Genomic DNA, 115,343 nt, shown 5'->3' with positions numbered 1-115,343 from the left:
CAGTGAACAGGATGCTATTAATGAATTTTGGGGGTGGCCTGAAGATGAAAGCAATACAGAAGCTGTAGAAAATGCAATCCGTACATATGCCAGAGCTGTAGCTGATACCTTGAATAAGTATGGATATGATGGGTTTGATATTGACTATGAGCCCGTTGCTGGACCTTATCATGGTAATATTGTCAAACAGAGTGATAATAATAACTTTTTCATTTTTGTAGATGAATTAGGTAAGTACTTTGGACCTAAATCTGGAACAGGAAAGCTGTTGGTTATAGACGGAGAGCCTCAGAGAATAACAGATAGACCGGAAATTGGACATTATTTCGATTATTTCATTATTCAGGCTTATAGTTGCTCTGGGGATGGTAATTTGAATGGTCGTTTGATTGACGGAAATGTTTGGGGACCTGCTCTGATTTCTACATTTGGCGAAGAATTAGGTGAAGAGAAGGTTACTAATATGACTATAATGACTGAAAATTTTGAAGCAGTAGATATTGCCATGAATGGTGGATATGATTTTACTGATAGTTATGGAAATAAAATGAAGTCATTAGAAGGCATGGCTCGTTGGGTTCCACGTAACGGTTTCCAGAAAGCAGGCGTCGGAGCTTATCGTATGGAAGCTGAATTTGGAACAAATCCTGAATATAAGAATATGCGAAATGCTATTCAGATAATGAATCCTTCTAGTCACACATTATTAAAAAAATAAGAGAAATAATTTATGAAACGGAAAAATTATATAAAAATATGGCTTCTTTCAGCTGTTATTGCTGGATTGGGAGCTTTTACATCTTGCGATAATGCTGAATATGATGTATTAGATACTCATGCATTTATTAAAGAAGCATTGTCTGGTACTAGTTCGAAGGTTAATGTCAGTGTAGATGGTGAAAGTAAAACAACCTTGAACATACATTTGAGTGATTTGTCAACTACTGATAATCATTATAAATTAGTTGTAGATCCTTCTGTTCTGGATGAGTTTAATAGACAGAATGGAACAAGTTACATAACATTACCTAAAGGTCAGTATATATTGCCGGAAGATATATTGATTAAAGCTGGTGAGTACAATGCAGAGGAAACAGAAATTACTTTGGAAGCTTTCTCTGATGAAATGATGAAATCGGGCGAGTCTTACGCTTTACCTTTACGTTTGGTTGCCAAAGATGGAGCTTTGCCTGCAATGGATAATACTGGTAGCTTTGTTATTCTAGCAGAAAGTACTATTCGTTTTTCTGCCCCAATGTTTGTTGGAGGTGCAAAACTATTCTCACAGAGCTATATTGATAATCCGGAAACTTATGCTCAGTATACCATTGAAGTACGTTTCCAGGTGAGTGATACAGATAATCGTAACCGTGCAGTCTTCTCAACAGACGATGGAGGAAGTGATAAAAAGCGTTACATTTTATTGCGTTTTGAAGACCCGAATGCTGAAAATCCTGATCATCCTTTGCATTCTCTGGTTCAGATTCAGTTGCATGATGGTATGTATGTTAACCCAAGTCATCATTTTGAAGTTAACAAATGGCAGCATTTGGCTGTGACATTTGATGGTATGAACTACAAGATTTATGTTAACGGTGTAGATAGTGGTACATTAGCTTGCTCAGATCCTTGTAGAACATTTACTAGTATAAATTGGTTTACCGATGGTGATGGTAACCAAAGTGGCTGGTGGGGAAGCTGTAAGATCTTAGTAAGTGAAGCTCGTATTTGGTCTGTTGCACGTTCTGCCGTTCAGATTCAGAATAGCATGGTACAGGTTAGTCCAAGTTCTGAAGGATTGGAAGCATACTGGCGCTTGAATGAAGGAGAAGGTAAGAACTTTGTTGATGCTACAGGACATAATCATTCTTTAACTACTTCTAAAGATGTTGTTTGGGTTCACGATATTTTATCTACAGATGAATCTACAGCATGGCCTGAATAATTATTTTGTTAACATAAAGGTGCTATCCCGATTTAGAGGATAGTACCTTTGAAAAGAATCTTAATAATATGAAAAAGTTTTTACGATATATATTAGTTGCGGCTATTTCGAGCTGCATCATTCCGTTTTCTTCATGTAGTGATGATGATGAGAATGCGGTAAATGAATGGAATATGACATATGTTTCTCTGTTGCCGACGAATTATCTGAAGCCTATACAAACTGTAACTTTGGAACATTTTACAGGAAAGGAGATTGAGGGTACAGTGGCTATGGATGTGATGGCTACTATACAGAAAGCGGCTAGTAATGATATTACGGTAGATATAAGTGCTACATGTGAAGGAATTAGTTCAGAAAAAATAACAATGTCGTCAAATAAAGCTGTGATAAAAGCTGGTAGTACAAAATCAGAACCAGTTTCTATATCTATCACAGATTGGTCGGATATTGCTTCTGTTTCAGAAGCTGCTGAATATACATTAAATATTAATGTAGCAGGAATTGAGTCAGTTGCTTCGGATGTTGTTCTTTCTGATTTGCATAAGTCACTTTCTGTGAAGATTCAAAAGAAGGAAGAAAGAGAAGAGGATTTATTATTCTTTGGAAAGACTCCGGAAAATAGTACTTTGAATACAGATATCACTAATTGGGTATTTACTTTTATGGATGGAGTGGAAAATGCAGCTGCTAATTCTGTGAATGGTAAAGGAGGCGGTGATGTTGCTACTAATGGTACTCCATTCTGGCTTACTGTCGACCTAAAAGAAGTAAAAAATGTTACAGGTATTCAGACTTCTCACTGGGGAGGAGGATTTTGTCCGACTAAAGTTGAAATCTTTACTTCAGAAAATGGTTCTTCTTGGAAATCTATGGGACAAGTTGCAACATCAGGTGCTTATCATAATATAGCATTTAAATATACAGTTGCAACTCGTTACTTGAAGTATCAGATGATTGAGGTTCCGTCTAGAGTAGATATTACAAAATTCTATATCTATACTGCGAACTAATATTATAGCTGCATTTATTTTTTAGTTACACATTAAGTTATTTAAGAGCAGACTTTTTATGTATTATATTGAGTTTGCTCTTAATTTTTTTAATAAAGTTCTGTATGAAGAAGAATATAATTACGGGATTAGTTCTTTTGGTATGGGGAAGTGTTTTTTATTCGTGTACGAGTGAGAAGACTGTTCAGGCCGATTTTGATATTATTCCTTTACCACAGCATGTTGAAAAAATCTCATCGGATAAGGGTTTTGAACTAGCAGGTACGACTTCTATTGTATATCCTGAAGGTGATGAGGCTATGAAACGTAATGCTGAGTTTTTGTCTGGGTATATAGCTGGACAGACAGGCAAGAAACTGGACGTTACAGATAAGAAAGTAGAGAAGAATGCAATTGTTTTGTCAACCGGACTGGATGATAAGAACCCGGAAGCATATCGCCTGGTTGTTGGTGATAATAATATTAGCATACAAGGTGCTTCAGCAGCAGGAGTATTTTATGGGATTCAGACTTTGCGTAAGGCTATGGCTGATACGGAACATGGAAATGTAGTGTATCCGGCAGTAGAGATAAATGACTTTCCGCGTTTTTCATATCGTGGAGTGCATTTGGATGTTTCGCGTCATTTCTTTCCGGCAGATTCTATTAAGCGTTTTATAGATATGCTTGCCTTGCATAATATAAACAGATTACATTGGCATCTTACTGACGATCAGGGATGGAGAATTGAAATAAAGAAACGTCCGGAACTTACGACTATTGGCTCTAAACGTGCAAAAACTGTTATAGGACGTAATTCGGGAGAATATGATAATGTAGAATATGGAGGGTTTTATACTCAGGATGAAGCCCGTGATATTGTAAAATATGCTCAGGAAAGATTTATAACAGTCGTTCCGGAAATTGATTTGCCAGGACATATGCAAGCTGCTTTAGCTGCCTATCCTTATCTGGGATGTACGGGTGGACCGTATGAAGTATGGCAGCAGTGGGGAGTATCTGAGGATGTCCTGTGTGCGGGTAATGATGAAACGCTTAAATTCATAGAAGATGTTTTGGGCGAAATTGTTGAAGTTTTTCCCTCTGAGTATATTCATGTAGGAGGAGATGAGTGCCCAAAGGTACGTTGGCAGAAATGTCCGAAATGTCAGGCACGTATTAAGGCTTTGGGAATTAAGTCTGATGCTAAACATACGGCCGAACAGAAATTGCAGTCTTATATTATTGGATATGCAGAGAAGTTCCTGAATGAAAAAGGACGTAAAATTATAGGTTGGGATGAAATACTGGAAGGTGGCTTGAGTCCTACAGCTACAGTTATGTCATGGAGAGGCAGCGAAGGTGGCATTGAGGCTGCCAAGATGGGCAATGACGCTATCATGACTCCAGCTTCGCATCTGTATTTTGATTATTATCAGACGATAGATACAGAGAATGAGCCTTTGGCTATCGGAGGATATGTATCTGTAGAAAGAGTATATAGCTACGAACCGGTAGATAAGAGTCTGACACCAGAGGAGGCTGCTCATATTATCGGTGTGCAAGCTAACTTATGGACCGAATATATCCCTACTTATAGTCAGTTGGAATATATGGAATTACCTCGTCTGGCTGCTTTGTCAGAAGTTCAGTGGACTCTTCCGGAAAAGAAAAACTACGATAATTTCTTGCAGCGTCTGCCTAAACTGATATCAGTGTATGATGATAACGGATATAATTATGCCAAGCATGTCTTCAATGTCAAGGCTGAGTATATTACTGATTATACAGATAATTCCATAAAGGTCGTTTTATCAGCTATAGGAGATTCTCCTATTTATTATACGCTTGATGGTAGTGAACCTACAGAAAAATCTCAGCAATATACTGATACGCTCGCTTTAAAAGAAAGCTGTGTCTTAAAGGCTGTTACGATACGTCGTAATGCTAAGAGTGCCGTACTTACAGAAAAGATCGATTTTAACAAGGCTACTGCCAAACCGCTGATATTGTTACAACCAATCAATGAAAAGTATAAATATAATGGTGAATATACGTTGGTTGATGGTTTGAGTGGAACACCTAACTACAGAACTGGCAGGTGGATTGCATTTTACAAAAATGACATGGAGCTGGTTGTCGATTTGAAACAAGAAACCTCTGTCCATAAAGCTTGGGTACGTACTTATGTAGAGATTGGTGAAGAAATCCTGGACGTAAGAAGTATTTCTGTATTGTCATCTGCCGATGGTAAAATCTATAAAGAATTAAAGACTGTCGATTATCCGGCTGTCACTTCAAAAGATAAAAATGGTATTTACAAACATGAAGTGGACTTTGATACAGTAAATGCGCGTTATATCAAGATTATAGCGAAGCCGGAATATAAGATTCCTTCATGGCATTGGGGAAGCGGCCGACCTGCTTTCATTTTTGTCGATGAAGTTGGATTAGAATAAAAATGTTGAAAAAAATATCTAGGTATTAGGTATTTTTTAAGTGGTTGAGGCATTTGACTATATGTTGATTGTCAATGCCGGGTCGTTTATGGGACGTTTGTTTTATGCTGGGAAGTATATATGACGGTTACCATAAACGACCTTTTTGTTCATGCTATCACTCTTGTTTGTTTAAAGTTGTTTCATGATTTGAAAATCGTACTAGGTATAATTTATTACAGGGATTTTATTGGAATCATGCAGATAAAGTAACAAGGCTCTCAGAATATTAATTTCCGGTAATTTTTCATTGAAAATTCAATTGTAAATCACTTGCTGATAAGTATATTTCCGTAACTTTGCCCCAAGCATACAATATATTTATTACAAACTAAAAACGGAACTTATTAGGTATGAAAGAACAATACTGGAAATATTCTCTAATTATTTTCATCATAGGGTTAGGAATATTGTTATTTCGTCAGGCTCAGCCTTTTATGAACGGGATATTAGGAGGATTTACTTTATATATTTTGTTGCGTAACTTTTCCAACTGGCTTCAGACGAAGATAAAACCTTTGCTGGCTGTGTGGATGATAACTATCGGCGTTACACTTTTTATTCTGATTCCGGTGTCGCTGTTCAGTTGGGCTATTGTAAGTCAGATTTCAGGAATGCATTTCGATACTCAGGCCATTATCCAGCCGGCTCATCAGGTTATTGACATCATCGAAGAACGTACGGGATTCGATTTGCTGTCGGAGAAAAGTTTGTCATTTATGGTTGTACAGGCATCGTCTATTGGCCAGAAAATCATGACAGGTGTAAGTGATCTTATTGTAAACTTGGCTGTTGCTATTATGTTGATGTTTTTCATGCTTTGGGAAGGTCGGAAAATGGAACATTATGTATCTACGATCATGCCCTTTGAAGAAAGCAATAAGCGTGAAGTGTTGAATAAAATTCAGCTGATGGTTCGTTCTAATGCGATAGGTATACCATTGCTGGCTGTCATACAAGGAATTATTTCGTTAGGAGGATATTTATTATGTGATGCTCCCAATCCTTATCTGACAGCTTTGCTTACAGCCTTTGCTTCAATTATTCCATTGGTAGGTACTGCCTTAATCTGGATTCCCGTATCCATTTACTTCCTGATAATGGGCGAATGGATCAATGCGCTTATCCTTTTGGGATATGGAGGTATTATAATTTCCCAGTGTGATAATCTGATCCGTTTTCTCCTTCAGAAGAAAATGGCAAACATACATCCGTTGATTACGATTTTCGGTGTAGTTGCCGGACTGCCTATTTTTGGCTTTATGGGAATTATTTTCGGTCCGTTGCTGGTTTCTTTGTTTTTGTTGTTCCTCGATATGTTCCGAAAAGAATATCTGTTGGATGGTACTGAGGAGGAAGGAAAAGCATGAGATCGGTCTGTATACATTCGTCGGAAAGGTTGAACCTGGATGCTTTTTTGCATGAACTGGATGTTCCTGTGCGTTTTGAATTTGAGGGGTATGATGAGGAACGTTCTTATTACTATTTCAGCCGTCCGGGGATTTCCACTACTTTGTTTGTCATAGCAGAAGGTCCGGATGAATATGAAGTTATGATAGACGGACTTGCTTCTTATAGCGATTATAAATTCTTTCCATATCTGGCCGATTGCTTATGTCAGCATCTCAATCATGAATCATTGGTTATTCCCGAGTCGGCAGGTCGAACAGCTTATCGTGTATACGATGAGTCCTGGATTGAAGACTCCATTGGGGAAGAAGTCGCTATGTTAAAGTCCGCCTTGTCTGTGTTTCCCCGCTATTATGTGGGATTTCCGTTGGAAGGTGTAGGATATATTTCCTTAGACTTGCTGGCACAATATGGGGTTAATCTGCATTCTTCAACTCCGCGGATTTATGGCTACATACAGTATATCATGAGAAATGGCTTGCTTCCTCAGGCGACAGATGCAGAACTGGAAGAAGACCGTAATCGGGAAGACCAGGAAACGGAAGTGGACGTTCCCCAGCATATATCGATAGGCAGGGTGAAATCGTGGCAAATTGACGGAGCGGAAACTTGGGAAAGTTATTCTCGTGAAGATACGGAGATGCTGCTTAAATTGGGTGAAGACTATCAGTCGGGCAGGGAAGTTGCAGGAGTCGTTTTGAATGATTTGGGAACCATTTATCAGGAAGGTATCGGTGTTGGACGCGACGGACTGAAAGCTGAGTATTGGTTCAAGCAGGCTTATCTTCAGGGAGACCATTTGTATGCTCCTACTAATCTGGGAGATTTATACAGAAAAGGGTGCGGCGAGTTGCCGTCATCTCTTCCTCTGGCTTTCGAGGCATATAGAAAATCGGAAGATATCTATGCGCTTTATCGTATTGGACAAGCCTACGAGGAAGGATGGACAGGTACACCGGATATGGAAAAAGCTTTGTTCTGGTATCGGAAAGCAGCAGAAAAAAGGCATCATCTGGCAGTACGAAGACTGGAAGAATTAAGCAGTAGTGCCTGCATGATGCCACGCAATGCCAGATAAACGATAAATCCCAGCCATAGCGCATGGTTATGCAATACGTTATGCAGGCTGTAATAAATCAGGAAAAAGCTTCCCGAAGCTACAACCATCGCTTTCAGCATGATATTGGTGGAAGTGGCTCCGATGCAGATACCGTCTAGCAGAAATGCTGCAAATCCTGCAAGAGGGATGGCAAGTACCCAGTAGAAATAATCCCCCGACGTAGAGATAACCGATTGTTCGTTTGTAAGCAAACCTAGAAATTCTTTTCCTCCTATGCCATACAGCAGAGTAAAGGCTAGCGATAAGGCAATTCCCCAGCCAAACAAATGACGGATAGTGCGTTGTAATTCCTGCCTGTTTCCAGCTCCTATATATTTTCCGGTCAACGCTTCGCCTGCATAGGCAAATCCATCCATGATGTAAGAGAATAGCGTAAACAACTGCATCAGCAATGTATTGACAGCCAAAACAACATCGCCGAATGCTGCTCCGGTTGATGTGAAGAATACTGTAACGGCCACCAAGCAGAGTGTACGCAGGAATATATCCCGGTTCACTTGGAACAGACGTTTCATGGCATCATGAGTAAAGAGTTGCTTACGGCTGATGTATTTTCGTAAAGGACGGTAATAACGCAGCCAGAGCAGATAAGCCATGAAAAGTCCGGCATACTGTGCAATGAGGGTTCCCAGAGCAACTCCTTCCACTTTCATGCCGAATACAAATACGAAAAGCAGACTGGCAACTATGTTTACGATATTCTGTGTAATGGCAATAAACATCGGGAAGCGTGAATTTTGCATACCTATAAACCATCCTGAGAAACTATACAACCCCAGTGTGGCAGGTGCTCCCCAGATACAGATATGGAAATACAGCGTGGCAAGTTGTTGTACCTCGGCGCTTGTGTCGATCAGTTCAAAAGCTATCAGACGTATCGGATATTGCAGGATGAGAAGAGCTAGTGCCAGCATCAGGCTGATACCAGTAGAACGCAGCAGGATGCGGGTTACCTCCTTCAGGTCGTGTGCTCCGTAGGCTTGTGCCGTCAGGCCGCTTGTTCCCATCCGCAGGAAACCGAATATCCAGTAAATCATATTGAACAGCATGCCTCCTACGGCTATGGCTCCGATGTAAGAAGCCGAACCAAGATGTCCTACAATGGTTACGTCTATCAGTCCTAGAAGAGGTACTGTGATATTTGAAATAATAGAGGGTATGGCTATATGCAGTATTCGCTGGCTGGTTGGTGACATGTGCTGAGATTATAATTCGAAAGATACTTCTTTAAACATATATTCTCTTCTTTTCCCGCTTTCGTCTTCCAGAATCAAAGCTCCGGATGGCTCAATTCCACAGATGCGGGCGCGGAAACTTCCGTCTTTATCTGTGTAGGGATAGAAACCTTCTTTACGGTAAAGCACGTCCTGATAGCGTGAGGCAATCAATTCGGTTTCTCCGTTTTTCAGAAGTGTGTAGTAGTGAGCCACACGCTCCATCAATTGATGAAGTATTTCCTTACGGTCGTAGCGTTGTCCGGTTATCTGGAAAAGCGATACCGGATTGGGGGCGTCACTTATAAAACGCTCCTGATTCAGATTGACTCCTGTCCCCGAAATAGAACGACTGATGTGTATGCCTGTCAGGTCGTTTTCTATCAGTGTACCACATATTTTTTTGTCCTTCCAGTAAATATCGTTGGGCCACTTGATGCGGATTCCGTCGGTGTATTGCGATAAAACTTCTTGCAGTGCGAGGGCTGTAATCTGTGAAAGATAGAATTGCTTCCGGGCTTCCAGAAAGTCGGGATAAAGTACGAAGCTGAAAAGCAGGTTTGCTCCGTCTTCCGACTCCCAGCTGTTGCCTCTCTGTCCTCGTCCGGCTGTCTGAAAATCGGTATAAACGCTGGTCAGTTCTTCTACGGAAGAATTGTTGCACAGTTCGTCCAGATAACTGTTTGTCGAGGTGGTTTCATGTAAAAAAACAGGTTCTGGAAGATGCTCGGAAAATATGCTGATATTTTCCTGAAAACATGCTGATATTTTATTGAAAACATCACGTTGTTTTTTCGTGAACTTCCCGACGACTTCTTCGTACGAGTGATCTATCAGATCGCGGATGAGGCTGTCGGGCACATCACTGTTTAAGGCGACCTGATTCCAGTACTTTTTATTGAAATGATAAGCTCCTTCTATTCCGTTATAATGTTCGCGCAGTTCGATGGCATAATCCGGATTACATTTCATGCTGACACAGTCTGGATGTTCCAGGTCAACCAGCAGGAACATGCGGTCTACCACTTTAAATACAAGGGTTGTTTCGTCGAAAGGGAAACATTCTGTTACGGCTTTCTTGCTTAAGCAATATTGACGGAGTGCTTCTATATCCATAGCTTTTAAACTTTCTGTTTTTACAATTTTACCAAACGGGAGGCAGAAATGCCTCTTGGATATGTTCTATATGAAAGGGAGGTTCTGTGCCCGTTACTGTAATAATATCGAAGCGGACCGGAAGGTCTATTTCGAATCTTTTGATATATGTATCAGTCGAAATGATGATATTTCTTATTTTCCGGTCGGTGATAGCTTCTTCAGGCTTGCCGAACTCTTCGTTTCGCCGGGTTTTTACTTCAACGACAATCAGTTCACCGTCTTTTTGTGCAACAATATCCAGTTCTCTCTTGCCGGAATGCCAGTTGCGGTGACGGATGCTATATCCTTTGCTCATTAAGTATTCGGCAGCTGCGTTTTCCCCCTCTTTCCCTAGTTCATTGTGTTTAGCCATTTTGTTTTTTGCAAAAATACGCATTTTCTGTTTTGTATTTGGTTGAAGTGTACTAATTTTGTATTTGCAATGATGAATAACGGGAAAAAAAGAAAAAAGGTACCTCCATCGGTTCCGCCACGCAAACGGCGGATGGTGTGTTTGATGAGTGAAGAAGAAGTGCAGATTGTAGACCGTTATCTGGAAACTTACCAGATAAAGAACAAGGCGCGCTGGCTTCGTGAAACGATATTGGCATTCATTCATCAGAATATGGAGGACGATTATCCTACTTTGTTTAAGGAACACGATATGCGCAGATAAGTTTATGGCTGATGATGTTTTTTATATGAAGCAGGCCTTGATTGAGGCGCAGAAAGCTGCCGACAGGGGAGAGGTCCCTGTGGGAGCAGTTGTTGTTTGTCGCGACCGTATCATTGCGCGTTCGCATAACCTGACGGAAACCCTGAACGATGTGACGGCACATGCGGAGATGCAGGCTATTACGGCTGCTGCCAATACTTTGGGTGGCAAGTATCTGAATGAGTGTACACTTTATGTGACGGTAGAACCTTGCGTAATGTGTGCTGGAGCGATTGCTTGGGCACAGACGGGTAAACTGGTATTCGGTGCGGAAGATGAAAAAAGAGGTTATCAGCGATATGCTCCCGATGCCTTACATCCCAAGACGGTGGTAGTAAAAGGTATTCTTGCCGATGACTGTGCACAACTGATGAAAGGCTTTTTCAAAAAGAAGAGATAAAAAAGATAATCCCCGCCGGTGAAGCGGGGATTTATTGTTTTAGATACGTTCGTAATCTACAAAGTGATAAGCATATTCATGCTTTTCGTCGGTAGAATGGCTTTCTCGTTGTACTTCTTTCCATTCTTCGGAATTGATGGGAGGGAAAAACGCGTCGGCTTCCTTTTCTGAATCCTCTATTTCGGTAATGTTTAACTTGTCGGCAAGAGGCAGCGCTTCGGCATACAGACTTGCTCCTCCTATAATATATACTTCTTCTTCCTCTTTACATTGTTCCAAAGCTTCTTGCAGGGAATGAAAACATTCAGCACCGGGAAAATCGTGGCAGCTACGGCTCAGCACGATGTTGCGGCGGTTGGGCAAGGCGCCTTTGGGCAGTGATTCGAAAGTCTTTCTACCCATGATGATGGTATGTCCGGTAGTAAGCGCTTTGAAGCGTTTCAGGTCATTGGGCAGCCAATACAACAGTTTGTTTTCGAATCCGATTCCTCTGTTTTTATTGATAGCAACGATAATCGACAGCATATTTTTTATGTTTGATTATATGGGTTAAACAGATACTTTTCCTGCAATGTGAGGCCATGGGTCGTAGTTTACCAGTTCGAAGTCTTCGTATTTGAAATCGAAGATATTTTTTACATCCGGGTTCAGAAGCATTTGAGGTAGTGGACGAGGGCTGCGGGTTAGTTGCAAGTCTACCTGTTCCTGGTGATTCAGGTAGATGTGTGCATCACCTATCGTATGTATAAAATCTCCTGCCTTCAGTCCGGTAACCTGAGCCATCATTTGCAACAGTAAGGCATACGACGCAATATTGAACGGCACTCCGAGGAACGAATCGGCACTACGTTGATACATTTGCAGGCTCAGACGTCCGTTGGCTACATAGAACTGGAAAAACATGTGGCAAGGCGGAAGATTCATGTTCTTCAGGTCGGCCACATTCCATGCGTTGACAATGATTCGTCTTGAATCAGGATTGTGCTTGATGGTTTCCACTGCTTCCGAAATCTGGTCGATGAATCCTCCTTCATAATCGGGCCATGAACGCCACTGATAGCCATAAATATGTCCCAGGTCGCCATTTTCGTCGGCCCATTCATTCCAGATACGTACACCGTTTTCTTGTAGATATTTTACATTGGTATCACCTTTCAGGAACCAGAGTAGTTCGTGGATAATCGATTTCAAATGGAGCTTTTTGGTTGTTACCAGCGGAAAACCTTCTTCCAGATTAAAGCGCATCTGATGTCCGAATACACTAATCGTACCAGTTCCGGTACGGTCTTCTTTCTTGACACCTTCCGTGCGGATGCGTTGTAGTAAGTCTAAATATTGTTTCATTAGAATGAGTTTCTTTATTTTTATTTGCAAAGGTATAGAAAATATCTTGGGGGAAAATGCTATTTATCTTATTTTTGCAGCACGAAAACCATATCGAACACATTATTTATATGAACCTTCCTTCCGATTTTGTTACACGTACCCGCAGTTTGATGGGAGAAGAACAGTTTGAAAAATTAGCTGAAGCTTTACAGCATGATACTCCCGTAAGTATTCGCTTGAACCGGAATAAATGTAAGTCTGTTCCTGCTGAAAGTACTTCTATCCCCTGGTGCGAAACTGGATATTACCTGAGTACACGTCCTACGTTTACTTTCGATCCCTTGTTTCATGCCGGAAGTTATTATGTGCAGGAAGCATCTTCCATGTTTGTGGAACAGGCTTTGCGCCAGTATGTACACGAACCTGTTGTCATGCTTGACCTTTGTGCTGCTCCGGGAGGAAAATCTACATTGGCCCGTTCGGTTTTGCCTGAAGGCAGTATGCTGGTAGCCAATGAGGTTATGAGAAACCGTTCTCAGGTATTGGCAGAAAATCTGATAAAATGGGGAGATGAAGGAGTCGTTGTTACGAATAATGATCCGGCTGATTTTGCTCCACTACAAGCTGTGTTTGATGTGATTCTGACTGATGTACCTTGCTCTGGTGAAGGGATGTTCCGCAAAGATCCGGTAGCGGTAGACGAGTGGAGTGTGGAAAATGTCGATATCTGCTGGCAGCGGCAGCGCCGTATTCTGACAGATATCTGGTCTTGTCTGAAACCGGGAGGTCTCTTGATTTATAGTACATGTACATATAATCGTGAAGAGAACGAAGATAATGTGTCATGGATTGCCCGTGAACTGGGAGCTGAAATTCTTCCTGTTGCGGTTGGTGAGGAATGGAACATTACAGGGAATCTGACCGGTGGCGAGTTTCCGGTATATCGCTTTCTGCCTCACCGTACGGTAGGAGAGGGATTATTTCTGGCAGTGCTTCGTAAGAATGAAGATGATACGTTAAGTTCCTCAGACTGTATGGGAAAGCGTCTGAAAAAAGATAAAAAGAAAAAAGGACAGAAAGCCGGTGGACAGACGGTGGCATGTCCGAAGGACGTCAAGGCATGGGTAAACCGTCCGGAAGACTATTTATGGACAGTAGATAACAATATCGTAACGGCTTTTCCTGTAGCATATCAGGATTTGTATGAAATGATAAAGTCTACTTTGAAAGTCTTGCATGCCGGAGTAACGGTAGCCGAGCTGAAAGGGAAGGATTGTATTCCCGACCATTCGCTGGCTATGTCGACAAGGCGCTGTGAAGACTGTTTCCCCGTAGCAAACCTGACGTACGAACAGGCTATTGCCTATTTAAGAAAAGAAGCGGTTGTACTGGATGCAGGAGTACCCCGTGGATATGTTTTGGTAGCATATCAGAATGTCCCTTTGGGTTTTGTAAAAAACATCGGAAATCGTGCCAACAATCTTTATCCACAGGAATGGCGTATACGTAGCGGTTATTTGCCGGAAAATCTTAAAATGGTTTTCTGAAAGTACATCCATTTTTCCATTCCGAACACCCGTAGGAAGTCTTCCCTTTGATAATATGCCCTTTGCCGCAGAGTGGGCAGAGGGTACCTGTTATTTCATCTCCTTTTATTTCGTTACCTTCTGTTGATACCGAAAAAAGAGTTTCAGCCTGAGGTGTTTTCTCTTTATTGGTATTGCCACTCGCTTTACGTGTACGTTTAGGTTTAGCTGGAGATGCATCATTTTCGGTATCCGATGATTTTGTTTTCGAAGAGCTGTTCTTCTTTGTTTTTGCTTGCGGAGTTCCTTTTTCGGGTGCATCTTCGGGCATGATAGTTACCCGGCGGTTTGTATTGTCACGAAGTACACTGTATACAATTTCTGTTACCATCTGTTTCAGTTCGGTAAGAAATGTAGCGGCATCGTAACTGCGGCGTTCTATCTCACGAAGTTTCTTTTCCCATATACCGGTCAACTCTGCCGATTTCAGCAACTCTTCGTGAATAAGCTGTATCAGTTCCACTCCTGTCGGAGTAGCAATCAGATTTTTTCTTTCCTTGCGGATGTAGTGACGCTTGAAAAGTGTTTCGATGATAGCCGCACGGGTAGACGGACGGCCGATACCATTTTCTTTCAGGGCATCGCGCAATTCGTCATTGTCAACCAGCTTACCAGCCGTTTCCATGGCACGGAGCAGAGTGGCTTCGGTATAAGGCTTGGGGGGCTGGGTCCATTTTTCCGTCAAATCGGGAGTATGAGGTCCGCTTTCCCCTATGGTAAAGAGAGGAAGTACACGTTCTTCTTCATTTTCTTTTGTTTCTTCCTGCTGTTCTTTGGCAAAAATTACTCTCCATCCGGGTTCCAGAATCTGCTTTCCGGTTGCCTTAAATTCCACTTTATCGACTTCTCCCAATACCGTAGTTGTAGAAAATTTACAGTCCGGATAAAATACAGCGATAAAACGGCGTGCTATCAGATCGAATACACGCTTTTCCATGTCAGTCAGTCCCTGAGGCTGTACTCCGGTAGGGATAATGGCATGGTGGTCGGTAACTTTTGAGTTATCGAAAACTTTTTTTGATTTAAGTAGTTTCTTTCCGGCTAACGGGGCTGTAAAACCTGCATAATCTTTCAGTCCGGCAAGAATATTCGGACATTTGGGGTAAATATCATCACTTAGAAAAGTTGTATCTACACGTGGATAAGTAGCTACTTTCTTCTCGTAAAGCGACTGGATAAGCTGCAAGGTCATATCGGCCGAGTAGCTGAACTTTTTGTTACATTCTACCTGCAATGAAGTCAGGTCGAACAAGCGGGGAGGAGCTTCTGTTCCTTTTTTGGCCGATACATCGGTCACGGTAAAATCTGAATTTTTTACTGTTTCCAGGAATTTCTCTCCTTCCTCTTTAGAAGAAAATTTACCTTTTGTAGAGTTGAAAGTCGTTTCCCTGTATACAGTCTTAAGTTCCCAGTAAGGTTCAGGTTTAAAGTTCTCTATCTCTTGCTGTCGTTTGACTATCAGGGCAAGTGTCGGAGTCTGTACTCTTCCGATGGAAAGTACTTGACGGTTTTGTCCGTATTTTAATGTATACAGACGAGTTGCATTCATTCCCAATACCCAGTCGCCTATGGCACGGCTCAGGCCGGCTTCGTACAACGGCTGAAATTCGGACTGGTCTTTCAGGCTGGCAAACCCTTCTCGAATCGCCTCTTCAGTAAGTGATGAAATCCACAGGCGCTTGACCGGACAGTGTGCTCCTGCTTTCTGCATTACCCACCGTTGAATCAATTCTCCTTCTTGTCCGGCATCACCACAGTTGATAATCTCATCAGCCTGCTGCATCAGCCCTTCTATAATGTGGAACTGCTTTTCTATACCCGGATCGTTTATCAGCTTGATGCCAAACCGGGGAGGTATCATCGGCAAGCTGCTTAAGCTCCATGCTTTCCACGACGGAGTATACTCGTGCGGCTCTTTCAGTGTACAAAGGTGACCGAAGGTCCAGGTTACCTGGTATCCGTTTCCTTCGATATATCCTTCTTTCCGGTTTCTTGCACCTAATACTTCGGCTATGTCGCGTGCCACACTGGGCTTTTCGGCTATGCAGACTATCATCTTTCCTTTCTGATAATATTATGATTATTGTCGGGCAAAGTTAGTCAAAAATACTCATATAGTAATTGTCCGTTGCTTCAATTCGTAATTTATCCTCTTCATACCCTCTGTAAGTATAAAAAAATCTTTTTGGAAGGTTTTCTTATCCGAAAGGAAATAACTTGCTTTCTGGCGACGCAACTTTAAAATTATTACTTATTTTTGCGGCAATAATTATAAAATGTAGTTACAAATGTCCCAATTAACTCCATTAATAAGCGATTTGGCACTGATTCTGATTTGTGCCGGTATCATGACGCTTATATTTAAAAAGCTGAAGCAACCTCTGGTACTGGGGTATATTGTTGCCGGCTTTATCTGTACCCCACATTTTAAGTTTACTCCTTCGGTTGTTGATTCTGCCAGTATTCATATCTGGTCGGAGATTGGTGTAATCTTTCTTTTGTTTGCATTGGGACTGGAGTTCAGTTTCAAAAAGCTGATGAAAGTGGGAGGCTCTGCTGTAATATCTGCCTGTACCATTATCTTTTGTATGATTCTGGTAGGAGTCTTCGTCGGTTGGACTTTTGGCTGGAATCGTATGGATTGTATCTATTTGGGTGGTATGCTTGCCATGTCATCTACCACTATTATCTATAAGGCATTTGATGATATGGGACTCCGGCAGCAACGCTTTGCTGGTTTGGTTTTGAGTATCTTGATTCTGGAAGATATTCTTGCCATTGTCCTGATGGTTATGCTGTCTACTATGGCAGTGAGCCAGAACTTCGAAGGGGGAGAGATGGTATATAGTATATTGAAGCTGCTGTTTTTCCTGATTCTTTGGTTTGTAGTGGGAATTTATGGAATTCCGCTTTTCCTGAAACGGGTTCGTAAACTGATGAGCGACGAAACCTTGCTGATAGTGTCGCTGGCACTCTGTTTTGGAATGGTTTATCTGGCAGCTCTTGTTGGTTTTTCTCCTGCTTTTGGTGCTTTTATCATGGGATCTATTTTATCGGAAACAATCGAGTCGGAGCATATAGGAAAACTGGTTTCACCTGTGAAAGATTTGTTTGGAGCTATATTCTTCGTATCTGTAGGTATGATGGTCGATCCAGCGATGATTGTAGAGTATAAGTATCAGATTCTTGTTATCGTTCTTGCTGTTTTGCTGGGACAGACTATTTTCGGAACTACTGGTGTATTGCTTTCCGGACAACCGCTGAAAACGGCTATGCAATGTGGTTTCAGTCTGACACAGATTGGTGAGTTTGCATTTATCATAGCTTCACTTGGAGTAAGCCTGAAAGTAACAAGTCATTTTCTTTACCCTATAGTAGTGGCTGTTTCGGTAATTACTACATTCCTTACTCCTTATATGATTCGTCTTGCAGTACCGGCATATAATGTGATAGATAAATATATGCCATCCCGTTGGCGTCGGTTACTGGACAGATACTCGTCGGGAGCCTCGGTGGCTAACCATAGCAACAACTGGAAGAAGCTGGTTATAGCTATTATCCGCATAGTCTTGATTTACGCTGTGCTTTCGATAGCTGTTACAGCACTGTTCTTGCATTTTATTGTACCATTGGCTACAGACATGTTGGGAGATTTATGGGGACGGATATTGGGTGCAGCTCTAACGATTGCTGCTATAGCTCCTTTCTTGCGCGCCATGATTATGAAGAAAAACCGTTCGGAAGAATTTAAGTCGTTATGGTCGGACAGCCGGTTTAATCATGCTCCGCTTATTTCAATTATTCTGCTTCGTATTGTGATAGCTATAGGCTTTATTGTATTTATAATTGAAAACCTGTTCCGTGCTTCGGCTGCCTTGATGGTTGGTATAGCTATTATTGTAGTTTGTGCTATGATTTTATCTCGTTTCCTTAAAAAGCAGTCAATTGTGCTGGAACGTACGTTTGTCCGGAATTTGCATTATAAGGAAATCCAGCAGGAGTATTTGGGAGAAAAGCAACCTGAGTATGCTGGAAGATTGCTCGACCGTGACCTTCACTTAAGTGACTTTTTGATTCCTGCGGAATCTGCATGGGCCGGAAAAACATTGAGAGAACTTGATTTAGGTAAAAAGTATGATGTGCATGTAGCATCTATTATCAGAGGAAAGCATAGGCTGAACATTCCTGATGGAAATACTTGTATTTTCCCAAATGATTTGATTCAGGTTATCGGAACAGATGAACAGTTGTCGCTTTTTGCATCGGTAGCCGAGAAGGCAATACATACTTACGACGATGAAGATTTTGGAAAGCATGAGATGAAGCTGAAGCAGTTTGTTGTCGCTAAAGATTCACCTTTCGTCGGACATAGTATTATAGAGTGTGGCATACGTAATAAATATCATTGTCTGGTAGTAGGTATAGAATCGGCTGGAGAAGATGTATTGCGTACTCCTCAGGTGCATATGCCTTTAAAAGAGGATGATGTGGTTTGGGTAGTAGGGGAAGAAGACGACCTGAACCAGTTGTTTGCCTATTGTTGTTGAAAGCAGTTATTATAATTTATTAAATATAAAGTTATTATGAAAAGTGATCCGAAAGAATGTTTGTATTGTCAGAACAATGAAACATTGCATAATTTAATGATTGAAATTGCTCAACTGAGTGTTTCACGTGTATTCCTTTTTAAAGAACAGACTTACAGAGGTCGTTGTCTGGTTGCTTATAAGGATCATGTAAACGACTTGAATGAACTGAGTGATGAAGAAAGAAATGCTTTTATGGCAGATGTTGTACGTGTAACTCGTGCTATGGATAAGGCATTTCATCCGGAAAAGATAAATTACGGAGCTTATAGTGACAAACTTTCTCACTTACATTTTCACCTGGCTCCGAAGTATGTAGATGGTCCCGATTATGGAGGAACATTCCAGATGAATCCGGGTAAAGTTTATTTGAGTGATGCTGAATATCAGGAACTGATTGATGCAATTAAAGCTAACTTATAGTTTTATTACATAAAGAAACCGGATACGGGGTTGCATAAGATGCATGATCCGTATCCGGTTTTGCTTATTCTTCATCTTCATTATCATCGAAGTCAAAATCAAAATCGCCGAGATATTCGGGAGTAAAGAACTCATCCAGATCTCGTCGGTCTTTTTTAGTGGGACGTCCCGTACCTTTTGCACGATTCACGAAACCACTGATTTTACTCATTTCCAATAGTTCGTATTGGTCGGGAGTGGTAACGTTTTCCATGATTTCAGGAACTAGCTTCGCTCCTACGCGTTTTTCTATAGCCTGCAATACCTTAAACGAGTAGGTAATAGGTGGTTTCTTCACTTGGATTACATCACCCGGCTTTATCATTCGTGCAGGTTTGGCCTGGGCACCATTGATACATATTCTGCCCTTTTTACAAGCCTCGGCAGCAATGGTGCGAGTCTTGAATATGCGGGCAGCCCACATCCATTTGTCAATTCTTGCTTCAGCCATATTGCTTTTTATTTGTTATTAAACTGATTCATGGTAATGTTCAGTCCGGCAAGACAAAAGCTCTTGATAATCTCAGCCGCAGTTTCAAGACGTTCGGGCATCAGTTTCATGTCGTCATCATTGAATTTACCCAGAACATAGTCTATCTGTCCTCCTTTGGGAAATTCATTTCCGATACCGAAGCGCAGACGGGCATAGTTTTGTGTACCAAGGGTTGCAGCTATATGTTTCAATCCGTTGTGTCCCGCATCGCTTCCTTTACCTTTTAAGCGCAAGCTTCCGGATGGGAGTGCAAGGTCGTCTACAACGATAAGTACATTTTCCAACGGAATTTTTTCCTGCTGCATCCAATATCGTACAGCGTTTCCACTCAGGTTCATATAAGTAGAAGGCTTCAATAAAATAAGCTGTTTACCCTTGAGCGAGAGTGTTGCTGTTGCTCCGTATCGTCCGTCCTTGAAAACAATATTGGACGCCTTTGCAAGGGCGTCCAATACCATAAATCCTATGTTGTGGCGGGTTTCATGGTATTCAGCACCAATGTTGCCCAGCCCTACAATCAAATATTTCATTGAAAGGGATTTTTGTTGTTTGTCAGATTGTTAAATCAGATTATTTACCTGCAGCAGCCTGAGCACCACGAGCAGCACGAGTCAATTTAACTGCACAAACAACAGCTTCTTTTGCATTCAGCAAAGTCAGACCTTCGTAGTTCAATTCACCAACTTTGATAGTCTTACCCAGACCCAAGTTAGTTACGTTTACAACAAGACGTTCTGGGATCAAGTTGTAAAGAGCTTTCACTTTCAGCTTACGGGTCTGAAGAGCCAATTTACCACCGGCTTTCACACCTTCTGCCAAACCTTCCAACTGTACAGGAACTTCCATTACGATTGGGTTTTCTTCGTTAATCTGCAAGAAGTCAACGTGCAGGATAGCATCTGTTACAGGGTGGAACTGAATATCTTTCATGATAGCGTTTACTATCTTACCGTCGATGTTCAAGTCTACTACGTAGATATGCGGTGTGTATACCAACTTACGCAAACCGTCAACAGTTACAGTGAAGTGAGTTGCGACTTGGTTTCCGTTTTCGTCTTTCTGCATTCCGTACAATACGCAAGGAACACCATTGTTCTGACGCAAGCTATGAGCAGCTTTCTTTCCTGTTTCAGTTCTCAAAGAACCTTTAATTTCGATTGATTTCATTGTTTGAAAATTTTTTGTGTTACTCTAAATTAAGTTGTTTTTGTTGCTTAATTCGCCATCACACGATGTGGTATATCACACGATGAGCTTAAAAAAGCGGTACAAAGGTAGTGATAATCTTTGAGTTTGCAAAATGTGTATGAAGCTTTTTAACCTTTTCTGATAAAAATCTGTTGGAAATGAATGGTAATGAAGCCAATGTTTGTCTAAAAAATGTCAGAATATTTTTCTGGTAAATGTGTGAATGTTAGTTTTCGATATAAAACAAATTCTTCGAAACAATAACTTTTATATTTTTGCGAATGATAATGATTGGTATAATACCTAAATATATTTTGGTTTTATGAAAGGAAAGACAATATTTATTACAGGTGCTACAAGTGGCATAGGAGAGGGGTGTGCGCGTAAATTTACTTCAGCAGGATGCAGGTTGATATTGAACGGAAGAAATGTAGAAAAGCTGGAAGCGCTGAAGCGGGAACTTGTTTTGTCAGGGTGCGAAGTGCTTACTTTGCCTTTCGATGTGCGCGACCGTGAGGCGATGAAGCTAGCTCTTGACTCTCTCCAAGAGGAATGGAAGAATATTGATGTGCTGATTAATAATGCGGGACTGGTAATCGGGCTTGATAAGGAACATGAAGGATCGCTTGATGAATGGGATGTGGTGATCGATACCAATATAAAGGGATTGCTGGCAATGACTCGGATGGTAGTTCCGGGAATGGTAGAGCGTCAGTGCGGACACATTATTAATATAGGTTCGGTAGCAGGTGATGCAGCCTATGCAGGTGGAAGTGTGTATTGTGCAACGAAAGCAGCAGTCAAAGCATTGTCCGACGGACTGAGAATAGACCTTGTTGATACACCTCTGCGAGTAACAAATATTAAGCCGGGGCTTGTAGAAACAAATTTTTCTGTCGTACGATTCCGGGGAGATAAAAGTAAAGCCGATGCTGTATATAAAGGTATACGTCCGCTTACAGGGGATGATATTGCTGAGGTGGTGTATTACGCAGCTTCTGCTCCGGCACATGTACAGATAGCCGAAGTGCTGGTTATGCCTACTTATCAGGCTAACGGAACAGTCTGTCACCGTAATGTGTAAAAAATAAAGCTATATCAAAATAGATTGACGTATGTGTCTGTTGCCCTATTTTGATATAGCTTTATTATCGGAAAGCGTTTTCCGTATTTATTAGAAATCTATGTCTATCTTTATTTCATCTGACTGCAAGTGTTCGCTAGATACATTGGAAAATTGAGAAGCATCTGTTGTATCAGCTACATGGCTTTCTCCGGCTATCGAACCCTGTTCACATTCTATATACTGAATAGTTTCCTGAAGCCCGGTTAAGAACTTCTCGAAGTCTTCCTTGTATAAAAATATTTTATGCTTCTCGAAGCTGACTTGAGGAGAACTTCCCTCGGCCGACACTACTTTCTTGCTTTCTGTTATGGCAAGAAACATTTCTCCTTTTCTGTTTTTCTTTACGTCCAGATAGTAAATACGCTTTCCTGCCTTAATGGCTTTAGAAAAAACAATTTCTTTGTCTACGTCTGTTGCTGTATTTCTTTTCAAGTCTTCCATAATTTGTATGTTATAAAATCGCTTCAAATTTGATGATTTTTTTGAAATATACAAAAGAACTGCCTCTCAAAATTGCGTTTAGATAATTTTTTTGTGTAAAAAAGCGTATTATATTTGCTTTGAATGCTGGAAAATAGTTATTTTTGCAACTCGAAATTGTATTTAAACTATAGTATGATTAACAGAGTTCTTATTCGTCTTAAGGTAGTTCAGATTATCTATGCTTATTATCAGAACGGTGGAAAGAATTTGGATACTGCAGAAAAGGAGTTATTCTTCAGTTTATCCAAGGCGTATGATTTGTATAACTATCTCCTGCTTCTAATGGTGGAGGTTACACGTTATGCCAGCAAGCGGCTGGATGCGGCAAAGCACAAATTAGCGCCGACAAAGGAAGATTTGAATCCCAACACAAAGTTTGTTGACAACCGTTTCATTGCTCAGCTGGAAGTAAACCGTCAGTTGAATGAATTTGCTAGTACCCAGAAGAAAACTTGGGAAAATGAAACAGATTTCGTAAAGGGCTTTTACGAACAGATTTTGCAGAGCGATATATATAAGGAATATATGGCAAGTGAAACGTCATCTTACGAAGAGGACCGGGAACTTTGGAGAAAAATTTATAAAAGAATTGTCTTCAATAACGAAAAGCTTGATGCTGTATTGGAAGACCAGAGTCTTTATTGGAACGATGACAAAGAGATTGTTGATACTTTTGTACTGAAAACAATCAAGCGTTTTGATCCGAAAAACGGAGATAAGCAGGAATTGCTTCCGGAATTCAAGGATGAGGAAGATCAGGATTTTGCACGTCGTTTGTTCCGTCGTTCTATTTTGAATGCAGACTACTATCGTCACCTTATCAGTGAGAACTCTAAGAACTGGGATTTGGATCGCGTTGCTGTAATGGATGTTATTATTATGCAGATTGCGCTTGCTGAAATCTTGAGTTTCCCGAATATTCCAATCAATGTTTCATTGAATGAATATGTGGAGATAGCCAAACTGTATAGTACGCCGAAAAGTGGTGGATTTATCAATGGAACACTTGACGGAATAGTTAATCAATTAAAAAAGGAAAACAAGTTGACGAAAAATTAATATCTTTGTTCGTCTAATATTAATTAAACTAAGAAGAATTTATGAATTTGTTAACTGTATTTTTGCAGGCTGCAGGAGGTGGAGGCGATTACTCTTTCCTGATTATGATGGTAGCAATTTTTGCTATTATGTATTTCTTTATGATTCGTCCTCAGAACAAGAAACAAAAAGAGATAGCAAACTTCCGTAAGAATTTGGAAGTAGGTCAGTCTGTTATTACTGCCGGAGGTATTTACGGAAAGATTAAGGAAATAGAAGATAACACTGTTATCGTAGAAATAGCATCTAGCGTTAAAATTAAGGTAGATAAAAACTCTATCTATGCAGATGCTCAGGCTCAGGCTAAATAAAGAATAAGTCGGTATGTTCGATGTAAAGAACATAAAAAGATATTATAGACTGGGATTACGGAAGATCAGAACATTCTTGCTTAGCGATAAGTGCAGGGAGTGTCTGGTCTTCTTGTTTTTTGTGCTGGTTTCGTTTTGCTTTTGGATGCTGCAAACCTTGGATGAGTCTTATCAGACAGAGTTTAAAGTGCCTTTGCGTTTGAAAAATGTCCCTAAAGAGGTAGTACTTACATCTGATTTCCCTAGTGAGGTACGTATACGAGTGGAAGACAGAGGGACAGTTCTGCTGAATTATATGTTGGGTAGAACTTTTTTCCCTATCTCTTTCGACTTTAATGATTACAAGGATGAAGGTACGCATGTGCATATCTCATCGTCAGACTTGACAAAAAAGATTGCAGCACAGTTGAATGTTTCTACTAAAGTACTGGCAATACGTCCTGATACACTTGATTTCATTTATACGCAAGCAAAAGCAAAAAAAGTCCCTGTCAAACTTGCCGGAACTATTCAGCCCGACCGTCAGTATTATATTTCTAAGATAGATTTTAGTCCTGATTCTGTTATGGCGTATGCACCGCAGGAAATATTGGATACGCTTAAGGCTGCTTACACGGAAAACTTCTTTTGGGAAAACATTTCTGATACTTTGAAGAAGCGGGTAGGGATGAATAAAGTGAAAGGAGTGAAATTTATTCCTGCTTATAATGATTTGTCTGTATACGTTGACATGTACTCTGAAAAAACAGTCGATGTACCTGTTGTGGGTATTAATTTTCCTGCTGGTAAGGTGTTGCGAACATTTCCTTCTAAAGTGCAGGTTACCTTTCAGGTAGGTTTGAGGCACTTTAAAGACGTTTCGTCTGATGACTTTTTTATTGGGGTTACTTATGAAGATGTATTAAGAACTCAAGGGGATAAATTGCCCTTGGTAGTAAAAGGATCTCCTGATTTTGTGAGTCATGTAAGAGTTGTTCCTTCTTCTGTTGATTATCTAATCGAACAGCAAACTGTAGAAGAAGATTAATTACTTAAGGTTATGATTAAATTAGGTATAACAGGGGGTATTGGAAGCGGAAAGTCGTATGTGGCACGTATGTTAAGCCAGAAAGGTTTTGCGGTTTATGATACAGATAGTGAGGCAAAGCGCCTGATGATTTCTGATACAGATATTCGTAGAGAGTTAATAGAACTGTTGGGACCAGAGGTGTATTCTGGAGAAAAACTCAATAAACCATTATTGGCAAATTACTTGTTTGCAACTGAAGATAATGCTGCTCGTATGAACTCTATTGTACATCCTTGCGTGAAGAGAGATTTTCTGCGTTGGGCTGCGGCCAGGTCTAATGATGAACTGGTTGTCTTAGAAAGTGCTATTCTATATGAATCAGGATTTGAAGATGTGGTAGACTATGTAGTTACGGTATATGCACCTTTGGAAATTCGGATATCTCGAGCAATGGAGCGCGATCATTCTACCGCAGAACAAGTAAAAGAACGTATCGCTTCTCAAATGGATGAGGATTTGAAATGCTCTCGTGCAGATTTTGTTGTAATAAATGATGGCAGATCATTACTTCCTCAATTGGAGAATTTGCTGAAAGCCTTAAAAAATGGAAAAGGTGGGCGAGAAGCTTGTGTATGTCGTATGTGAGTTGTATTTTTGTTTTTCGAATAACTAAAAATAATAAAATCGTATGTTGAAAACTATCTTAGCTATCTCTGGAAAACCGGGATTGTATAAACTGATTTCTCAAGCTAAAAATATGCTGATTGTAGAAGCTGTTGAAAATAAGAAAAGAATGCCTATCTATGCTAGTGACAAGGTGATTTCACTGGGTGATATCGCTATGTATACTAACGATGATGAAGTACCTTTGGCTACAGTTTTGGAATCTGTAAAAAAGAAAGAAGACGGAAAGGTGGCTTCTTTGGATTACAAAAAGGCTTCTGTTGAAGAATTGCATGCTTTCATGGCTGAAGTTTTGCCAGAATACGATCGTGATCGTGTTCATACTAGTGATATTAAGAAATTGATCCAATGGTATAACCTGCTTATCTCTAGTGGTGAGTCTGATTTTGTAGAAGCAACTCCTGCTGAATGATAAAGGAGAGAATAATAAGGATATTTAAATCAGGGAAAAGTTAGTTCTTATATGAATAGCTTTTCCCTGATTTTTTTGATGGGAATCTGTTTTTCCTTGTGTATGTATATAAAAAAAGAAGATATTCTTTTTAATAAAGAATATCTTCTTTTGATTCCTTTGTGGTATAAAGTTTATGCTTCAGCAGGAATTACAGATACGAAGCTCTTGTCTTCGCGACCTTTCTTGAAACATACTGTACCATCTACCAATGCGTAAAGAGTATGATCGCTACCCATACCTACGTTTTCACCTGGGTTGTGAACTGTTCCTCTTTGACGAACAATGATGTTACCAGCCTTGCAAGCTGAACCACCGAATATCTTTACGCCTAATCTCTTACTAGCTGACTCACGGCCGTTCTTAGAACTACCTACACCTTTCTTATGTGCCATTTCTTTCTACGTTTTTAATGATTAAGCAATAACTTGTTTGATAGTCAATTCAGTAAACTGCTGACGGTGACCGTTCAGTTTTCTGTAACCTTTTCTTCTCTTCTTGTGGAATACCAATACTTTATCACCTTTTACCAAGTGAGAAACTACTTCGCATACCACTTTTGCACCTTCTACGGTAGGAGCACCTACTGTAACAGTACCGTTGTTGTCTACCAACAAAACTTTGTCAAATTCAACAGTTGCACCGTTTTCAGCATTCTGAATGTGGTGAACAAACAGTTTTTTGCCTTCTTCAGCTTTGAACTGCTGACCGTTAATTTCTACAATTACGTACATTTTAAATATATATTAAACGGGTTTCTTCCGCAAGGTGAACCGTTCTCATTCGGTTGCTTTTCTACCTCCACGGGTTAAAATCGGGTGCAAAGGTACAGGTTTTTGTTCATATAACCAATAGTTTAGCAAGAAATTATCTGATTTTTTTAGAGTTCAGACAAGCTTTTCATTATTTCTACGTGCGGATAAGCCGAAAGTTCTTCTCGGGTTGTAGCCCCATGTAGCACTCCGGCAAAGTCAACTTGTGCCGATTGAGCTGTTTCAGCATCTACAATACTGTCTCCTATATATAATACTTCTTCCTTGTTGCATCCAAATTCTTTTATTGCAAGCAAAACTCCTTCGGGAGAAGGTTTAGGCTCTTTTACATCTTCTCCTCCTACGATGATATCGAGAAAGTTTGATGGAAGTTTCTTGCTTAGTAACTCCATGATGCGATAGCGGTATTTGGTGGAAATAATTCCTATTTTGGCTCCACGTGTTTTTAAGCGGGTGAGCACTTCTTCTGTTTCCGGAAAAAGAAAGGTGTTGACTGTCATATGTACGTCAGCCTCTTTTACGTATTCCTTTTTATATGCTTCCAGTGTATCGGCATCTGTTATTCCTGTCAGGATAGAAAATGATTCCTGTAGAGTCTTTCCGATAGTTCGTTTAATTTCATCATCTGTTATTCCAGTATGCTGATGGCGTTCCAATACATTGCGGAAGCACATTACGATACCTCGGGAAGAATCTGCAAGTGTATAGTCGAAGTCGAATAAATAAACCTTGTATAATTTCATCTTGTTGTTTATAAAAAGTTAGCCAGAACTTTCTTTAAAAGTCGCTTTATGTTCTCTGAAAAGCTTTTAAGGAAAATTCTGGCTAAAGAGATTAATATCCTTTATTCCATTGGCTGGTAGTTCTTTGCTAATCCTCCTTCACTGGTTTCTTTATAAAGTGAAGGCAGGTCATGACCGGTTTGTTTCATAACCTCTACTACCTTATCGAACGATACGCGGTGATGTCCGTCTGTAAATGCTGAATAAATATTAGCGTCAAGAGCGCGAGCGGCCGCATAAGCATTACGTTCGATACAAGGAATCTGTACCAGTCCACATACAGGGTCACACGTCATTCCCAGGTGATGTTCCAATCCCATCTCTGCTGCATATTCAATTTGTGCCGGACTTCCTCCGAATAATTGGCTAGCTGCAGCTGAAGCCATGGAGCAAGCTACTCCAACTTCGGCCTGACATCCAGCTTCGGCTCCTGAAATGGAAGCATTGTATTTTACGATATTTCCTACCAATCCGGCTGTTGCCAGTGCACGCAGGATGCGAGCATCACTAAAGTCACGGCTTTTTTGCAAATGATATAATACAGCTGGCACTACTCCACATGCTCCACAGGTAGGTGCGGTTACAATTTTTCCTCCCGAAGCATTTTCTTCGCTGACAGCAAGGGCATAAGCAAAAACTAATCCTCTTGAACGGAGAGAATCTTTAAATCCCTTAGCGCGGATATAATATGAAGAGGCTTTTCGACGCAAGTTAAGAGGACCGGGAAGAACTCCTTCGGCATCCAGACCTCGCTGGATAGCTTCTTTCATTGTTTCCCACACCTCAGCAAGGAATTTCCATATTTCGGGACCTTCACATTGTTCTACATATTCCCAATAGCTTCTGCCCGTGTGTTCACACCAATAAAGTATTTGGTTCATGGTATTCATATTGTATACTTCAGGCGTGGCATTTTTGTCATGTCCTTCTTCGGCAAGAGCTCCTCCACCTACACTGAATACCGTCCACTCTTCAGTTTGTTTCTTGTTGCTATCGAACGATTTGAAAGTCATTCCGTTAGGATGGAAAGGAAAGAAAATATGAGGTTTCCATAAAATCTCTACAGGAGCGTGAGGCTGAAGAACGTCTAAGATAGCGACGTCGGTCATATGCCCTTTACCGGTAGCAGCAAGGCTTCCGTATAGGGTAACCTGAAAAGATGTTGCCTCCGGATGGCGGGCAAGGAACTGTTCGGCTGCTTTTCTAGGTCCCATTGTATGACTACTTGAGGGACCTGTACCAATGCGATATAATTCTCTTATTGATTTCATAATACAAAGATATGATATTTTTATTTTAAATCAACTACCGTAATACCTGCTCCTCCAAATTGTACATGTTCATCTTGAAAATGCTTGACTCCGGGTACGGTAGCAAGATATTGGCGGATAAGTGTACGCAAGATGCCTGTTCCAGTTCCGTGGAGGATACGTACTCGGCTAACTCCAACCAATATGGCGTCGTCGATAAAATAAGTTACGGCTTGTATAGCTTCATCGCCCCTCATTCCTCGTACATCGATATCTTGCTTGAAGTTGAGCTTCTTTTCATACATACGTTCTTGCGTTTCACTGCTTACGAAAGTTGCTTTTGCTGTATTTAAGCTTTGTTTGGGAGCTTCGGCACGTTCCAGACGTTCAGCTTTTACGTTTGTTTTCATCAGTCCGAACGTGACTACAGCGTTCTTTCCGTTCAGTTCCATAACCTGTCCGACACTGGTCTGTCCTTTAATACGTACATAGTCGCCTGCTTGAATAGGAACAACTTTAGGGACAGGTTGAGCTGCTGGCTGATTAGCCTGCTTATTCTTCTTATCTTTCTTTCGTTCCTGCTTCTCACGCAATTTCTCCATCTTGCGTGTTATTTTTTCTTCTAAAGCTGCTTTGTCTGCGGCTTCTACCTGCTGGCGGAAATCAGTCAATTCCTGACGTGCCATGCGAGTACGTTCTTTTTCAGCCTGAGCTTCCTTTATGGTACGGATAGTGTTTTCTATCTTTGCATTCGATTCTTCCAACAAGTGTTCGGCGTCTTCCTTTGCTTTTTTCAGAATCTCCTTACGACTTTTTTCCAGTTCTTCCAGTTCTCTTTCGTAGCGTGCAATGGTGTCTTCCATTACTTTTTCTCGCTTGCGGATATTCTGGCGTTTAGTTTCCCAGTATCGTTTGTCACGTACGATATCTTGCAGATACTTGTCGCTTTGTATATATTCGCTTCCCACAATTTCAGAAGCATCTGCTATGACTTCTTCCGGAAGTCCGATTTTACGTGCTATTTCTACGGCAAAAGAACTTCCCGGATTACCAATCTGTAACTGAAACAGGGCACGCATCTCGTGACGATCGTACAACATGGCTCCGTTTACCACTCCTTCATGATCTTCTGCAAAATGTTTCAGGTTCTGATAGTGAGTTGTAATGACTCCGAACGTCTTTTTAGCATTAAAGCGTTTCAGTACAGCTTCTGCTATGGCTCCTCCGATTTGTGGCTCTGTTCCTCCTCCAAATTCATCGATCAATATCAGACTCTTTTCATTGCAATACTTCATCATATTCTTCATATTCGTCAAATGTGAAGAATAAGTACTCAAATCATCCTCGATGCTCTGTTCGTCACCGATATCGATGAATATACTATGAAAAATACCCGCATGACTCCGCTCATTCATTGATACAAGCATACCACATTGAAGCATGTATTGCAACAAGCCGACAGTTTTCAAACATACAGACTTACCTCCGGCATTAGGACCCGAAATTAATAGAATCCGTTGCTCCGTTGTCAATGCAATGTCGAGTGGTACAACTTTCTTATTATGTTTGGCAAGTGACATTTGAAGAAGCGGATGTACAGCTTCGAACCAATCTATGGCCTGTTTGCTTTCGAAAGAAGGTTTTACGCCTTTGATGTCGATTCCCAAAAGAGCTTTAGAACGGATAAAATCTATTTCAGCTAAAAACTCATACGACTGTAGAATCGCAGGAACTTGTGGGCGTACAGTTGCCGAAAACTCGGTAAGTATACGGATGATTTCACGTCGCTCTTCTCCCTCCAGTTCACGGATACGGTTGTTGGCTTCTACAACTTCAGCTGGTTCGATGAAGACTGTTTTTCCGGTAGCCGATTCATCATGAACGATTCCTCGTATTTTTCTTTTCATACCCGGAGCAACTGGAATGACAAGTCGTCCATCGCGCATCGTAGGAGTTACATCTTTATCGACGTAACCTTCCGATTGAGCCATTCGTAAAATATTATTCAAACTCCGTGATATGCTTCCCGTCGTAGATGCCAGTTCACGTCGGATACGCAGTAATTCTGGAGATGCATTATCTTTTATTTTTCCGAATTTATCGAGAATGTTGTTTATGCGTGTAATGAGTTGGGGAAAAACCATGATATCTCCCGCAAGCTCATATAAAGCAGGATATGGAGAGTGGGCTTCATCATTGTCAGTCAACTCATCATCCGTTTGTTGCAGGAAACGTACGATATCACGTATTGTTTCCAATGAACGACGCAGGTCGAACAATTCTTGTTCATCCATATACATGCCTTCTACACGGATACGTTTGAGTGATGGGCGTACATCAAAAAAGTACTGACTGGGAAAATCATCTTCTTCTTGAATGATACGTACAAATTCCGTCACTTGCTCCAACCGGCGGTTTATTTCATCGTAGCTATCAGAAAAATCCATTGACTCAACTCTTTCTTCTCCCAATGTGCTAAGACATTTGGTCTTTAAAAGTTGACGAATCTGATCAAATCCGATTTTCTGTTCAAAATTTTGAGGGTATATCATTACTGTATTTTAGTCTGTATAACAAATAAGTTTTCGTTTGCAAAGTTACGATAATGAGAAAAAATAATCAAAAAAGCGGCAATTTATTTGCAGGTTTCAAAATAATGCGTACCTTTGCATCGCTTTTGAAAGGAAGCACTCTTGCAAAAGAGTTTTGGAGAGGTGGCAGAGTGGTCGATTGCGGCGGTCTTGAAAACCGTTGTACCGCGAGGTACCCGGGGTTCGAATCCCTGTCTCTCCGCTGAACTAACCGGACAATACCGGACAGTAAGCAGACAAGTCCCACAAATTCAATGATTTGTGGGACTTTTTTATTTCCTTGTGTCTGCCTTAAAGTACACCTTTTCGCCCCTAAAAGACAAAGTTCGTAACCTAACTCGTACCCCCGACAAACAAAAACGGAAAGGGGGTACAGAATGTCCGAAATTGGCGAAGTCCTGTCGTTATTTGGCTTGCCTGCATAGAGCTCATTTTTAGAGAATTACAATAGTTTTGCAACTTAAAAAGTGAGTTATGAAATCGACATTCAACATTTGCTTTTACGCAAAGAAAGACAAGCAGAAAGCCAACGGTGCGTACCCTCTTTTCGCCCGTATCACAGTGGACGGCGTGGCGAGCCGTTTTAATACCAAGCTGGACGTGCTGCCCTCTATTTGGGACGGCAAAATGGGCAAGGCTACCGGACGTACTTCGGAAGCCAGCCGCATAAACCGTATGCTGGACGATATAAACGCATCCTTGAACACCATTTACCACGAAATGCAACGGCGTGACAACTACGTGACCGCCGAGAAAGTGAAGAACGAGTTTTTAGGTCATAGCGAGAGCCACGAAACAATCCTTACCCTGTTCCAAAAGCACAATGACGATGTGAAGCAGTTGGTCGGCATATCCAAGACAATAGCGACTTACCGCAAGTATGAAGTCACCCGCCGCCACCTTGCCGAGTTCATTCAAAGCAAGTACAACGTATCGGACATATCCATTAAGGAGATAAGCCCGATGTTCATTACCGATTTTGAATTGTATTTGCGTACCGCCTGCAAGTGCGGCTACAACACCACCGCCAAGTTCATGCAGTTCTTCAAGCGTATCATCATCATTGCCCGCAACAATGGCATACTGGTGAACGACCCTTTCGCCAGTTACAAAATCCGGCTGGAGAAAGTGGACAGGGGGTATCTGACAGAGGACGAGATTAAAATCATCCTCAAAAAGAAAATGGTTTCCGAGCGGCTGGAACACGTCAGGGACTTGTTCATCTTTGCCTGCTTCACCGGGCTTGCCTATATAGATGTAGCCGGGCTTACGCAAGACAACATTCGCAAATCTTTTGACGGCAACCTTTGGATAATGACAAAGCGGCAAAAGACGAATACGGATGTTAATGTTCCTCTGCTGGATATTCCCAAGATGATTTTGAAGAAGTACAAGGGCAAGTTACCGAATGGCAAGATACTTCCCGTAATCAGCAATCAGAAGCTAAACGCCTACTTGAAAGAGATTGCCGATATATGCGGCATTAAAAAGAACTTGACATTTCACCTTGCCCGCCACACGTTCGCAACGACTACCACGCTGTCAAAGGGCGTACCCATTGAAACGGTGTCTAAAATGTTGGGACACACGAACATTGAAACGACCCAAATCTATGCCCGCATCACTAACAGCAAGATAGGTAGTGATATGCAGGGGCTTGACAAGAAGTTTGTCGGCATCGAGAAGATTTACAAGGAAGTCGCTATGTAATCTTGATTGTTGGTAACTGGTCACAATTTGTGACCAGTCCTTACTATTATTCCAACATTACTAAATCTCCTAAAATATACGATTATGGACTTACAGATTATCCAAAACAAAATTTTTGAAGTCAGAGGTTGCCGGGTGATGCTCGATTATCATTTGGCAGAACTCTACCAAGTGGAAACACGAGCCTTGAAGCAGGCGGTCAAGCGCAATATCGAGCGTTTTCCCAGTGATTTTATGTTTGTTCTCACCAAAGAGGAAGCTAACTTATTGTTGTCCATAGGGGTATCACAAAATGTGATACCTCCTGATTATAACTTCGGTGTAGCCATGCCTATGGCTTTCACCGAACAGGGCGTAGCCATGCTTTCTTCGGTTCTCCGTTCCAAAATAGCCATAGAGGTGAACATTTCAATCATGCGGGCTTTTGTCCTCATGCGCCAAATGGTAATCGGCTACGAGGAACTGTTAAGGCGCATCGAGGAACTGGAGGTAAGCACCGATGCGCAGTTCAACGAGCTATATCAAGCCCTTACCCAGCTTCTAAGCCAGTCGAAGCAACAGAAAGAACGCCGTCCGGTAGGTTTCGTTACCTATAACCGTGACAAAGACGAATAGGTAACGATTTTCCACCTAACAAACTATATACCAATAAAATACACTCTTCCAACTTGCGGGCAGTCCACCGACTACCCGCATTTTTATATCCTTTTCCAACTGGCACATTCCCCGAAACGCCAGCCGTGCGTGGCATGGCTGACTGTATTTCGTGAAAAGAGCCGTTGGAAACCCGCACAAGCGTACCGCAAGATGAACTTGCCATACCCTTGCCTTTCCCGCCCGCATGGAGTGTTCCCTAAAGGATGAAAGGGAACAAGCACTTTTTCCCTGTTTCCCTATCTGTAAATCTTCCTCATTATGCAGTCCCCCAGCCGGGACAGCCGTTTTTATCATTTCAATAGGCAAAGGTAGTTACGTGTTCTTCACGATTTTGCAAGGTCGAGCCGTTCCGGTTTGGCGAAAAAATCTTCCCTGCTCTGCGAGGTATTTTTTGCCAAAACCCTGCAAACTCTAAACACTACCCTTTTGAGCCTATGTGAAACGAAAACGACCGACCCGACCGGAAGACGCATAAAAAAAAAGTCGGATTTACGGGAAACAGGAAAAAAGTTCAGTGAAACTTCAACTCCCTCACCTCTCAAATCCGCATAAAATCAAAAACTTAAAAATTACAGCAATATGGAAGCAAAGGTATTATCGGAAGCAAAAGTTTATGTAGGCACTTACGGCAAGTATAACATCGGTTCATTGTCCGGCGCATGGCTCGACCTTTCGGACTATTCGGACAAGGAAGAATTTTACGAAGCCTGCCGGGAACTTCACAAGGACGAGGAAGATGCGGAATATATGTTTCAGGACTGGGAGAACGTGCCGGAGGGCTTAATCGGCGAAAGCTGGATTTCTGAAAATTTCTTTTCCCTGCGTGATGCGGTGGAGGATTTGAGCGACACCGAGCAGGAAGCCTTTTTCGTGTGGTGCAACTACAAAAGCCGTGATTTGAGCGAGGAAGATGCGGACGACCTTGTATGTGATTTCCGGGACGAGTATCAGGGGGAATATGACGATGAAGAAGATTTCGCCTATGAAATCATAGAAGAATGTTACGACCTGCCGGAGTTTGCAAAGACCTATTTCGATTATGAAAAGTTCGCCCGTGACCTGTTTATGTGCGATTACTGGTTTGATGACGGTTTTGTATTCCGGGCGGCATAACCAAATACCAATCCGGGCGGGGTGTCAAAGCCCTGCCCGCTAAAAACAACCAAGTGATGAAACGGAAAAGCATTTATAAAATCCTTTGGCGGGTGTTGTTGCTCTGCCTTGCATGGCGGTTCACCAGCGTAGCCGGAACAGGCACGGCGATAACGGCGTATATCGTATTTCGTGCCGCCTGTTTCCTGCTCCGTGTCTGCCTTTCAGTCGTTTATGCGCTGGGCATGGCTCTGCTTTTCCTGTCGTTGCTTTTCTTACTGATATTATAACCATAAAAAATAGGACATCATGCAGTCACTTAACAAAAACGGGGTAAGCATTACCCAAACACCGGGAGAAGAAAAGTTCGTGAAATGCTGTTTAGGGGCTTTCAGGGGACAGATTTATTTTCAATATGACTACCGCCACACGGACGGCGAACTATTCAGCACGGTAGCCAAAACGCTGGACGAGTGCCGCCGCAGGCGTGACGGGTGGATAGAGAAGAAAGAACGGAGTAATAAATAAGTAAATTTTGGGAACATGAAAACGACAGAAGTAAACAAGGAGCTTATCGGCAAGCGTTGCGAGTGCATTTTTACGGGCTTAATGGTAACGGGCGTTATCGAGGACACAAAAGAAAACGAACACACCATAGAGGTAAAAGTCCGTTTCGACCATCCGCACCAATGGGGCGATGATTTGTATAATGATGTATGGGCATGGGGGCGCAAAAATGACGAGTTCGGCACGCTGCACCATTTGCAACTGCTGGTAGATAAGCCGGACTTTCAGATAATGACGGTAGTTTTCGGCGAGCCAATCAACCAAATAGACCGCAGTGTTTTTGAAGATGTTGCAACGTGGGGTGTCTGTTCCCTGCAAGGCTGGGTAAACAGCTATGAAAGTGTCCGGTTTGTAGCCATAAACGACCATACGGCAATCATCACGGGCGAATATAACATGGAGCAGGAAAGGTGTGGTTAGAGAAATACACGTCCATAAAGAGCCTTAAAACCAGTTGATAAAGAACGGCGGCTATTTGCCACCGTTACTTTCTTCCGTGAGCCTGCCAGCGGGTGAAGAAAGTAACAAAGAAGCCGTTCGTTTTCCCTATCATGGAACAGCCCGATTTCCCGGCGGGCTGTTTTTTATTGTATTTTTATATTCTTCCTTTAGAGGCTAATTTTCTATAATGCTCACCTAATGCCGTCAATTTACACGATTTATTTTCCATTGCTGCATTCCACATGTGTGGAGCATCAATAGGCACCAACAGCCCTAACCGATTATATTTTTGTAATATAGCAAATATCTTAGTATTTTCTTCTATTGGTTCAGGCATACCCTCATCTCGACCTTTCATTTCAGGTTCAAATGTTGGGTCTAATTGATATTGATAACCCGGAGTAGGGAATAATATAGATATTTTCCTTAAATCATCCAAAGGAATTAAAGGACTTATCTTTCGTAATGATACAAAACTTCTAACATTTGACTTAAATATAGGTCTTTGTTCCCAAGCCCCTAACGATTGGTCAATATGCGCATAAACACTCCCCGGAGTTATATCTCCGAGAATATTTGCTGCACTTCCACTTAATGCATCAACTAACAAAGTTGTGAAAACACCACTGCCATCTTCTTCGCTTGCATATTGTTCTGCTGTTGACGCTGTAAGAATTGTAGTTCCTTCTGATAGGAAAGCACTATCTTTTACAATTGGAGGATTACCTGCAATTCCAGAATGACAACTATCCAATATTATAATTTTATTAGTTGCTGGTGAATTATTGGCTAATACCAACACTTCGTTTAGAGATAGGCCATCATCACCTCTTTTTGCGTCAGAAGCTAACAAATATCCCCCTGATGCTTCTATATGTCCATGTCCAGCAAAATAGAATAATGCAACCTCTGCCTTGGTTGAAAATAGTTTTTCAACGGCATCTTTTAATTCTCCTCTCTCGATACTATCTTTATCTGAATTTGCAACTAATAATTTACAATCAAAATTGACCGAACCATCAGAATGTCTTGATAGTATAGTTTTAACATTATATGCATCATTCACGCATCCAAACAAATCGCCACCATGCTTATAGTGATTTATACCAACGACTAATGCAATTTTCATATCACAATGAATTGATGAAATTCTTAATATTATCCCACGTCCAAGTCTTTGTTAAAACACCAACGATATTTGTTCTATCATCAGAATAAGCCCAAATACCTAAAATCTTTTTACCTTCTTCTTTTGCACATTGAATTTCCCATTTTTGCCCAGAGGAAGTTAAAGAGTTTTTACTTACCAATATGATTACTCCATCGGAACGTCTTATTCTGGTTCTAACTTTATTCTTCCAATCGGTATCATAAGCTTGTTTCACCGACATATCTACATATTCAAAGGGAGAGTTTGTTAATAAAGACTGTCCTTTCAAAAAATCTCTCATTCTCTCATCTTCAATAGCAAAGGCAATAAATATCGTTTTCATAAAATGAAATTTTTGATTTGTTTGAATACAAAGATACATCAAAATAAACACCCAGCGAAATATTGCAGGGTGTTTGTTAACATATTCATCTAAAAAGACTTATTCATCCTCGCTGCTGTCATTGTTGAAACTAAACGAAATTTGCTGCACCTGTCCGAAGCTATCAATTACATAAATGTCAATCGTCTGCTGGTCTGTCGATGCCGATGTGTAGTATAGCCTGAACGTTTCTTTCTCCAGCAGGTAAAGGTCATTGGGCAGGAACACCGTACCGTTATCCATTTCCAACTTCCCTTTTCCGTCCGGCTGGAAGTACCTGATTTGATAGGTAGTCGGCTGGTAATAGCCGCCACGCACCAGTTGGCAGCGTATTTCGGCGGTTTCCCCGACTTTCAGCCTTTTGGGTACTGGCAGCGTTTCGATGCTGAACGGGTACGCCTGCTGAATATCCAAGTTGTCATTACAGGCGGTGACAAGCACGAGGGCGGCCACGAAGTAGCAGCCCATGATGATTTTATACATTACATTCTTCATATACATTGTTATATAGCGGTCAGTTGATAATGAATTTCAGTCCCAAAGATACCTGCGTGTGGAACTTGCCTATGTCCGAGCCGAACAATGCCCGTTCCCTTGCGTTCAGTAGCAGAGCCACCCGGTCGGTCAGGTAGGCTTCCAGTTCCAGCGTCAGTGCACCGCCATAGATGAAGCAATCTTTATCCAGCAGCGTAGAGCCGTCCGGCAAGAGCTTTTCGCTGCGGTTGCTTGTTTCATATCCGGCGAGTGCCGATAGTCCCAGTGAGAGGAAAAAGGTCTTTCGCCTGTCCGAAAGGAATTTCAGGTAATAGCCGCCCTCTACGGTGAACTGTTCGACTGGTATCTGCATATCCTTGTAGTCATACTTTTTGTGCAGGTATTCCCCGCCAATCACCCAGCGGTTGGCGTTCTTGGTGTAAACGCTGTACGCCGCTCCGATGTGGTAGGCGAAATCCGTGTTGTCGTTCCAATGCACCCCGTCCGCCATACCAGCTGTCACCTGCAAGCCTTTCATGCCCGGCAGGTATCTTTGTGCGTGTGCCTGGTTGAAATGCAGGCACAGCGCAAAGAGTATTCCGATAAATAGAAACCGTTTCATCCCTATTTTATTTTGAGTTCGTTAATCACTTCTGCGTTCACGATGTCGGCGTTCTCCACCCGGATAACCTGATGCCGCCCGCCGTTCTTCTCGTAGAGTTCCACCAACAGCAGCTTATCGTCAGGAATGGTGAACTTCGGCAGGGCGTACACCGTGCGCACGGTCGTTTTTCCGGCAATCTCTATCACCTCGTTGTAGCTGCGTACCGCATCCAGCACCGTTTCCTGAATAGCCGTGCGCTTGGGTACTTTCTTATCGACTATCTTAAACTTGATGAAGTCGGTATCGAAAGGTACGTTGGAACTGTTCTTTGTCTGCGTGTGTACATAGAGCATCCCGTTATAGGTGTAAATCCCTTTGATTAAGAACTGTATGCCGAAACGCTTGCTACCCAAGTGGCGCACTTTCCGGTCGTTGTTCTTGTAGATGCTCCGCATTATCAGTTTCACCAACAGCGGGCTTTCATTGCCTAATTCCCGGAAATAGATGTTCATGCGGGTATGCGAGAAATCGGACGTATCTTCATTTTCCAAGAAGTCTTTCATTTCGATATTGAGCATTTCTGGTTCACGGGCATATTTGGCATTAAATGAAAAGAAACTGCCGTCCTCGCAAATGACGGAGAAGTTCGTTTCGCCCGGAAAGCCCTCTGTCGTGGCTTTTACCCTGATTACGTTCTCCGCACCGTCCGCCTTGCCCGCTATGATGTGGTTGCTTCCCAAATCCACGTAGCGGACGGCGGCGGGGAAGATGATATGCACCGTCTTGGCAAAGGTTACTTCCACACCGTAGGGCGTTACCATTTGTCGGTACGGGAGTTTCCGGGTAATCCCCTGATACAAGTCGTTGCCAGCCGCATACTTCACGGTGTCGGTTTCCTGTGCGTTTGCCGCACACACGCCCAGCAAGAGGGCGAACAATACAAAAATCTGTTTCATTGTTAATTGAAATTTTAGTGGTTGATAAAATGGTTATTGTTGTTTGGCGTAAAGCATGACTTTATAGCCGGCTTTCAGTTTTACTTTTACAGTCCTGAACTTTTTCGCAAGATAGCCGGACGTTCCTTGCAGCAAGCCCCTTGTCACGTCCATAGCCACCTGCTGCCCGGCACTCCGTGCAAAGGAAATGCTTGTTCCCAGCCCGCTTCCGATATTCGCCATAGCTTCGTTGAACGCTTCCTGCTCCATAGAGGACGGGACGGACAGCCCTTTTTGCCCGTCCGTGTCGAACACGGCGAGTTCCACCGGGATGATGTTGCCAGCGTACTCAATCGAGGACACCAGTATGTCGAGCCGTTCGCCCTGCACCTTTGCCGTTCCCGCCACAAGGGTATTCTTCGGCACAACGATGTTTCCCGCCTGCATGGGTTCGAGTAGCCGGAGTTTCACCGCCTGACCGTCCGTCAGCGTTTGGTCTTGGTGTATGCAGGCGGCTATCGTGTTCCTGCCCATAGCGTAGCCCGTGCCTACTGCCGTGTTGAAGCCGTAGTTTCGTGGCTGGCTATAAGCCCGGATGAAGTCGGCATCGCTCACGGGCTGCTGCAATCCCGATACGGTTGTTTCCCGGATTGCCTGCACGGGCTGGGCTTGCGGCATTTGGGTGACAGTCCCGGCAACAGGCACTTGTGCCGTTTGCCCGTTCTGCCCGCCGTCATTCATGTATTTTGCCGCCAGCTCGTAGGACTTTTCCAAGAGTGCCATTTGGTCGTCAGCCGTAGGTGTGGCGTTCTGCTGCTGTTGCAGTCTGTCGGTCAGTTCCGCCACCTGCCGCTTCAAGTCCTCTTTTTCCTCGTCCACAGGGGGCGTTTCGTAGAACGTGCTTAACTGGCGGTTGATGTCCCGGTAAGCGTATGCCGAAAAAGCACCGCCGCCCCTTTGTGGCTGCGCATCTTCTTCCGGCATCAGGTCGATTTCCGCTTGCGGTTCTTCCGTTTCATCGTCCCCCGTGAAACCGAAGTCCTGCAAGGATTGTATCTTGTCCTGCTGTTTGCGACTTATCATCGCCTGCTCGTAAGCCTTTTGCTTGTCGGCTATAATCCCGTCCTCTGCGGGCAGGGGTATGTCGGCGTTGAAGCCGCCCACGCTCTCCACGTTCACGTCCTCTTTGCCGGAGGGGGCGAATATCAGGTACATGCACCCGGCAAAGGCAAGGAACATCAGCGGGAAGACTATCATTTTTCTGCGCTGCTGTATCTGCCGGGGTGTCAGTTCCCGTTTGGGCTTCTTTTCCTTTTCAGGCTTCCCGTCCGCCTGCGGTACGGTCGTGCCGTTCTCATTCTTCTGTACTTCTTCCATATTCCGGTCTGTTTAAGGGGTTGATACTGTTGATTGTGTCATTGCCTTGCAATGGCAGTTGTTTGATATGTTCTATTTGCAGCCTTTGCCCGTCCCGTTTCCCGATATTGTATATTGATGAAACGGTGATGTAGATAGACAAGCCGCCGAAAAATAGGAACATCACGAGGATAACCGCCAGCCTTTTGCCCGGCGTAATCCGTCCGCACATTCGGCGCAGTCGGTCGTCCGCCCAGTCCTGCACCTTTTTGATGTAGTTTCGTTTTCTCTCCATAAGGCTATCTCTTGACGGTTTGCAAATCCTTGTTCTTGGTAATGGTAAACGCTTCGATAATAAAGCCGTGCGGGTTGTTGTCGCTCCGTGTGGCGTTGAGTAGGCGGCACGAAGTCACAAGGCTTCGCACCGTCAGGCTGCTTTCCCGGACAATCAACTGTCGGGCGTAGGTGTTCACCTTGTAGGGGTACTGGTCGAAGTCGCACTTCACGCTGTCAATCTCCACCGTCTGCGTGACGTTTCCGGAAATCACCCGGTTGTAGTAGCCCTTTTCCGCCAAGTCCTTGTAATAGTTGAAAGCGGTTTTGTCGGCGAGGAACAGCGAGCGTTTGATGTTGCTTTCGATAGCCCCCTTGTCGGGTGAGAGTGTGAAGAAAAGCTCATGAAAACGCCGCACGTGCGATTTGGCTTCAACGGGTCTGTTCTGTGCCATGTCCTGCGAGAGTGCCAGCATCAGGCTTTTCCCGTTGTCGAGGACGTATATCTTCTGCCGCTGCTTTTCGGCGAAGCTGTACGAGTTCCACACGGCAAAGCCCGTCACCAGTGCGCACAGGCAGATGAATACCAGCGCAAAGAGCCTGATTTGCCGGAAACTCGTTTCGATGTTCGTTAATGACTTAAATTCCATATACTAAATATTGATGTTGGTTATTTGAGTAGTTTCCCGGTTACTTTCCCGCTTGCCGCACCGACCGCCGCCCCGGCGATTGACCCAGCCCGTGCCACGTTGCGGTTATAGGCAGACGTACCGCCAGCCGACACTATCCAGCTTGCCACCGTTGGAATGGTGAAGTAGCCCACGATGCCGATAATCATAAAGATTACATACACGGTGCTGCTCCCGTCAGGAATGAAATTCGGGTCTGAAAGCTGCTCGATGTCTTTTTGTAGCATCAGGGTTTGTATGCGTGCCAGCACGCTGCTGAACAAGTCCGACACGGGTAGCCACAGGTAAATGGATATATAGCGTGAAATCCACTGGGTCAGCGTGCTTTGGAAACCGTCATAGACGGAAATCGCAAACGCCAGCGGACCCAGTATGCTTAACACGATTAGGAAGAACGTGCGCAGCGTGTCTATAATCAGCCCCGCCGCCTGAAAGAGCATTTCCAGCAGTTCCCTGAACCAGTCCCGGACGGACTTCTTTATATTGTACGCCGCCCTGTCCATATACATACCCGTCATAGTTACCATATCGGAGGGCGACCAGCCCAGTTCTTCCAGTTGCCTGTCAAATTCCTCGTCCGAAGCGAGGTAAGCCGTTTCGGGGCTACGCATCAGGGCTTCATATTCCAGTCGGTCTTTCTGTGCCCGGTATTCGTTCATGTCGAAAGTCTGCGTTTCCATAAGTTGGTTGCACCCTTTCACCACTGGCGACAATACCGTGTTGATAGTCCCCAGCACGAACGTGGGAAAGAACATGATGCACAGCCCCAGCGCAAAGGGACGCAGGAGCGGGTACACGTCTATGGGTTCGGCACGTGCGAGCGACTGCCACACTTTGGCGGCTACATAGAACAGCGCACCCAGCCCGGCTATTCCTTTGGCTACCCCCGTCATGTTGCTGCACAAGGGCATCATTTCATCGTACAGCACCCGCAACACTTGGTGCAGGTTGTCAAAATCCACCGCTGCTAATAACATAGGCATACCGATTTATATGTTACCAGTAGCGTTCATCCGCCGAGCCGTAAAGAGCCAGCACCCGGTCTGTGTCGTTCTTCTTCTTTGCCCGCAGGTAGGACACGGATATGTTCTTTCGGGTGTAGTAGTTCACGAGGTTGCGGTAGTTGAGCAGGCTTTTGTAGGCGTTGTTGATTACCGCCAGCCTTTCGGCATCCGTCAGCGACATACCCGTCACGTTCACTACATTCTTCAAGTCCTGCAACACGTCCGCACTTTCGGAGAGCAGCTTGGCATACCCGGCTGAAATGGCGGTGAGTTCATCCGGCGTGTAGTTCGGGTCAGCCAGCATGTTCTGGTAGTTTCGCACGTAGATTTCGGATATTTCCGCCACCAGTTCAATGGACTTCTTCACCTTGATGCCGCCCTTGACAACGTCGTGTACCGCTTTGAGCGCATCGTAATAGACTTTTCCCTGCTGGAAAATCTTCTGCGCTTCCATGAAGCCGTCCAGCGTGTTTTTGGCTGTGGTGGAAGTCTGCACTATCTGCTTGGTGGTGTTGATGATGCCCTGTGCCAAATTGCCGGGGTCTGACACCACCCACTGTGCGGATGCGTTGCCGATGAAGCAAAGGCATACCGCCATAAGGAGAATTGTTCTTTTCATGTTCCTGATTTTTAAGTTGTTGATGATTGGGGATTACGTTTGCTTTCTGCAAGCCTCTTGATAGCCAGTTCAAGGTTGCCGCCCAGCTTGTCGGCAAGTGCGAACAGTTCCATTTTCTCGCTTTCCTCTGTCGTGAAGGTGTAATATTCTTCCAATGAAACTTCTGTGGCGTACACCGCCGACTGCGTGCCGCCCAGCGAGAAGAAAACTTCCTTGTACTTCCGTCCGGGGTGGTTCGCCATGTTGATAGACAATATCTGCGAACGCTCCTTGTCGGTCAGTCCCAAGAGGTTCTGTATGCTGTCAAACTTGTTGAGATATTTTCTTTGGTCTAACAGGATTTTGCAGTCCGAGTTATTGATGATACTCTCTTTCACGATAGGGGAAGAAATAATATCCTCAATCTCTTGCGTGACTACAATCGCTTCCCCGAAATATTTTCGGACGGTTTTGTAGAGGTAGCGGATATAGTCCGCCATGTTCGCCGATGCAATCGCTTTCCACGCTTCCTCGATTAGTATTAACTTCCTTATTCCCTTTAACTTGCGCATCTTGTTTATAAAGGCTTCCATGATGATGATAGTCGTTACCGGGAATAAAATCTTGTGGTCTTTGATGTTGTCCAACTCAAAGACAATGAAGCGTTTGTGCAACAAATCCAGTTCCTTGTCGGAGTTCAGCAGGTAGTCGTACTCACCGCCACGATAGTACGGTTCAAGCACGTTCAGGAAATTGTTTATGTCAAAATCCTTTTCCCTGACGTTCTTCTGTTCAAGCTGTCGGCGGTAATCATCCCGGACAAACTCGTAGAACGTGTTGAAGCAGGGCGTTACCGAACGGTCTTTGCCTGTCAGTTCGATATAGGCACTCACGGCGTTTGACAACGCCACTTCTTCCGACCGCTTCGGGGCTTCATCATCCCGCTTCCACAGGGTGAGTATAAGGGTCTTGATGCTCTCTTTCTTCTCTATGTCGAATACCCCGTCCTCGACATAGAACGGGTTGAACGCTATCGGGTTCTCGTTGGTGTAGGTGAAATAAATCCCGTCCTCGCCGTGCGTGCGGTTGTGGATAAGCTGGGACAGCCCCAAGTAACTGTTACCCGTATCTACCAGCAGCACGTGCGCCCCCTGCTCGTAATACTGACGCACCATGTGGTTGGTAAAGAAAGACTTACCCGACCCGCTCGGCCCAAGTATGAACTTGTTGCGGTTGGTCGTGATGCCTTTCTTCATGGGCAAATCCGATATGTCGATATGCAGCGGGCGACCGCTCACCCTGTCCACCATTTTGATGCCGAACGGCGAAAGCGAACTCTTGTAGTTCGTTTCTTCCACGAACAGGCAGAGAGCCTGCCCCAAGAACGTGTAGAAACTTTCCTCTGCGGGGAAGTCCGCTTCGTTTCCGGGTATGCCCGCCCAAAAGAGCGTGGGCGTATCGACCGTGTTGTGGCGTGGCTTGCACTCCATTAGCGCAAGCTGGCTTCCCACATCGTTGCGTATGCGTTTGAGTTCTTCCCGGTCGTCACTCCATGCCATGACGTTGCAGTGGCAGCGCACCGATACAAGCCCCTTGCTGTGCGCTTCGTTCAGGTACTCGTCTATCCATTCCTTGTTCACTTGGTTGGCACGGGAATAACGGGAGAGCGATTGCATGTTCCGGGCGGTCTGCTCGAAGTTCTTCAGGTTTTCGGCGTGGTCGTCTATGAAGATGAACTGGTTATAGACGTGGTTGCACGACAACAGCACGCCCACCGGGGCGGCGAATGACAGTCGGCAGTCGCTCCGGTCAGTGGACAGCTTCTCAAACCGTGTGTCCGTCCCGACCTTTCCGGGCAAATCTTCCACGTCCGAAAGCGTGTGCAGGCACAGTATGTCGTCCCCGACACGCATTTCTTCCGGGTACAGCCCGATGTCTTTCAGGCAGGTGGTATCTGTCTGCGATAGCGAGAAGTATTTCTCGATGATGCCCGCCTTTCCGTCCTGCCCGGTGATTTCCGATGCCGCCAGCCGGGTAAGGGTGACAAACCCGCTGTCGTTCATAATCCTTTCAAACTGCCCGACCGCTTCGATGAACTTTGCCGCCGCTTCCTTGTCGGCTATCTCCTGCGGTACAATCCTGCCCCGGCATAGGGTGGAGAAGTCGCTCTGTCGGCGGCTTCTCTCCCTTGTCGTCTTTGTCAGGAACAGGTAGCAGTAATGGTTCAGGAACGGGCGTTCATTGAAGTGCCGTTCAAAGGAGCGGCTTAAAAAACTAAGCTCGTCCCTTTCCGTGTCGGGCTGGTAGTTCTCCTTGATGAAGAAGTCCTGCTTGTGTACTATGGAGTAGTCGGGCAGCACCTTGATTGCCTTGTACCATGCCGAATGTATGGCTTCGTACTCGGCACTGGTGACGGTGAACAGTTCGGGCAGTTCCACCCTGAAAGCCACCGTTATGTCCGCATCCTTTGAAATGATGCAGCCGTTCTCCACCGCCAAAAGGGGGAATTTCCTTTCCAGCGTGGTAGCCTTTAACATATTTCTCATGGTCTTTCTTCCTTTCTTTTTTTGTAGGTGAATAATCGGGGTATCGCCTTTCGGCTGATAATGAAGCGTGGATGCCGTTTGCGTGCGGCGGCTTTCATCAGCCCGTGCGTGCCGTACTTGGCGTTGAGCCGGAACGTCTGCCACACGAGCAGCAGCGAAGCCGACACGATGAAACCGATACATAGCCACTGGTTCACGCCCGCCATGAACAGGACGATGAACACCACGAAGACGGCGAGCAAGCCGCCGCAAAAGATAAAGAGGTACTGGCTTTTCAGCCCCTTGAACTCCACGGGCTTCCCGATACCCCTGTTTACCTGATATTTTTCGGGCTTAGCCCTCAACAACTCGTCAGACATAGCCGCAGGTTTAGAGGAAGAACGAGCGCAGGATAGTGGCGGCTACAATCAGGAAGATGCACGCCCCGAACCAACTGGCGGCGGTCTTTGAGGTGTCGGGGTCGCCGCTTGAAAACTTGTTATATACTTTTACCCCGCCAATCAAGCCGCAGACCGCCCCGATTGCGTACACCAGTTTTGTTCCGGGGTCGAAATACCCGGTGATTAGGTTCGTGGCTTCGGTGATGCCCGCCTGCCCGTTTCCTTGTGCGTAGGCACTTACCACGGCGGCAAGTATAGCCGCCGACAAGAAGATTTTCTTTCTCATTGTGATTTGTTTTTAATGCCGGGCGGCGGGTGGATAGTCCGCCTTTCCCGGCTGGTGAATAATTTGAAATTTTAGTGGTCGGGGATAGTCCCGTTTGTCTGTTTGGTTTTCAGGTTGCCAATCAACCGTAATCACGCTGTTTCATGCTGTCAGGCTTATACATTATTATATTATAGGAAATCGTTCATGTCGAACGCTTCGTGTTCCTTGCTTTTATTGCCAGCTTCGGCAGGGACAGCAGCCGCAGCCAGTTCCGCTTCGTTGCGTCCCAGCAGTTCCGCCACCTTTGCCAGCCCGCCGTTGATGTTCTCCACCACCGCATCGTAGAGGTTCGTCCCCTCAATCCTTGCCAGTGTCCCGGCGGCTTGCCGCTGTTCCGTTTCGGTGGGGTTGTCGGCGTTCGCCGTGCGTACCGCTTCGCCCAGTTCGTCAAAGCTCACGCCCGTAGCCCGCCCGGTATCATCGTCACCGTCCATGTACCCGGCTATTTCCTCGTCCTCGTAGTCGGGTTCGTCATTCTCGTAACCGGGCGTTTCTTCCGGCAGTACGTCAGCCTGCGGCGCAAAAATAGTATCATTTTCAGCCGCTTGCGGGAGGTGTCCCGATTTGTCCTGCGCTGTCTGAAATTGTCCGCTCTTGTATCGGCTTTCACCTATCAGCGTGTAGCCTGAAACCCCGTTTCGTGGAAGCGGCGCATCATCCGTTTTGCCCGGTGATGTCCGGCTGTCCGTGTAGCGATACCACAGCCACAGGGCGATGTAGTACACCAAAAGCCCGGTAAGTATGCAATAGATTACCATAGTCAGACAGGCTTTTGGAAGTGGCTTTCGTACAGGGTGTTTATCTCGTCTTGGTACTGCTCGAAGTGGCGCAGCAGAATGTTTTCCACGTAGCTGCTTACCGTCACCTTTCGCCCGCCTATCACCGTCACGATACGCATCAGCTTCTCATGCGTGGTTCGGCTCACGTACAAGGGCTGTCGGTCTGCCAGTTCCACTTTCTGAAAGTAGGTTTCCCGGTAGTCGCCCGAACCGCCCTTGCGCTTGCGGGGTGTCGGTTTCTCTACTTGCACTGTTTCAGCCTGCCGTCCCTCGTGGGCGGTTTCCGTTTCGCTGCCGGGCTGCGGTTCATCATCCGGCTGGCTCTCCCGCTTGGCGGGTACACCCTGCGAGATAAGTTCCCGCATAAAATCCTCGTCTATCTTCGGCATCCCGCCGCTTTGCTTTGCCATATCATTTTAATTTGATGTAGTACACTATTTCGGTTATCAGTTCTTCCAAGTTGCTTCCCCTTACCAACGGGCGGCTGGCGGGAAAGAGCGTGGAGCGGAACACCGCCTTTTTATCCGCCACCAGTTCCTTTTTGTAGCGTTTGGTATCGGGGATAAAGGTTTTCATCAGCGGCAGTTCCAGTTCCTTAATGGTCTTGTCGTAGGCGGTGTAAAGGTCTGTTTTCTCCCTACCGTCCACCATGTTCCAAAAGAGGTACAGCCCTGCAAGTCGGCAGGCTTCATTCTTCACTAATAACTTTTGGATAGCCATTGCGAACGACAGGCTGCTTTCCAGCACCACCTTGTCGGCTGAAATGGGGGTGAAAATGTAGTCCATGCCCGCAAGGGAGTTTATCACGCCCTCGCTGTTCACCGTGCCGGGCAGGTCGAAAAACACTATATCCGGCACGTGTCCGGCGGCTATATATCCGTCAGCCGTTGCAATCGCCTTTTCGGGCGAACTGCACAGTACCGGGTAGGCTTTCTTCCCCAGCCGGGTGAACTGTTCATACGCCATGCGCTTGTAATCTTCATCCGCCCCGACCTGCTCGGCATCCCGCTTGCGCATCCCGGCAATGGAGTGCTGGGGGTAGTCGCAATCGACCACCGCCACATTGTAGCCTTTGAGGTAGTATAGGTAACTCGCCGCCAGCACGGTAAAGGTGGTTTTGCCGACCCCGCCCTTTTGTGTGGAAAAGGCGACATAAAGGGGTGTTTTCTCGTTTTCCATATTGCTTCCGTTCATTATTGGTTGATAGATTTGTTTATTGCTTTCAATCATTCTTTCCATATTGCAATCTTGAAATATTGAAAGACTGTTTTATTTCAATCTTGTTTTCCTGCTTTCATTCTTTCTTGAAATATTGAAATCCTGCAATCATGTTTTATTGAAATCCTGCTTTCAATCATTCTTTCCTGATTGGAATATTTCTTTCAATCTTGCTTTCAATATTGAAATCCGATGCAAAAAAAGGGAGAAAAAACGTCCCCTGAAAACCTTGTCCCGATTTGTCCTGCGCTGTCCCGTTTTGTCCACCAACCACCTATTTTACAGCATTATAAATCACCGTTACTTTGCAGCGGAGTAACGAACCGCAGGGGGCGCAGGTGTAAAACAGGGCTGGTGAATGGCTGGGCTTACCGTTCCACGCTAACCCCAATCCGTCCGTGACGGATTTCGATTTTCGTCAGAAAATAGCAAGGTGTGTTCTATGGCACATAGAACCGTTTTCCGTGCCTGAAAACGCCTTGCCCCTGTCGGGGGTAAAAATCACTCCGAAGTCGTAATTTTTTAATCCAAAGAAGCATGGAAACAAGAAGAACCAACAAGGGCGGTCGCCCCGCCCTCGCAGACCCGGCGAAGCATCGCCATGTCCTTTACCTGAACGACCGGGAGAATGCCCGCTTCCTCTCGCAATGGGAGCAGTCGGGCGTCACGAGCAAGTCCCGTTTCATCGCCGCCCGGCTGTTCGGCGAGCCGTTCCGGGTGGTGAAAGTGGACAAATCGGCAGTAGAATATTGCGCCCGGCTGACCGAATTTTATGCCCAGTTCCGGGCGGTTGCGGTCAATTACAACCAAGTGGTAAAGGCTCTGAATAGTAACTTTTCGGAGAAAAAGGCACTGGCTTTTCTCTATAAACTGGAGAAAGCGACCACCGAACTGGCTGTGTTGAACCGTCAGGTTATCGACCTGACAAACGAGTGCAGGGAACTATGGTTGCCAAAATAAGCACGGGCGGCAATATGTTCGGCGCACTGGCATACAACCAAAACAAGGTGGACAGCGGGGAAGCAAAGGTGCTTTTCTCCAACCGGATGCTGTTGGGCGAGGACGGGAATTTCTCTATCGGCGAGTGTATGCGCAGCTTTGAAATGCAGATGCCCGTCCAGCTATCCACCAAGAAGCCGATACTTCATATTTCCATAAACCCGCACCCGGAAGACGTGCTGACCGACCGGCAGCTTTCCGACATCGCCAAAGAGTATATGCGGAAGTTGGGCTATGGCGACCAGCCTTATCTGGTGTACAAGCATACCGACATCGACCGCCACCATATCCACATCGTGGGGTTGCGGGTGGACGAGAACGGCAAGCCGCTGAATGACAAGTTCGAGCATCGGCGCAGCAAGCAAATCACCCGTGAACTGGAGCAGAAATACAACCTGCACCCGGCAGAACGAAAGGAACGTGCCGAACGCCCCGAACTTAAAAAGGTGGACTATGCCGCCGGGGACGTGAAGCACCAAATCGGCAACACCGTGAAAGCGGCTTGCTATGGCTACCGCTTCCAGTCGTTCGGGGAGTACAAGGCTTTGCTTGCCGCTTACAACGTGTGCGCCGAGGAAGTCAAAGGCGAGATAAACGGCAAGCCCTATCAGGGCATTGTCTATTCCGCCATGAACGACAAGGGCGAAAAGGTGGGCAACCCGGTAAAGGCTTCCCGCATCGGCAAGTCGGTAGGTTATGAAGCGGTGCAGCGCAGAATGGAGAAATCGGGCGAAGCAATTAAGAACGGGAAACTGAAAGAGCGCACCCGGAAGATTGTAGCCACTGCCATGCAGACCGCCCGCAGCCGCAAGGAACTGGAACGACAGCTAAAGAAGCAGGGCATTGATGTGGTATTCCGTCAGAACGACAACGGGCGCATCTATGGCGTTACGTTCATCGACCACGACAGCCGGGTGGTGCTGAACGGTTCACGCTTGGGTAAGGAGTATTCGGCGAACGTGTTCAACGAACGTTTTTCGGGCGAAACCGGAAAGATACACCAGTCCGAAGTGGCAGCACCGCAGCAAGACCAGCCCACGCATCAGGAACAGCCGGGCTTCACGCCGAAAGCCGACATCGTTTCGGGCATGGCTTCCGTGCTGGGTGCTTTCGGCGGTTTGCTGGGCGGCGGTGCATCAGGCGGTGACGAGCCGCAGGACACCGACCGCCAAAAGAGAAAGAAGAAAAAGAAGCGCACAAGGCGCATCAACTAACTTAAAAACATTACAATCATGCAACAGGAAGATGATTTGAGAGGGCTTGCAAGGGTCATGGACTTTATGCGGGCTGTCAGTATTCTATTCGTGGGAATAAACGTGTACTGGTTCTGTTACTCCACCCTGAAAGAATGGGGAGTGACGTTTGAGGTGATAGACAAGATACTGTGGAACTTCCAGCGCACCACCGGGCTGTTCTCGTCTATCTTATGGACAAAACTATTTTCGGTGGTGTTCCTCGCCCTGTCGTGTATCGGCACTAAGGGCGTGAAAGAGGAAAAGATAACGTGGGCGAAGATACATTGCAGCCTTGCGGCGGGTGTCGTGTTGTTTTTCCTGAACTGGTGGCTGCTGGAACTTCCGCTGCCACATACGGCGGACACTGTGTTTTATATCGCCACGCTGTCGGCGGGCTATATCTGTATGCTCATGGCGGGTACGTGGATGTCCCGGTTATTGAAAAACAACCTCATGGATGATGTCTTTAATACCGAGAACGAAAGTTTCCAGCAGGAAACAAGGCTTATCGAGAACGAGTATTCTGTAAATCTGCCTACCCGGTTCTACTATAAGAAGAAGTGGAACAATGGCTATATTAACGTTGTAAACGTTTTTCGTGCGAGTATCGTGTTAGGAACGCCGGGCAGCGGGAAGTCATACGCAGTAGTAAATAATTACATAAAACAGCAAATCGAGAAAGGTTTTGCGCTCTACCTGTATGATTATAAGTTTCCTGACCTTTCGGAAATCGCTTACAATCATTTGCTTAACCACTTGGACGGCTACAAGGTCAAGCCGAAATTTTACGTTATCAACTTTGACGACCCACGCAAGAGCCACCGATGTAACCCTATAAACGCCAGCTTCATGTCGGACATTGCGGATGCTTATGAAGCCAGCTACACGATTATGCTTAACCTCAATCGAAGCTGGATAAGCAAGCAGGGCGACTTCTTCGTGGAAAGCCCGATTATCCTGCTTGCAGCCATTATTTGGTATTTGCGCATCTATCAAGGCGGCAGGTATTGCACGTTTCCCCATGCCATAGAACTGTTGAACAAGAAATACGCTGATGTATTCACGATTTTGCGCAGTTATCCCGAACTGGAAAATTACCTTTCCCCGTTCGTGGACGCTTGGGAAAGTTCGGCAGTTGAACAGTTGCAGGGGCAGATTGCCAGTGCAAAAATCCCGCTTTCAAGGATGATTTCACCCGCCCTTTACTGGGTAATGACGGGCGATGATTTTTCACTTGACATCAACAACCCGAAAGAGCCTAAAATACTGGTTGTCGGCAACAATCCTGACCGCCAAAATATCTACTCGGCAGCACTGGAATTATATAATTCCCGTATCGTGAAGCTGATAAACAAGAAAGGTCAGCTTAAAAGTTCGGTGATAATAGATGAATTACCAACTATATATTTTCGGGGGTTGGATAATTTGATTGCCACCGCCTGCATATTCCGGCGGATACCCGTTCAGCATTTCCGGTGATATCCGTTCAGTCCCCAGTTAGTATTCAGTGTTGTTGGCAAAGTTAATACTTCTTTCTTAGGCTCTCTCCTTTAAGGTCAAATTTTATTGCCTTATGCACGATTCTGTCCAGACAGGCTTCCGCAATGAGCTCGCTTTGGAACACATCATACCAGTCTGCAACGGGAAGCTGGCTGGCCAGGATGAGTGCCTTCCGGTTGTACCGGTCATCTATGATCTGTTCAAAGTCATGCTGTATCTGGCCGTCCAGCTTGACCATCCCAAAGTCATCGATAATCAGCAGGTCATGTGCGTTCAGCTTCCGGAAGAAGTTTGTTTCCCGTCCTTCCAGATGTGCAAGCTTCAGGTTCTCGATGAGCATGTTCATCGTGAAGTACAGTACCTTCCGGCCGTTCCTGCATGCCCTGTCACCCAGGGCACAGGCAAAGTAGGACTTCCCGGTTCCTGCCGGTCCGGTAATGATGACCGTCATTCCGCCCGTGATGTAATTTCCGGTTGCAAGGTCGGCTGCAGAGCAGGTCTGTATGCCCCTTGCCGTGTCCGTTTCAAGTTCTTCCATCGAGGCTCTCAGACGGAAGCCGGCATTCTTTATAAGACGCTGGATGCGGTTGTTCCCTCTCGTGTCACGTTCGTACTGGAGCATGATCTGCATGCCTTCACGCAGGGTAAGCTTGTCCAACTGATGTGTTTCTTCCAGAGAGCTCCAGCAGCTTGCCATTCCCGGAAGCTTCAGCTCGTGCAGTGTTCTTTCTGTTTCGTTGCTCATAATCATTTATTGTTGTTGGTTTATGTCATTTCCTGTAAAATAGTCTTTTCCGCGCATGTTCCCGTGGTTTGACGGTGTAGGCGCATGGAAGATTACCGTCTCGTCTGCGGATGCATTCATGCCGTTACGTCTGAGTATGGCTTCAAACTTGCTGTAGGAGTAAATACCGTACTCCATGCACTGACGGCAGGTAAGGTCAAACGTGGCAAGGTCATACTTCCTTCTGAGGCTGACTATGGAGTTGCACAGCTTGTAATACACCTCTTCAGGCTGTGCGGTACGTTTGGGGTCAAAGATTCTTTTTACATATTCATGGCAGTCAGGTGATATATCTTTTGCTTTCTCCACATAATAGGCTGCCGAACGCTCCATAATCACCCTGCAGCTGGATGCGAGATGTTCCCTGACTGTGGTATAGCCGTATGTATGGCTGCGGATATGTGAGGCCACCAGTTTCTGCTCCACATAGACCTTGACCCATGAACGCGTAAAGACTACTCTTGCCTGTTTTCCTACATGGATATAGGGGACGGAGTAAAAATGGGTCACCTTGTCCTGTCTCAGCTCCACATGGCAGTTTGCCTGTACTTTCAGATCGGCATACAGGCGCATCTCATAGGGTTCCGGTTTCAAGGGTTTCAGCAGCTCCTTCTCCATGGCATGAAAACGCTCCTCACGGCTGTAGGGACGCTTCTGCATACGGGTCTGGTTGTGCCTTTCCATCAGCTCCCATACGGCACGGTTCAGTTCCAGGAGTGAATGGAAGGTACGGTTACGCAATCTGGCATAGACACGGTTATATGTAATCCTTACGGAGTCCTCTACCAGAGCCTTCTGTGTCGGCGATGCCGGGTCGCATGGCAGTACCACGAAATGGTAGTAGTTGCCCATGTCCTCAAGAGCCTTGTTCAGCTTCGGCTCATGCCGGTCATTGCTGATTACAGCCGATTTGAGGTTGTCAGGAGTCAGTATGGAAGGTACACCGCCCAGATGTTCCAGACACATCCTTATGGCATACAGAAAGTCCTCCGTCTTCTGCGAAGGTACACATACCACATAGGTATAGTCGCTGTAAGGCATGCAGGCGACAAACACCTCCACCTTGACAATTTCTCCGGTTTCGGCATCCACATAGCTGAGCTTGTCACCGGCAAAGTCCACCATGAGCTTTTCACCCGGTTTGTAGGTGTTGGCCAGTACGGCCGTAACATCCTTCTTCGCAACGAGATTCTGCTTCAGATGGTAATAGAACTGTGACTTGCCGTAACCATCGGGATGAGTCGCACGGTATTCATCGAACAGGACCTGACGGCTTACATGGGATTTGGGGTCCGCCAGCAGTTCCCTGTATCTGGGTAGCAGGATCAGAAACTCTTCCATTCTCCTGTCCGTATATGCCGGAGAACCAGCATGGAACATCCGTTCCAACTCGGGATCGTCAATCTCAAGGAGGTCGCTGATGTTCCATCCGTTGGCTTTTACTGTATTCACATAACCGTTGACGGTTTCCTTGTCAATCGGTAACTTGCGGCTTACACCGCGGTTGGATTCTCCGGCCTGCTTGAGCTGGAGTACTTGTTTTATCAGACTCATATCCTTTGTTGTTCCTGCCATGACTGTGCTGTTTCTTGTTAGCTTACCAGCACAAAGGAAACTGAAACCGGGGAAAGAATGAACGGATATGCTCCGGAAACGAAGATATACGCTCACAATTCCATGCACGGCTGAACGGATATACTCCGGAAAATCTGAAAGCATACGTCTAAAGTGAACGGGTATGCTCCGGAAAAAGGGTGCTACAACCTGCAATTCTCGGAGGTGAACGGATATGCTCCGGAAAAATTGAGATTTTAATGTCTGGTTATCCATTTTTTCATCCTTTTAGGGGATGAACGGATAAAAATTACGCTTTTAAGGTATGGTTTTATACCCTAATAAGCTGCCGGAAAGTGAACGGGTATGCTCCGGAATATGTATTTTCACTATGGTTTCCAAAACTTGTTGACATATTCAAGCAAAAATCAAGGTTTCTTGAGTACATATATAGCCACGTTTGTGATTATAATCTCAATCGTATGACTATTGAGGCTAATACAGAAAACATATTAAAACGGCAGGATGAAATACTTGCAAAAATTAATGAGCTGAAACATCCAATAACCGTTATTCCACCCAATATCAATGGGATGTTTATACGGGGACATCATATAAAACTTCGATATGTTGTGGCTATTGTAGCCATTATTTTGACGTGGGCTGTTACCGCCTCTGTTAGTAGTCTGAAATATAAGGAAGAATCCTTTGCACATTATTCCATGTATCGGGTAGTGAAGGAACAACATCAGTACTTAATAGAACAAACAGGGATGAGACTAACTGAAGATACGGAATAGTCATTTGGAGGTAAAGAACAACAGCCCTTATTTTTTTTGAAAACAGAATCCAGATATAAGAATAAACTTACAGCTGAATCCTGTTTTCATTTACACAAAATTCTTTCCATTTACACAAAATATTTTATAGTGCTATAAAAGGTCATATCTGAAAAAGATGTGGCCTTTTTTACTTTACATAATACTATGCTGCACATAACCTTTGGCGGAACTGTGTTGCACGGACGCTGTTCACGCGATAACCTACGCTGATAACTGCATTGAGGTTGTAAAATTGGAGCGAACGGCTTACCTCTCTGGTACCTTCTTGACGAACTACCGAGATTTTCTCGGTAGTTGCTTTTTCGTCCAAGTCTCCACTATCATAAATATTCTTTAGATGAAGCCCTATATTGTCCGTTGAACAGTTAAATAACATACTCATAGCTTTTTGAGTACACCAAATAGTCTTATCCTTATAATAGACCTCAATGCCTTGTTCCTTACCTTCTATCTGGAATATCAAGAACTCAGCAGTGCTATTTCTTATTTCTCTTCGATTTGCCATAAATTGCTTCTCATATGCATGCAACAATACACTAAACAGCAATAGTCAATTTATATATGTTTACCTTTTTGCTTTAATTTGGGCGTTTGGGAGTCTGGTACCTTTTGCGGAGCGTTGACTTTTATTGTTAATGGCATTGGAAAATCTACACCGACAAGAAGTGCTTCTCCTTCTCCAAAACTTGGCAAGAAAGACAGACTATTCCTATTTGCAGCAGATGCAGCATTTTCTACTGCCTTTTTATCTTGTTCATTTATCAATCTATGAACAACAAACGTACCCATTTGACTTAGTGTTCCTAACGGAATATCTCGTGGCATTTGTGTAGCTATACACAAAAATAGTCCATACTTGCGTGCCTCTTTTGAAATTTGTTCAAAGGCATCAAGAGGTTTTGCCGAGAAATATTCATCTGCGATACTTTTATTTAAGAACTGATGAGCCTCGTCCATGAATATAATTATTGGATTATCCTTATAAAGTCCCTTTCTTGCTTCATTTAACAGATAATTTCCTATTGCATTAACTAATATTTCTCTTACTTGGTAATCGAAACTTACTTTTGAAAAATTCAATCGCAAAACACTATTCTCTCCCTTCAAGAATTCTTGTATGCCTTCTCTTAAGTCTTTTGCATCGGGAATAGTGTCTTTTCTAAAACCGAAAATTTTATTGTATTCAGATGTTGACATGACATTGTTAATTCGAGATATCAAACTTATACAATTTGAAACATCGTTTTCATTCCTATCTCCCCACATTGAAGAATTATTTCTATCCGAATCCCAATTACATTCATTAGTAATCTGTGCAGCAAGAAGATTGAAATCAAAATTACATGATTTGTCTTCTATCTGTACAATATGATTATAATAAAAAACTTCAAATGCGCGCTTTATCTTCTTGGCTTTGTATATGTTCCCCTTGATTGGATTTCCTTGTGGATTTTGTTTATAATATAAAGATAACTCTGTATTATTGTCAAGTTTGGACATCTTCAAAGATCTAATAGCTTCCATTAGTTTTGGCACTTGCGTCTTTGAAGACGGATGTAGCAAATAATACAATTCGTCAATTGAAAGATTCTTATAATCGAAAATGTATTCACCTGTACCCAGTTCAATATTCTGTATATTCTCATTGATATTATTATATTCTCCCGTAGCATCAATCAGAATACATTTGTTTTCCGTGTAATCTGATGCAAGTTCTAGAAGTTTTGCCACGGTCCAACTTTTTCCTCCTCCTGTTGTCCCCAAAACAGCACAATGACGACCGAAAAGAGAATTAAGAGAAATATTACATAAGGCATTATTGGATGTTAATTTTCCTAAAGGAGCAAATGGAACATCCTTATCACCTGTTTTTATACCAAATGCAGATATATATGCACCTATTTGTTCGTCAGAACATGAAAAAACCTTAGAACCAACAGATGGATAACGAGAAACTGTTTTGATTATAGACTCAGGTTTGTAAATATCGAATAGAGCAAGTAATTCAACTTTTGCAATTGGATGGAACTGAGTATCTTCTTCATTTATACTTCTATTTGTTATTTCTGTTCTTTCCCCTTGAGGAAGATTCAGTTCAAACACCCTTCCTAAGAAACCGTATTCTTGACCTTCAATAACAACAAAACTGCCAACAGAGCCACCCGAAAAGATTTCTCCATTAAAATAGAATGTATGTAATAATTTTGCAGAAGGAATCTGCAAACGAACATATTGTGGAGTTACCTCACAAACATATCCAACAAATTTGTTATGGTCGAATGGCTTCATAATTATTGGGATTATCTACCTCATAAGAGCTATTATACGGATAGTTTTCTACAAAGGCTTTAAACTTAGAGAAAATTATTGTTACATTTTGAGTGACAGTTCCATCTTCTGCCACAAAATCAGGAACTAAATTATGTGTTATGCCACTTTCTTCCCATTTATCTGCTTCTCCATCTTTGGCGAAGTTTTTCATGCCAAAACAAACAATAAGCAAATGAAAGTTAGGGTTTTGAAGTGCAGCCTCCTTAATAACATTTTGAATATGCTTGTCTTGAAATCCAAAACCTGCAACAATTAACAGAGTTCCCTCTTTTCGAAGGGTACTCTGTAAATGTGACATCATTTCAAAATATGGTTGTTCATAACTGCTTTCATATTTCTCACTTGCAGGATATATGATGCATGGATGATCTGTTGTTTCTTTTTGATATATTTTACCATCTTTCTTTTCCCAATCTATACTACCATGCAATTTAAACAGTTGTATTACATTAGGAACAAAACTTTCTTCGTTCTTAATCCTAGTACGTTCCCTATATACAACGTCATGATCAAAGTTACTTCCATTGAACAATCGTGGATAAGAGAATGAAAAACCATCTATAATGGTATAATTCATTCTTTGAGCAGCTTGCTCAAATAATGTATCATAATTTGTCGTATATAGTTGAACTCGTGGTTCTGCGGGCTTACGCGCTGTTAGTTTTCTAATAAAATCCTGATGGTGTCTATTATTCTCGTCAAGAGGCAACTTGCAAGCATCGGCAATCTTCTTTTCTAATTTACATCTTAAAGAATTGCCTTCGTCGTCTTTAATCTCACCATTCAACTTTTCATACAAAATTGTAAAAGACAAAAAGTCTTCAATATTCTTAGATTCAATAATTGACTGGCATTTATCTTTTAAAATACCATCATTTTGTGTTAATACAGAGCTAATCGCATTTATTTCCTCTTCATAGCTTTGCCATAATTCTGTACGAGTTTTCCCTCCATGAGCCCCATTTTCCATAGAAGTGCCAGCTGCTGTCAAAACTGCAATATTTTTAAGATGACTAGTATATTTACTAATATCATTCGCTATTAAACGAAATGCTTCAGAAGTGGCATACTCCTTGAACTGGGCAACTCCATCTCCATCATTTTGTTGTTGAGGATTATTATCAATATACCAATGTTCCTCATCGTAGGCAACAGATTTGGTTATCGTTTTATATAAGAATATCTTTTCCATTATAATATCCAATTTAATTTACACTCTATCAACGATAGTCTCTAAGTCATTCAACTTAACCAACATGAATGCCATTCGCTCGTTTCCCCAGTATTTATTAGGAATGTCTTTGACACTGAATCGCAACTTTTGCAATTCAGCATCTGTGTCACTCGGCTTTCTTATTCGAATCATGAAATATGATGAGTTGTGTGGCTCACTTGGATAATTCGATTGAATTAGACGCTCTTTCGTCCATACATCATGCTTTGTTCGGACAATCTTGCAGAGGTTACCGACATATATCTCTCCTTTGACATACAAGAGCAAATACTTTGCTTTGTTCCAAGGAGAATCTGCAATTTTATCCAAAGGAATGTTGTACCAAAGATTGTCAAATGTCCATTGACGTTTCTCTTCACTACCAGCAACCGCCACCATTACCAAATCGTCTGGCAACATTCCAACCTTTTCTTCTTCAGTGATATATGCCAATGTGCGTTGTGGCTTGGCTTTAGCCACATGAGTATCAGCTGTCGTGAATTTCATCAAGATGTCATCCAAATGCACTCTCAGCAAGGATTCGCTATTGGGTAAAAGAGGGAATGCACCGATATTCACACTTTCTATACTAGCACTATAGTAACGTCTCTTGATGTATTCATCGTTACCACGACCAGGAAAGAGGATATAGCCACCAATTATTTCTTTGGAGCGATATGGTTCATGCTCTTTGCTATAATAAATAGCGTCACGGTAGCGATGCATCTGATTGATAGCATCAGTTGGGGGGTAATCACCTCCTGGAAAATTTGACATTTCAGCAATATCTTGCTCCTCAAAATCTTTATCAAGCTTTTTGTCGTTAATGACACGATATTTCGCATCATACAAATACGTCAAGACAACTTCTCCAGATGCCTTGCGAATATTAAGCACAATGTCTGGACGTTGCTCTGTTGTTGCTGTATTAATGCTCATGCTATACTCATCCTTACCGCTTGTTCGGTTAAATGTATGCTGATAATGAAGAGTTACTACGTCTCCTTCATGTGCTGCCAGTTGCGCCTTACGTTCATCCTTATCATCGTTCTCTGCTTTGGGGTAATGATATTCCACAATATGCTCCAAAGAGGAATTTGTAAATGGATTGAGCAATGTTCCTTTAGGCTCTGTCACCAGTTGTTCATGTGATGGCTTGTTATAGTCAATACCCATGACATCAGCCACCAACTTCTTCATCTTTATGAAGCACCATAGCTCATAAATCTCCCATATTTGTAGAGTTCCAATGTTTGCAGCTCCATTATACAAGTCAATTCCTCGTTTCAATTTCAACCAATCCTTGTAAATTTGCTGATAACCTAATCGGTTTTGCAGTACAAGACTGTCTTGTTTTATACCATCGAAACGACCTACTGTTTTGAAGAAAGGGTGTTTCGAAAGTTTTCTCAGAGAATCCTGATAGTCTGTCCACATCTGGCGATGACGTTCTGAAAGTTCTTCTTGGGAGGAACTGAGAACTGTCGTTATTACAGAAGAAAGTCGTTTTCCAATACTTTGAAGAGTATATTTCACGAAACGGTTTTCCATCGTGTCGTGTGTAGAATGTGCTTCATTATAGCCAAAGTAATATTCTTCCAGTTTCCCTTCTTTTTTTACTTCGCTATAGCGTTCTTCCATGGCAGGTGTCCAGAACTTAATCTGTTCTGCCTTTCTTGATGTGCGGAAGTTCACAATTTGTGAATGTGGATTCTGTATCACACGTTTTACGTTCTTCACATAGTCATCCACAACGCTTTGAAATGCAGCCATCCATGTGGCATCGGTATTAATCCGTCCTCGACTGAATTGCTGGAGAGTAATGCTCAGATAGCGATAGATGACGTTTTCGTACTCCTCGTTAATCTCCCGTAATAGCGACTTGTAATCGTTTTTTGTGTCGAGTTTGGGTGATACTACATCAAAAGTTACATAGCTATCTTTACGGACACCATTCTTCTGATAGGAGAAATCTAGTTTGAACACTCCAGGCTCATTCAAAAAGTCCAACTCTCCCGTGAGGGATTTTTCTTCCCTTCCATTCAACTCTTCATCAACAAAGAAGCTGTCCTCTATGTCTTTTCGTACATGGCGAATTTCTGGTACAGAGTCTTTATCTACACCATGGAATAGTAAGCGAACTTGATATTTACAAGTTTCAAAGATGACAGGCCATAACTTATCCCAAACCTTGCCCGCTGCAAGTTTTGTTTCTTCTTCGTCTTCAGTTTTCTTCCTTGTAATTGGACTGTATAGGCGAAGTTCACATTCATCTTTTGAGGTATATCGACAATATGTTTCTGGCGCATCAATATCTGGATTGTCTCTCCTTGAATAATTGATGCGACCCTTGAAGCGTTCCCACGAATAGCTTATGTCTTGTGTGCGAACAATTACCTCGTAATCAGGATGAATTAATCTTAAAACCTCTGTCTGCATATGTCCTTTCTATATGATTATGGCCAGAAACGAGTGAACTCTTGATTATTCAATCGGTCAATCATTTCTTGTATCTTCTCTTTGGCTATTTGTTGATGTCCCTTGTCCTTTTCTGTCAGTTCTTCTGCCTCATCATTTTCGGATGTTGTAATGTCGCTTGATATTTCTTTGATGTCTGGAGCCAATTCTTTCAGCCATTCTAAACGATTGTCATAAGGTACATCAACTTTACTTTTATATTCTCTTGACAACGCAAACATCTCTGCATCGCCCTCAATGCGTGGAAGAATCTTCATTAACAGAATGTTATTTACAGATTGTGTAATGGCATCATCCAGTTCCTTGCCTTCATCGAGCATCACACCAACCATAATGGTCAGTTCGTTCAGCACACGATAACTAACCTCAAAAGGAGTGCCTTTCAATGCCTTGTTGATTTCCTCCAACTGTGATGGAAGTTTTTCTACTAATTCTGCTGCGACATCTGAATGTGCCTCTAGAACCTCGTCGGCAGTGACATTTCGACGAGCGAAAGCATTCTGCCATTTTTGTTGCTCTTCGCCAGACAAGTACTCCAAGTTTTTGCTACCACCGAACATATTGCGTAGATTACCTCCATTCATTTCTATGGTCATAGCACGGTCAATCACTTTACGAGAGAACTGATGCGTGGTATCATCCATATTGACTGTACCAATAATTACTACATTGTCAGGAAGGGTTAGTCCTTCGGTCGTCAGGTCTGTACGTTTGCCGACCTCTTCATTAATATCACTTTCGGTTTTAATATTAAAGAGTTTAAGGTAGATCTCCCTGTCGGTCAAATTGCTGCTGAAAAGCTCTCCCGTTTGTGCATTCCTTGTGTGGGGTATCTCTGACAATTCACGGAAATACAGTGTATCAATTATTGGCTCTGTTTTAACCATGGTCATATCAACCTCGCCAGTTTCTTCATTCTTTGGATGCTTGCGAGTTTCCAATATACTCAAAATCTCTGCAAAGTATTGTTCTACAGGCGCCAGATTCATTTCATCAAGACAAACAAAGAATGGAACGGTAGGGAACATCTTGGCCTTTACCAAGAACTTGACGAACTTAGTGAACTGATAACCACCCTTCCCTAATCGGCTGTAATATCCCAACAATTCTGTTGAGTCATGCCAATTGGGTTTTACCTCAATCATACAATAGTTGCCAGGCGTTGTGCCAGCCTTGTCTTGCAAGTATTTTGGACATGACTTAAAGGCAAATTCGCGCACAATCCGGCTTTTCCCTGTCCCGGAAATACCAGCTAGCAAAAGAAACGGTTTAGTTTTAGCTGCAGTAATGATATCGGTATATTTTATATATTCTGAACTTATTTTTAATTCATTGACCATTTGTTTACTAACATTATTAGTTGAGTTTTGGTATGGTCTTGAATCAAAAATGTTGATAAAATTTTCAAAAGTCGTTTTGTCGGGATTACTAGGAGTACCTATATAAATAAATGATGCTTGGTTTATGTCGGCCTTATAGTTGGTACGAGAACATTTAAGAAATTTTCTTTTGCCCAATTTCTCATTTGCATAATCGTAAATACTTCTTAAATCTCTTCTAGACCCCTCAGTATCAAGATTTGTTTCTATGGAGATAATATATTCTTTGGGATTGAAATTGTTCAATCCCCTTGCCATATTATCATCCTTTGTAAAAATTGAAAATAGATAGTAGCGTAATTGATGTTCTTTTGCAAAATGGAAAGGCTTCTTATATTCATCAAGAAAAACTCTAAGTTGGGGTTTGGGTCGATCAGTTCCAGTAATACTAATATTGGTATATGATATTAATATTATTTCCTCATGATTTATTTTGTATAATTCACTCAAATCATCTCTAAAATCAATGTTTTCTTGGAATTCAGAAAAACTGATTTTTTCCCAATCAGGAAAATTACTCTTTATAAATTCTTTAATACGTGTAATAGAGTCCATTTTATTATAATTCGTAATTTGTTATTATTAAATGTGTAGCCTCCGCCTGAAATCTATTTCTAATATTCACGGAATAATTTTTATCATACTCTGCTATGATATTATTTCCATATAAATCTCGAATTAACGGAGTATCACCTATTACCATAAGTGATCTGCATCCTAAATTATAGAAATCCTCAGCTAACCGTCTGTGGTTTTCTTCGTTAAACCCATCTTGATATTGTATATTTCCGTAGTCTGAAAAAATACAATCATATGGTGGATCCAAAAACACAAAATCGTCAGGATTTACTAAATTAAATATATCACTATAATCTGTATTATGAATCTCGGTATTTACCAGTAAAGCATGATGTGCTTCAGTAATAATTTTTGTATTAAGATTTTTGTACCTACCATAAGGAACATTGTATTCTCCTTTTGCGTTAAAACGAATCATTCCAGAAAAAGCTGTTTTATTAATAAAGTAATATAAAGCAGCATCTGAATAAGTCGAAGGTATTAAGCCATTATACATATCCCTTAATTGATAATATAAAGTCTCATTCTCATCTGGTATTCTATCTTCTGGATGAAGTTTCTTTAATTTATCAAATTCCAACCGATTGTTGCTGTAAATATTCTCTAACTCAGCCAATTCCATACTTAATTGCATAAAATCTTGTTGCACACTTCTATAAAAGTTTATCAAGCGTACATTAATATCATTAATTATAGCATTATTTGGCTCCAGATGGAAGAACATAGCACCACCACCCAAAAAAGGTTCTATGTACCTTCCATCAAATTGTGGCATATATTGTATTATTTGTGGAATTTCTTTCGATTTTCCACCTCTATATTTTATTATAGGTTTCATATACTCAATACTTCGGTAAATTTTTACCGAAAGATTAAAAGTTAAACAACAGAACCGGCAAAAGCTGGTTCGGAAACACTAAAGAGGTCATTGAAATGTTGTCAAAAACGAATGGTTAAGCATGAAGAAATGTGCTGAAAAAAGAGAGCTAACCTGCTGATAATAAAGGAGGAAAGTATTGCATAATTCGTTATTTCTTAGTAAATTAGAAGTCTCTGAACTCTTCTGATTATGACTAAAGAAACACTCCTTATGCAATACCAATCCGAGTGCCTGTCGGCTCTCAAATCAGTAGCGAATATACACAAACCTTTTGAAAAAGCATTCATGGACACCATGAAATTATTCATGGCCATCCCGGATCGTATAAATTTCCTTCAATTGGGCAGATATGGCTGTTTCTCAGAACAGACTTATCGCAACCTTTTTGAGCATGAAACTTTCGACTGGTTTGCGTTCAACGGATCTATCATCAGCAAGTATCTCACAGGCAAAAGAAAAGCCATCGCCATCGATCCTTCCTATATTCCCAAATCAGGCAAGAAGACACCTTGGATAGGTTACTTCTGGTCCGGTTGTGCAGGAGAATACAAGCGTGGACTGGAAATCATGGGCATCGGTGTCATTGACATCGACAACCATGAATGCATGACTTTAGGTTCCATTCAGACGCCGGATTGTAAGACCTTGGATAATATGGACAAGAACCTTGTTGACTGGTACAGCTGCTATCTTATCAGCAGAAAAGACAAGCTGCAAAGCATATCCAAAACGGTGGTTGCAGACGCATTCTTTTCCAAGGAAACTTTCGTAACACCTATGTGTGAGAACGATTTCCATGTCATCAGCCGCTTTCGGAATGACGTAATCCTGTACTATCCGACATTGGAACAGAAAACAGGAAAACGTGGCCATCCCAAGTGGTTTGACGGCAGGATTGACTTTGCCAATCTGGATTTGACCCGGTGCAAGGAATACGAGGTGAACAAGGGAAAGCTATACGGATTGAGGGTATATGCAAAAGCTCTCAAAAGGTATGTTTCCTTAGCCATCTGGTATCCGATGGACGGGAGGACAGACAAGTGGCAGCTTTACTTCTCTACAGACGATTCCATGGATGGACGTGAGGTGCTGGATTATTACAGAACCAGGTTCCAACTGGAATTTTGCTTTAGAGATGGCAAGCAGCATGCAGGAATCACCAGCTGCCAGTCTACCGACTTCAGGAAATTGGATTTTCACTTCAATGCATCGCTTGCTGCTGTCAACTTGGCCAAAGCGGCATGTAAGAGGCTCGGAATAACCTATTCCATATCCTCCTGCAAGTCTTTCATACACAATGCTTATATGCTTGAACGATTTATTTGCGTGTTTGGGATTAGCCCAGACCCGCAAGTTATTGACAAACTTTTCAAAGAACTCATTTTATTTACTGCCAGAGCCGCTTAGGCTTGGCGAATTTTTAACGAACTATTGAATAATCCGAAGCAAATATAATTTTTTTGTGTGAGAGTTCCAAATGTTGCTTGTTGGTGCTTAGATTAGTTAAGAAACTATTATCTAATCTAAAGAAATATATCTGACAATGTGAAAAAGACTTAACGGAAGATACGATGAAAGAATAGATTTTGTATTTTCGTAGCCAGTACGAAAACTATAAATTTAATATCGTGAGAAACAGTAATTTGTATTTGGTTAGTTTGGTCTTAGTGGCCATTTTAGGCGGTCTTCTTTTCGGATATGATACCGCTGTAATTTCTGGAGCAGAACAGGCTCTTCAGAAACATTTGGGATTAAATGCTTTTTGGCATGGCGTTACAGCTTCCAGTGCTTTAATCGGGTGTGTAATTGGTGGAGCGATCTCAGGAGTGTGCGCTTCTCGTATGGGACGACGCAATTCTTTGCGTTTATCAGCCGTGCTGCTTTTTTTGTCTGCACTGGGGTCGTATTATCCGGAATTTATTTTCTTCGAAAAAGGAGATACTTCATTTTCTCTGATTCTGGCATTTAACTTCTACCGTATATTAGGTGGAGTAGGAGTAGGTCTGGCTTCTGCTATCAGTCCGATGTATATTGCCGAAGTAGCTCCATCGGAGATTCGTGGTAAGCTGGTTTCATGTAATCAGTTTGCGGTGATTTTCGGTATGCTGGTTGTGTATTTTGTAAATTACATGATTAAGGATGGTATGACCGAAGAAGTCCTGGTATCGGAAGGCTGGCGTAAGATGTTCGTTTCAGAAGCATATCCTGCTGCTGTATTCGGTATCTTATTGTTTTTTGTTCCTAAGACACCTCGTTATCTGGTGATGGAAGGAAACGATTCTAAGGCATTGTATGTATTGGAGCGTATTAATGGTCCTGAAAAGGCAAAGAAAATCTTCGCAGATATTAAGTCTGTTACAGCTGAAAAAACAGAAAAGCTCTTTACGTATGGTGTTGCTGTTATCGTTATTGGTATATTGCTTTCTGTATTCCAGCAGGCTATCGGTATTAATGCTGTGCTTTATTACGCTCCGCGTATCTTTGAAAAGATTGGAGGTGGAGGTGATGGCATGATGCAGACTGTTATTATGGGTATAGTTAACATTACCTTTACACTGGTTGCTATCTTTACTGTAGAGAAATTAGGTAGAAAGCCATTGCTTATTATTGGTTCTATTGGTATGGCTATCGGGGCATTGGGAACTGCTGCATGTGATGAACTCCATGTAAGTGGAATGATTGCTGTATTGTGTATCATTGTTTATTCTGCTGCTTTTATGATGTCATGGGGACCGATTACATGGGTTTTGATTGCAGAAATATTCCCTAACACAATTCGTGGTAAAGCTGTAGCTATTGCTGTTGCTTTCCAATGGATATTCAATTATCTGGTATCTTCTACCTTCCCTGCAATGTACGAAGTTAGTCCTTTCTTTGCGTATTCACTCTATGGAGCGATATGTTTGATTGCTGCTTTCTTTGTATGGAAATGGGTTCCTGAAACCAAAGGAAAGACTTTGGAAGAGATGAATCAGCTTTGGCTTAGCAGAAAAGGTAAATAAACAGTATTTGTTAGTGTCATAAAATTCTTAGAGCAGGAAAATGGAGCTTTCCGTTTTCCTGCTTTTTTTATATATGTTTTCATTAGTGTCCCGTTAAAATCGGGACGAATTAAATATTAATCAAACAACCCCGGGAAAAGGGGATTTAATTGCTCTTTGACATCATTGAAATTAGTCTTATTGAACAACTCTTGTAAAGGTGTTTTATCCGTTAATGAAATGCTCAAAATCTGTAGGACCTCATAGGTCGAACGGCTTAAGTGCAAATCATGTTGGATAATAGCTACCAAACAATAAGTGATAATAGCCACACTTATCTGAATACGGACTGCGTTTTCTGTGGTGCCCCAGAACCTTTTGATTTTAAGGTGCTGCTTCAACCATTTGAAGAACAGTTCTACAAGCCATCTCTTTTTATAGAGATTAGCTACATCAAGTGCAGATATATGTTTGGCATTTGTCAGGAAGGTAAATTCACGATCATCTTCTTCATCATAGAACCTGATAATCCTGAATGATTCCGGATACTTCTTTTCAGAGGTATATCCTGATAATTTCACTTCAGCATCAGATAGTATATTCTTTGGTAGTCTGCGTTTCCATTTGCAGAACTTAAATTTAAGATTCGACTTGGCTCTTACGACAAAGAAAGAGCCAGTAAGATGAATCCGATATAGTTCCTTAAACGAATCATACGCTCTATCAAAAATATAGTATGCATTTGGTTCATAATGAATTGCAGACATTGCTGTTGAGTCATGTTTTGAAGCTGTGGTTACTGTAAAAAAAGCCGGAACCTGAGCCTCAATGTCATAAAGGACATGTGCCTTGACTCCACCTTTTTTACTTCGAATTTAGCCCAAGGAAATGTTGCCAAACATAACGGAATGGTGGTTGAATCAAAAGCGTACTTCTTTCCTTCGATATCCAGAATATGAGTAGCTCGTTTATCACTGGCTTCTTTCATCATGAAGAATGCAAAATCTTCAAAGATTCTGTAATCCCTATTTTGGTTAGCTGATGCAAGTGTGGTTTTGGCCAAGGGTTCACGACCCAATCCCAAATGATAACACTTGGCTTGATGTGCTTCCAATGCAACAATCAGGTCGCGTAGGCTCTCACGATTGCTTAGCTGTCCGAACATCATAGCAAGAAGCTGGTTCCAGCAAGTGAAATGTTTGACGTAACGATTTCCATCGTATTTGTCCACGATTCTTCTGAATTTATTGTTGTTCAAAAACTCTACCAATTGAGCGAAAACATATTTGTCTTGATTCATTTGAAGCCATTTGATTTGGTTTCAAAGGTACAATTTCAAATCGTCGCGCTTTACAAATAGAGTATAATAAGCTATATTTCAGTTATTTCAAAGAACTATTTATCCACTTTTACGGGACAGTAATGATATGTTTTGTTTGTTTGCTATAGTTCACTTGAGATATCCTTATGAACTTCCAGTAAGTTTGGTTTTAAGATCATACGAATTTGTTTCCTAAGAAAAGAGCAGGGAGCTTGATAAATCTGTAATGTGGAGAAGAATAAGTTATATACGGGGTTATTCAAGCTATAGTGGCAAGTAAGGTGTATTATTCTTGTAACTTATTCGATCGAGTTACTTTAAGGATGGAAGAGCTTTCAATAATTGAATTGACTTTTATGAGGGTTGTAAGATCTACTATTTTAGCCTGAATTATTGCTTAATTTTCAGGAAAAATAACCTGAAGTTTTTATTAAAACATCTCGATGTTTTTTTTATTTTCGTACAAATTTGTGAGCTTCTTATACCCCGATTGAACTTGTTTGATCTCTCTAGTGAAAGAGAACTGTATTTTGTATCTCTGTCTTATGTTATGACAGTAAAATATGCTGTGTATAGGGAAGGAGGACTTTTGATATCCTTTATAAAAAACTGCCTCATATAAAGATATATGAGGCAGTAATAAGAATATTAATAATCAAAACTTATTGATTTTTCTTTAGAAGAACAAATAGCGTTGGTCTACAATTTCAGCTTTGTCACGCAATTCATAAATGCATTGTCCTGCATAACGTGCTGCCATATTAGATAATGCAGTTTCTTCTTTCTTAGCGTCAAACTTCTCAGTGCTCTTTTCTTGGTTGTATACCTGAATCATGTAAACTCCGGCATTACCCTTAATAGGTGCAGAAACCTTATTTAACTCAGTCTTAGAAGCGTAAGCACTGATGGCTGGTTCACTAGCACGAGTGACTGAGATAAATGCAGGTGCATTGAATGTTACGTGTTTTACAGTGTCGCTGATAGCATCTTTCATTCCCTTAACCTGTGCCAAAGAATTGAAACCTTTCATTTGTCCCATAATCTGTTCAGCCTTTTTGTTACGGAGAACTTCACTTCTCAGCATATCTGATACTTTATTGATGTTTACGTATCCAGCAGGGTTGATTGCTTCCAAAGCAACTACCAGCAGGTGGTCGTTTTCACCGCATTCATACAGAGGAGAAACTTCACCTGGTTTTGCATCAAATACCCATTTCAAAGCTTCACGAGTAGATTTTACACCACCTACATAGTGTTCATCGCTGCGGAAGTTAGAACGTGGAGTAAGGCTGTAACCAGCTTCTTCTGCATTCTTTTCGAGATTTTCAATAGTTGTGTTCTGAGCAACGAACTGGCTGAATTTATTGTAAGCATTGTTATATGTCTCTTTGCTGAATTCAACAGGACATTTTATAACAGCTACTTTATATTTATCCTTCATAGCCTTTTTGTTCATTACCTGCAAGATAAGATTTGCCTGACCAACTTTGACATTAGCAAGTTCATTTACAGGCTGAGAAATCAGTTTGTTGATGAATGTTGCATTTTCTGCGTCTAATGCAGCACCTTCCCAGCTTTGTGCATTTACCCAATTTGCTTCTCCTGTCTGACCATATTTTTTAGCCAACTCTGCAAAATCAGCTCCTTCTTTCAGTGCATTGTAGATGCTGTCTGCCAAACTTGCTGTCTTAGCTTCTGTATCAGCATATACCTGAATCTGACGGAACTGGATTGAATCTGGAGCTGTTGTCTTAGCAATGATTTTAAATGCATTGTAAGAGTCATCTGCCTGATTGTAATAAGGACCGTAAACTTCATTAACAGAAGTAGAGTCTAAACGGCTTGCAACATCTGAAGGCAATACTGTTTTGTTTACAGGTACGTCTGCAAATGGAATAACAGAACCTGTTGAACGGATAAATGCAGTATAGTCGTTGGTTGTAGTGATCAGCTGACTGCTGTATTCTGTTACTTCTTTCTGAACTTCCTGACGGTCTGCTTCTGAAGGCACAACGCGTACATCGATAAATTTGATATCACGTGTTTCTACAGGCTGTTTAAATGATTCTTTCTTTTCTTCATACAATTTTTTGATGTCATCATTAGAAACAGTAATTGTAGAGTCGCTGATACTAGAATAAGGAATTCCTGCTAAAAGCAAGTCTGACTGTGCTGTATGTCCGTTGAAAACATCTTCTGCTGCTACCGGGTTTGAAATCAATGATTTAGCAATCAGATTCTGGTATTTTTCAGCAAGAACAGATTGTTTCAATGTTCTTTCAACGAATTTCCAGAAATTACCCATTGTCTGGTAATATTCTACATATTGTGCAGGCATTTTGCTTGCATCCAGATTAGCGTAATCTACCAAGAATTTCTTCAACATATCTTTGTCGAAAGCGCCAGTCTGAGGATTACGGAACGGAGTCTGCATCAACAGTGGGTTTGTTCCTTCGTCGATGATTGCCTGAAGCTCTTTATCTGTTACTTTAAGACCCAGTTTTTTTGCTTCAGCAGCTATCAGTTCGTTTGTTACATATGTGTTCCAAACTTGATCCTTGATATTAGTCAGCTGATCTTCGCTTAATGAATTCAGTCCGTTAGTCAGTTTGATTACTTCACTGAATTCGTCTACCATTTTTTGATAATCTTGTGCAGAGAGTGTGTTTCCATTTACTTCTCCGGCGTCTTGTTTTCCCTGATGTGGCTGAAGTATTTTCCAAGCATCACCTGCAATAAATGCAAATAGGGCAAGACCGATTACAATGACCAAAAGAGGTCCTTTGCTTCTGATTGTTTGTAAAGTTGCCATTTAAAGTTATTATTTTTTGTTTATTGTTTTTTCTCTTTTTGTCTTTAGCGCACGAAGATACAAAAAATGTGCTTAGTAGGCTCTTTTTTACTGAAAATTTTTTATTTTAAGACGTTTTAGCTTACTTATTTGGTGACTTTTAGCTTGACTAACTCAATTTTTGTAGCTGTAACTTTTATAATTTTAAATTGAAATTCTCCTATTGTTATAGTTTCGTGTACTTTGGGAAAACTTTGGTATTCGTGTAAAATAAGTCCGCCTACTGTTTGGTATTCATCGCTTTCCGGTAATTTTAATCCAAATTCTTCATTGGCTTTTTCTATTTCCAAACGACCGGAGAAAATATATTCATTTTCCCCAATATTCTTAGCAATACTGGAGTTTGTATCATGTTCATCTTCTATGTCACCGAATATTTGTTCTACCAGGTCCTCCATGGAAACCAATCCGGATGTTCCTCCGAATTCGTCTACGACTATTGCCAATGAACGTTTCTGCTGCATAAGCTGTTTCATCAGCTTATGCGCACTCATTGTTTCTGGTATGATAGGTATGGTACGTATATGCTTGCGCCAGTCGGTAAGTGGTTTGAACATTTCAGATGAGTGTATATAGCCGATGACATTGTCTATATCTTCTTTATATACAATTACTTTACTTATGCCATGTTCTATGAACTCTGCTTTTAGTTCATCAAGTGTTGCGTTCATTTCTACTGCAATAATTTCAGTTCGTGGAACCATGCAGTCGCGTACTCGAATATTCGAAAAGTCGAGGGCGTTTTGAAAAATCTTTATTTCGGTGTCTATTGCATCCTGATCTTGTACCTTTTCGATACTGCTTTGTATGAAATAATCCAGATCTATTTTCGTGAAAGCTTTTTCCTTGGTTTCCTTATTGATTTTTGTCCCAGTAAAATAAAGGAAACAAGTAGAAAGGAAGGATGCAAAACGGCTGATAGGATACAAAATAAGATAACAGATAAATGTTGGCACTGCAAATATACGCAGGGTACTGTTAGGGCTTATTTTGAATAGTGTTTTGGGAAGAAATTCTCCTGTAACGAGGATGATGGCTGTAGAAATCAGAGTTTCTATTGTAACCAGCATGGCTTGGTTGCTGATGATATTTATCAAGATGTATTGCTCTATCAGTTGTGCCATCCAGATTCCGTAAACAACAAGTGCTATGTTGTTCCCTACTAGCATGGTAGAGATAAAATTATTCGGGTTCCGATAAAAAATGGATAAAATACGTGCTTGCATACCACTTCCTTTTTCCATTTCGAACCGTAACTTGTTAGAAGAAACAAAGGCTATCTCCATTCCTGAAAAGAATGCAGAAAAAATCATTGATATAAGTAGTTTTATAATAAGTCCCATATATAAATTGGTACATCTTTTTCTAGTTCTTGGTCGTATCGGCAGGTGTTGTATCTTCTACTGTAAAAATTCCTGTATTATTGAATATCTGATATTCTGTCATTTGCTGGTTGGATTCGAATCCATATCCTGTCAGAACCTTGTCAGGTTGTTCGATACGTATGAATTGGTCGGAATATATTCTTTCCTTCCCCTGATCCCAATACATCAGTTGGGTATCAAATTTATCACCGCGCTGACTGCGGATGTGTACATTGCTGCGAAGTTCCCATAACTTCTTTGGTTCATAGTAATAGGCAGTGTCTGCCTTTATGCTAGCATCGATATGAAAAAGGGTATCGAACTTTTCTAGATAAATACCTTTTTCGAACGCCCAAAATGGCGTATCAACTTCACTGAAAATCAGCCATTCGGCTGTAATAATTTTATAACGGATCATACCAGAGTCGGATATAAATGTTGTAACTCCGGTAGTACGCATGTCTGGTAGAGAGTCTTCTTTGCTGACAGCTTCTGCCAATTCTTTCTTTTTGCTACATGCTGGCAATAAAATAAACATAACAGTTGCCCAAATGGCAACTGTTACGTTTAAAATCATTATATGTTTTTTATTGGTCACTCTATATGACATATAAAGTTATTATCTGATAGTTGTTGTTTCACCAATCCATCCACCGATAGTTACTGAATCACCTTTCTTCAGACCCAGGAAGAACAAGTCTTCATCTTTCGGAGTATATGCTGAATAGCTACCGATCAGTTTGTTAGCTTCTTCTGCAACACTTGGATCTACGCTCTTTGCACGTTGCAATTTGTCGATTGCTGCAAAGTAAGTACATTTATTCAAAGCTGCTTCATCGCCCCAGTTTGGACTTGCTGCATACATCTGAGCAATCAAGATATAAGCTTTACCCATGTTAGCGTTAAGAGAAAGAGCTTTGTTTGCATACTGTCTTGCTTTGCCATATAATTTCTGGCTCATAATAGCAACTGCTGCCTTGTAGCAGTTTTCTGCTTTTTCCATTGGATCTTGTTCCAATTCGATAGCTTGATCGAAATAGCCTACACTCTTATCGATGTCACCTTTCTTGTAATACATGTAACCACATCCCAAAGCTGTTGCTGCTGCCGGTTCGATAGCGTGAGCTGCTTCAGATGCTTCGAAGTAAGCTTCTTCGTTTGTACATTTCAATATCTGCATTACAGCGATAACCTGTTTCAAATAATCCAGATTTGATTTATTCTGTGCAACCTTCGGACCATAGATAGACTGCATGTCTTCACAAGTAGCAGTACCACTATTGATGAAGTAAGCATCTACGTTGTCTTTTGCTGTTTTTAAAAGCTTTTTAGTCTTTTCTGATTTAGTTGCTTTATATGCAGCATCAGCATAACCTGAAACAGCTAGATAATCCTGAATGAAATTTTCTTTGTGGTTTGTATCAGCTTTCAGCTTGCGCAAAGACAAGTCCATCATATCTTGGAACATGAAATAGTCTGCATTTTCTTTTTCCAGATCAACGGCTTCTTTTTCAATGCTATAAGCACTGTTCACGTCGAGATTCTTGCCTGAAAATACAATCATGTCGTGAGCTTTCATACCCAAAATAGATCCTTTTGTGGTCGGAGTACGTACCAGGCCATTCAGTTGGTCAAGATATTTGATACGTTGATCGTGTACGGCCATTAACTCATTCAGATAAGTTTTTTGCTGAGCAGCATCTTTAGATTCAGCAATCAAGGCACGAAGAATTTTTGCACCGTTTGTATAAGTTCCTACCTGTGCCAATGGCGCTTCTGTGAATACAGCTTTCCAAGGAGTATATGCATCCTTGAAGTTGTTTGTTTTTACATATTCAGTATAAATACTGATGTTCTGGAGGCAACGGAGGCTGTCTTCTCCATGTCCAAAACGAGAACCATCTTCCACTCCTTTTTGAGCGAAAACTGCTGTTGCGCTCAATGAAAGCGCAGCCAACATTGTAAACATCTTCATTTTCATCGTATATAAATTTAGTTATTTTGTTAGTTAACTTTCCACTTCATGAACCAATGTTCATTGAATGTCAGACCGATTTTTATGACAAAACGGTTTTCTGACAGCATATTTGGAACAGATGGAGTAACATGAACATATTGACCTGTCACATTTAAGATGGTATTCCGCTGGAATAATTGGAGAGGAAGACCAAATCCTGCACTGATTCCATATTCAGAAGGTCCGTCGCATTGGGGGAGTTTCAGATATGAGCTCTTGTAGTAACCTCCTGCGCGATAACGTATACGTTTCAGATAACTTCTTCCTATAGGATTGGGCAAGTATTCTACACCTGCTGCTATTTTACTGCGATCATTATATGCATCTGTCGAATTTTCATATTTTACTTTCGACCATTTTTCGAGAGAGTAATCAACTCCAAAGGTAAGGCTTTGAGCATGGTTATATGCCAAACCTGCACCAAAGGTATGAGGAATACCATATGAATCATTGATTACATGTTCGTTTACAGAAGAGTAACTGGAGTTGTCTGTTACTTGTATACCTCTAGTATCAGTGGAGTTGAGTGTATGTCCTAATCCATAAACCAATCCGAGCGTCAACTTGTCAGACTTGTTAATCTTCTGAGTATATTGTAAACCAAAGTCAGCAACGTAGCTGTTCACCTTTATATTATTATATACATTAGTCTGGTCACTGCTTACACTAAAACCTTTGGTTGACTGATATTGCAATGTTCCATAGATATATCCGGCATTCACACCGATAGAAAGATTATCAAGCACTTTAAAGCCTAATCCTCCAGTTATTTGTTGCAAACCTCCGTCACCATAGAAAAGATTTGTAGCTGTTACATCTTCAGCACCTTCTACTGGTTGTGTAGTTGTAAAATTATAACCTAAAGTAGAATATGGGGTGAAAGCAATTGCCATACCTAGTCTTGGGTGCAATCGGAACTGCATTGCAATATAGTCAAAACTAGAGTTTTTGGCATTATTCTTTATTCCATTTTCCTGAAAGTTTGAACTTTTAAGGCTCATGCCTACATCAAACATGAATGAGAGGGAATCTACAGCTGTGAACGATGCCGGATTTAACATATTGATATGTCCGCTATTTCGGAGCGCATAGCCAACTCCTCCCATAGCGGCATTATTGGCAAAACCTCGGTCAGACAGTTCTCCCAATCCATATCGTGTATAGGGAGAATTAATGCTAGACTGAGCTAAAGCCGATAAAGAGCCGGCAAGCATCAGAGTGCCGATTAGTGCTTTCTTATTTAACATTGTAATTTAAAATTCTGTTTAAACCTTTCAATACTAAAAATCTATCTGCAAAGATGATACTTTTTAAGTTTGTATCAAAAGAAAATTTATCTCCGCCAGTTAAAAAAACCAAAAGGTCAGGATATTTCTTTTGCGTTAGCGTTATGTAACCGCTTATTTCGAACTCCATTCCTTTAATTACACCGGCTCGTATAGCAGTTTCGGTGCTGTATCCGAATTCGGGTAAATCTCCTCCTTTCTCTATTAAAGGAAGTTTGTCGCAGCACGCGCTCAAGGCCTTGAAGCGAGTATATATACCCGGTGAAATGTTTCCTCCCCAATAACGTCCTTTTGCGTCGATGAATTCATACGTCAGGGCTGTTCCTGCATCAATAACTAGCAGATCTCTGTTTGGGCAAAGGTAATTGGCGCCAACTACGGCAGCCAGTCGGTCCATGCCTAGAGTTTCCGGTGTTTTGTATAAATTTTCTATCGGAACCGGAGTGCGATAGGTTAATTCAAGAAAGGGTACTGATTGTTTTGCCAGTTGCTTGCGTATTGTGTTACTTAAAGTAATAACGGAGGCTATAATCCCTTTTTCAATAGGATATTTATTGCACAGCATTGTCAAACAGTCTAAAGAGTGGTTTGATCCTCTCAGGACCTCTACCACTTCTTCCTTGTCGAATACAGCAAGCTTGGCTACTGTATTACCTATATCGATTACTAAATTCACTTCTTTATTCTGTTATTATGCTGCAAAGTAAAGTAAAAAATGAATAGGTATAGTAATAAAACGATGATTTTATTCAGAAGTTATCAATAATTAGCCGTATTTTTGTGCCCGAAACAGAATAAATGTTGTAAAAAATTGGGTTTTATTTTACTGAAATTTATGTCAAGGCTTAAATATTTCATCTTTTGTTTGTTTATGGGAGTGGCTTTTTCTGTGCAGAGTCAAAGTACGGATAGTATTCGTTTTAGCTTGCTGACTTGTGCTCCTGGAATCGAAATATATTCTTTATTTGGACATACGGCTATACGCTATGAAAATTATACGCGGCGTATAGATGTTGCATTCAATTATGGAATGTTTAGCTTTAATACACCAAATTTTATTTTCCGTTTTGTTGCCGGCGAAACAGATTACCAGTTGGGCATTACTCCTTATTCTTATTTTGAAGCAGAATATGCAATGCGTGGGTCTTCTGTCTACCAGCAAGTGCTAAACTTGACTCAATCGGAAAAGGAACGTTTGCTAACGATTCTGGAAAATAATTATTTACCTGAGAATCGTATATACCGTTATAACTATTTCTATGATAATTGTACTACTCGTGCACGTGACAAGATAGAGGAATGTATAGAAGGAAAGGTCGTTTATCCTGATTCTCTGTCGGGCAAGAGTTATCGTAGTATTGTACATGAATTTACTGCCGGTTCTCCGTGGAATGAATTTGGTATTGACTTATGTTTAGGGGCAGAAGCTGATAAGGAGATAAATAAACGTCAGCAGATGTTCTCTCCTTTTTATATGAAATATTATGCTTCGAATGCTTATATAGTAGATGCTGGAGGTACTCGTCGTCCTTTGATTCTTGATGAAACTAAAATTGTGGATGTTGAACCAGAGGAAGTTCAACCGGGTTTTATTTTATCACCGTTGATGTGTGGAGCTTTGTTTTTAGCATTATGTGTGGTGATGGCATGGGGGCAATGGAAAACTCAACGAATCTGGTGGGGATGGGATATTGTGCTTTATGGACTTCAAGGATTGGCTGGATGTATCATTGCATTCTTGTTTTTCTTTTCAGTTCACCCAACTGTAGGTTCTAACTGGCTGCTTATTTTATTCAATCCGATTCCCTTGTTGTATCTTCCTTTTATGGTTTATAAGGCTGTAAAACGCAAGAAAGACTATTATCATGTCGGAAATATGGTGTATTTAACACTTTTTATAACCATTCTTCCATTTTGTGGGCAAGAATTTAATTTAACAGTATTACCTTTGGCACTCGGTTTGCTAGTGACTTCTGCAAGCCATGTATTAGTTTGGAATAAAAAGTAATGAAAGAACGTATATTAACATCGCTGATAGCGGCATTTGTGATAACAAGTCTTCAGGCACAAACGACTCCTGCTGTGCCGAGGTTGGTTGTGGGCTTAACCATAGATCAACTTCGTTCTGACTATATTGAAGCTTTCTCGGCTTTATATGGTGAAAGGGGTTTTAAGCGTTTGATGAGAGAGGGGAGAGTTTATTGCAATGCAGAATATGATTTTATAAATATAGATCGTTCTTCGGCTGTAGCTTCTATATATACAGGTACTACTCCTTATTATAATGGAATTGTCGGTAACCGTTGGATGGACCGTGCTTCTTTACGTATTATAAAAAGTGTGGATGATCCTGCTTATATGGGAGTATATACTTCTGAAAGCACTTCACCTCAGCATTTGTTGGTTTCAACTTTATCAGATGAGCTGATGGTAGCTACTTGTGGAAGTGCAGAGGTATACTCTATTGCTCCTACCCGAGAAATGGCTGTGTTGGCAGCCGGGCATGCTGCTAAAGGGGCTTTTTGGTTGAATGATGAAACAGGAAAGTGGAGTGGCTCTACTTATTACGGCTCGTTTCCGGAGTGGGTGACTACATATAATGACCGCGACGGTTTGGATTTTCGCATCGGGAATCTTGTATGGGGGCCTTATCTGCCTGTTACGTCTTATAAATATGTCACTTCTGATGCAAAGCAGCTTACTTTCAAGCATGATTTTTCTGATGAGCGAACTGAAAAATATAAAAAGTTCAAAACCAGTCCTTATGCAAATGACGAGGTAAACAAACTGGTTGATGCTTGTCTGACATATACTAATGTCGGGAAAGATAATGTTCCTGACTTGCTTACATTGTCATATTACGCAGGAAATTATGCTCATATGTCCAACGCAGAGTATGCTATGGAAATTCAGGACATGTATGTTCGTTTGGATAACAGCATAGGTGACTTGTTGGATTTAATAGACCGTAAAGTAGGGCTGAACAATACGTTGTTTTTTATAACATCTACTGGTTATACTGACGTTGACCCTAAAGACCCTGAACAATATAAGATACCTGGCGGAGAGTTTCATATCAAGCGCTGTGGGGCTTTGTTGAATATGTATCTCATGGCTATTTATGGGTCGGGGCAGTATGTCGAGACTTACTATGATCGTCAGATTTATTTGAATCATAAACTTATTGAAGATAAAAAGCTGAATCTTACAGAGATATTAAACCGCTCTTCCGACTTTATTGTACAGATGAGTGGAGTTCGTTCTGCTTATTCTTCACAACGTTTGTTGCTTGGTGCATGGACCCCTCGTATTGATAAGATCAGAAATACTTTCAATCCGCATCTTTCTGGTGATATTTATATAGAAGTAATGCCAGGATGGTCTGTTGTGGATGAGTATTCTCAAGTTACGAAGGTGGTGCGCGACAACTACTCGTCTGCTCCTTTGATTTTTATCGGTAATAACATAAAGCCGGAAATCCTTTACACTCCGGTGAAAATGGCGACTATTGCTCCTACAATAGCTCATTTTATGCGCATTCGGGCTCCCAATGCTGCAACAGCTGCCCCTCTGACGGGCATCCGTAAATAAATTATATACTCAGACAACAAAGAAAATCAGTAAATTAGTTATCTTTGTGCGTCGGAATACCGAATAAATAAATCAATTAGAAATAATAAAAATAACAATATACAATGGGATTTAATGAATTTATAAGCAAACTTTTTGGTAATAAGGCTACTCGCGATATGAAAGAAATTCAGCCGTGGGTGAATAAAGTAAAAGAAGTCTATCCGGAGATTGCTAAGTTGAGTCACGATGAATTACGTGCGAAAACAGAGGAGCTGAAAAAGTATATCAAAGAATCAGCTGTTGAAGAAAACAAGAAGATAGAAGAGCTGAAAGCTACTATCGAAACTACAGATATTGAAAAGCGTGAGCCTATCTTCTCACAGATAGACAAGCTGGAAAAAGAAGTTCTTGAAAAATATGAAAAAGCTTTGAATGATGTGCTTCCTACTGCTTTTGCAATAGTGAAAGATACAGCACGTCGTTTGAGTGAGAACGAAGAAATAGAAGTAACTGCTACTGAAATGGACCGTAATCTGGCTGCTCAGGGCAAAGACTTCGTTCGTATAGAAGGTGATAAGGCTATTTGGAAGAATCATTGGGTTGCAGGTGGTAATGAAATGACCTGGAACATGGTTCATTACGATGTACAGCTGTTTGGTGGTGTAGTTTTGCACCAGGGAAAAATTGCTGAAATGGCAACCGGTGAAGGTAAGACATTGGTAGCTACTCTTCCGGTATTCTTAAATGCATTGACAGGAAATGGTGTACATGTAGTCACAGTGAACGATTATTTGGCTAAGCGTGACTCTGAATGGATGGGACCGCTTTATATGTTCCATGGTTTAAGCGTAGACTGCATTGATAAGCACCAGCCTAATTCTGAGGCTCGTCGTCGTGCTTACATGGCAGATATTACATTTGGTACAAATAATGAATTTGGTTTCGACTACTTGCGTGATAATATGGCTGTCAGCCCTAGAGATCTTGTACAGCGTAAGCACAATTATGCAATTGTCGATGAGGTGGACTCTGTATTGATTGATGATGCACGTACTCCGTTGATTATCTCAGGTCCTGTTCCTAAGGGCGATGAACAGTTGTTCGAAGTACTTCGTCCGCTGGTAGAACGTCTGGTAGAGGCACAGCGTAAATTGGCTACTCAATATCTTGCTGATGCAAAACGTCTGATTGCTTCTGATAAGAAAGAAGATGTAGAGGCCGGTTTCCTTGCTCTGTTCCGTAGCCATAAAGCATTGCCTAAGAATAAGCCACTTATTAAATATCTGAGTGAGCCGGGTATCAAGGCTGGTATGTTGAAGACAGAGGAAATCTACATGGAACAGAACAACAAGCGTATGCCGGAAGCGGTAGAGCCGTTGTACTTCGTAATCGACGAAAAACTGAAGAGTGTAGATTTGACAGATAAGGGTGTTGATTTGATTACTGGTAATTCGCAAGATCCTACTCTTTTCGTTTTGCCTGATATTGCAGGACAACTTTCTGCTTTGGAAAATGAAACAGGACTGAGCGATGAAGAAAAGCTTGCAAAGAAAGACGAACTGCTTACTAACTTTGCTATTAAGTCAGAACGTGTTCACACCATCAACCAGCTGTTGAAAGCATATACCATGTTCGAAAAGGATACTGACTACGTTGTAATGGACGGACAGGTTAAGATCGTTGACGAACAGACAGGACGTATTATGGATGGTCGTCGTTGGAGTGACGGTCTGCATCAGGCTGTAGAAGCGAAAGAAGGTGTTAAGATTGAGGCTGCTACTCAGACATTCGCTACTATCACCTTGCAGAACTACTTCCGTATGTATCACAAACTTTCTGGTATGACCGGTACTGCTGAAACAGAAGCAGGAGAGTTCTGGGATATCTATAAACTGGATGTTGTGGTAATTCCGACTAACCGTCCGATTGCACGTATTGACATGAACGACCGTGTATATAAGACTAAGCGTGAAAAATATAAAGCGGTCATCGAAGAAATCGAAAAGATGGTTCAGGCAGGACGTCCAGTACTGGTAGGTACTACTTCAGTCGAAATCTCTGAAATGTTGAGTAAGATGCTTACTTTGCGTAAGATTCAACATAATGTCCTGAATGCGAAGTTGCATCAGAAAGAAGCTGACATTGTAGCGAAGGCTGGTCAGAGCTCGACTGTAACTATTGCAACTAACATGGCAGGTCGTGGTACCGATATTAAGTTAAGTCCGGAAGTTAAAGCTGCCGGAGGTTTGGCTATCATTGGTACAGAACGTCATGAATCACGTCGTGTAGACCGTCAGTTGCGTGGTCGTGCAGGACGTCAGGGTGACCCGGGTTCTTCTGTATTCTTTGTATCATTGGAAGATGATTTGATGCGTTTGTTTGCTTCCGATCGTCTTGCTAACTGGATGGATAAGATGGGATTCAAGGAAGGGGAAATGATCGAACACAGCATGATTTCCAAATCCATCGAACGTGCCCAGAAGAAAGTGGAAGAAAATAACTTCGGTATCCGTAAACGTCTGCTTGAATACGATGATGTGATGAATAAGCAACGTACTGTAGTTTACACGAAGCGTCGTCATGCTTTGATGGGTGAACGTATCGGTATGGATATTGTCGACATGATCTGGGATCGTTGTGTCAATGCTGTTGAACAACCTGATTACGAAGATGTGAAGATGGAAATTCTTCAGACACTGGCTATGGAAACTCCGTTCAGTGAAGAAGACTTCCGTAACAAGAAGAAAGAGGATTTGGCAGAACAGACTTTCCAGGAAGCTATGACATTGTTTAAGCGTAAAACGGAACGTATGGCTGCTATAGCTAATCCGGTAATTAAGCAAGTGTACGAAGCACAGGGACATATGTATGAAAACATTATGATTCCTATCACTGATGGCAAGCGTATGTATAATATTTCTGTAAACTTGAAAGAAGCATACGAAACAGAATCTAAGGCTATCGTGAAGGCTTTTGAAAAAGCTATTTTGCTTCACACTATTGATGATGCATGGAAGGAAAATCTGCGTGAGCTGGATGAATTGAAACATTCTGTACAGAACGCAAGCTATGAACAGAAAGATCCGCTGTTGATCTTCAAGCTTGAATCTGTTACGTTGTTCGATAATATGGTTGGCAAGATTAACAATAACACGATTTCTATCTTGATGCGCGGACAGATACCTGTTCAGGAACCACAGCAAGTGCGTGAAGCTGCTCCGGAACCAGAACGCCCTCGTCAGCAGTATCGTGAAGAAAAGCAGGACTTGAATGATCCGGATCAGCAGGCAGCAGCTGGACGTGATACACGCGAAGCAAAACAGGAGCCATATCGTGCTGAAAAAACAGTAGGTCGTAATGATCCTTGTCCTTGCGGTAGTGGCTTGAAGTACAAAAACTGCCACGGACGTGATAAAGTGTAAGTTTTGACTGAGAAATAAATAAAGTTTGAGAATGTCATTCTTCGAGTGTGAACTCGTGGGATGACATTCTTTTTGTATGCTCGGCATGAGTATTAGCTAACGGGTGCAAGTCCCCAATGAGCCCTAATAGCGGGAATCATACAGCCAAAAGCAAGGGTGTCCATCGCGAGTTGGAATCTGAAAGAAGCTGGCGGCAAACATCTGGTCTGACGAACAGAAACTTCATATAAGGCATATGACCGTGGGTAAGGTTGCGAAACAAACTAAAGCCCTATAGCTATTCGGGACGGTTAGTGTAAATGGAGCAGACATAAGATTGAAAGTTAATACCCTTATCCGAGGAGGTCTCACGGACATATGGTGAGGATGAATGATTCGAAGTACCATGATGGAGTAAAGCTTGCCGTGAGAAGTCAGCAGAGGTCGTAGTACCCAAGGCATGCATGCCTATAGGGAAGGACCAAACTTTATTTAAACGGCATAACTGAAAACTACCGTTTGTTGGAACGAATGCATAAAACCAAAACAGAAGTATTGGGCTACCTTTAAAGAGATAGGACGGAATCCGAAGGGTATAAAGGAGCGCAGACCTACAAATGGATGGTTGAAGAAGATGTCGTGGAAGTGTCTTTCGAAGAATACGAAAGGCATCCATAGTAAAGAACCGCCGTATGCCGAACGGCACGTACGGTGGTGTGAGAGGTCGGAAAACGAAAGTAGGAAGAAAACTACTTCGTTTTCCTCCTACTCGATTTATTTTCTTTTAAAAGAAAAGGGTATTCTTTCTTTCCCTTTACGCTCTCTGCAATATTTTTCTTTGGTGCTGATAAATGCTTATTTATTTGTACAAAAATGATGAAAGTTTGTACAGAAAAAAATAAAATATCACGATGTTTTCTTGAAAAGATGATGAAGTTTTTTTCGTTTATTGGTATTGAATGTCATCTGTTAATGAGTGATGTTACAAATCTTAATATGTGTATCTAAATTTTTTCGTTTAAATTCTTTTTTATAGCTTTGTTTCGTTAGAGTTTTATTTAAATAGACTATGATGAAAATATATACTTTGTGTGCTGTTGCACTGATGTGCTGCCTTGCATCTTGTAGTTCGATACAAACTTTGACGTTCGATCAGTTGTGTCCGGCTACAGTGAATTTTCCCGAACGAGTTAGAAATGTTGCGGTCGTTAATAATATGCCTGCTACTCCAGAAGCCAAAAGGACTTTGCTGACATTGGGAGAAATGAATGGAAATGGTAAGAAATCGGCAGAAATGCTGGCTTCTTCATTGGCCGATTCCAAATATTTTAATCAGGTGATGATTTGTGATTCGGCTTTAAATGATACTCATTTTGCGGGTAGACGGATTCTTACTCAGAAAGAAGTGCAGCAACTCGCTGGTGAACTTGATGCTGACCTTATTTTTTCATTGGATCAGGTCGGTATCCAGACTGAGCGTGATGAACTTGCTTATCCGGGGATTGCTGCATCATGGCCGGTTATTAAAGCAAAAGTTACTCCTGTTTTAAGCATTTATCTACCGGAGCGTGAAAGACCGATACAGGTGATTGCTAAAACAGACAGTTTGCAGTGGGATGCAGGCTTGGCTCCTTCAGACAGGCAGATGCAGGAGGAAGCAGCTTCATATGCTGCATATATGCTTACCCAGATGCTGGTGCCTTACTGGAAACAAACAGAACGTATATATTATGACGGTGGTTGTGTAGAAATGCGTGATGCAGCTGTTTGTGTAAGAGAAAACGACTGGCAGGGTGCATACGATTTATGGAAATCACTGTTCGATCATAGCAAATCGAATAAGCTGAAAATAAAGTCAGCTTTTAATCTGGCTTTGGCTTCTGAAATGCAAGGTGATTTACCTCAAGCTGAAAAATGGATGAAAGAGGTTGAAAAACGAGTAACTGCCGGGTCAGACGAAGAAGCAGTGTGGAAGTTTTATGCCGCACAGTTGGCAGAAAGGTCGAAAGATTTTCCTTATTTAAATGCCCAAATGGGCCGTTTTGGAAACAAATTCTAGCATTATCTGTTGCGCGAAAGATTTTTTTTGTACATTTGAGGTAATAAAATTCGATAAACATGATGAACATTAGTGAACAGTCGCACGCTTCTATAGCTTCTGCTTTGGAAGAAGCTCTCAGCAGATATGCTGTGAAAAATGATAGTTCGGTAGTAACAGATATTCATTTGCAGCCAAAACAAGATAGCGGAGAACTAGTTGTCTTCAACGATGATGATGAAGAGCTGGCACGTGCCGTTATTGCTGAATGGGTGGATTATGATGGAGAAGACTTTTATACAGAAGTCGAGCCATTGCTCCGTGCGGAAGTTACAGCATTGAAAAATGAAAAAGGTCTGGACAAGCTTTGCCTGATGAAGCCTTATTCGTTTGTACTAGTAGATGAAGAAAAGGAAACTGTTTCGGAACTTTTGCTTATAGACGATGAGGACACTTTATTGCTAAGCGACGAGTTGCTGAAAGGACTTGATGAAGAACTGGATGCCTTCTTGAAAGATTTGCTGGAAAAATAATCAGTAAATCTATCTGCTTCTAGAAAAAATATCGGTGACTTATCAAATTTAATACTATGGGGGAGCGCATTACCTTTCGTAAAAATGAGCGTCTGCATACGATTAATCCCCGTTGGAGAGGAAATCCAATTGTTAAGGGGAAGTTTTTCAATCGTCAGCATCGCTGGCGTCCGGGAATGGGTAGTGTGCTTAAATGGCGTTTTTCCCCCAATCCGCAGCGTAAGGAAAAAAGAACGATAAAATGGAATCCGAAGGTTCATTTTCTTCGTTCTTTGGATGCTGTAGTGGGTAATACATTGATATGGCTTGGTCATAACTCTTTTTTCCTGCAGGTAGGAGGAAAGCGTTTTATGATAGATCCTGTATATGGAAGTATTCCTTTCGTAAAGCGTAGAAGCCAGTTTCCTGCCAATCCTTCCATATTTACTAATATTGATTATCTGCTTATCAGCCACGATCATTTCGATCATTTGGACAAACCGAGTGTGGCTCGTCTTTTTGCCGATAATCCGCAGATGAAACTGTTTTGTGGTATTGGTACGGGTGCTTTGATAAAGAGCTGGTTCCCGACAATGGAAGTGATTGAGGCTGCGTGGTATCAACAGCATCGTGATGGCGACTTGCGATTGACGTTTCTGCCGGCACAGCATTGGAGCAAGCGTGGAGTAAACGATGGGGGAGAACGGTTGTGGGGGGCTTTTATGATAGAAGCCGATGGTATTACAATCTACAACAGTGGTGATACAGGATATGCCCGTCATTTCAGCGAACTTTCGGAACTGTTTCCACATATCGATTATTGCATGATAGGAATAGGTGCGTATAAGCCGCGTTGGTTTATGAAGCCTAATCATATATCACCCTATGATGCACTTACGGCTTCGACAGATATGAATGCCCGTATCACCGTACCGATGCATTACGGTACGTTCGATCTTTCAGACGAGCCTTTGTTCGATCCTCCTCATGTCTTTGCAGCAGAAGCCCGTAAGCGAGATATGCCCGTTCTGCTTCCTGAACTGGGAGAAATTGTCAAGCTCAGTCACCAGCGCTAATGCTGAGAAATTTTTATTTTCCCGTTTCTTTAGGTGCTATTATCAGATTATCTTTGGGTACGACGATGGTCCGTTGGGCTGTCGAGTCATTGTTTATGCTGGTTACTTCGCCCTTTGTGGTAAAGTATACATAATTTCCCATGTCATAAAAACGGTAAACTTTTACTCCATCGTGTTCGAACAGGTAACTTATAGTATATGTATCGTTATTCTGAGGTGCTTTGTTCTGAATAGGTATTCCTACGCCACAGGAGGAGAATATCATGGAGCACAGAGAAATAAGGCCTGTATAAAATAAACTTGCTTTCATGCTTAAAAGTTTGGGGTTATTCGTTTTCACAAATATATCCAAAATTCTGATTATACAGGAGTTTATGGCTGGAATTTATTTTTATAGCAGTATGCTGAAAGGAGTTTATCTGAGGAAATGAATGGGGAATAAAAAAACTTGAAGCAGGTTTGATGTATTCCTGCTTCAAGTTTATTATAGAGGGTATTTAATTTACTTTTTCAGTGCAGCAATGCTTTCTTTCAATGCGGCAATCTTAGTTTCAGCATCAGCTTGTTTTTTACGTTCCATTTCAATAACGTTTGCCGGTGCCTTGCTTACAAATTTTTCATTGTTCAGTTTCTTCAATACGCTCTGTAAGAATCCTTCCTGATACTTCAGGTCTGCTTCCAGCTTCTTCAGTTCTTCTTCTACGTCGATAAGATTACCCAGCGGTATGAAGTATTCTGTTGTGCCTACCATGAATGAAGCAGCACCTTCTGGCTTACTTTCTACTACAGTTACAGCAGAGAGGTTTGCCATCTTCTTCACAACCTCTGCATATGCCATCAGCTGAGTGTTTTCTCCAAGTACGAGCATTTCGAGTACTTCTTTCTGTGCAATGTTTTTCTGCAAGCGGATGTTGCGGATACCTGAAATGATTTCTTTCAGCTGATCGAATGCATTGCAAAGTTCGTTGGCTGTCTGTAAGTCACGACCGCAGAAAGTTTCCAGCTGAGCAACCATGATACTTTCTCCCGGTTTGCGATCGTAGATATGCTGCCACAATTCTTCTGTGATGAATGGCATAAACGGATGAAGCTGACGCAACAGAACATCGAAGAAATGTAATGTAGATTCGTATGTCTTTTTGTCGATAGGCTGACCGTATGCAGGTTTTACCATTTCCAGATACCAGCTTGAGAATTCATCCCAGAACAGTTTGTAAACCAGCATCAGCGCTTCGCTCAAACGATATTTGCTAAACAAGTCGTCCATTTCGGCAGAAACCTTAACCAGCAGGTTATCGAACCATTCGGTTGCCAGCTTAGCATATTCCGGCTGTTCGATGTCGGCGACTTGCCAGCCTTTTACCAGACGGAAAGCATTCCATATCTTGTTGTTGAAGTTACGTCCTTGTTCACACAGTGCATCGTCGAACAAGATATCGTTTCCGGCAGGTGCAGAAAGCATCATTCCCATACGTACACCGTCAGCACCATATTGCTCTATCAAATCCAGCGGATCGGGTGAGTTACCCAATGATTTTGACATCTTGCGTCCAATCTTATCGCGTACGATACCGGTGAAATATACATTCTTAAACGGCATATCGCCCATGTATTCATAGCCGGCCATAATCATACGTGCTACCCAGAAGAAAATGATATCCGGACCAGTTACCAGGTCGGAAGTAGGATAGTAGTATTTGATTTCTTCATTACCCGGATTGTTGATACCGTCGAAGAGTGAGATAGGCCACAACCATGAAGAGAACCAAGTATCCAGACAGTCGTCATCCTGACGCAAGTCTTCTACTTTCAGATTTTGGTTGCCGGTTTTTTCTTTAGCCAGTTCCAAAGCCTTTTCAGGAGTTTCGGCTACTACAAAGCCACCTTCTGGCAAGTAATAAGCCGGAATACGGTGACCCCACCACAACTGACGGCTGATACACCAGTCTTTGATGTTTTCCAACCAGTTGCGATATGTATTTTTATATTTAGCAGGGTAGAACTTCAGTTCGTCGTTCATTACAGGAGGCAAAGCCATGTCTGCAAAGTGCTGCATGCGCAGGAACCACTGCATAGAAAGTTTCGGCTCGATAGCTACGTTGGTGCGTTCAGAGAAACCTACCTTATTGGTGTAAGCTTCTACCTTTTCTAGCAAGTCGGCAGCAGCCAGGTCTTTTTCAATCTGTTCACGAACATCAAAGCGATCCATGCCTACGTACATACCAGCAGCTTCGCTGATAGTTCCGTTGTCGTTGAAAATATCGATAGAAGGCAGGTTGTATTTTTCTCCCAGCATATAGTCGTTTACATCGTGTGCCGGAGTTACTTTCAGACAACCGGTACCAAACTCAATGTCTACATAGTCATCTTCGATAACCGGAATGACACGTCCAACCAGCGGAACGATTACTTTCTTACCTTTCAGCCACTGGTTTTTCGGGTCGTTTGGATTGATACACATTGCAGTATCACCCATAATTGTTTCAGGACGTGTAGTAGCTACTACTGCATATCTGCCTTCCGGATCGCCTTCTACTTTGTAGCGCAGATAGAAAAGTTTACTGTGTTCTTCTTTGTAAATAACTTCTTCATCGCTGAGGGCAGTCAAAGCTTTCGGGTCCCAGTTTACCATACGTACACCGCGGTAAATCAACCCTTTATTGTATAAGTCAGCGAAAACTTTAATAACACTTTCGCTACGTTTTTCATCCATTGTGAAAGCAGTGCGGTCCCAATCGCATGAAGCACCCAGTTTACGGAGCTGCTTCAAGATAATGCCTCCGTGTTCTTCGGTCCATGCCCATGCGTGTTTCAAGAACTCTTCGCGGGTAAGGTCGGTTTTCTTTATACCCTGTTGAGCCAGTTTGTTTACTACTTTAGCTTCTGTTGCAATAGAAGCGTGGTCTGTTCCCGGAACCCAGCAGGCATTTTTGCCAGTCATACGGGCGCGGCGTACCAGAATATCCTGAATGGTATTGTTAAGCATGTGTCCCATGTGGAGCACTCCGGTTACGTTTGGCGGCGGAATCACGACGGTATACGGTTGGCGTCCGTCGGGTTTAGAACTGAAAAGTTTATTGTCCAGCCAATACTGGTACCATTTCCCTTCCACATCAGCGGGATTGTACTTACTTGCTAATTCCATTTTTCTATATCGTTTTTAAATGTTTGTTTTTATACGTTTTAGGTTGCAAAATTAATAAAAGTAGTTGGATTTCTGATATTATGCCCCGAAAAACGTCTTTCTATGGCTGTATAAAATTTTACCCCTTCATACCAGTCAGCGTATGAAGGGGTAAAAACGGCTGCATACCTGGGTTGGTATGCAGTTTTTTATAAAGAATATAAACTTTTTTCTTAGTTACCTTCCGTTTTCTTAAATCAATTCGTCGGAAGTGTATCCCTGAGGCAATGTGCGGCAGTTATAGCCTGAAGCCATAATTTCACCGTAAGCTCCGGCAGAACGGAGTGCGATAAGATCGCCTCGTTTCACACGGTTCAGGTCGATAGCTTTGCCGAAAACATCAGATGATTCACAGATAGGACCTACTACATCATAAGTTTCGTTCGGTTCTTCGGAAGTAATGTTCTCTATCTTATGGTAAGCCTGGTAGAGAGCCGGACGGATAAGGTCGGTCATACCTCCATCGACAATAGCAAACTGTTTGTTTGTTCCCTGTTTTACGTAGATAACTTTAGTGATAAGACTTCCGCACTGACCTACTACAGAACGTCCTAATTCGAAGTGTAATGTCTGTTGCGGACGCAGCTTCAGATGTTTATGATAAGTAGCAAAATAATCAGCAAAGTCGGGGATAGGCTGGCGGTTCGGATGAGCATAGTCTATACCAAGTCCACCACCGACATTGATATGTTCTACGATGATCTGGCGTGCGTAAAGTTTTTCCTGCAAATCGTTTATGCGATTACACAGAGCTACAAAGTCTCCCATATCCAGAATTTGTGAACCGATATGGAAGTGCAAGCCTACAAACTTCACATTGTTCATTTCGAGTGCACGGTCTATCACCTTATCCATGTCTTGCATGCTGATACCAAACTTGTTCTCTGCAAGTCCGGTGGTGATATTGGCATGGGTATGTGCACCGACATCCGGATTGATGCGGAAAGCTACTCGGGCTATTTTTCCTTTTGCTGCTGCCAGTTCGTTGATTACTTCCAGTTCTGGAACAGACTCTACATTAAAGCAGAAAATGTCGTGATCTAGTCCCAGGTTTATTTCACGGTCGGTTTTTCCGACTCCTGCATACACAATTTTGCTTGCTGGGAATCCTGCTTTGATTGCTGCTGCAATTTCACCTCCACTTACACAGTCTGCTCCCAGTCCATGCTCACGGATAATGCTCAACACCTTTGGATTAGCATTAGCTTTAATTGCATAGTGCACACAAAACTTATTGTATTTGGCAGCCTCTGTACGGATTACGTTTAACGTATCTCTCAGCAGGTTTGCATCATAATAATAAAACGGGGTTTCCAGTTCGCGGAATTTATTGATGGGAAATGTTCCTTTCATATACTGTAAAGAATTAAGTTGTAAAAAAAACGGACGATGCGATTCAAGTATAACCGTATCATCCGTTTTCTTTGATTATTTATTATTAAATAAAACGTCGCTTAATGATTGCAGTGCTGTCTTCTTATCCGATTCTCGAATCAGGAACGAAATGTTGTAATTGCTTCCTCCAAACGAAATCATACGTACAGGAATGTTACGCATTGCCTGGATAGCTTTTGCTTCAAATCCGATATTTTCCCATTCCAGATCTCCCACAACGCAAACGATACACATGTCATGGTCTACGGTTACAGTACCATATTTCTTCAGGTCGTTTACGATTTCATTCAGATGTTTGGTATTGTCAATAGACATCGATACACCTACTTCAGAGGTACAAACCATATCGATGGGTGTCTGGTAGCTTTCGAAAATCTCGAATACTTTACGCAAGAAACCGTGAGCCAGTAACATACGGCTTGACTTGATCTTAATAGCAGTGATATTGTCTTTTGCTGCAACAGCTTTAATCTTACCTTTTTCAGTTTCGTTTGAGATAAGTGTACCCGGTGCACTTGGTTCCATTGTGTTGAGCAGACGTACCGGAATATTAGCATATTTGGCAGGTTGCACACAAGTCGGGTGCAGAATCTTAGCTCCGAAGTATGCCAGTTCTGCAGCTTCTTCGAAGTGAAGCTGACGTACCGGAGAAGTTTTGTCTACCACGCGCGGATCATTATCGTGCATTCCGTCAATATCAGTCCATATCTGGATTTCTGAAGCGTTTACAGCTGCACCGATAAGAGAAGCAGTATAATCACTACCTCCACGTTGCAAGTTGTCTATTTCTCCGTAAGCATTGCGGCAGATAAATCCTTGTGTAATATATATTTCCTGTCCAGGATTTGCTTCAAGCTGTAAAGCCAATTTCTCGCGGATGTAGTTTAAGTCGGGTTCGCTGTTTTTGTCTGTGCGCATAAATTCCAAAGCCGGAATCAAAACCGCTTTCACGCCTTGTTCGCAGAGATAATTAGTTACCATGTTGGTAGAAATGATTTCTCCCTGTGCAAGAATAACTTTTTCTTCGAACAGTGTAAATATATCCTTTGTGAAAGATCGGATGTAGTCGAATACCGATTTTACGAACTCCAGAGTCTTCTGTTTATACTCTTCGGTAGAGAAAAGTTCATCAATATGCTGTTTATATTTTGCTTCCAGCTTATTGACTACTTCGTTTGCTCCTTCGGGATTTTTCTTGTATAGATAATCCGAAATTTCAACCAGTGTGTTGGTTGTACCCGACATTGCAGACAATACTACTATTTTCTGCTCGCCATCAGTAATTAATTTGGCAACATCTTTCATTCTCTGTGCAGAGCCTACTGATGTTCCTCCAAACTTTAAGACTTTCATTTCTAGTTTCGAATTTTAATTGTTCTATAAAATACTCTTTCTTTTGGGCGCAAAGATACGAATATTTTATGGTTCTTTTTAATAATGATAATAAAATCTCTAACAATTTGTCTTTTTTAGTATTCACTTGCTTCGCGCAACTGATGTTGTCCGCAACAGTATACTTTTCCTGGAAACTCGCTTAAAAGGTTCAGGTTGTGGGTTGTCATGATGATAGCCGTACCCTGTGTACATATTTCCTGAAGCAATTTGACGATGTTTCTGCCTGTCTCTACATCCAGGTTTCCGGTAGGTTCATCAGCCAGGATTATTTCAGGCTTGTTCAATATAGCACGTGCTATGACGATACGCTGCTGTTCGCCGCCTGAGAGTTCATTCGGCATCTTGTAGCCTTTGTTTTCCATGCCTACCAGACGTAATACTTCTTCAATGCGACTTTCTCTTTCTGAAAATAGCTTCCAGCCTGTAGCACGCAGTACGAAATCCAGATTATCGTATACAGTACGATCGGTCAGAAGCTGGAAATCCTGAAATACGATGCCCAGTTTCCGTCGCAGGCTGGCAATATTTTTTTGCTTGATGGTACGCATATCGTAACCCAATACAGTTGCTTCTCCTTCGCATATATCCAGTTCACCGTATATGGTTTTCAGGAAAGTCGACTTACCGGTACCCACTTTTCCTATCAGGTAGACGAACTCACCTTTTTTCAGTTCAAAGTTTACATTGTTCAGTATGCCTAGCTCCTGCTGGTTGATATCTACATTTTTATAACTTATGAGTGGTTGGTCTTCCATAAAATCAATGTTTCTTCCAGTTTTCGCTGTGGCGTTCTTTTAATTCGCGTGCTAAATCTTCAATGCGGTAACCTTTCGATGTCAGCAGTACGATAAGGTGATAAAGCAAGTCGGCTCCTTCATAAATCAGGCGTTCGTCTGTTCCGTTGCATGCTTCGATGATTGTTTCTACTGCTTCTTCGCCTACTTTCTGAGCCATTTTGTTGACTCCCGATTTGAAAAGACTTGTCGTATAAGATTTCTCAGGCATTTCTTCATGACGTTTGTCGATGAAGTCTTGCAACTCTTTCAGGAACATAATATCCTGTTCGTTCTTTTCACCCCAACAAGTATCTGCTCCTGTATGACAAACTGGTCCTGCAGGATTTACCTTTATCAGCAGCGTGTCATTGTCGCAGTCGGCCGCAATGGAAACTACATGCAGGAAATTACCGCTTTCTTCACCTTTTGTCCATAATCTGTTTTTGGTGCGGCTAAAGAATGTGACTTTTCCAGTTTCCACTGTTTTATTGTATGCTTCTTCATTCATGAATCCCAGCATCAGTACCTTTTGGGTATAATTATCTTGAATGATGGCAGGAACAAGTCCGTTCATCTTCTCAAAATCTAAATCCATATTTTATATATTTTAAAGTTAAACTCTAACGTTGATTCCTTCTTTGCAAAGGTATGCTTTTAATTCGGGAATAGGAATCTCACCGAAATGAAAAACGCTGGCGGCTAGTGCTGCATCCGCTTTTCCGATAGTAAAAGCATCTCTAAAGTGCTCCTTGCTTCCTGCTCCTCCCGAAGCGATGACGGGAATGGTCAGTATTTGGCTCAGTTGGGACAGGGCATCATTGGCGTAACCGTTTTTTACTCCATCATGGTCCATACTTGTGAACAATATTTCTCCTGCTCCGCGTTCATTGGCTTCCCGAGCCCATTCAAAAAGATTCCGGTCCGTTTCTTTCCTGCCGCCGTTCAGGTAACATTTCCACCCGTCTGCTGTTTGCTTGGCGTCGATTGCTACTACGCATACTTGAGAGCCAAAGTGAGAGGCTATGTCATCTATCAACTGTGGATTGCGGATAGCCGAAGAATTGATGGAGATTTTATCAGCTCCGGCGCTGAGCAGACAATCTACATCGCTTAATTCATGGATGCCTCCTCCCACCGTGAAAGGTATGCTGATATGTGCAGCAATACGTTTTACCAGGTCGGTAAAGGTTTTTCGTCCTTCGTGACTGGCTGTTATATCCAGATATACCAGTTCGTCAGCCCCTTGTTCGCTGTATATCTTTCCTAGCTCTGCAGGATCACCGGCTTGTCGGAGATTTACAAAATTCGTTCCCTTTACGGTTTGTCCGTCTTTGATATCCAGACATGGGATAATTCGTTTTGCTAACATATATATTGTACTATTTTATTTAAAGATAACGGCTTAACTCTCTCAGTGAAATTTTACCTTCGTACAAAGCCTTTCCTACAACTACAGCAGGTATACCTGATTCGTGTAGCTTCAGAATATCATCAATATTGCTTACGCCTCCGCTTGCTATCAGATGTATATCGGGAAAGGCAGCCATAATATCTTTGTAAAGTGGAGTAGAGGGACCTTCCAGCATTCCATCGCGGCTAATGTCAGTACAGAGCACTTTGTTGATACCTTTTTCTATATAGTTTTTAAGAAACGGCATTAGTTCTTGAGTACTCTCTTCCTTCCATCCGCTAATAGCTATCTTGTTGTCTTTTACATCGGCTCCGAGTATTATTTTCTCTTCACCATATTTTTCTAACCACTGGCAAAATAATTCGGGTTGTTTTACGGCTATGCTTCCCAATGTAACCATCTGAGCTCCGTTGTCGAAAGCAATGACAAGATCTTCATCACTTTTTACACCTCCTCCGAAATCGATTATCAAAGATGTCTGACTTGCAATTCTGTCAAGAACTCGATAATTTACTACATGATGTGAAGCTGCTCCATCCAGATCGACTACATGCAAGCGGCTTATTCCGTAAGCTTCGAATTCCTTGGCAACTTCTACCGGATTTTCGTTATATACCTTTTGTGAGTCATACTTACCTTGTGAAAGACGTACACATTTTCCGTCAATGATATCTATGGCAGGAATAAATTCTATCATAATATTATTTATATCGTTGGAGAACAATGTTTATAAATCGAGAAAATTTGTGAGAATTCTTTCTCCGTTTTTACCACTTTTCTCAGGATGAAACTGTGTTGCATAAAAGTTATCTTTATGCAATGCAGAACTGTAAGGCAGAATGTAGTCTGTCTGAGCAGCCGTGCAGTCGTTCAGAGGAACGTAGTAACTATGTACGAAGTAGACATATTCTTCGCGGTTGAACCCCCGGAACAGATCACTATTGGTATGTGAAATTGTATTCCATCCCATGTGTGGAATTTTGTCCTCATGTTTTAGAGGTTGGAAACGTTTTACTTCAGCATCAAATATACCCAGACAGTCTACATTTCCTTCTTCCGAATGTTTACACATCAGCTGCATGCCCAGACAAATTCCCAATACAGGTTGTTTCAGTTCTTTTATAAGTCTGTCAAGTTGATTATCCCGTAAATATTGCATGGTATTGCGTGCTTCTCCTACTCCAGGAAAAATAATCTTGTCTGCCTTTAGCAGCAATTCCTTGTCTGCTGTTATGACAGGAGTTATTCCCAGACGGCGTAGGGCATAATCTACGGAAAATATATTGCCAGCATTGTATTTTATGATAGCTACATTCATTCTTTTATTTTATTTGTATTTTTGCAAAAGTAACGAAATATTGTGAACTTCCTAATATTTCTGACAAAAAGTTCATTGTATGCATCTGGTTGTAACAAGTTTTCTCTAAAATGTGCAATATTTAGGCTTTTAAGCATGTCTGTTGGTGAGAAAAAATAAAGAATTTACAAGCAAACTATTGCAGATTAAGGAAAATGTACTACCTTTGCAACCGCAATCGAGAGAGATAGCAAAATTAAGAATAAAAATAATGGTGCGTTAGTTCAGTTGGTTAGAATACATGCCTGTCACGCATGGGGTCACGGGTTCGAGTCCCGTACGCACCGCTGAGACTCAAGGACAACTGAGAGTCTAAAAGCGACAAAGTCCACAATTTCAATGAATTGTGGACTTTTTTTGTATTCTGCAAGTGCCAATCCAAGGACATCAAATAGCCCACTTCGGACAAAGTTCCGTTACCAAATCGTTACAGAAAAATTGCCGTCTGATTATTGTAACGATTTTCATGCTAACTCACTGATTTGTCCGCTGTTGTCTCAATTTTGTCTGCTCATAATCCAATTAATAACCTTTCCTTTGTGGCATTGTGTAACGATTGTAACAAAGGATATAAAAACAGATGCATTTATGAGCAAAAGTACATTCAAAATTCTCTTCTATCTGAGAAAGAACTACGTAAACAAAGAAGGTAAGGCGAGCATTATGATTCGTATCACCGTAAACGGGGAAATGTCACAATTCAGTTCAAAACTGGATGTGGAGCCTCGTCTGTGGGACACCAAACTGGGACGTTTGTCAGGGAACGGAACGAAAGCAAGGCAGGTGAACAACATGCTTGATGACATACGTACCGCATTGAACAACCACTACCGCTATATAGAATCAAGGGATTCCTTTGTGACTGCCGAGAAGGTAAGAAACGCTTTTCTCGGATATGAGGTGAAGCAACAGACCTTACTGGAGCTTTTCAAACAACACAATGAGGATGCAGAAAAACTTTGCGGCATCAGTAAGGCTCCTGCTACTCTTGTGAAATATGACCGAACTTACAGGCGGTTGGAAGAGTTCATGAAAGTAAAATATAGAATATCAGATATAGCGCTTCGGGAAATAGACCATAAGTTTGTGACAGATTTTGAGTTCTATCTAAGAACAGTGAGCCGATGTAATGAAAACACGACAGGAAAGTTCATGCAGATATTCCGTAAAATTGTTTTAATAGCCAAAAATAACGGATGGATAACAGTTGACCCGTTTGCCAATTATCATATCCACATGAAAGCTGTGGACCGCGGTTATCTGACGGAAGAAGAATTGGAACGCATTCTGAAAAAGGATTTTCAGTCACAAAGGCTGGAACAGGTACGGGACATATTTATATTCTCGTGCTTTACGGGGCTTGCTTACATTGATGTTTATAACCTGAAAAAAGAAAACATTTGTACATCATTTGACGGTAGCAAATGGTTGAAGCTACATCGTCAGAAAACTGCCACTCCGGTAAACCTTCCACTTCTGAAAATTCCGCTGGCGATATTGGAAAAATACGAAGGAAAGTTAAAAAACAATCGTGTGTTACCTGTATTGAGCAATCAGAAAGCAAACTCTTACCTGAAAGAGATTGCTGATTTGTGTGGAATTAAAAAAAATATTACCTTTCACCTGGCAAGACACACATTTGCGACAACAACCACATTGTCTAAAGGTGTGCCGATTGAAACGGTATCAAAATTATTAGGACATACGAATATAAAGACTACCCAAATATACGCGCGTATAACTAATGAAAAGATACGTGAAGATATGAAGGTTTTAGCAAGTAAACTTACCAGTATAGAAGATGTTGCATTGAAGAGTAATGTAATATAGACGATTGGTTGTTCTTGTTTCAAACATTCCTGATTAACGGTAAGAACAAAAGATATGCTATGATAAAGATTGGAAATTTTGAAATCGAATATGACCGCAATGCTCCGGAAAGGGTTGCCGTGAAAATAGAAACGGACAAGAACGGAGAAGTATGGCTTTCGAAATGTGACATCGCACGGGCATACGATGTGTTCGTACAGTCAGTGAATGCCGGACTGAAATCTCTGGCAAAAACAGGGGATTTTGACGAATACACGGATGTACGAGTGGAACATTTCATCTATAACGGAAAAAATTGCAGCACTGACCTTTACGGATTGAAGACTATCGTCGCACTGGGATTCCGCATGAAAGGACTGAAGTGCGAGGCATTCAGAAAATGGGCGGCACGGAGGCTGGCGGAGTCATTTGAGGCAAAAAAGAATACGGTCATTCTCTGTATGACCGGTGAAAAGAGAAAGGGCTTGAACTGAAACCGCCGGATATGACGGATATGCGTGTCGGGGCAGTCTTTTTTGCAGGAGGCTGTCCCGACACGTGTTTGTATAAGCTAAAAAATGTGAAACTGCAAAACATACTTATCTGTAAACCGATAATAATGTGTAACTTATCTCCATCTTAAACCTGTAATTAAAGATAGAAACGGTATGGTGGAGGAATTTGACCTGCTTGAAGAGGTGGAAGTGCAGTTCTGCGATGAGGAATGCACGGAGTCGGTATGGCACGGAGTGGAATACAGCGAAAGCTTGTTTTGCCGGGAGAAACCGAAGTCGGAACTGACGGTAGTCATCAAAGAGGAAGGCATGATGTACTTCCTGACTACTGACATGAAGGAGTTTGCCGGCCTGTGCCGGAAACACGGGTGGTACATCGTCTCGCACCAGCGGTTCAGCGAGGCGATGGAAATCGGCATGTGCCTGATGGAAGCCGGGAAACATGCGGGATGGTACTCGCTGGGCAGGTCGAAGGAAACGAATACCATGATGAGGGACGTGCTGAACTTCACATTTGAGAGTGGGAAGCGACCGGACTTCTATCCGTATGAAACGATATTCAAGGGAGAAGTGCTTATAGACGGATGCAAATGTCATTATCTGCATGACTATCACCCCACAAAGATGGAAAAGACGGACGAACATCAGAAACGGGTAAGCAACCTGATTTTCCGTTTCAAGGAGGGTGGACACTGCGGCGAGCTGGTCGCACGGATACTAGCACTTTGTCTGAAACATGCAGGATTCAACGGAACGAAGGAAGACACGGTACTGATACCTATACCCGCATCGACAAGGGAAAGACAACGGAAACGCTTTCCGGTAGTATGCTACTACCTGTCGAAATGGCTGGGCATTACGGATGGTTTCAAGGCCATCTGGATAGAGGAAGACCGCGAGCAACTGAAAGGAAAGGGAAAGGATAAGGACATACTGCGGAACCTGCAATTCACACGGCGGTATATCAGAGGAAAGAATGTTGTCCTGCTGGATGATGTACTTACAACCGGGGAGAGCTTCAGGCAACTGCAACGGAAAATGAAACAACTGGGGGCATTGTCGGTTATCGGAGTGTTTCTGGGGAAAACAGTGTAGCTTGATTCTATTACATATTTAATGACTGATCGATTAGGCGGCTTCATCCGTGCTTCATGCCGGGCGGAGCCGCCTTTTTTTGTGCCCGTATGTGAAGAAACAGGGCACTTGTGGAAAGAATTACAGGAAATTTCGGGAAAATCATTCCCTACTATGGAAATACTATGGATTGTGCCTGCACGGAGTTGCGCACCTTTGCAGCGTAACCAATACGGAATAATATGGAAATAGTAACAATGGACAATGAGGTCGTGAAAACGATGATGGAGAAGATAGACCGGATAGCGGACTATGTTTTCAAGAAAGACAACGTGCCGAAGGAGGAAGTGGAAATCCTGCTGACGAGCGAGGAGGCGGCGGACCTGCTGAAAATCAGCACGAGGACACTGCAACGGATGCGAAAGGACAAGACTATTCCCTACATGATGGCAAGAAGCAAGTGCCGGTACAGACTGACGGATCTGGAGGAATGCGTGAGACGGAAAATTGTCCGCTGCAATCCGAAGACACTGGAGGAGTTCAAGCATAACTACCTGATGACAAGAAAGGAGGCAGACGATGGAAGCGGTTGGTAAGGACCTGTTTGAGGAATGGATGCAACGCATCATGGGACGGATTGACCGGTTGGACGGTATCATATCGGTACTGATAAACAAGGATGCTTCCGGGGTGAAGTACTTGGACGGGGAACGGATGTATGACAACCAAGACCTGTGCGAGATGCTGCGTACCAGCAAGCGGTCACTCCAACGTTTCCGCAGCGAATACGGACTCAAAAGCCGGCGCATCAGCCGCAAGAGCTATTACAAGGAGTCGGACGTGTTGGAGTTCATCAGCCGGAACATGGAAGAAGTTGTACTGGACGGCGGGAAAGTGCTGAAGATAAAGGAAGGCACAGGGAAGAAATCACCGGGCAAGACCAAAGAGAAGAAAGGAGGCAGGCGCACGGCAAGTCGCTTATGATAGGGAATTTTCAAGACGAAAAGAAAAAATGCCTGTATGGGTGGTTGCCGGCAGGCTTGTTCAATAACCAATAAAAAATCAATCAATGGAACAGAAAAAGAAAAAGGAAGAGGACGTGCTGGTTGTCCGCGACGAGAAGACGGGCGAAATCAGCGTGGTTGCCGGACTGGACGGCAAAGGTTATCCCAAGAGGATACCGCCGAAAGCGGAGCACTCGCAGGAGTTTTTGCGCTTTGACCGCCACGGAGATGCGATAGACAATTTCTTCAGGAACTTCTACCGCCAGTGCAAGGAACCGACGCGCTTCGGTTTCTACAGGGTGGCAGCGGACATGGTGGAAGCACTGCTTCCGGTTATCAAGGACCTGCTGAGAGACCCTGCGGCAAACGCAGAACTGCTTGCTCCGCACAAGGTGGATACATCGGCGTACCAGCAAGCTGAGGAACAACAGGCTGCGGAAGAGGTGAAAAAAGAAAATGCCGAGACGGAGGCTGTGGAACAGCAGGCTGCGGAGGAGGCGAAAAGAGAAAATGCCGAGACGGAAACTGAGGAACAGCAGGCTGCGGAGGAGGTGAAAAGAGAAAATGCCGAGACGGAGGCTGTGGAACAGCAGGCTGCGGAAGAGGCGAAAAGAGAAAATACGGAAGAAGACAATGTGGAACAACAAACAAATGAGAAAATAGAAGAAATGAAACAGGAAAATCTGGAACAGCAACCGCAGGCAGCGGAAACGCAGGCGGTACAGGGACAGGAACCGGCACAGGACGGGCAACCGCAGGCGAAGACGCAAAGACCGAACCTGATAGCGGACGGCGACGTGGACTGGAAGGAACTGGAACGGTTCGGGGTGAAAAAAGAGAATCTGTCTGAAAAGGACATGAAAGCTTTGATGAACTATGGCAAGACAAATCTGGTGACGGTGAACCCGACCTTCGGCGGTGATAGCTATGAGCTGCAAGCCCGACTCTCGTTCCAGAAGACGGAAGACGGGGCATTGAAGCTCACTCCCCACTTCGTTCGCCACGAGCCGAGGCTTGACATTCCCCATAACGGCTATACCTTCACAGATGAAGACAAGAAGAAACTGAAGCAGACAGGCAATCTGGGCAGGCTGGTAGATGTGGCGGATACGAAAACCGGGGAGATGCGTCCGTCGTACATCAGCATCGACCGCCTGACGAATGAAATCGTGGACATTCCGGCAAGCAAGATACGCATCCCGGACAGAATCGGACTGACGGAACTGTTAAAACCGGAACAGGAAATCCTGCGTGCGGGGCTGGCACTGCCCAAGGAGGTGACACTGAAGGGCGGGCGCAAGTTTGAAGCCGTGTTGCAAGTAAGTGCGGAGAAACGCGACGTGGAGTTTGTGCCGGAATATCTGTGGCAGGGGCAATCGCAGAGACGTGGAAACGGACAGGAGAAGAAACAGCAGAGCCCGGAAGCCCCGGATGCTCCCGGACAGCAGCAGAAGGAAGACGGGAGTCAGGAGAACGGACAACGACGCAACCGCTCGTGGACGAACGAGGACGGCAGCATCCGCCCGATAGGGAAATGGAAGGATGACAAATTTACGGAACAGCAGAAAGCAGACTATGTGGCGGGGAAAGTTGTGGTACTTGCCAACGCAAAGGACGACCAGGGACAACCCTGCACGAAGTACCTGAAGTTCGACCGCGAGAAAGGCAGACCGCTGACCTATTCGGAAAACCCCGACCTCGCGCAGACCGTTGCCCCGTCGAATGAGAGCCGCACGCAGCTCGCCGTGAACAACGAGGGCAAGACCAACGAGGCGACCAAGCACCTGAAGGAGCCGCTTACGCAGGGACAGACCGCCCCTAAGGACGACGCCCAGCAGAAGCAGCAGACGAAGAAATCCAAAGGCATGAAGGTTTCCTGAGTGCCGCCACTGAATCCATAAAAAATTAAAAGAGAATAAACAACGGAATGAAACGGGGCCTCATGCGCCATGTACCGCATATCCCACGGATAACCGGCGTACCCCGTTCCACTCCACAAGAAACAATAGTATCAACGACTAAAACAGGAAATATATGATTACCATACTGGCTGAAAAACCGAGCGTGGCGCGTGAGATAGCACGCATCACCGGAGCGACAAGAAAAGAGGAAGGATATTATACGGGAAACGGCTACCATGTGACATGGGCATTGGGGCATCTGGTGCAACCCGCCCTGCCTGACGGGTACGGCTTCAAGGGCTTCCGCAGGGACAGCCTGCCCGTGATACCGGAAGAGTTCATGCTGATACCCCGACAGGTAAAGACGGACAAGGGCTATAAGGCGGACGCGGCAGCGGTGAAGCAGATAAAGGTGATAACGAAGCTGTGGCAGGAAAGCGAGGGCATCATCGTGGCAACGGACTGCGCACGCGAAGGGGAACTGATATTCAGATACCTGTATGCCTATACGGGCTGTACGCTGCCCTTCCGCCGGCTGTGGATAAGCTCGCTTACGGACACTGCCATCCGCAAGGGATTGAAGGAACTGAAGGACGGGCATGAATATGACGACCTGTATCTGGCGGCAAAGGCACGCAGCGAGGCGGACTGGCTGGTGGGCATCAACGGCACGCAGGCGCTGACCGTCGCCGCCGGGCGGGGAACGTATTCCGTGGGACGCGTACAGACACCCACGCTGGCAATGGTCTGCAAGCGGTACCGGGAAAACAGACGCTTTACGCCGGAGCCGGTACACCAGCTGCATTTCTCCGTGCCATCGGCAAATGCGGGTACGGTGGTGAAATTCGCTTCCGTGAAGAAATGGCAGGACAAGAACGAGGCAGCTATACTATATAATAAGGTAAAGGCGAAGATGTGCGCCACCGTCACCAAGGTGGAAAAGAAGGAGAAGGTGGAGAACCCGCCGCTGCTGTACGACCTGACCACACTGCAAAAGGAAGCGAACACGAAGCACGGATTCACGGCGGAACAGACGCTGGAGCTGGTACAGAAGCTCTATGAAGCGAAGCTCGTCACCTATCCGAGAACATCGAGCCGCCATATTCCGGAAGATGTGTTTGCTGAAATACCGCTGCTGTTTGAACGGCTGGCAGGACACTCCACACTTTCGGATAAAATCGTGAACTTGGACGGACTGAACCGCCGGAGCGTGGACGCCTCGAAAGTAACCGACCACCATGCCCTGCTGGTAACGCCGAACCGACCGCTTGCCCTCTATAAGAACGAGCAGATTATCTACGACATGATTGCCGGACGCATGGTAGAGGCTTTTTCGGAGGAATGTGTGAAGGATACGGCTACCGTAGTAGCGGAGGTGGTGCCGGACGCAGGCGAAAGATGCGAGGGCCTGACGTTTGAGGCGAAAGGCTGCATCGTGCGCAAGGCAGGCTGGCGCGGCGTGTACGGAGAGTATGGTGAGGACAACGGGAATACGGCATTGCCGGACTGGACGGAAGGTGACACACTGGTGATGGCGGGATGCTCGATGAGTTCGGGCATGACCCGACCGAAACCGCTGCATACGGAAAGCTCGCTGCTGGCAGCGATGGAAACCGCCGGGCGTGATGATGTGGAGGATGAGGAGGCACGCCAGGCCCTGAAGGACTGCGGCATCGGCACACCCGCCACCCGTGCCGCCATCATCGAAACGCTGATCAGAAGGGAATACATGGTGCGTGTGAAGAAATCGCTGGTGCCGACGGAGAAAGGACTCGCCCTGTATTCCATTGTAAAAGACATGGACATCGCCAATGTGGAGATGACCGGACGCTGGGAAGCGGAACTGGCGGAGATTGAGAAAGGAAAGACCCCGCACGAGGCTTTCATGAGGGACATAGAAAGCTATACCCGCAAGATTACCACAGACCTGCTTGCGTGTGACCGTATTTTCGGACACAAGGCATCGGGCTGTACCTGCCCCAAATGCGGCAAGGGCACGATGCAGTTCTACGGCAAGGTGGTGCGCTGCGACAACCCGGACTGCGCCCTGCCCGTATTCCGCCAGATAGCCGGAAAGACGCTCACCGACGGGGAGATGACCGATTTGCTGGCAAAAGGAAAGACGGAAGTCCTCGGCGGCTTCAAGAGCAGGCAGGGCAAGCCGTTCAGCGCGGCGGTCGCTTTCGATGCGGATTTCAACACGAACTTCATCTTTCCCGAAGCCAAAGGCGCAAGAAAAGGCACGAACATGAAAGGAAAACGAAAATAATGCGTAACTTCGCCACTGGTTCATGTCATAATCTGTTTCAATCCGTTGATACTCTTTATTCACATGGATTTAGTGGCGGCACCCGGAGGGATACCGGGTGCCTTTTTCTATCCTTTCCAAAATCATTCATCCACTAAATCCATAAGAAAATGAAACAGAACAAGAGAACCGCTCCGGCGGAACTGTCCTACTACGGGCTGTACCTGCTGGACTACCTGAGAAAATACCATCCCGACAAAGTATCCGACACCGGTCTTATCTCCGGGCGCGAGGAAGCCGCCGCCGAGACCTTCGAGAAGGCAAGGCTGGAGGGAAGCTCCACGGAAGCCGCACAGGAGGAAGCCATGCGCGTCCTGCTCGAAGGACTCCACTTCTCCCCTTACGCCCTGCTGCGCGAGGTGGTGGAAAACGAGTTCGCCGACGAGGTGGCGGCATCCGACCGCGAGGCGTTCTGCCGGAAACTCTTCCCCTATCTGAAAAACCTGCTCGGCGGTTACGACACGCCGGACGACACCTTCGCCCTGTCGCCCGACCACGACCTGCTCTACACGGAGCTGACCGGAACCGTCATGCTTTATCTGGAGTCCTATGGCATTCAATAGGAAACAGAAACTGAGGGACAACATCGAGGCGATACGGACGGCATTCACGCTCGACCGGGAAGGGCGCACGCCCACCGAAAGGGAGCGCGTGCTGCTGGGGCGGTACTGCGGCTTCGGGGGACTGAAGTGCATACTGAACCCGGCACGGGAGCTGACGGATGCCGTACACTGGGCGAAATCCGACCTCGAACTGTTCGCCCCTACGGTGGAGCTGCACCGTATCATCCGGGAAAACAGCCGGGACGACATGGAGTACAAGCGTTATACGGATTCGCTGAAAGCCTCGGTGCTGACGGCGTTCTACACCCCGCAAGCCATAACGGACACCATAGCGGATGTGCTGCACGACCGCAAGGTGCGCCCGAGGCTGGTGCTGGAGCCGTCGGCAGGCATGGGCGCGTTCATCAGCCCGGTGCTGTCGAACAACCCGCAGGCGGAGGTGACGGCATTCGAGAAAGACCTGCTGACGGGCAAGATGCTCGGACACCTGTACCCGCAGCAGAAAATACGCACGGAGGGCTTCGAGAAGATAGAGAAACCTTTCCTGAACCGTTTCGACCTTGCCATCTCCAACATACCCTTCGGGGACATCGCCGTGTTTGACGCGGAATACGAGAAAAAGTCGGTCATGCACCGGATAGCGGCGAAGAAAGTGCATACGTATTTCTTCCTGAAAGGGCTGGACGCGGTGCGCGACGGCGGTGTCGTGGCATTCATCACCTCGCAGAGCGTACTGAATACGGAAGGCAACGGAGGCACGCGCTACCTGATGATGAAGCAGGCGGACCTGTTGTCCGCCATACGTCTGCCGAACAACCTGTTCACGGAAAACGCCAACACGGAAGTGGGTTGTGACCTGATAATCCTACAAAAGAACATCAACAAAATGGATTTGTCCGAAGAGGACATGCGGTTTACCCGGACAGTCAGAAGCAACCATACCGGAGTCGTTACCAATGAATATTTCCTTGACCACCCGGAACGCATCATCCATACCGAAGCGAAAAAGGATACCGACCCCTACGGCAAGCCCGCCATGATATACACGCACAACGGCGGTGTGGAAGGTATTGCGATGGATTTGTATAAAATGCTGTCGGAAGACCTGTCGGTACGGCTGGACTTGGAACGCTACAACGGCATCAAGGGCGAAAGACAGGAAGCACGGCAAGAGATGCGGCAGAACATTGCCGTACAGACCGAGGGTATTGAGACGAAAAGAGAAAATTCCGCTTCGGTTGCGGAAGAACGGACGGAGGTGAAAAAAGAGAGCGGATTGCCGGATGCAGGTGCAGCGGACCGGACAAAAAGGGAAGCAAACAGTGTGCAGCCGAAAGTACAAGCCATGACCGGCGTGTCGCAAGAAGCGCAAAGCAGACATCCGGAAGCCCCGGTTATGGATTTGTACGACCTGTTCGGCTACACGCAGGAGGAAAGGCGGCTGGCGGAACGCGGACTGAAGCCGGAGCGGAAGAAGGGCAGCAAGTCCAAGCCGAAGAAACCGGTACAGGCATCGCTGTTCGTGCTGCCGGAGGACGGTACGGGAATGGAAGCGGACAAAGGAAAGACGGAGGCAGGTGCCGCCATTACCCCGGAAGAGGCAAAGGAAATGGAGGAAATCATCCGTGGCACAGCAGAGGTGGAAGCTGCCCCGGTTGAAACGACCGCACCGAAAGCAGAGGACAAGATACCGCTACAAGAGGACGGTGACCCGGAGGACGCCGTTTACCGCAGCCTTGACTGGGAAACAAATCCGCCCATCAACGGATTCTATGAAACGATGATGTCGCTCACGCCGGAACAACGGGCGGAACTGCGCCGGCTGGGAAAGACGAAGATGGAAGCCAATGCCGTCAAACGGACAGTCGGGACATCGGAGGCGCAAAGAGAAAAAGTCCATGTGGGGAAAACAGAAGAACCGCAAGGTACTGCTGCTACGGCGGTCTATCCGATAGAAAACGGATTCGAGGCGGAACGCGACAGACGGATAGCGGAAGTGGAGAAAGCCCTCCGTGCGGAGGAAGCCGCCCTGACACCGGAAGAGAGGCAGCGCAAGCGGGAGGAGGAAATGATGCCCCGTCCGTACAGCCGACCGCTGGAGCCGCACCTGAAGGACGGCTCGTTGGCATGGGTACATACGCAGGGCGTGCGCTATCAGGTGGGCGTGCTGAAGGACGTGACCCGCTACGGGGCAACCTTCCATCCGCTGGACATGGAGGTTATGCAGAAGGAGAAAGCGCAGCTGTACATCTCGATGCGCGACACCTACGAGCGGCTTTACGCACAGGAGGCGGAACGGCAGGAGGCAAACGACATGCTCCGCCGCCACCTGAACACCTACTACGACGAGTTCACTATGCGGTACGGTTGCCTGAACGCCAGGCAGAACGTGAAGCTGCTGATGATGGACGCCTCCGGGCGCAACATGCTGGCACTGGAACGCAGCGAGGGCGGTACGATGGTGAAGGCGGACATATTCGACCATCCCGTTTCCTTTTCGCAGGAAACGACCGTCATGGCGGAATCGCCGGAAGAAGCCCTGTCCGCTTCGCTCAACCGCTACGGCGGGGTGAACCTGCCGTATATGGAATCCCTGTGCGACATGGTACGGACGGACATGCTGGAAGTACTGAAAGGCAGGGTGTACTACAACCCGCTGGCGGGGAACTACGAGATAGCCGACCGCTTCATTGCCGGTAACGTGGTAGTGAAAGCGAGGGAGATGGAGGAATGGGTAAAGGGACACGAGGGGGACGAGATGATGCCGCAGGCACGGGAGGCTCTGGAGGCTTTACGCGAGAACATCCCCGAACAAATCCCGTTTGAAGACCTTGACTTCAACTTCGGGGAGCGGTGAACAGATATGCATAAAGGCTATGCTTCTATATCCGATTACGCTTATCTTGCTTCTGAAACAGATTTCGCAGAAGATGGTTCATTGTATCCTGTCGTTGAATATTGGTATGAAGATTCAGATATATCATTTTCCATAAGAGTCAGTTATGATATGGGCTTAGCTACAATTTCATGTGCAGAGAGCCTTTCATTGCCTTATATTTATAAGCTGAAAAAGAAATAGAGTTGTTAACAAGCACCTGTGCCACCTAATGGTGGCAAGCTGCATCCCATTAGTAGCAATAGTGCGATTATAAAAGTCAAAATATGGAAGAAGAAGTAAAACAATATTTGCATATTCGGTATCAATGGAAAGGGCAGCCGATAATTGATGCAGATTATCTATTAGATTTATATTTCCGGGCAAATTATTACCCAACAGATAAACTAATAGACTTCCTATGCTATTTTTATGGATACAAAATTACCTTCCCACAATCAGATGTTGATTTCCAAGTGGAGAAGGTGTTAAAGGATTATCCATATAAATATCTGCATCCTGTATTAACGAAAAAGCTATCGGTTACTTCCATTGTTCCATTTGCCGAAATATATACAGGTCACATGGTATTAGTCTCAGATGAAAATGAGAATATATATGGAGTGTATGATGATGAAATATTGTTATACGGGAGAAATTATAATAAGCTGATGAACCTTTTATATCGCAATGAGGATAAAGGTAAACTAAGCTACTAACGAGCCAAGATAGCCGCTAACGCAGCTCCTTGTCAAACCATTACTAACAATAGTACGATGAATAAAACTGTCCAATCCATAGTATCATTGACTGCTTTCAGTGCTTTATTGATAGTCATAACATTATTTTGTGGTGGCTTAGGTTTTGGTCGTCTGTTCAGGATATATGGCATTATGGAGTATTGTTTTTTAGGTTTACTTATTATTACAGATGTAACTGTAATCTACAAGGTCTATAAACTATACGCAATGCACCCAAAAGTGATAATGTTATTGCTGGGTCTGGAATGTTGCTCTGTCATTTTGTGGCTTGCCTTTATCTGTATAGACCAAAGTCTATTAGATTGGCAAATTACAAACTTCATATTGCAAGCTGTCAACTTAGACGGCTTCACGGGAGATGAAGGAGGATTGAATATGCTCGCAGTTTTATGCGGCATTATTTATCCTCTTTTGGGGATTGGGTGTTTATTCACCGGATTGAGATTTATAAATAAGTTAGTAACAACGAAAGATAGCATCTAACGATGCTCCTTTCTAACCATTAGATGTAATTACTCAATAATATGAAAACGATAGAAACGATAAATAAGCATTTTAATACTCTTGGTGGATTATATAATATAATTCAAGTTTCGCAAGTACTCAAATAATGTAATAAAAAAGGCTAAAGAGTTTGATAATTCGATGATTATCACTATATTAATGTCGCCAAACAAACGATATAGCACCCTTTAGCCATGAACAAAAATAGATATATTATCGGTGAACTCCAAGAGTTTTTTGCAAAGAATGACTCTAGCAAGGCAATAAACAGCATATCAACCATTATGAACAGCATAAGGATACAAAGCAAAGTCATCGGGTCAGTTAAGAATCCGAATTGCAAATTCACCTGTCTTCAGGTGTTGCAGCTGCTTGTTCTGTTCCCGTTCTTTTCAATTAAGAATGCTGCCAACTATTCGTCTTCTGCCCTGGGCAAGATGTTTGTCTGCCACAAAGATATGTTCTATCGTTTCATGAACGACGGCAACATCAATTGGCGACGTATAATCTACTCGGTTTTCAGGCAGGTGTATTCACGTGTGAAACGTAGAACGACATTGAAGTCGGACATCAGGTGTGTCATCATCGATGATACAGACCTTCCGAAGACCGGATTCAAGACCGAGAAGATTGGCAAGGTATTCTCTCATACCCAAATGAAGCCTATACTTGGATTCAAGGCAATGTTCCTCTGTTTTACGGATGGTGTATCCCAGTTTCTCCTTGACTTTTCTCTTCATGGAGAGGAAGGAAAACGAAGCGATAAGCCACAGGGTTTATCCAAGAAACAGACGGAAGCTCGCTACTGCAAGGAACACTCAGAGGATAAGTGTATTGCCAGGCGTAGCGCTGAGTATTTTGCAAGTAAGATTGAGACGGCCATCAGTATGCTCAAACGCTCAATCATAGAGGGCGTACGTTTCGATTATCTTCTTGTTGACAGCTGGTTTACCTGCTTTGAGCTTTTGAAGTTCGTAGTCTCAAGGCACTTTGGATGCCACCTTATCGGAATGATAAAGATGGGCAAGACCAAGTATGAGACAGATCTTGGAAACAAGACAGCGCCTGAGCTTATCAAGGCTCTCCAGAAATCCAAGAGCGTAAAGTATAGCCGCTCAATCGGTTACTACACAGCAACTGTCTCTGCTAAAATCTCCGGCATTAAGGTCAGTCTGCTCTTCTACAGAAGAGGTAAGAACGGCAATTGGAATGCTCTGCTTACCTCTGATCTTAAACTTGATGCAAAAGAAGCCTTCAGACTTTATTCAAGAAGATGGGTTATCGAAGTGGCTCATAAAGAGATGAAGCAAAACCTCAAACTCGGAAAGAACCAGTGCAGAGACTTCGCCGGACAGATTGCAGGCATATCATTGTGCGTACTACAGTACAATATACTCAGTTATGTCAAACGCAATGAGTCATACGAAACTATCGGAGGACTCTTTGCTGAAATTTCAAAGAACTCTGTTGAACTTTCAGTAGCCGAAAAAATTTGGCTGCTGATCGTAGAAGTTATAAACGTCATTGCCGAGGTACTTAACTGTGATGCAATGGTTCTGACAGAACAAGTAATATCAAACGATAAACAAATCAAAGCAGTAAAGCAGGCTTTCGACAGGCTGACACCAGCCGCCTGAGGAGCTACACTTTACTTGCGAAACTTAAGTAATATAAGCCATGAAAAGTCATTAAGTTTGCATGACCTTGAAAATGAAATCAGGTCAATTGAGAATTATCTAAGGAAAGATATTCCCAAACTTTTAAGGGATATTCTGATAAAATATCATGGATATAGTTTTAATAATGAAGTTGGGTTTAATGTAACAACGCATATCCCAATATTGGGTAATTCTATTTTCTTAGAGTTTGGGCAGTTCCTTTCTTTGTATCAAAAAGATTTATTCGATATATTAGAAAATAATGATGATCTTTTCAGAACTGATTTTTTGCCATTTGCTGAAGCTACTCCAGGTGATTATATTGCATATAGTATGCAAGAACAATCTGTGTATTTCATTTCACATGATTTTTCCGAGAATGAACAATCACATATTAAGATTGCAGATTCATTAAAAGATTATTTTCTGCATTTATGTGAGCGTACAGAAGAAAATGAGGTATTAGAAAAAAAGCCCCAAATTATATCTGTAAACTATTCAGATGAATTATTGGCTGAAATTCAGAAGTGGAAAAATGAAAATACATCTAACAAGAAAAGATAACTCCTGAACGGTGTTCCTTTTCAAACCATTAGCAAAAACAGAAAGTCTATGAACAAAGATTACCTTAAAAATGATAGAACGATGATAAAAGAACTTACTTCTTTTCCCAAGCGGGCACGTACCATCAACTGGGAAGACGGCAAACTGATTTTTGATGGCGATAAGGTGATGCTCATGCCCGAGCTATCTGTGGAGGTGATGCAACAGATTGGCGCTTATCCTGCTTTGGTGGGATTTCATGTCAAGCATTACCCTTTGACGGACGAACAGATTCAACCGCTGGCAGGTGCCAAGAAAATGGTCAATGTAGGGATCGAATATGCGGAGCTTACCGACGCATGCTTTGCGGTATTTGCCACCATGCCCACTTTGGAGTATCTGCTCTTGGCAGGAAATTCTGCAATTACGGGAAAGGGGTTGTCCATGATGCAGGCAAGTAAGGTGGCTCTGTTGGACTTGAGTGCCACGTCGCTGGACGATGAGGGGTTGCATCGGGCTGCTCAGCTTCCTAAGCTGAATCATTTGCATGTTCGACAAACTCAGATCACTTATGAAGGGGTGCTTGGCATTGCTTTCAATAAACGCCTTTCCTTGCGTCCTGGCGACCTCTTTACCCAGGAGCAGATGGAGCTGTTCGCCTCGTTGCAACGAAGCCAGGCGAAGAAGAAGTTGGAGGTGGACGCTGATGCGGTTCATCAGGCGGAACAGGTGCTGTATGCTTTCTTTGCCGCCATGACTCAATGGGAGAAATATACCGACCAGACAGATTTTGATGCGCCGGATGTGCGACCGAAGTTGCAGCAGATCTGGCAGCAGTATGTATCCGAGAAGCCACGGATGGGGTATCGGCCGCTCGCTTTGTCGCTTTCTCCAGAGGGGACGTATGCCACCTTCCGCCTGGTTGATGCCGAACAGGTTTCCCGCAACAAACTTTACATCTATGCGCAGGATGAAAGAATCAATCTCGACTATCGTTTCTGTATGAAACGTGTGGGGGAAGCATGGAAAATCGATGCAGTACAGATGCGGACAGACGGGTGGAGGCGTTGTGGATTGTAAAAAGAGGAACTTGAACGAAATTGCATTCGGGAATGATATTTTCAATTTCGGATAATAAACGGTATTTTATTCATAGACCTAACCCAATATTAGAATGGGTATAATATTTTGCTAACAAACCGGGATAACGCTTACAGCGTTCCCCGCTAAACCATTAACGATAATAATTATGAATACAGAGGAACTTTATATTTGGCGATATGGGATAGATAAACTTCCTAAAGGATTATTGGAATATGGTAAATTTGATGTATGTGATACTTATGATGAAAGTAAAAGACAACGATTTCAAACTAAATGGAGATGGATGTGGAAAGACAAGAATGGTTGGGAAGAAAACTTGCCTCCCGTCTTATACCTCGTATGCAACAAGAAACCGGGAATTTTGCAATTTGATTTTTGTGACCAGTGGAGCATAAAACTAAAAATCGTATCGGAAGAGTTTTTGTCTTTACTTCAAGAAAATGGATTCATTGATAAATATGATATTGCAACTGTCAAGGTAGTAAACAAGAAAAACGAATCTCTAACGGATAAAAAATACTACGCTTTACGTATAAACCATTTTGACAATGATTCTTTCCATTTCGGGAAAGGTATAACATTTCATCAAAATGATGTAGAGAAAAAATTAGGAATTAGTTTTACAGTATATCCTGATATGAAACTGAAAGACAATTCCATCAAACAGAATTTCTTTGTTTTGAATAGCATAGAATATGGTGATGGAATAATATTCCGAGAGAGTGCTTTGGATAAGGTGTTGAATCTGTATAAACCTGAAATTTACAAATTATCAGACTACTCCAAACTATGGATAAATAAAGGCTTTTATCCATATGGGAATGAGTTTATGATTGTGAAATAAAATCGTTAACAAGGTCGAGATAACAGCTTAATGCTGTTCCTCACCAAACCATTATACACATAAAAGAAATGACAGATAGCGAATTTCAACAAACCAAGAGAATATTACTCGAACAAGAAAGAATGAATAAAGAATATACACAACTTGCCAATTATATACAGGAACGACTTTCTGTACAAGTAATCAATGTGACTTGTACAAAAAGAGAAGATTCAATTAATCTAACTCTTTGGTTCAAATATGAAAATGAGGCAAATTCTTTTTATAAAGAACGGTTTGTTGTCGATTCTCGAAAAAGAAATGCAATATTAAAGCAATTCAAACAAATTGCGAATGTAGAAAATAAATCCGATAGCATTTGTCTATCTTATCAAGCATTTGAAACATTAGCAAAAGAGGAAGCAAATAACAGCATTACTCAACTTGAAATATTAGAATTGAAAGAAAAACTGCATTGTAATGATTTATGGGAAATTTCTCGCTGTTTGGCTAATGTTGTTTTTTTCTTGTATGAGGATAAGCAAGTAAGGCAATATAAAGAAAGAGGATTTATAGATATATGGTCGGAAATGTATTTAGATTTGTTGAATCGCTATGATGAATTTGGATTTTTCACAAAAGAAAACTTTCATATAAAATTGGATAGTAAGGAAAATTTTGATAATAATTTTAATAGTAATTGGTATTATTACTATGTATAAAATGTGTATAACATGCGGCTTAACCTCCCGAAAAGGTCGATTAGCCACCAAACATTATCAACCATAAAACGTAGAAATATGTACGAAGAATTTTTAGAAAAAAGCCTCAATAGTAAGAGGCAAGCAGTAGATGATACTTTTATTGCTAAATATGCTGATTTGTCTTATCCCGAACTGAATACTTTATGGCAGGAGGTCGGGTTGGGAAGTTTTTGTAATGGACTGTTTAAGCTCATCAATCCGTCCGATTATCAGGATGTGATAAACTCCTGTTTTGAAAAGGAGGATGACCAATCATTTCTACCATTCATGTGTACGGCTTTCGGCGATCTCTTTGCCTATGTAAAGAATCCGAGACTGAATAATTACGTTGTTTATCTGAATGTCAGATACGGAACATATTTAATACTTCCCGCCAATCTTCGTGCGATTTTTAATAAGGTCATGGTAAACGAAAGTTTCTTAAAAGGTTGGTTTGATTTAGAAAATTATCCTGTAATACAAGAAAAACTCGGAACTCCAGACTATGACGAGTGTTTCGGATATTCTCTACTTTTGGCTTTGGGAGGAAGTGAGGATATTGAAAACATCAAGATAGTCAAGACTATTCCGTACATTGACATTTGTACCCAAACAATCGGCGAATTTGAAATT

General features: G+C 43.0%; 106 protein-coding genes, 2 tRNA genes and 6 pseudogenes (1 of these 114 running past the window's edge). 55 read left to right on the top strand and 59 right to left on the bottom strand.

Annotated elements, in window-relative coordinates; genetic code table 11:
- From BACCOP_RS04545 to BACCOP_RS04520, 6 genes are all read left to right on the top strand, one after another.
- Positions 1–718 carry the 3' portion of a glycoside hydrolase family 18 gene (locus BACCOP_RS04545; RefSeq protein ID WP_007566805.1) on the top strand. The gene continues 422 nt to the left of window position 1, outside the view, so the window shows 718 of its 1,140 coding nt (coding positions 423–1,140); its start codon lies off the left edge, out of view; it ends in the stop codon at positions 716–718.
- Between the two features lie 12 nt (positions 719–730).
- Complete coding sequence (locus BACCOP_RS04540; protein ID WP_007566803.1) at positions 731–1,945, top strand: BT_3987 domain-containing protein; 1,215 nt, start codon at positions 731–733, stop codon at positions 1,943–1,945.
- Positions 1,946–2,013: 68 nt separating this feature from the next.
- Positions 2,014–2,958, top strand: a complete 945-nt coding sequence (locus tag BACCOP_RS04535; RefSeq protein ID WP_007566800.1) for a DUF4999 domain-containing protein — start codon at positions 2,014–2,016, stop codon at positions 2,956–2,958.
- A gap of 104 nt (positions 2,959–3,062) precedes the next feature.
- The gene (locus tag BACCOP_RS04530) at positions 3,063–5,396 is read left to right on the top strand and encodes a glycoside hydrolase family 20 protein (protein ID WP_007566798.1); all 2,334 of its coding nucleotides are present in this window, start codon (positions 3,063–3,065) and stop codon (positions 5,394–5,396) included.
- A gap of 392 nt (positions 5,397–5,788) precedes the next feature.
- Positions 5,789–6,805 (top strand): AI-2E family transporter, encoded by a 1,017-nt coding sequence (locus tag BACCOP_RS04525; protein WP_007566796.1) that lies wholly within the window; start codon positions 5,789–5,791, stop codon positions 6,803–6,805.
- Positions 6,802–7,923: a tetratricopeptide repeat protein gene (locus tag BACCOP_RS04520; RefSeq protein ID WP_007566794.1), complete on the top strand. Its 1,122-nt coding sequence runs from the start codon at positions 6,802–6,804 to the stop codon at positions 7,921–7,923. Before BACCOP_RS04525 ends, BACCOP_RS04520 begins: the two co-directional genes overlap by 4 nt.
- Here the strand turns inward: BACCOP_RS04520 and BACCOP_RS04515 are convergent.
- The 4 genes and pseudogenes from BACCOP_RS04515 to BACCOP_RS04505 all read right to left on the bottom strand — a co-directional run bounded on the left by BACCOP_RS04515 (position 7,854) and on the right by BACCOP_RS04505 (position 10,689).
- Positions 7,854–9,161, bottom strand: coding sequence for an MATE family efflux transporter (locus tag BACCOP_RS04515; RefSeq protein ID WP_007566792.1), 1,308 nt, complete (start codon positions 9,159–9,161; stop codon positions 7,854–7,856). The two genes, BACCOP_RS04520 and BACCOP_RS04515, sit on opposite strands and share 70 nt — an antisense overlap.
- Before the next feature lie 9 nt (positions 9,162–9,170).
- Positions 9,171–9,923, bottom strand: coding sequence for a biotin--[acetyl-CoA-carboxylase] ligase (locus BACCOP_RS04510; protein WP_040311830.1), 753 nt, complete (start codon positions 9,921–9,923; stop codon positions 9,171–9,173).
- An 84-nt stretch (positions 9,924–10,007) separates the two neighbouring features.
- Positions 10,008–10,295: pseudogene (locus BACCOP_RS20970) on the bottom strand (MmcQ/YjbR family DNA-binding protein); the annotation flags it as partial.
- A 28-nt stretch (positions 10,296–10,323) separates the two neighbouring features.
- Positions 10,324–10,689 carry a YraN family protein gene (locus tag BACCOP_RS04505; protein WP_040311829.1) on the bottom strand — a complete coding sequence of 122 codons (366 nt, stop codon included), beginning with the start codon at positions 10,687–10,689 and terminating at the stop codon, positions 10,324–10,326.
- A 69-nt stretch (positions 10,690–10,758) separates the two neighbouring features.
- Between BACCOP_RS04505 and BACCOP_RS04500 the strand changes: the two genes are divergently transcribed.
- A complete protein-coding gene (locus BACCOP_RS04500) occupies positions 10,759–10,992 on the top strand; it encodes a hypothetical protein (protein ID WP_007566785.1) in 234 nt (77 codons plus the stop codon).
- Positions 10,993–10,996: 4 nt separating this feature from the next.
- A complete protein-coding gene (locus BACCOP_RS04495; protein ID WP_007566783.1) occupies positions 10,997–11,431 on the top strand; it encodes a nucleoside deaminase in 435 nt (144 codons plus the stop codon).
- A gap of 39 nt (positions 11,432–11,470) precedes the next feature.
- Here BACCOP_RS04495 and BACCOP_RS04490 read toward each other — a convergent pair whose 3' ends face one another.
- A complete protein-coding gene (locus tag BACCOP_RS04490; protein WP_007566781.1) occupies positions 11,471–11,956 on the bottom strand; it encodes a dihydrofolate reductase in 486 nt (161 codons plus the stop codon).
- Between the two features lie 24 nt (positions 11,957–11,980).
- Entirely contained in the window at positions 11,981–12,775 is a 795-nt protein-coding gene (locus BACCOP_RS04485) for a thymidylate synthase (protein ID WP_022126068.1), read from the bottom strand.
- Positions 12,776–12,885: 110 nt separating this feature from the next.
- On the opposite strand from BACCOP_RS04485, the gene BACCOP_RS04480 reads away from it, so the two are divergent.
- Positions 12,886–14,304 (top strand): methyltransferase RsmF C-terminal domain-like protein, encoded by a 1,419-nt coding sequence (locus BACCOP_RS04480; protein WP_040311828.1) that lies wholly within the window; start codon positions 12,886–12,888, stop codon positions 14,302–14,304.
- On the opposite strand, the gene BACCOP_RS04475 is transcribed toward BACCOP_RS04480, so the two are convergent.
- Positions 14,288–16,399, bottom strand: a complete 2,112-nt coding sequence (locus tag BACCOP_RS04475) for a DNA topoisomerase 3 (protein ID WP_007566776.1) — start codon at positions 16,397–16,399, stop codon at positions 14,288–14,290. The genes BACCOP_RS04480 and BACCOP_RS04475 overlap by 17 nt on opposite strands.
- 232 nt (positions 16,400–16,631) lie before the next feature.
- On the opposite strand from BACCOP_RS04475, the gene BACCOP_RS04470 reads away from it, so the two are divergent.
- Together BACCOP_RS04470 and BACCOP_RS04465 are read left to right on the top strand one after the other, a co-directional pair.
- Positions 16,632–18,890, top strand: a complete 2,259-nt coding sequence (locus BACCOP_RS04470) for a cation:proton antiporter (RefSeq protein WP_007566772.1) — start codon at positions 16,632–16,634, stop codon at positions 18,888–18,890.
- 36 nt (positions 18,891–18,926) lie between these two features.
- On the top strand, positions 18,927–19,352 hold the full coding sequence (locus BACCOP_RS04465; protein WP_007566771.1) for an HIT family protein: 426 nt from the start codon (positions 18,927–18,929) through the stop codon (positions 19,350–19,352).
- Positions 19,353–19,416: 64 nt separating this feature from the next.
- Here the strand turns inward: BACCOP_RS04465 and BACCOP_RS04460 are convergent, their stop codons facing one another.
- The 3 genes from BACCOP_RS04460 to BACCOP_RS04450 are packed head-to-tail and all read right to left on the bottom strand — an operon-like array spanning position 19,417 to position 21,051.
- The gene (locus BACCOP_RS04460) at positions 19,417–19,842 is read right to left on the bottom strand and encodes an RNA-binding S4 domain-containing protein (RefSeq protein WP_007566770.1); all 426 of its coding nucleotides are present in this window, start codon (positions 19,840–19,842) and stop codon (positions 19,417–19,419) included.
- Between the two features lie 8 nt (positions 19,843–19,850).
- Positions 19,851–20,414, bottom strand: a complete 564-nt coding sequence (pth, locus tag BACCOP_RS04455) for an aminoacyl-tRNA hydrolase (protein ID WP_007566769.1) — start codon at positions 20,412–20,414, stop codon at positions 19,851–19,853.
- 40 nt (positions 20,415–20,454) lie between these two features.
- Positions 20,455–21,051, bottom strand: coding sequence for a 50S ribosomal protein L25/general stress protein Ctc (locus BACCOP_RS04450; RefSeq protein WP_007566767.1), 597 nt, complete (start codon positions 21,049–21,051; stop codon positions 20,455–20,457).
- 343 nt (positions 21,052–21,394) lie between these two features.
- On the opposite strand from BACCOP_RS04450, the gene BACCOP_RS04445 reads away from it, so the two are divergent.
- On the top strand, positions 21,395–22,156 hold the full coding sequence (locus BACCOP_RS04445) for an SDR family NAD(P)-dependent oxidoreductase (protein WP_007566765.1): 762 nt from the start codon (positions 21,395–21,397) through the stop codon (positions 22,154–22,156).
- A 90-nt stretch (positions 22,157–22,246) separates the two neighbouring features.
- Here the strand turns inward: BACCOP_RS04445 and BACCOP_RS04440 are convergent, their stop codons facing one another.
- On the bottom strand, positions 22,247–22,639 hold the full coding sequence (locus BACCOP_RS04440; protein ID WP_007566762.1) for a PUR family DNA/RNA-binding protein: 393 nt from the start codon (positions 22,637–22,639) through the stop codon (positions 22,247–22,249).
- Positions 22,640–22,813: 174 nt separating this feature from the next.
- Here BACCOP_RS04440 and nusB point away from each other — a divergent pair, with 174 nt between their 5' ends.
- From nusB to BACCOP_RS04415, 5 genes are read left to right on the top strand one after another with little or no spacing between them, the layout of a single operon-like run.
- Positions 22,814–23,740, top strand: coding sequence for a transcription antitermination factor NusB (nusB, locus tag BACCOP_RS04435; RefSeq protein ID WP_007566761.1), 927 nt, complete (start codon positions 22,814–22,816; stop codon positions 23,738–23,740).
- Positions 23,741–23,781: 41 nt separating this feature from the next.
- Entirely contained in the window at positions 23,782–24,090 is a 309-nt protein-coding gene (gene yajC / locus BACCOP_RS04430) for a preprotein translocase subunit YajC (protein ID WP_007566758.1), read from the top strand.
- A gap of 13 nt (positions 24,091–24,103) precedes the next feature.
- A complete protein-coding gene (locus BACCOP_RS04425) occupies positions 24,104–25,117 on the top strand; it encodes a CdaR family protein (protein WP_007566756.1) in 1,014 nt (337 codons plus the stop codon).
- A gap of 12 nt (positions 25,118–25,129) precedes the next feature.
- Positions 25,130–25,744 carry a dephospho-CoA kinase gene (gene coaE, locus BACCOP_RS04420; RefSeq protein ID WP_007566754.1) on the top strand — a complete coding sequence of 205 codons (615 nt, stop codon included), beginning with the start codon at positions 25,130–25,132 and terminating at the stop codon, positions 25,742–25,744.
- A 43-nt stretch (positions 25,745–25,787) separates the two neighbouring features.
- Positions 25,788–26,195 (top strand): DUF5606 family protein, encoded by a 408-nt coding sequence (locus BACCOP_RS04415; protein WP_007566752.1) that lies wholly within the window; start codon positions 25,788–25,790, stop codon positions 26,193–26,195.
- A 173-nt stretch (positions 26,196–26,368) separates the two neighbouring features.
- Here BACCOP_RS04415 and rpmA read toward each other — a convergent pair whose 3' ends face one another.
- The 5 genes from rpmA to BACCOP_RS04390 form a co-directional block, all read right to left on the bottom strand.
- The gene (gene rpmA, locus BACCOP_RS04410) at positions 26,369–26,629 is read right to left on the bottom strand and encodes a 50S ribosomal protein L27 (RefSeq protein WP_007566750.1); all 261 of its coding nucleotides are present in this window, start codon (positions 26,627–26,629) and stop codon (positions 26,369–26,371) included.
- Positions 26,630–26,650: 21 nt separating this feature from the next.
- A complete protein-coding gene (gene rplU, locus BACCOP_RS04405) occupies positions 26,651–26,968 on the bottom strand; it encodes a 50S ribosomal protein L21 (protein ID WP_007566748.1) in 318 nt (105 codons plus the stop codon).
- A 146-nt stretch (positions 26,969–27,114) separates the two neighbouring features.
- Positions 27,115–27,750 carry an HAD family hydrolase gene (locus tag BACCOP_RS04400; protein ID WP_007566746.1) on the bottom strand — a complete coding sequence of 212 codons (636 nt, stop codon included), beginning with the start codon at positions 27,748–27,750 and terminating at the stop codon, positions 27,115–27,117.
- A gap of 101 nt (positions 27,751–27,851) precedes the next feature.
- Entirely contained in the window at positions 27,852–29,060 is a 1,209-nt protein-coding gene (locus BACCOP_RS04395) for an L-serine ammonia-lyase (protein WP_022126056.1), read from the bottom strand.
- Between the two features lie 20 nt (positions 29,061–29,080).
- Positions 29,081–31,591, bottom strand: a complete 2,511-nt coding sequence (locus BACCOP_RS04390) for an endonuclease MutS2 (protein ID WP_007566742.1) — start codon at positions 31,589–31,591, stop codon at positions 29,081–29,083.
- 156 nt (positions 31,592–31,747) lie between these two features.
- Here BACCOP_RS04390 and BACCOP_RS04385 point away from each other — a divergent pair.
- The 3 genes from BACCOP_RS04385 (at position 31,748) to BACCOP_RS04375 (ending at position 33,955) form a co-directional block, all read left to right on the top strand.
- Positions 31,748–31,832, top strand: a tRNA-Ser gene (locus BACCOP_RS04385).
- A gap of 272 nt (positions 31,833–32,104) precedes the next feature.
- Positions 32,105–33,340, top strand: coding sequence for a site-specific integrase (locus BACCOP_RS04380; protein ID WP_007566740.1), 1,236 nt, complete (start codon positions 32,105–32,107; stop codon positions 33,338–33,340).
- Between the two features lie 84 nt (positions 33,341–33,424).
- Positions 33,425–33,955 carry an ORF6N domain-containing protein gene (locus BACCOP_RS04375; RefSeq protein ID WP_007566738.1) on the top strand — a complete coding sequence of 177 codons (531 nt, stop codon included), beginning with the start codon at positions 33,425–33,427 and terminating at the stop codon, positions 33,953–33,955.
- Here the strand turns inward: BACCOP_RS04375 and BACCOP_RS20635 are convergent.
- Positions 33,927–34,160 carry a hypothetical protein gene (locus tag BACCOP_RS20635; protein WP_185150261.1) on the bottom strand — a complete coding sequence of 78 codons (234 nt, stop codon included), beginning with the start codon at positions 34,158–34,160 and terminating at the stop codon, positions 33,927–33,929. The two genes, BACCOP_RS04375 and BACCOP_RS20635, sit on opposite strands and share 29 nt — an antisense overlap.
- A 416-nt stretch (positions 34,161–34,576) precedes the next feature.
- Here BACCOP_RS20635 and BACCOP_RS04365 point away from each other — a divergent pair, with 416 nt between their 5' ends.
- From BACCOP_RS04365 to BACCOP_RS04350, 4 genes and pseudogenes are all read left to right on the top strand, one after another.
- Positions 34,577–35,110 (top strand): antirestriction protein ArdA, encoded by a 534-nt coding sequence (locus tag BACCOP_RS04365; RefSeq protein ID WP_007566732.1) that lies wholly within the window; start codon positions 34,577–34,579, stop codon positions 35,108–35,110.
- 56 nt (positions 35,111–35,166) lie between these two features.
- Positions 35,167–35,379 carry a hypothetical protein gene (locus BACCOP_RS04360; protein ID WP_040311811.1) on the top strand — a complete coding sequence of 71 codons (213 nt, stop codon included), beginning with the start codon at positions 35,167–35,169 and terminating at the stop codon, positions 35,377–35,379.
- Positions 35,380–35,398: 19 nt separating this feature from the next.
- On the top strand, positions 35,399–35,617 hold the full coding sequence (locus BACCOP_RS04355) for a DUF3873 domain-containing protein (protein ID WP_007566728.1): 219 nt from the start codon (positions 35,399–35,401) through the stop codon (positions 35,615–35,617).
- A 15-nt stretch (positions 35,618–35,632) separates the two neighbouring features.
- Positions 35,633–36,114: pseudogene (locus tag BACCOP_RS04350) on the top strand (DUF7258 domain-containing protein).
- A 137-nt stretch (positions 36,115–36,251) separates the two neighbouring features.
- Here BACCOP_RS04350 and BACCOP_RS04345 read toward each other — a convergent pair.
- The 16 genes from BACCOP_RS04345 to BACCOP_RS04270 all read right to left on the bottom strand — a co-directional run bounded on the left by BACCOP_RS04345 (position 36,252) and on the right by BACCOP_RS04270 (position 48,789).
- Positions 36,252–37,226 carry a caspase family protein gene (locus tag BACCOP_RS04345; RefSeq protein WP_007566722.1) on the bottom strand — a complete coding sequence of 325 codons (975 nt, stop codon included), beginning with the start codon at positions 37,224–37,226 and terminating at the stop codon, positions 36,252–36,254.
- 1 nt (position 37,227) lies between these two features.
- Entirely contained in the window at positions 37,228–37,590 is a 363-nt protein-coding gene (locus BACCOP_RS04340; RefSeq protein ID WP_040311810.1) for a TIR domain-containing protein, read from the bottom strand.
- Positions 37,591–37,689: 99 nt separating this feature from the next.
- Positions 37,690–38,130 (bottom strand): DUF3872 domain-containing protein, encoded by a 441-nt coding sequence (locus BACCOP_RS04335; RefSeq protein WP_007566718.1) that lies wholly within the window; start codon positions 38,128–38,130, stop codon positions 37,690–37,692.
- 13 nt (positions 38,131–38,143) lie between these two features.
- Complete coding sequence (locus BACCOP_RS04330; RefSeq protein ID WP_007566716.1) at positions 38,144–38,725, bottom strand: conjugal transfer protein TraO; 582 nt, start codon at positions 38,723–38,725, stop codon at positions 38,144–38,146.
- Between the two features lie 2 nt (positions 38,726–38,727).
- Positions 38,728–39,663, bottom strand: coding sequence for a conjugative transposon protein TraN (gene traN / locus BACCOP_RS04325; protein ID WP_007566714.1), 936 nt, complete (start codon positions 39,661–39,663; stop codon positions 38,728–38,730).
- A gap of 33 nt (positions 39,664–39,696) precedes the next feature.
- Positions 39,697–41,019, bottom strand: coding sequence for a conjugative transposon protein TraM (traM, locus tag BACCOP_RS04320; protein WP_007566712.1), 1,323 nt, complete (start codon positions 41,017–41,019; stop codon positions 39,697–39,699).
- Complete coding sequence (locus BACCOP_RS04315; protein ID WP_007566710.1) at positions 40,997–41,293, bottom strand: TraL conjugative transposon family protein; 297 nt, start codon at positions 41,291–41,293, stop codon at positions 40,997–40,999. The genes traM and BACCOP_RS04315 overlap by 23 nt, the downstream gene beginning before the upstream one ends.
- A 4-nt stretch (positions 41,294–41,297) precedes the next feature.
- Positions 41,298–41,921 (bottom strand): conjugative transposon protein TraK, encoded by a 624-nt coding sequence (gene traK, locus BACCOP_RS04310; protein WP_007566708.1) that lies wholly within the window; start codon positions 41,919–41,921, stop codon positions 41,298–41,300.
- 20 nt (positions 41,922–41,941) lie between these two features.
- On the bottom strand, positions 41,942–42,937 hold the full coding sequence (gene traJ / locus BACCOP_RS04305) for a conjugative transposon protein TraJ (RefSeq protein ID WP_028728967.1): 996 nt from the start codon (positions 42,935–42,937) through the stop codon (positions 41,942–41,944).
- A 19-nt stretch (positions 42,938–42,956) separates the two neighbouring features.
- Entirely contained in the window at positions 42,957–43,583 is a 627-nt protein-coding gene (locus tag BACCOP_RS04300) for a DUF4141 domain-containing protein (protein ID WP_007566703.1), read from the bottom strand.
- An 11-nt stretch (positions 43,584–43,594) separates the two neighbouring features.
- The gene (locus BACCOP_RS04295) at positions 43,595–46,108 is read right to left on the bottom strand and encodes a TraG family conjugative transposon ATPase (RefSeq protein WP_007566701.1); all 2,514 of its coding nucleotides are present in this window, start codon (positions 46,106–46,108) and stop codon (positions 43,595–43,597) included.
- The gene (locus BACCOP_RS04290) at positions 46,105–46,467 is read right to left on the bottom strand and encodes a DUF4133 domain-containing protein (protein WP_007566699.1); all 363 of its coding nucleotides are present in this window, start codon (positions 46,465–46,467) and stop codon (positions 46,105–46,107) included. The genes BACCOP_RS04295 and BACCOP_RS04290 overlap by 4 nt, the downstream gene beginning before the upstream one ends.
- Before the next feature lie 10 nt (positions 46,468–46,477).
- Complete coding sequence (locus tag BACCOP_RS04285; protein WP_004308755.1) at positions 46,478–46,774, bottom strand: DUF4134 domain-containing protein; 297 nt, start codon at positions 46,772–46,774, stop codon at positions 46,478–46,480.
- Between the two features lie 170 nt (positions 46,775–46,944).
- Positions 46,945–47,574: a hypothetical protein gene (locus BACCOP_RS04280; RefSeq protein ID WP_007566694.1), complete on the bottom strand. Its 630-nt coding sequence runs from the start codon at positions 47,572–47,574 to the stop codon at positions 46,945–46,947.
- A 2-nt stretch (positions 47,575–47,576) separates the two neighbouring features.
- On the bottom strand, positions 47,577–48,005 hold the full coding sequence (locus BACCOP_RS04275; protein WP_007478184.1) for a DUF3408 domain-containing protein: 429 nt from the start codon (positions 48,003–48,005) through the stop codon (positions 47,577–47,579).
- 1 nt (position 48,006) lies between these two features.
- Positions 48,007–48,789, bottom strand: a complete 783-nt coding sequence (locus tag BACCOP_RS04270) for a ParA family protein (protein WP_028728951.1) — start codon at positions 48,787–48,789, stop codon at positions 48,007–48,009.
- 561 nt (positions 48,790–49,350) lie between these two features.
- Between BACCOP_RS04270 and mobA the strand changes: the two genes are divergently transcribed.
- The 3 genes and pseudogenes from mobA to BACCOP_RS04255 all read left to right on the top strand — a co-directional run.
- Positions 49,351–49,773, top strand: coding sequence for a conjugal transfer protein MobA (gene mobA / locus BACCOP_RS04265; RefSeq protein WP_004309974.1), 423 nt, complete (start codon positions 49,351–49,353; stop codon positions 49,771–49,773).
- Entirely contained in the window at positions 49,758–51,026 is a 1,269-nt protein-coding gene (gene mobB / locus BACCOP_RS04260) for a conjugal transfer protein MobB (RefSeq protein WP_007566686.1), read from the top strand. Before mobA ends, mobB begins: the two co-directional genes overlap by 16 nt.
- 18 nt (positions 51,027–51,044) lie before the next feature.
- Positions 51,045–52,487 (top strand): annotated as a pseudogene (locus tag BACCOP_RS04255) (YWFCY domain-containing protein); the annotation flags it as partial.
- A gap of 82 nt (positions 52,488–52,569) precedes the next feature.
- Here the strand turns inward: BACCOP_RS04255 and istB are convergent.
- Positions 52,570–53,292, bottom strand: a complete 723-nt coding sequence (gene istB, locus BACCOP_RS04250; protein ID WP_040311749.1) for an IS21-like element helper ATPase IstB — start codon at positions 53,290–53,292, stop codon at positions 52,570–52,572.
- 6 nt (positions 53,293–53,298) lie between these two features.
- The gene (gene istA / locus BACCOP_RS04245) at positions 53,299–54,906 is read right to left on the bottom strand and encodes an IS21 family transposase (protein ID WP_007566682.1); all 1,608 of its coding nucleotides are present in this window, start codon (positions 54,904–54,906) and stop codon (positions 53,299–53,301) included.
- A gap of 362 nt (positions 54,907–55,268) precedes the next feature.
- Here istA and BACCOP_RS04240 point away from each other — a divergent pair.
- Positions 55,269–55,685 (top strand): annotated as a pseudogene (locus BACCOP_RS04240) (hypothetical protein); the annotation flags it as partial.
- Positions 55,686–55,887: 202 nt separating this feature from the next.
- Here BACCOP_RS04240 and rhuM read toward each other — a convergent pair.
- The 6 genes and pseudogenes from rhuM to BACCOP_RS04210 form a co-directional block, all read right to left on the bottom strand.
- Positions 55,888–56,232, bottom strand: a pseudogene (rhuM, locus tag BACCOP_RS04235) (RhuM family protein); the annotation flags it as partial.
- 50 nt (positions 56,233–56,282) lie between these two features.
- A complete protein-coding gene (locus BACCOP_RS04230; protein ID WP_007566675.1) occupies positions 56,283–58,016 on the bottom strand; it encodes an ATP-binding protein in 1,734 nt (577 codons plus the stop codon).
- The gene (locus BACCOP_RS04225; protein ID WP_007566673.1) at positions 57,997–59,250 is read right to left on the bottom strand and encodes an SIR2 family protein; all 1,254 of its coding nucleotides are present in this window, start codon (positions 59,248–59,250) and stop codon (positions 57,997–57,999) included. The genes BACCOP_RS04230 and BACCOP_RS04225 overlap by 20 nt, the downstream gene beginning before the upstream one ends.
- Positions 59,251–59,268: 18 nt before the next feature.
- Complete coding sequence (locus tag BACCOP_RS04220) at positions 59,269–61,710, bottom strand: DUF2357 domain-containing protein (RefSeq protein WP_007566671.1); 2,442 nt, start codon at positions 61,708–61,710, stop codon at positions 59,269–59,271.
- Between the two features lie 17 nt (positions 61,711–61,727).
- Entirely contained in the window at positions 61,728–63,683 is a 1,956-nt protein-coding gene (locus BACCOP_RS04215) for an McrB family protein (protein WP_007566669.1), read from the bottom strand.
- 4 nt (positions 63,684–63,687) lie between these two features.
- Positions 63,688–64,545, bottom strand: coding sequence for a DNA adenine methylase (locus BACCOP_RS04210; RefSeq protein WP_007566667.1), 858 nt, complete (start codon positions 64,543–64,545; stop codon positions 63,688–63,690).
- Between the two features lie 231 nt (positions 64,546–64,776).
- On the opposite strand from BACCOP_RS04210, the gene BACCOP_RS04205 reads away from it, so the two are divergent.
- Together BACCOP_RS04205 and xylE are read left to right on the top strand one after the other, a co-directional pair.
- Positions 64,777–65,994, top strand: a complete 1,218-nt coding sequence (locus tag BACCOP_RS04205; RefSeq protein ID WP_007566665.1) for a transposase — start codon at positions 64,777–64,779, stop codon at positions 65,992–65,994.
- Between the two features lie 218 nt (positions 65,995–66,212).
- The gene (gene xylE, locus BACCOP_RS04200; RefSeq protein ID WP_397434094.1) at positions 66,213–67,589 is read left to right on the top strand and encodes a D-xylose transporter XylE; all 1,377 of its coding nucleotides are present in this window, start codon (positions 66,213–66,215) and stop codon (positions 67,587–67,589) included.
- A gap of 116 nt (positions 67,590–67,705) precedes the next feature.
- On the opposite strand, the gene BACCOP_RS20965 is transcribed toward xylE, so the two are convergent.
- The 8 genes from BACCOP_RS20965 to BACCOP_RS04165 all read right to left on the bottom strand — a co-directional run bounded on the left by BACCOP_RS20965 (position 67,706) and on the right by BACCOP_RS04165 (position 77,083).
- Entirely contained in the window at positions 67,706–68,398 is a 693-nt protein-coding gene (locus tag BACCOP_RS20965; protein ID WP_235776947.1) for an IS4 family transposase, read from the bottom strand.
- The gene (locus BACCOP_RS20960; RefSeq protein ID WP_007566659.1) at positions 68,365–68,868 is read right to left on the bottom strand and encodes a DUF4372 domain-containing protein; all 504 of its coding nucleotides are present in this window, start codon (positions 68,866–68,868) and stop codon (positions 68,365–68,367) included. Before BACCOP_RS20960 ends, BACCOP_RS20965 begins: the two co-directional genes overlap by 34 nt.
- 697 nt (positions 68,869–69,565) lie before the next feature.
- Positions 69,566–71,701 carry a peptidylprolyl isomerase gene (locus BACCOP_RS04190; RefSeq protein ID WP_007566656.1) on the bottom strand — a complete coding sequence of 712 codons (2,136 nt, stop codon included), beginning with the start codon at positions 71,699–71,701 and terminating at the stop codon, positions 69,566–69,568.
- 125 nt (positions 71,702–71,826) lie between these two features.
- On the bottom strand, positions 71,827–73,083 hold the full coding sequence (locus tag BACCOP_RS04185) for a hemolysin family protein (protein WP_007566654.1): 1,257 nt from the start codon (positions 73,081–73,083) through the stop codon (positions 71,827–71,829).
- A 22-nt stretch (positions 73,084–73,105) separates the two neighbouring features.
- Positions 73,106–73,714 carry an LPS export ABC transporter periplasmic protein LptC gene (gene lptC, locus BACCOP_RS04180; RefSeq protein WP_007566651.1) on the bottom strand — a complete coding sequence of 203 codons (609 nt, stop codon included), beginning with the start codon at positions 73,712–73,714 and terminating at the stop codon, positions 73,106–73,108.
- Positions 73,715–73,723: 9 nt separating this feature from the next.
- The gene (locus BACCOP_RS04175; protein ID WP_007566649.1) at positions 73,724–75,085 is read right to left on the bottom strand and encodes a tetratricopeptide repeat protein; all 1,362 of its coding nucleotides are present in this window, start codon (positions 75,083–75,085) and stop codon (positions 73,724–73,726) included.
- 23 nt (positions 75,086–75,108) lie between these two features.
- A complete protein-coding gene (locus tag BACCOP_RS04170) occupies positions 75,109–76,368 on the bottom strand; it encodes an OmpP1/FadL family transporter (protein WP_007566647.1) in 1,260 nt (419 codons plus the stop codon).
- On the bottom strand, positions 76,358–77,083 hold the full coding sequence (locus BACCOP_RS04165; RefSeq protein WP_007566645.1) for a type III pantothenate kinase: 726 nt from the start codon (positions 77,081–77,083) through the stop codon (positions 76,358–76,360). The genes BACCOP_RS04170 and BACCOP_RS04165 overlap by 11 nt, the downstream gene beginning before the upstream one ends.
- Positions 77,084–77,242: 159 nt before the next feature.
- Between BACCOP_RS04165 and lnb the strand changes: the two genes are divergently transcribed.
- The 3 genes from lnb (at position 77,243) to secA (ending at position 83,402) form a co-directional block, all read left to right on the top strand.
- On the top strand, positions 77,243–78,415 hold the full coding sequence (gene lnb / locus BACCOP_RS04160; protein ID WP_040311808.1) for a lipoprotein N-acyltransferase Lnb: 1,173 nt from the start codon (positions 77,243–77,245) through the stop codon (positions 78,413–78,415).
- Entirely contained in the window at positions 78,415–79,998 is a 1,584-nt protein-coding gene (locus BACCOP_RS04155) for an alkaline phosphatase family protein (protein WP_007566641.1), read from the top strand. Before lnb ends, BACCOP_RS04155 begins: the two co-directional genes overlap by 1 nt.
- Positions 79,999–80,102: 104 nt before the next feature.
- Entirely contained in the window at positions 80,103–83,402 is a 3,300-nt protein-coding gene (secA, locus tag BACCOP_RS04150; protein WP_007566639.1) for a preprotein translocase subunit SecA, read from the top strand.
- A gap of 277 nt (positions 83,403–83,679) precedes the next feature.
- Here the strand turns inward: secA and BACCOP_RS20955 are convergent, their stop codons facing one another.
- Entirely contained in the window at positions 83,680–84,159 is a 480-nt protein-coding gene (locus BACCOP_RS20955; protein WP_083779540.1) for a hypothetical protein, read from the bottom strand.
- A 291-nt stretch (positions 84,160–84,450) separates the two neighbouring features.
- Between BACCOP_RS20955 and BACCOP_RS04145 the strand changes: the two genes are divergently transcribed.
- From BACCOP_RS04145 to BACCOP_RS04135, 3 genes are all read left to right on the top strand, one after another.
- Positions 84,451–85,440, top strand: a complete 990-nt coding sequence (locus BACCOP_RS04145; protein WP_007566633.1) for a DUF6340 family protein — start codon at positions 84,451–84,453, stop codon at positions 85,438–85,440.
- A gap of 62 nt (positions 85,441–85,502) precedes the next feature.
- Positions 85,503–85,952, top strand: coding sequence for a hypothetical protein (locus BACCOP_RS04140; RefSeq protein ID WP_040311807.1), 450 nt, complete (start codon positions 85,503–85,505; stop codon positions 85,950–85,952).
- 56 nt (positions 85,953–86,008) lie between these two features.
- Entirely contained in the window at positions 86,009–87,007 is a 999-nt protein-coding gene (locus BACCOP_RS04135) for an MBL fold metallo-hydrolase (protein WP_007566629.1), read from the top strand.
- Positions 87,008–87,020: 13 nt separating this feature from the next.
- On the opposite strand, the gene BACCOP_RS04130 is transcribed toward BACCOP_RS04135, so the two are convergent.
- From BACCOP_RS04130 to hisH, 9 genes are all read right to left on the bottom strand, one after another.
- On the bottom strand, positions 87,021–87,317 hold the full coding sequence (locus tag BACCOP_RS04130; RefSeq protein ID WP_007566626.1) for a DUF4884 domain-containing protein: 297 nt from the start codon (positions 87,315–87,317) through the stop codon (positions 87,021–87,023).
- 192 nt (positions 87,318–87,509) lie between these two features.
- On the bottom strand, positions 87,510–90,152 hold the full coding sequence (locus BACCOP_RS04125) for a valine--tRNA ligase (RefSeq protein WP_007566622.1): 2,643 nt from the start codon (positions 90,150–90,152) through the stop codon (positions 87,510–87,512).
- A gap of 231 nt (positions 90,153–90,383) precedes the next feature.
- Positions 90,384–91,544 (bottom strand): diaminopimelate decarboxylase, encoded by a 1,161-nt coding sequence (lysA, locus tag BACCOP_RS04120; RefSeq protein WP_007566620.1) that lies wholly within the window; start codon positions 91,542–91,544, stop codon positions 90,384–90,386.
- 75 nt (positions 91,545–91,619) lie between these two features.
- Positions 91,620–92,939, bottom strand: a complete 1,320-nt coding sequence (locus tag BACCOP_RS04115; protein ID WP_007566617.1) for an aspartate kinase — start codon at positions 92,937–92,939, stop codon at positions 91,620–91,622.
- A 116-nt stretch (positions 92,940–93,055) separates the two neighbouring features.
- Entirely contained in the window at positions 93,056–93,736 is a 681-nt protein-coding gene (locus BACCOP_RS04110; RefSeq protein ID WP_007566616.1) for a cell division ATP-binding protein FtsE, read from the bottom strand.
- 4 nt (positions 93,737–93,740) lie between these two features.
- A complete protein-coding gene (gene hisIE / locus BACCOP_RS04105; RefSeq protein WP_007566614.1) occupies positions 93,741–94,352 on the bottom strand; it encodes a bifunctional phosphoribosyl-AMP cyclohydrolase/phosphoribosyl-ATP diphosphatase HisIE in 612 nt (203 codons plus the stop codon).
- A gap of 18 nt (positions 94,353–94,370) precedes the next feature.
- Complete coding sequence (gene hisF / locus BACCOP_RS04100; protein WP_007566612.1) at positions 94,371–95,126, bottom strand: imidazole glycerol phosphate synthase subunit HisF; 756 nt, start codon at positions 95,124–95,126, stop codon at positions 94,371–94,373.
- 19 nt (positions 95,127–95,145) lie between these two features.
- Positions 95,146–95,865 carry a 1-(5-phosphoribosyl)-5-[(5-phosphoribosylamino)methylideneamino]imidazole-4-carboxamide isomerase gene (gene hisA, locus BACCOP_RS04095; RefSeq protein WP_007566610.1) on the bottom strand — a complete coding sequence of 240 codons (720 nt, stop codon included), beginning with the start codon at positions 95,863–95,865 and terminating at the stop codon, positions 95,146–95,148.
- 30 nt (positions 95,866–95,895) lie between these two features.
- Positions 95,896–96,486 (bottom strand): imidazole glycerol phosphate synthase subunit HisH, encoded by a 591-nt coding sequence (hisH, locus tag BACCOP_RS04090; protein WP_007566608.1) that lies wholly within the window; start codon positions 96,484–96,486, stop codon positions 95,896–95,898.
- A 252-nt stretch (positions 96,487–96,738) separates the two neighbouring features.
- On the opposite strand from hisH, the gene BACCOP_RS04085 reads away from it, so the two are divergent.
- The 19 genes and pseudogenes from BACCOP_RS04085 to BACCOP_RS03995 form a co-directional block, all read left to right on the top strand.
- Positions 96,739–96,812 (top strand) — tRNA-Asp (locus BACCOP_RS04085).
- Between the two features lie 301 nt (positions 96,813–97,113).
- A complete protein-coding gene (locus BACCOP_RS04080) occupies positions 97,114–98,355 on the top strand; it encodes a site-specific integrase (protein WP_007566606.1) in 1,242 nt (413 codons plus the stop codon).
- 59 nt (positions 98,356–98,414) lie between these two features.
- A complete protein-coding gene (locus tag BACCOP_RS04075; protein WP_040311825.1) occupies positions 98,415–98,828 on the top strand; it encodes a hypothetical protein in 414 nt (137 codons plus the stop codon).
- A 174-nt stretch (positions 98,829–99,002) separates the two neighbouring features.
- Entirely contained in the window at positions 99,003–99,944 is a 942-nt protein-coding gene (locus BACCOP_RS04070; protein ID WP_007566602.1) for a ComF family protein, read from the top strand.
- Between the two features lie 221 nt (positions 99,945–100,165).
- Entirely contained in the window at positions 100,166–100,519 is a 354-nt protein-coding gene (locus tag BACCOP_RS04060; protein WP_007566599.1) for a helix-turn-helix domain-containing protein, read from the top strand.
- The gene (locus BACCOP_RS04055; protein ID WP_007566597.1) at positions 100,503–100,907 is read left to right on the top strand and encodes a helix-turn-helix domain-containing protein; all 405 of its coding nucleotides are present in this window, start codon (positions 100,503–100,505) and stop codon (positions 100,905–100,907) included. Before BACCOP_RS04060 ends, BACCOP_RS04055 begins: the two co-directional genes overlap by 17 nt.
- Before the next feature lie 85 nt (positions 100,908–100,992).
- Entirely contained in the window at positions 100,993–102,807 is a 1,815-nt protein-coding gene (locus BACCOP_RS04050) for a DUF4099 domain-containing protein (protein WP_007566596.1), read from the top strand.
- 154 nt (positions 102,808–102,961) lie between these two features.
- Complete coding sequence (locus BACCOP_RS04045; protein ID WP_007566594.1) at positions 102,962–105,097, top strand: type IA DNA topoisomerase; 2,136 nt, start codon at positions 102,962–102,964, stop codon at positions 105,095–105,097.
- Between the two features lie 149 nt (positions 105,098–105,246).
- A complete protein-coding gene (locus BACCOP_RS04040) occupies positions 105,247–105,699 on the top strand; it encodes a DUF1896 family protein (protein ID WP_007566592.1) in 453 nt (150 codons plus the stop codon).
- Positions 105,686–108,358 (top strand): annotated as a pseudogene (locus BACCOP_RS04035) (N-6 DNA methylase); the annotation flags it as partial. The gene BACCOP_RS04040 and the pseudogene BACCOP_RS04035, both read left to right, overlap by 14 nt.
- A gap of 204 nt (positions 108,359–108,562) precedes the next feature.
- The gene (locus BACCOP_RS19210) at positions 108,563–108,778 is read left to right on the top strand and encodes a hypothetical protein (RefSeq protein WP_007566588.1); all 216 of its coding nucleotides are present in this window, start codon (positions 108,563–108,565) and stop codon (positions 108,776–108,778) included.
- An 83-nt stretch (positions 108,779–108,861) separates the two neighbouring features.
- On the top strand, positions 108,862–109,293 hold the full coding sequence (locus BACCOP_RS04030; protein ID WP_007566586.1) for a hypothetical protein: 432 nt from the start codon (positions 108,862–108,864) through the stop codon (positions 109,291–109,293).
- A 57-nt stretch (positions 109,294–109,350) separates the two neighbouring features.
- Positions 109,351–109,818: a hypothetical protein gene (locus tag BACCOP_RS04025; RefSeq protein WP_007566582.1), complete on the top strand. Its 468-nt coding sequence runs from the start codon at positions 109,351–109,353 to the stop codon at positions 109,816–109,818.
- Between the two features lie 215 nt (positions 109,819–110,033).
- Positions 110,034–111,476, top strand: coding sequence for an IS4 family transposase (locus BACCOP_RS04020; RefSeq protein ID WP_007566580.1), 1,443 nt, complete (start codon positions 110,034–110,036; stop codon positions 111,474–111,476).
- A gap of 57 nt (positions 111,477–111,533) precedes the next feature.
- The gene (locus BACCOP_RS04015; protein WP_007566578.1) at positions 111,534–112,061 is read left to right on the top strand and encodes an SMI1/KNR4 family protein; all 528 of its coding nucleotides are present in this window, start codon (positions 111,534–111,536) and stop codon (positions 112,059–112,061) included.
- A gap of 48 nt (positions 112,062–112,109) precedes the next feature.
- The gene (locus tag BACCOP_RS04010) at positions 112,110–113,120 is read left to right on the top strand and encodes an NTF2 fold immunity protein (RefSeq protein ID WP_007566576.1); all 1,011 of its coding nucleotides are present in this window, start codon (positions 112,110–112,112) and stop codon (positions 113,118–113,120) included.
- Positions 113,121–113,289: 169 nt separating this feature from the next.
- Positions 113,290–113,988, top strand: a complete 699-nt coding sequence (locus BACCOP_RS04005) for an Imm43 family immunity protein (RefSeq protein ID WP_007566574.1) — start codon at positions 113,290–113,292, stop codon at positions 113,986–113,988.
- Positions 113,989–114,056: 68 nt separating this feature from the next.
- Positions 114,057–114,689, top strand: coding sequence for a hypothetical protein (locus BACCOP_RS19205; protein WP_007566571.1), 633 nt, complete (start codon positions 114,057–114,059; stop codon positions 114,687–114,689).
- 78 nt (positions 114,690–114,767) lie between these two features.
- The coding region (locus BACCOP_RS03995) for a T6SS immunity protein Tdi1 domain-containing protein (RefSeq protein ID WP_007566569.1) at positions 114,768–115,343 on the top strand (576 nt) is incomplete at its 3' end.

The sequence above is a fragment of the Phocaeicola coprocola DSM 17136 genome, assembly GCF_000154845.1.
Classification (GTDB): domain Bacteria; phylum Bacteroidota; class Bacteroidia; order Bacteroidales; family Bacteroidaceae; genus Phocaeicola; species Phocaeicola coprocola.
The sequence above is the reverse complement of the archived record's forward strand: the minus strand, read 5'-3'. Positions and strand labels throughout refer to the sequence as shown.

Coding starts and splice junctions, on each gene's coding strand:
- BACCOP_RS04115 (WP_007566617.1), bottom strand. CDS start 92,939: ATGAAAGTCTTAAAGTTTGGAGGAACATCAGTAGGCTCTGCACAGAGA.
- BACCOP_RS04340 (WP_040311810.1), bottom strand. CDS start 37,590: ATGAAAACGATATTTATTGCCTTTGCTATTGAAGATGAGAGAATGAGA.
- BACCOP_RS04485 (WP_022126068.1), bottom strand. CDS start 12,775: ATGAAACAATATTTAGACTTACTACAACGCATCCGCACGGAAGGTGTC.
- BACCOP_RS04055 (WP_007566597.1), top strand. CDS start 100,503: ATGGAAGCGGTTGGTAAGGACCTGTTTGAGGAATGGATGCAACGCATC.
- BACCOP_RS04155 (WP_007566641.1), top strand. CDS start 78,415: ATGAAAGAACGTATATTAACATCGCTGATAGCGGCATTTGTGATAACA.
- nusB (WP_007566761.1), top strand. CDS start 22,814: ATGATTAACAGAGTTCTTATTCGTCTTAAGGTAGTTCAGATTATCTAT.
- BACCOP_RS04125 (WP_007566622.1), bottom strand. CDS start 90,152: ATGGAATTAGCAAGTAAGTACAATCCCGCTGATGTGGAAGGGAAATGG.
- BACCOP_RS04185 (WP_007566654.1), bottom strand. CDS start 73,083: ATGGGACTTATTATAAAACTACTTATATCAATGATTTTTTCTGCATTC.
- BACCOP_RS04530 (WP_007566798.1), top strand. CDS start 3,063: ATGAAGAAGAATATAATTACGGGATTAGTTCTTTTGGTATGGGGAAGT.
- BACCOP_RS04175 (WP_007566649.1), bottom strand. CDS start 75,085: ATGAAAATGAAGATGTTTACAATGTTGGCTGCGCTTTCATTGAGCGCA.
- BACCOP_RS04315 (WP_007566710.1), bottom strand. CDS start 41,293: ATGGAGAGAAAACGAAACTACATCAAAAAGGTGCAGGACTGGGCGGAC.
- traM (WP_007566712.1), bottom strand. CDS start 41,019: ATGGAAGAAGTACAGAAGAATGAGAACGGCACGACCGTACCGCAGGCG.
- hisF (WP_007566612.1), bottom strand. CDS start 95,126: ATGTTAGCAAAACGAATTATCCCATGTCTGGATATCAAAGACGGACAA.
- lptC (WP_007566651.1), bottom strand. CDS start 73,714: ATGTCATATAGAGTGACCAATAAAAAACATATAATGATTTTAAACGTA.
- BACCOP_RS04500 (WP_007566785.1), top strand. CDS start 10,759: ATGATGAATAACGGGAAAAAAAGAAAAAAGGTACCTCCATCGGTTCCG.
- BACCOP_RS04215 (WP_007566669.1), bottom strand. CDS start 63,683: ATGGACTCTATTACACGTATTAAAGAATTTATAAAGAGTAATTTTCCT.
- BACCOP_RS04480 (WP_040311828.1), top strand. CDS start 12,886: ATGAACCTTCCTTCCGATTTTGTTACACGTACCCGCAGTTTGATGGGA.
- BACCOP_RS04375 (WP_007566738.1), top strand. CDS start 33,425: ATGGACTTACAGATTATCCAAAACAAAATTTTTGAAGTCAGAGGTTGC.
- BACCOP_RS04010 (WP_007566576.1), top strand. CDS start 112,110: ATGAACAAAGATTACCTTAAAAATGATAGAACGATGATAAAAGAACTT.
- BACCOP_RS19210 (WP_007566588.1), top strand. CDS start 108,563: ATGCATAAAGGCTATGCTTCTATATCCGATTACGCTTATCTTGCTTCT.
- BACCOP_RS04335 (WP_007566718.1), bottom strand. CDS start 38,130: ATGTATATGAAGAATGTAATGTATAAAATCATCATGGGCTGCTACTTC.
- mobA (WP_004309974.1), top strand. CDS start 49,351: ATGGAAACAAGAAGAACCAACAAGGGCGGTCGCCCCGCCCTCGCAGAC.
- BACCOP_RS04495 (WP_007566783.1), top strand. CDS start 10,997: ATGGCTGATGATGTTTTTTATATGAAGCAGGCCTTGATTGAGGCGCAG.
- BACCOP_RS04030 (WP_007566586.1), top strand. CDS start 108,862: ATGGAAGAAGAAGTAAAACAATATTTGCATATTCGGTATCAATGGAAA.
- BACCOP_RS04130 (WP_007566626.1), bottom strand. CDS start 87,317: ATGAAAGCAAGTTTATTTTATACAGGCCTTATTTCTCTGTGCTCCATG.
- BACCOP_RS04475 (WP_007566776.1), bottom strand. CDS start 16,399: ATGATAGTCTGCATAGCCGAAAAGCCCAGTGTGGCACGCGACATAGCC.
- BACCOP_RS04135 (WP_007566629.1), top strand. CDS start 86,009: ATGGGGGAGCGCATTACCTTTCGTAAAAATGAGCGTCTGCATACGATT.
- lnb (WP_040311808.1), top strand. CDS start 77,243: ATGTCAAGGCTTAAATATTTCATCTTTTGTTTGTTTATGGGAGTGGCT.
- BACCOP_RS04395 (WP_022126056.1), bottom strand. CDS start 29,060: ATGAAATCAATAAGAGAATTATATCGCATTGGTACAGGTCCCTCAAGT.
- BACCOP_RS04220 (WP_007566671.1), bottom strand. CDS start 61,710: ATGCAGACAGAGGTTTTAAGATTAATTCATCCTGATTACGAGGTAATT.
- BACCOP_RS04415 (WP_007566752.1), top strand. CDS start 25,788: ATGTTGAAAACTATCTTAGCTATCTCTGGAAAACCGGGATTGTATAAA.
- BACCOP_RS04205 (WP_007566665.1), top strand. CDS start 64,777: ATGACTAAAGAAACACTCCTTATGCAATACCAATCCGAGTGCCTGTCG.
- BACCOP_RS04390 (WP_007566742.1), bottom strand. CDS start 31,591: ATGATATACCCTCAAAATTTTGAACAGAAAATCGGATTTGATCAGATT.
- BACCOP_RS04540 (WP_007566803.1), top strand. CDS start 731: ATGAAACGGAAAAATTATATAAAAATATGGCTTCTTTCAGCTGTTATT.
- mobB (WP_007566686.1), top strand. CDS start 49,758: ATGGTTGCCAAAATAAGCACGGGCGGCAATATGTTCGGCGCACTGGCA.
- BACCOP_RS04300 (WP_007566703.1), bottom strand. CDS start 43,583: ATGAAAAGAACAATTCTCCTTATGGCGGTATGCCTTTGCTTCATCGGC.
- BACCOP_RS04520 (WP_007566794.1), top strand. CDS start 6,802: ATGAGATCGGTCTGTATACATTCGTCGGAAAGGTTGAACCTGGATGCT.
- BACCOP_RS04270 (WP_028728951.1), bottom strand. CDS start 48,789: ATGAACGGAAGCAATATGGAAAACGAGAAAACACCCCTTTATGTCGCC.
- traK (WP_007566708.1), bottom strand. CDS start 41,921: ATGGAATTTAAGTCATTAACGAACATCGAAACGAGTTTCCGGCAAATC.
- BACCOP_RS04470 (WP_007566772.1), top strand. CDS start 16,632: ATGTCCCAATTAACTCCATTAATAAGCGATTTGGCACTGATTCTGATT.
- BACCOP_RS04535 (WP_007566800.1), top strand. CDS start 2,014: ATGAAAAAGTTTTTACGATATATATTAGTTGCGGCTATTTCGAGCTGC.
- BACCOP_RS04025 (WP_007566582.1), top strand. CDS start 109,351: ATGAATAAAACTGTCCAATCCATAGTATCATTGACTGCTTTCAGTGCT.
- BACCOP_RS04515 (WP_007566792.1), bottom strand. CDS start 9,161: ATGTCACCAACCAGCCAGCGAATACTGCATATAGCCATACCCTCTATT.
- secA (WP_007566639.1), top strand. CDS start 80,103: ATGGGATTTAATGAATTTATAAGCAAACTTTTTGGTAATAAGGCTACT.
- hisH (WP_007566608.1), bottom strand. CDS start 96,486: ATGAATGTAGCTATCATAAAATACAATGCTGGCAATATATTTTCCGTA.
- BACCOP_RS04295 (WP_007566701.1), bottom strand. CDS start 46,108: ATGAGAAATATGTTAAAGGCTACCACGCTGGAAAGGAAATTCCCCCTT.
- BACCOP_RS04190 (WP_007566656.1), bottom strand. CDS start 71,701: ATGGCAACTTTACAAACAATCAGAAGCAAAGGACCTCTTTTGGTCATT.
- pth (WP_007566769.1), bottom strand. CDS start 20,414: ATGAAATATTTGATTGTAGGGCTGGGCAACATTGGTGCTGAATACCAT.
- BACCOP_RS20960 (WP_007566659.1), bottom strand. CDS start 68,868: ATGAATCAAGACAAATATGTTTTCGCTCAATTGGTAGAGTTTTTGAAC.
- BACCOP_RS04040 (WP_007566592.1), top strand. CDS start 105,247: ATGAAACAGAACAAGAGAACCGCTCCGGCGGAACTGTCCTACTACGGG.
- BACCOP_RS04045 (WP_007566594.1), top strand. CDS start 102,962: ATGATTACCATACTGGCTGAAAAACCGAGCGTGGCGCGTGAGATAGCA.
- BACCOP_RS04275 (WP_007478184.1), bottom strand. CDS start 48,005: ATGGCAAAGCAAAGCGGCGGGATGCCGAAGATAGACGAGGATTTTATG.
- rplU (WP_007566748.1), bottom strand. CDS start 26,968: ATGTACGTAATTGTAGAAATTAACGGTCAGCAGTTCAAAGCTGAAGAA.
- BACCOP_RS04050 (WP_007566596.1), top strand. CDS start 100,993: ATGGAACAGAAAAAGAAAAAGGAAGAGGACGTGCTGGTTGTCCGCGAC.
- rpmA (WP_007566750.1), bottom strand. CDS start 26,629: ATGGCACATAAGAAAGGTGTAGGTAGTTCTAAGAACGGCCGTGAGTCA.
- coaE (WP_007566754.1), top strand. CDS start 25,130: ATGATTAAATTAGGTATAACAGGGGGTATTGGAAGCGGAAAGTCGTAT.
- BACCOP_RS04210 (WP_007566667.1), bottom strand. CDS start 64,545: ATGAAACCTATAATAAAATATAGAGGTGGAAAATCGAAAGAAATTCCA.
- BACCOP_RS04505 (WP_040311829.1), bottom strand. CDS start 10,689: ATGGCTAAACACAATGAACTAGGGAAAGAGGGGGAAAACGCAGCTGCC.
- BACCOP_RS04365 (WP_007566732.1), top strand. CDS start 34,577: ATGGAAGCAAAGGTATTATCGGAAGCAAAAGTTTATGTAGGCACTTAC.
- BACCOP_RS04110 (WP_007566616.1), bottom strand. CDS start 93,736: ATGGAAGACCAACCACTCATAAGTTATAAAAATGTAGATATCAACCAG.
- BACCOP_RS04005 (WP_007566574.1), top strand. CDS start 113,290: ATGAATACAGAGGAACTTTATATTTGGCGATATGGGATAGATAAACTT.
- BACCOP_RS04280 (WP_007566694.1), bottom strand. CDS start 47,574: ATGGTAATCTATTGCATACTTACCGGGCTTTTGGTGTACTACATCGCC.
- BACCOP_RS04285 (WP_004308755.1), bottom strand. CDS start 46,774: ATGAGAAAGAAAATCTTCTTGTCGGCGGCTATACTTGCCGCCGTGGTA.
- BACCOP_RS04140 (WP_040311807.1), top strand. CDS start 85,503: ATGAACATTAGTGAACAGTCGCACGCTTCTATAGCTTCTGCTTTGGAA.
- BACCOP_RS04070 (WP_007566602.1), top strand. CDS start 99,003: ATGGTGGAGGAATTTGACCTGCTTGAAGAGGTGGAAGTGCAGTTCTGC.
- BACCOP_RS04400 (WP_007566746.1), bottom strand. CDS start 27,750: ATGAAATTATACAAGGTTTATTTATTCGACTTCGACTATACACTTGCA.
- BACCOP_RS04330 (WP_007566716.1), bottom strand. CDS start 38,725: ATGAAACGGTTTCTATTTATCGGAATACTCTTTGCGCTGTGCCTGCAT.
- hisA (WP_007566610.1), bottom strand. CDS start 95,865: ATGATAGAATTTATTCCTGCCATAGATATCATTGACGGAAAATGTGTA.
- BACCOP_RS04020 (WP_007566580.1), top strand. CDS start 110,034: ATGAACAAAAATAGATATATTATCGGTGAACTCCAAGAGTTTTTTGCA.
- BACCOP_RS04170 (WP_007566647.1), bottom strand. CDS start 76,368: ATGTTAAATAAGAAAGCACTAATCGGCACTCTGATGCTTGCCGGCTCT.
- BACCOP_RS04075 (WP_040311825.1), top strand. CDS start 98,415: ATGATAAAGATTGGAAATTTTGAAATCGAATATGACCGCAATGCTCCG.
- BACCOP_RS04060 (WP_007566599.1), top strand. CDS start 100,166: ATGGAAATAGTAACAATGGACAATGAGGTCGTGAAAACGATGATGGAG.
- BACCOP_RS04460 (WP_007566770.1), bottom strand. CDS start 19,842: ATGGCTGAAGCAAGAATTGACAAATGGATGTGGGCTGCCCGCATATTC.
- BACCOP_RS04440 (WP_007566762.1), bottom strand. CDS start 22,639: ATGGAAGACTTGAAAAGAAATACAGCAACAGACGTAGACAAAGAAATT.
- BACCOP_RS04490 (WP_007566781.1), bottom strand. CDS start 11,956: ATGCTGTCGATTATCGTTGCTATCAATAAAAACAGAGGAATCGGATTC.
- yajC (WP_007566758.1), top strand. CDS start 23,782: ATGAATTTGTTAACTGTATTTTTGCAGGCTGCAGGAGGTGGAGGCGAT.
- istA (WP_007566682.1), bottom strand. CDS start 54,906: ATGGCAGGAACAACAAAGGATATGAGTCTGATAAAACAAGTACTCCAG.
- hisIE (WP_007566614.1), bottom strand. CDS start 94,352: ATGGATTTAGATTTTGAGAAGATGAACGGACTTGTTCCTGCCATCATT.
- BACCOP_RS20635 (WP_185150261.1), bottom strand. CDS start 34,160: ATGGCAAGTTCATCTTGCGGTACGCTTGTGCGGGTTTCCAACGGCTCT.
- BACCOP_RS04425 (WP_007566756.1), top strand. CDS start 24,104: ATGTTCGATGTAAAGAACATAAAAAGATATTATAGACTGGGATTACGG.
- BACCOP_RS04360 (WP_040311811.1), top strand. CDS start 35,167: ATGAAACGGAAAAGCATTTATAAAATCCTTTGGCGGGTGTTGTTGCTC.
- BACCOP_RS04465 (WP_007566771.1), top strand. CDS start 18,927: ATGAAAAGTGATCCGAAAGAATGTTTGTATTGTCAGAACAATGAAACA.
- traJ (WP_028728967.1), bottom strand. CDS start 42,937: ATGTTATTAGCAGCGGTGGATTTTGACAACCTGCACCAAGTGTTGCGG.
- BACCOP_RS04525 (WP_007566796.1), top strand. CDS start 5,789: ATGAAAGAACAATACTGGAAATATTCTCTAATTATTTTCATCATAGGG.
- lysA (WP_007566620.1), bottom strand. CDS start 91,544: ATGAAAGGAACATTTCCCATCAATAAATTCCGCGAACTGGAAACCCCG.
- BACCOP_RS19205 (WP_007566571.1), top strand. CDS start 114,057: ATGACAGATAGCGAATTTCAACAAACCAAGAGAATATTACTCGAACAA.
- istB (WP_040311749.1), bottom strand. CDS start 53,292: ATGAGCAACGAAACAGAAAGAACACTGCACGAGCTGAAGCTTCCGGGA.
- BACCOP_RS04355 (WP_007566728.1), top strand. CDS start 35,399: ATGCAGTCACTTAACAAAAACGGGGTAAGCATTACCCAAACACCGGGA.
- BACCOP_RS04145 (WP_007566633.1), top strand. CDS start 84,451: ATGATGAAAATATATACTTTGTGTGCTGTTGCACTGATGTGCTGCCTT.
- BACCOP_RS04225 (WP_007566673.1), bottom strand. CDS start 59,250: ATGGAAAAGATATTCTTATATAAAACGATAACCAAATCTGTTGCCTAC.
- BACCOP_RS04345 (WP_007566722.1), bottom strand. CDS start 37,226: ATGAAAATTGCATTAGTCGTTGGTATAAATCACTATAAGCATGGTGGC.
- BACCOP_RS04450 (WP_007566767.1), bottom strand. CDS start 21,051: ATGAAATCAATCGAAATTAAAGGTTCTTTGAGAACTGAAACAGGAAAG.
- BACCOP_RS04445 (WP_007566765.1), top strand. CDS start 21,395: ATGAAAGGAAAGACAATATTTATTACAGGTGCTACAAGTGGCATAGGA.
- BACCOP_RS04230 (WP_007566675.1), bottom strand. CDS start 58,016: ATGAAGCCATTCGACCATAACAAATTTGTTGGATATGTTTGTGAGGTA.
- BACCOP_RS04080 (WP_007566606.1), top strand. CDS start 97,114: ATGAGCAAAAGTACATTCAAAATTCTCTTCTATCTGAGAAAGAACTAC.
- BACCOP_RS04380 (WP_007566740.1), top strand. CDS start 32,105: ATGAAATCGACATTCAACATTTGCTTTTACGCAAAGAAAGACAAGCAG.
- traN (WP_007566714.1), bottom strand. CDS start 39,663: ATGAAACAGATTTTTGTATTGTTCGCCCTCTTGCTGGGCGTGTGTGCG.
- BACCOP_RS04290 (WP_007566699.1), bottom strand. CDS start 46,467: ATGTCTGACGAGTTGTTGAGGGCTAAGCCCGAAAAATATCAGGTAAAC.